Source organism: Pseudomonas sp. RSB 5.4, from assembly GCF_037126175.1.
GTDB lineage: Bacteria > Pseudomonadota > Gammaproteobacteria > Pseudomonadales > Pseudomonadaceae > Aquipseudomonas > Aquipseudomonas fluorescens_H.
Genome location: NZ_CP146986.1, coordinates 1,246,663 through 1,362,005, shown reverse-complemented (window position 1 = coordinate 1,362,005; position 115,343 = coordinate 1,246,663). Strand labels below are relative to the sequence as shown.

The 115,343-nt window shown below is 61.2% G+C and carries 90 protein-coding genes and 2 pseudogenes (2 of these 92 only partly in view); 57 read left to right on the top strand and 35 right to left on the bottom strand.

What is annotated here, in order from left to right:
• Positions 1 to 847, top strand: partial view of a D-glycerate dehydrogenase gene (locus V9L13_RS06010; RefSeq protein WP_338801848.1) — the 3' portion only. Its footprint begins 131 nt before the window's first position; only the last 847 of its 978 coding nucleotides appear in the window; its start codon lies off the left edge, out of view; the stop codon is at positions 845 to 847.
• A 143-nt stretch (positions 848 to 990) separates the two neighbouring features.
• On the opposite strand, the gene V9L13_RS06005 is transcribed toward V9L13_RS06010, so the two are convergent.
• From V9L13_RS06005 to V9L13_RS05990, 4 genes are all read right to left on the bottom strand, one after another.
• Complete coding sequence (locus tag V9L13_RS06005) at positions 991 to 2,178, bottom strand: aminotransferase class I/II-fold pyridoxal phosphate-dependent enzyme (protein WP_338801847.1); 1,188 nt, start codon at positions 2,176 to 2,178, stop codon at positions 991 to 993.
• Between the two features lie 41 nt (positions 2,179 to 2,219).
• Complete coding sequence (locus V9L13_RS06000; RefSeq protein ID WP_338801846.1) at positions 2,220 to 3,845, bottom strand: methyl-accepting chemotaxis protein; 1,626 nt, start codon at positions 3,843 to 3,845, stop codon at positions 2,220 to 2,222.
• Positions 3,846 to 4,140: 295 nt separating this feature from the next.
• Positions 4,141 to 5,280, bottom strand: coding sequence for a glycerate kinase (locus V9L13_RS05995; protein ID WP_338801845.1), 1,140 nt, complete (start codon positions 5,278 to 5,280; stop codon positions 4,141 to 4,143).
• Positions 5,281 to 5,436: 156 nt separating this feature from the next.
• Complete coding sequence (locus V9L13_RS05990; protein WP_338801844.1) at positions 5,437 to 6,618, bottom strand: sugar diacid recognition domain-containing protein; 1,182 nt, start codon at positions 6,616 to 6,618, stop codon at positions 5,437 to 5,439.
• 171 nt (positions 6,619 to 6,789) lie between these two features.
• On the opposite strand from V9L13_RS05990, the gene V9L13_RS05985 reads away from it, so the two are divergent.
• The 4 genes and pseudogenes from V9L13_RS05985 to V9L13_RS05970 all read left to right on the top strand — a co-directional run.
• Entirely contained in the window at positions 6,790 to 8,100 is a 1,311-nt protein-coding gene (locus tag V9L13_RS05985) for an MFS transporter (RefSeq protein WP_103483345.1), read from the top strand.
• A gap of 124 nt (positions 8,101 to 8,224) precedes the next feature.
• Positions 8,225 to 9,238: an aldo/keto reductase gene (locus V9L13_RS05980; protein WP_338801843.1), complete on the top strand. Its 1,014-nt coding sequence runs from the start codon at positions 8,225 to 8,227 to the stop codon at positions 9,236 to 9,238.
• A gap of 273 nt (positions 9,239 to 9,511) precedes the next feature.
• Positions 9,512 to 10,393: an EamA family transporter RarD gene (rarD, locus tag V9L13_RS05975; protein ID WP_262141355.1), complete on the top strand. Its 882-nt coding sequence runs from the start codon at positions 9,512 to 9,514 to the stop codon at positions 10,391 to 10,393.
• Between the two features lie 18 nt (positions 10,394 to 10,411).
• Positions 10,412 to 10,501: pseudogene (locus V9L13_RS05970) on the top strand (metal ABC transporter ATP-binding protein); the annotation flags it as partial.
• Between the two features lie 69 nt (positions 10,502 to 10,570).
• Here V9L13_RS05970 and hppD read toward each other — a convergent pair.
• Together hppD and V9L13_RS05960 are read right to left on the bottom strand one after the other, a co-directional pair.
• Complete coding sequence (hppD, locus tag V9L13_RS05965; RefSeq protein WP_003224634.1) at positions 10,571 to 11,647, bottom strand: 4-hydroxyphenylpyruvate dioxygenase; 1,077 nt, start codon at positions 11,645 to 11,647, stop codon at positions 10,571 to 10,573.
• A 245-nt stretch (positions 11,648 to 11,892) separates the two neighbouring features.
• Entirely contained in the window at positions 11,893 to 12,840 is a 948-nt protein-coding gene (locus V9L13_RS05960) for a DMT family transporter (RefSeq protein ID WP_338801842.1), read from the bottom strand.
• Between the two features lie 78 nt (positions 12,841 to 12,918).
• On the opposite strand from V9L13_RS05960, the gene V9L13_RS05955 reads away from it, so the two are divergent.
• From V9L13_RS05955 to V9L13_RS05945, 3 genes are all read left to right on the top strand, one after another.
• Positions 12,919 to 13,791: a LysR family transcriptional regulator gene (locus V9L13_RS05955; RefSeq protein ID WP_338801841.1), complete on the top strand. Its 873-nt coding sequence runs from the start codon at positions 12,919 to 12,921 to the stop codon at positions 13,789 to 13,791.
• Between the two features lie 115 nt (positions 13,792 to 13,906).
• Positions 13,907 to 15,442, top strand: a complete 1,536-nt coding sequence (locus V9L13_RS05950) for an EAL domain-containing protein (RefSeq protein ID WP_338801840.1) — start codon at positions 13,907 to 13,909, stop codon at positions 15,440 to 15,442.
• 234 nt (positions 15,443 to 15,676) lie between these two features.
• Entirely contained in the window at positions 15,677 to 16,042 is a 366-nt protein-coding gene (locus V9L13_RS05945) for a histone-like nucleoid-structuring protein, MvaT/MvaU family (RefSeq protein ID WP_003224630.1), read from the top strand.
• A 218-nt stretch (positions 16,043 to 16,260) separates the two neighbouring features.
• Here V9L13_RS05945 and V9L13_RS05940 read toward each other — a convergent pair whose 3' ends face one another.
• The gene (locus V9L13_RS05940; RefSeq protein ID WP_045122752.1) at positions 16,261 to 16,779 is read right to left on the bottom strand and encodes a DUF4946 domain-containing protein; all 519 of its coding nucleotides are present in this window, start codon (positions 16,777 to 16,779) and stop codon (positions 16,261 to 16,263) included.
• A gap of 139 nt (positions 16,780 to 16,918) precedes the next feature.
• On the opposite strand from V9L13_RS05940, the gene gloA reads away from it, so the two are divergent.
• Positions 16,919 to 17,440 (top strand): lactoylglutathione lyase, encoded by a 522-nt coding sequence (gene gloA / locus V9L13_RS05935; RefSeq protein WP_003224626.1) that lies wholly within the window; start codon positions 16,919 to 16,921, stop codon positions 17,438 to 17,440.
• 178 nt (positions 17,441 to 17,618) lie between these two features.
• On the opposite strand, the gene ahpF is transcribed toward gloA, so the two are convergent.
• The 3 genes from ahpF to V9L13_RS05920 all read right to left on the bottom strand — a co-directional run bounded on the left by ahpF (position 17,619) and on the right by V9L13_RS05920 (position 20,952).
• Entirely contained in the window at positions 17,619 to 19,181 is a 1,563-nt protein-coding gene (gene ahpF, locus V9L13_RS05930) for an alkyl hydroperoxide reductase subunit F (protein ID WP_003224623.1), read from the bottom strand.
• Between the two features lie 132 nt (positions 19,182 to 19,313).
• Positions 19,314 to 19,877 carry an alkyl hydroperoxide reductase subunit C gene (ahpC, locus tag V9L13_RS05925; protein ID WP_003224621.1) on the bottom strand — a complete coding sequence of 188 codons (564 nt, stop codon included), beginning with the start codon at positions 19,875 to 19,877 and terminating at the stop codon, positions 19,314 to 19,316.
• 136 nt (positions 19,878 to 20,013) lie between these two features.
• On the bottom strand, positions 20,014 to 20,952 hold the full coding sequence (locus V9L13_RS05920) for a site-specific integrase (RefSeq protein WP_262141360.1): 939 nt from the start codon (positions 20,950 to 20,952) through the stop codon (positions 20,014 to 20,016).
• Between the two features lie 177 nt (positions 20,953 to 21,129).
• On the opposite strand from V9L13_RS05920, the gene V9L13_RS05915 reads away from it, so the two are divergent.
• A complete protein-coding gene (locus V9L13_RS05915) occupies positions 21,130 to 22,146 on the top strand; it encodes a DNA-binding protein (protein ID WP_338801837.1) in 1,017 nt (338 codons plus the stop codon).
• Here V9L13_RS05915 and gorA read toward each other — a convergent pair.
• The gene (gene gorA, locus V9L13_RS05910) at positions 22,143 to 23,501 is read right to left on the bottom strand and encodes a glutathione-disulfide reductase (protein ID WP_338801836.1); all 1,359 of its coding nucleotides are present in this window, start codon (positions 23,499 to 23,501) and stop codon (positions 22,143 to 22,145) included. The two genes, V9L13_RS05915 and gorA, sit on opposite strands and share 4 nt — an antisense overlap.
• A gap of 231 nt (positions 23,502 to 23,732) precedes the next feature.
• Between gorA and V9L13_RS05905 the strand changes: the two genes are divergently transcribed.
• Positions 23,733 to 23,942 (top strand): hypothetical protein, encoded by a 210-nt coding sequence (locus tag V9L13_RS05905; protein ID WP_338801835.1) that lies wholly within the window; start codon positions 23,733 to 23,735, stop codon positions 23,940 to 23,942.
• Between the two features lie 83 nt (positions 23,943 to 24,025).
• On the opposite strand, the gene V9L13_RS05900 is transcribed toward V9L13_RS05905, so the two are convergent.
• The 4 genes from V9L13_RS05900 to V9L13_RS05885 form a co-directional block, all read right to left on the bottom strand.
• Positions 24,026 to 24,523: a GNAT family N-acetyltransferase gene (locus V9L13_RS05900; protein WP_338801834.1), complete on the bottom strand. Its 498-nt coding sequence runs from the start codon at positions 24,521 to 24,523 to the stop codon at positions 24,026 to 24,028.
• 174 nt (positions 24,524 to 24,697) lie between these two features.
• Positions 24,698 to 25,816 (bottom strand): cell division protein ZapE, encoded by a 1,119-nt coding sequence (zapE, locus tag V9L13_RS05895; protein ID WP_338801833.1) that lies wholly within the window; start codon positions 25,814 to 25,816, stop codon positions 24,698 to 24,700.
• Positions 25,817 to 26,139: 323 nt separating this feature from the next.
• A complete protein-coding gene (gene speB / locus V9L13_RS05890) occupies positions 26,140 to 27,099 on the bottom strand; it encodes an agmatinase (protein ID WP_338801832.1) in 960 nt (319 codons plus the stop codon).
• Positions 27,100 to 27,115: 16 nt separating this feature from the next.
• Entirely contained in the window at positions 27,116 to 28,207 is a 1,092-nt protein-coding gene (locus V9L13_RS05885; protein WP_262141365.1) for a polyamine ABC transporter substrate-binding protein, read from the bottom strand.
• A gap of 99 nt (positions 28,208 to 28,306) precedes the next feature.
• Between V9L13_RS05885 and V9L13_RS05880 the strand changes: the two genes are divergently transcribed.
• From V9L13_RS05880 to V9L13_RS05870, 3 genes are all read left to right on the top strand, one after another.
• A complete protein-coding gene (locus V9L13_RS05880; protein ID WP_338801831.1) occupies positions 28,307 to 29,200 on the top strand; it encodes a LysR family transcriptional regulator in 894 nt (297 codons plus the stop codon).
• A 264-nt stretch (positions 29,201 to 29,464) separates the two neighbouring features.
• Positions 29,465 to 30,931: a nucleobase:cation symporter-2 family protein gene (locus V9L13_RS05875; protein WP_226499423.1), complete on the top strand. Its 1,467-nt coding sequence runs from the start codon at positions 29,465 to 29,467 to the stop codon at positions 30,929 to 30,931.
• A 65-nt stretch (positions 30,932 to 30,996) separates the two neighbouring features.
• On the top strand, positions 30,997 to 31,470 hold the full coding sequence (locus V9L13_RS05870; protein WP_103483330.1) for an LEA type 2 family protein: 474 nt from the start codon (positions 30,997 to 30,999) through the stop codon (positions 31,468 to 31,470).
• Positions 31,471 to 31,602: 132 nt separating this feature from the next.
• On the opposite strand, the gene V9L13_RS05865 is transcribed toward V9L13_RS05870, so the two are convergent.
• The gene (locus V9L13_RS05865) at positions 31,603 to 32,526 is read right to left on the bottom strand and encodes a carbon-nitrogen hydrolase family protein (protein WP_338801830.1); all 924 of its coding nucleotides are present in this window, start codon (positions 32,524 to 32,526) and stop codon (positions 31,603 to 31,605) included.
• An 84-nt stretch (positions 32,527 to 32,610) separates the two neighbouring features.
• Between V9L13_RS05865 and V9L13_RS05860 the strand changes: the two genes are divergently transcribed.
• Positions 32,611 to 33,525: a LysR family transcriptional regulator gene (locus tag V9L13_RS05860; protein WP_338801829.1), complete on the top strand. Its 915-nt coding sequence runs from the start codon at positions 32,611 to 32,613 to the stop codon at positions 33,523 to 33,525.
• A 7-nt stretch (positions 33,526 to 33,532) separates the two neighbouring features.
• Here V9L13_RS05860 and V9L13_RS05855 read toward each other — a convergent pair whose 3' ends face one another.
• Positions 33,533 to 33,787 (bottom strand): hypothetical protein, encoded by a 255-nt coding sequence (locus V9L13_RS05855; protein WP_003224595.1) that lies wholly within the window; start codon positions 33,785 to 33,787, stop codon positions 33,533 to 33,535.
• Positions 33,788 to 33,940: 153 nt separating this feature from the next.
• Here V9L13_RS05855 and V9L13_RS05850 point away from each other — a divergent pair, with 153 nt between their 5' ends.
• Entirely contained in the window at positions 33,941 to 34,258 is a 318-nt protein-coding gene (locus V9L13_RS05850; RefSeq protein ID WP_007961870.1) for a DUF883 family protein, read from the top strand.
• A 166-nt stretch (positions 34,259 to 34,424) separates the two neighbouring features.
• Here V9L13_RS05850 and V9L13_RS05845 read toward each other — a convergent pair whose 3' ends face one another.
• Entirely contained in the window at positions 34,425 to 35,465 is a 1,041-nt protein-coding gene (locus V9L13_RS05845; protein ID WP_338801827.1) for an Ldh family oxidoreductase, read from the bottom strand.
• A 229-nt stretch (positions 35,466 to 35,694) separates the two neighbouring features.
• Here V9L13_RS05845 and V9L13_RS05840 point away from each other — a divergent pair, with 229 nt between their 5' ends.
• The gene (locus V9L13_RS05840; RefSeq protein WP_338801826.1) at positions 35,695 to 40,500 is read left to right on the top strand and encodes a DUF6543 domain-containing protein; all 4,806 of its coding nucleotides are present in this window, start codon (positions 35,695 to 35,697) and stop codon (positions 40,498 to 40,500) included.
• Between the two features lie 54 nt (positions 40,501 to 40,554).
• On the opposite strand, the gene V9L13_RS05835 is transcribed toward V9L13_RS05840, so the two are convergent.
• Positions 40,555 to 40,824 (bottom strand): PepSY domain-containing protein, encoded by a 270-nt coding sequence (locus V9L13_RS05835; RefSeq protein WP_103483325.1) that lies wholly within the window; start codon positions 40,822 to 40,824, stop codon positions 40,555 to 40,557.
• Positions 40,825 to 40,976: 152 nt separating this feature from the next.
• Here V9L13_RS05835 and V9L13_RS05830 point away from each other — a divergent pair, with 152 nt between their 5' ends.
• A complete protein-coding gene (locus V9L13_RS05830) occupies positions 40,977 to 41,978 on the top strand; it encodes a FecR family protein (protein ID WP_338801825.1) in 1,002 nt (333 codons plus the stop codon).
• An 80-nt stretch (positions 41,979 to 42,058) separates the two neighbouring features.
• Here the strand turns inward: V9L13_RS05830 and V9L13_RS05825 are convergent, their stop codons facing one another.
• Positions 42,059 to 44,404, bottom strand: a complete 2,346-nt coding sequence (locus V9L13_RS05825) for an acylase (RefSeq protein WP_338801824.1) — start codon at positions 44,402 to 44,404, stop codon at positions 42,059 to 42,061.
• Between the two features lie 287 nt (positions 44,405 to 44,691).
• Between V9L13_RS05825 and V9L13_RS05820 the strand changes: the two genes are divergently transcribed.
• Positions 44,692 to 45,069, top strand: coding sequence for a fe2+ zn2+ uptake regulation protein (locus V9L13_RS05820; protein ID WP_045122427.1), 378 nt, complete (start codon positions 44,692 to 44,694; stop codon positions 45,067 to 45,069).
• A gap of 18 nt (positions 45,070 to 45,087) precedes the next feature.
• Here V9L13_RS05820 and V9L13_RS05815 read toward each other — a convergent pair whose 3' ends face one another.
• The gene (locus tag V9L13_RS05815) at positions 45,088 to 45,276 is read right to left on the bottom strand and encodes a hypothetical protein (protein ID WP_003224577.1); all 189 of its coding nucleotides are present in this window, start codon (positions 45,274 to 45,276) and stop codon (positions 45,088 to 45,090) included.
• 555 nt (positions 45,277 to 45,831) lie between these two features.
• Here V9L13_RS05815 and V9L13_RS05810 point away from each other — a divergent pair.
• From V9L13_RS05810 to V9L13_RS05790, 5 genes and pseudogenes are all read left to right on the top strand, one after another.
• Positions 45,832 to 47,088, top strand: coding sequence for an MFS transporter (locus tag V9L13_RS05810; protein WP_338801823.1), 1,257 nt, complete (start codon positions 45,832 to 45,834; stop codon positions 47,086 to 47,088).
• 9 nt (positions 47,089 to 47,097) lie between these two features.
• Complete coding sequence (locus V9L13_RS05805) at positions 47,098 to 48,228, top strand: acyl-protein synthase (RefSeq protein ID WP_338801822.1); 1,131 nt, start codon at positions 47,098 to 47,100, stop codon at positions 48,226 to 48,228.
• A gap of 1 nt (position 48,229) precedes the next feature.
• Positions 48,230 to 50,632 (top strand): aldehyde dehydrogenase family protein, encoded by a 2,403-nt coding sequence (locus V9L13_RS05800; RefSeq protein WP_338801821.1) that lies wholly within the window; start codon positions 48,230 to 48,232, stop codon positions 50,630 to 50,632.
• 48 nt (positions 50,633 to 50,680) lie between these two features.
• A pseudogene (locus V9L13_RS05795) lies at positions 50,681 to 51,971 on the top strand (AMP-binding protein).
• Positions 51,971 to 52,894 carry a GNAT family N-acetyltransferase gene (locus tag V9L13_RS05790; RefSeq protein ID WP_338801820.1) on the top strand — a complete coding sequence of 308 codons (924 nt, stop codon included), beginning with the start codon at positions 51,971 to 51,973 and terminating at the stop codon, positions 52,892 to 52,894. The pseudogene V9L13_RS05795 and the gene V9L13_RS05790 overlap by 1 nt, the downstream one beginning before the upstream one ends.
• A 48-nt stretch (positions 52,895 to 52,942) precedes the next feature.
• On the opposite strand, the gene V9L13_RS05785 is transcribed toward V9L13_RS05790, so the two are convergent.
• Positions 52,943 to 53,470: a hypothetical protein gene (locus V9L13_RS05785; RefSeq protein ID WP_003224565.1), complete on the bottom strand. Its 528-nt coding sequence runs from the start codon at positions 53,468 to 53,470 to the stop codon at positions 52,943 to 52,945.
• Between the two features lie 380 nt (positions 53,471 to 53,850).
• On the opposite strand from V9L13_RS05785, the gene V9L13_RS05780 reads away from it, so the two are divergent.
• The 16 genes from V9L13_RS05780 (at position 53,851) to V9L13_RS05705 (ending at position 74,853) form a co-directional block, all read left to right on the top strand.
• Entirely contained in the window at positions 53,851 to 55,842 is a 1,992-nt protein-coding gene (locus V9L13_RS05780; RefSeq protein ID WP_338801819.1) for a methyl-accepting chemotaxis protein, read from the top strand.
• 453 nt (positions 55,843 to 56,295) lie between these two features.
• On the top strand, positions 56,296 to 56,742 hold the full coding sequence (locus V9L13_RS05775; protein ID WP_338801818.1) for a DUF411 domain-containing protein: 447 nt from the start codon (positions 56,296 to 56,298) through the stop codon (positions 56,740 to 56,742).
• Positions 56,742 to 57,176, top strand: a complete 435-nt coding sequence (locus tag V9L13_RS05770) for a YqaA family protein (protein ID WP_338801817.1) — start codon at positions 56,742 to 56,744, stop codon at positions 57,174 to 57,176. Before V9L13_RS05775 ends, V9L13_RS05770 begins: the two co-directional genes overlap by 1 nt.
• 86 nt (positions 57,177 to 57,262) lie before the next feature.
• Positions 57,263 to 58,312 carry an alpha/beta hydrolase gene (locus V9L13_RS05765; RefSeq protein ID WP_338801816.1) on the top strand — a complete coding sequence of 350 codons (1,050 nt, stop codon included), beginning with the start codon at positions 57,263 to 57,265 and terminating at the stop codon, positions 58,310 to 58,312.
• A 13-nt stretch (positions 58,313 to 58,325) separates the two neighbouring features.
• Entirely contained in the window at positions 58,326 to 59,279 is a 954-nt protein-coding gene (locus V9L13_RS05760; protein WP_338801815.1) for a D-2-hydroxyacid dehydrogenase family protein, read from the top strand.
• Positions 59,280 to 59,879: 600 nt separating this feature from the next.
• The gene (gene glgA, locus V9L13_RS05755; protein WP_338801814.1) at positions 59,880 to 61,466 is read left to right on the top strand and encodes a glycogen synthase GlgA; all 1,587 of its coding nucleotides are present in this window, start codon (positions 59,880 to 59,882) and stop codon (positions 61,464 to 61,466) included.
• Positions 61,467 to 61,484: 18 nt separating this feature from the next.
• Positions 61,485 to 63,287, top strand: coding sequence for a malto-oligosyltrehalose trehalohydrolase (gene treZ, locus V9L13_RS05750; RefSeq protein WP_338801813.1), 1,803 nt, complete (start codon positions 61,485 to 61,487; stop codon positions 63,285 to 63,287).
• Positions 63,284 to 65,362: a 4-alpha-glucanotransferase gene (malQ, locus tag V9L13_RS05745; RefSeq protein WP_338801812.1), complete on the top strand. Its 2,079-nt coding sequence runs from the start codon at positions 63,284 to 63,286 to the stop codon at positions 65,360 to 65,362. Before treZ ends, malQ begins: the two co-directional genes overlap by 4 nt.
• Positions 65,359 to 68,127 (top strand): malto-oligosyltrehalose synthase, encoded by a 2,769-nt coding sequence (locus V9L13_RS05740; RefSeq protein ID WP_338801811.1) that lies wholly within the window; start codon positions 65,359 to 65,361, stop codon positions 68,125 to 68,127. The genes malQ and V9L13_RS05740 overlap by 4 nt, the downstream gene beginning before the upstream one ends.
• A gap of 27 nt (positions 68,128 to 68,154) precedes the next feature.
• Positions 68,155 to 68,475 carry a DUF2934 domain-containing protein gene (locus V9L13_RS05735; RefSeq protein ID WP_338801810.1) on the top strand — a complete coding sequence of 107 codons (321 nt, stop codon included), beginning with the start codon at positions 68,155 to 68,157 and terminating at the stop codon, positions 68,473 to 68,475.
• 235 nt (positions 68,476 to 68,710) lie between these two features.
• Complete coding sequence (gene glgX / locus V9L13_RS05730; protein ID WP_338801809.1) at positions 68,711 to 70,888, top strand: glycogen debranching protein GlgX; 2,178 nt, start codon at positions 68,711 to 68,713, stop codon at positions 70,886 to 70,888.
• A 1-nt stretch (position 70,889) separates the two neighbouring features.
• Positions 70,890 to 71,888, top strand: a complete 999-nt coding sequence (locus tag V9L13_RS05725) for an acyl-CoA dehydrogenase family protein (RefSeq protein ID WP_338801808.1) — start codon at positions 70,890 to 70,892, stop codon at positions 71,886 to 71,888.
• Positions 71,885 to 72,658: a PIG-L family deacetylase gene (locus V9L13_RS05720; RefSeq protein WP_258674471.1), complete on the top strand. Its 774-nt coding sequence runs from the start codon at positions 71,885 to 71,887 to the stop codon at positions 72,656 to 72,658. Before V9L13_RS05725 ends, V9L13_RS05720 begins: the two co-directional genes overlap by 4 nt.
• On the top strand, positions 72,655 to 73,254 hold the full coding sequence (locus V9L13_RS05715; RefSeq protein ID WP_338801807.1) for an SAM-dependent methyltransferase: 600 nt from the start codon (positions 72,655 to 72,657) through the stop codon (positions 73,252 to 73,254). Before V9L13_RS05720 ends, V9L13_RS05715 begins: the two co-directional genes overlap by 4 nt.
• Positions 73,251 to 73,937, top strand: coding sequence for a glycosyltransferase (locus V9L13_RS05710; RefSeq protein ID WP_338801806.1), 687 nt, complete (start codon positions 73,251 to 73,253; stop codon positions 73,935 to 73,937). The genes V9L13_RS05715 and V9L13_RS05710 overlap by 4 nt, the downstream gene beginning before the upstream one ends.
• A gap of 157 nt (positions 73,938 to 74,094) precedes the next feature.
• On the top strand, positions 74,095 to 74,853 hold the full coding sequence (locus V9L13_RS05705) for a PIG-L family deacetylase (RefSeq protein ID WP_338801805.1): 759 nt from the start codon (positions 74,095 to 74,097) through the stop codon (positions 74,851 to 74,853).
• Positions 74,854 to 75,046: 193 nt separating this feature from the next.
• On the opposite strand, the gene V9L13_RS05700 is transcribed toward V9L13_RS05705, so the two are convergent.
• A complete protein-coding gene (locus tag V9L13_RS05700) occupies positions 75,047 to 75,406 on the bottom strand; it encodes a DUF6124 family protein (RefSeq protein WP_338801804.1) in 360 nt (119 codons plus the stop codon).
• Between the two features lie 141 nt (positions 75,407 to 75,547).
• The gene (locus V9L13_RS05695; RefSeq protein WP_338801803.1) at positions 75,548 to 75,919 is read right to left on the bottom strand and encodes a hypothetical protein; all 372 of its coding nucleotides are present in this window, start codon (positions 75,917 to 75,919) and stop codon (positions 75,548 to 75,550) included.
• Positions 75,920 to 76,467: 548 nt separating this feature from the next.
• On the opposite strand from V9L13_RS05695, the gene V9L13_RS05690 reads away from it, so the two are divergent.
• Positions 76,468 to 77,250, top strand: a complete 783-nt coding sequence (locus V9L13_RS05690; RefSeq protein ID WP_338801802.1) for an endonuclease/exonuclease/phosphatase family protein — start codon at positions 76,468 to 76,470, stop codon at positions 77,248 to 77,250.
• A gap of 147 nt (positions 77,251 to 77,397) precedes the next feature.
• Here V9L13_RS05690 and glgB read toward each other — a convergent pair whose 3' ends face one another.
• The 3 genes from glgB to V9L13_RS05675 form a co-directional block, all read right to left on the bottom strand.
• Positions 77,398 to 79,629 (bottom strand): 1,4-alpha-glucan branching protein GlgB, encoded by a 2,232-nt coding sequence (gene glgB, locus V9L13_RS05685; RefSeq protein ID WP_226501340.1) that lies wholly within the window; start codon positions 79,627 to 79,629, stop codon positions 77,398 to 77,400.
• A gap of 2 nt (positions 79,630 to 79,631) precedes the next feature.
• Positions 79,632 to 82,973, bottom strand: coding sequence for a maltose alpha-D-glucosyltransferase (gene treS, locus V9L13_RS05680; protein WP_338801801.1), 3,342 nt, complete (start codon positions 82,971 to 82,973; stop codon positions 79,632 to 79,634).
• A 156-nt stretch (positions 82,974 to 83,129) separates the two neighbouring features.
• Positions 83,130 to 85,127: an alpha-1,4-glucan--maltose-1-phosphate maltosyltransferase gene (locus V9L13_RS05675; RefSeq protein WP_338801800.1), complete on the bottom strand. Its 1,998-nt coding sequence runs from the start codon at positions 85,125 to 85,127 to the stop codon at positions 83,130 to 83,132.
• A gap of 217 nt (positions 85,128 to 85,344) precedes the next feature.
• Here V9L13_RS05675 and V9L13_RS05670 point away from each other — a divergent pair, with 217 nt between their 5' ends.
• Positions 85,345 to 85,503: a hypothetical protein gene (locus V9L13_RS05670; protein WP_003224520.1), complete on the top strand. Its 159-nt coding sequence runs from the start codon at positions 85,345 to 85,347 to the stop codon at positions 85,501 to 85,503.
• A 41-nt stretch (positions 85,504 to 85,544) separates the two neighbouring features.
• Here the strand turns inward: V9L13_RS05670 and V9L13_RS05665 are convergent, their stop codons facing one another.
• Complete coding sequence (locus V9L13_RS05665) at positions 85,545 to 86,057, bottom strand: MgtC/SapB family protein (protein WP_338801799.1); 513 nt, start codon at positions 86,055 to 86,057, stop codon at positions 85,545 to 85,547.
• A gap of 122 nt (positions 86,058 to 86,179) precedes the next feature.
• Here V9L13_RS05665 and V9L13_RS05660 point away from each other — a divergent pair, with 122 nt between their 5' ends.
• The 3 genes from V9L13_RS05660 to mapR all read left to right on the top strand — a co-directional run bounded on the left by V9L13_RS05660 (position 86,180) and on the right by mapR (position 89,633).
• A complete protein-coding gene (locus V9L13_RS05660; RefSeq protein ID WP_226501344.1) occupies positions 86,180 to 86,428 on the top strand; it encodes a DUF3203 family protein in 249 nt (82 codons plus the stop codon).
• Positions 86,429 to 86,623: 195 nt separating this feature from the next.
• Positions 86,624 to 88,054, top strand: a complete 1,431-nt coding sequence (gene ccoG, locus V9L13_RS05655) for a cytochrome c oxidase accessory protein CcoG (RefSeq protein WP_338801798.1) — start codon at positions 86,624 to 86,626, stop codon at positions 88,052 to 88,054.
• A 169-nt stretch (positions 88,055 to 88,223) separates the two neighbouring features.
• Complete coding sequence (gene mapR / locus V9L13_RS05650; protein ID WP_338801797.1) at positions 88,224 to 89,633, top strand: GntR family transcriptional regulator MpaR; 1,410 nt, start codon at positions 88,224 to 88,226, stop codon at positions 89,631 to 89,633.
• 125 nt (positions 89,634 to 89,758) lie between these two features.
• Here the strand turns inward: mapR and V9L13_RS05645 are convergent, their stop codons facing one another.
• The 7 genes from V9L13_RS05645 to tpx all read right to left on the bottom strand — a co-directional run bounded on the left by V9L13_RS05645 (position 89,759) and on the right by tpx (position 102,868).
• Positions 89,759 to 90,505, bottom strand: a complete 747-nt coding sequence (locus V9L13_RS05645; RefSeq protein WP_338801796.1) for an SDR family oxidoreductase — start codon at positions 90,503 to 90,505, stop codon at positions 89,759 to 89,761.
• 245 nt (positions 90,506 to 90,750) lie between these two features.
• A complete protein-coding gene (locus tag V9L13_RS05640; protein ID WP_338801795.1) occupies positions 90,751 to 92,832 on the bottom strand; it encodes an EAL domain-containing protein in 2,082 nt (693 codons plus the stop codon).
• A 252-nt stretch (positions 92,833 to 93,084) separates the two neighbouring features.
• Positions 93,085 to 94,545: an efflux transporter outer membrane subunit gene (locus V9L13_RS05635; protein WP_338801794.1), complete on the bottom strand. Its 1,461-nt coding sequence runs from the start codon at positions 94,543 to 94,545 to the stop codon at positions 93,085 to 93,087.
• Positions 94,542 to 97,649: an efflux RND transporter permease subunit gene (locus V9L13_RS05630; RefSeq protein WP_338801793.1), complete on the bottom strand. Its 3,108-nt coding sequence runs from the start codon at positions 97,647 to 97,649 to the stop codon at positions 94,542 to 94,544. The genes V9L13_RS05635 and V9L13_RS05630 overlap by 4 nt, the downstream gene beginning before the upstream one ends.
• Before the next feature lie 142 nt (positions 97,650 to 97,791).
• Positions 97,792 to 100,887 carry an MdtB/MuxB family multidrug efflux RND transporter permease subunit gene (locus tag V9L13_RS05625; RefSeq protein WP_338801792.1) on the bottom strand — a complete coding sequence of 1,032 codons (3,096 nt, stop codon included), beginning with the start codon at positions 100,885 to 100,887 and terminating at the stop codon, positions 97,792 to 97,794.
• Positions 100,884 to 102,191 (bottom strand): MdtA/MuxA family multidrug efflux RND transporter periplasmic adaptor subunit, encoded by a 1,308-nt coding sequence (locus V9L13_RS05620; protein ID WP_338801791.1) that lies wholly within the window; start codon positions 102,189 to 102,191, stop codon positions 100,884 to 100,886. The genes V9L13_RS05625 and V9L13_RS05620 overlap by 4 nt, the downstream gene beginning before the upstream one ends.
• Positions 102,192 to 102,367: 176 nt before the next feature.
• Positions 102,368 to 102,868 carry a thiol peroxidase gene (gene tpx, locus V9L13_RS05615; protein WP_007968505.1) on the bottom strand — a complete coding sequence of 167 codons (501 nt, stop codon included), beginning with the start codon at positions 102,866 to 102,868 and terminating at the stop codon, positions 102,368 to 102,370.
• 324 nt (positions 102,869 to 103,192) lie between these two features.
• On the opposite strand from tpx, the gene V9L13_RS05610 reads away from it, so the two are divergent.
• The 12 genes from V9L13_RS05610 to V9L13_RS05555 form a co-directional block, all read left to right on the top strand.
• Positions 103,193 to 103,618 (top strand): YciI family protein, encoded by a 426-nt coding sequence (locus V9L13_RS05610; protein ID WP_338801790.1) that lies wholly within the window; start codon positions 103,193 to 103,195, stop codon positions 103,616 to 103,618.
• Between the two features lie 338 nt (positions 103,619 to 103,956).
• Entirely contained in the window at positions 103,957 to 104,748 is a 792-nt protein-coding gene (locus V9L13_RS05605; RefSeq protein ID WP_338801789.1) for a hypothetical protein, read from the top strand.
• A gap of 10 nt (positions 104,749 to 104,758) precedes the next feature.
• On the top strand, positions 104,759 to 106,210 hold the full coding sequence (locus tag V9L13_RS05600) for a DUF1254 domain-containing protein (protein WP_338801788.1): 1,452 nt from the start codon (positions 104,759 to 104,761) through the stop codon (positions 106,208 to 106,210).
• Positions 106,211 to 106,223: 13 nt separating this feature from the next.
• Positions 106,224 to 107,627, top strand: coding sequence for a DUF1254 domain-containing protein (locus V9L13_RS05595; RefSeq protein ID WP_338801787.1), 1,404 nt, complete (start codon positions 106,224 to 106,226; stop codon positions 107,625 to 107,627).
• A 12-nt stretch (positions 107,628 to 107,639) separates the two neighbouring features.
• Positions 107,640 to 108,590, top strand: a complete 951-nt coding sequence (locus V9L13_RS05590) for a transporter (RefSeq protein WP_338801786.1) — start codon at positions 107,640 to 107,642, stop codon at positions 108,588 to 108,590.
• A 22-nt stretch (positions 108,591 to 108,612) separates the two neighbouring features.
• Complete coding sequence (locus V9L13_RS05585) at positions 108,613 to 109,593, top strand: MoxR family ATPase (RefSeq protein WP_338801785.1); 981 nt, start codon at positions 108,613 to 108,615, stop codon at positions 109,591 to 109,593.
• A complete protein-coding gene (locus V9L13_RS05580; protein WP_338801784.1) occupies positions 109,590 to 110,525 on the top strand; it encodes a DUF58 domain-containing protein in 936 nt (311 codons plus the stop codon). The genes V9L13_RS05585 and V9L13_RS05580 overlap by 4 nt, the downstream gene beginning before the upstream one ends.
• Positions 110,522 to 111,121 (top strand): DUF4381 domain-containing protein, encoded by a 600-nt coding sequence (locus V9L13_RS05575; RefSeq protein WP_338801783.1) that lies wholly within the window; start codon positions 110,522 to 110,524, stop codon positions 111,119 to 111,121. The genes V9L13_RS05580 and V9L13_RS05575 overlap by 4 nt, the downstream gene beginning before the upstream one ends.
• Positions 111,108 to 112,100 (top strand): VWA domain-containing protein, encoded by a 993-nt coding sequence (locus V9L13_RS05570; protein ID WP_338801782.1) that lies wholly within the window; start codon positions 111,108 to 111,110, stop codon positions 112,098 to 112,100. The genes V9L13_RS05575 and V9L13_RS05570 overlap by 14 nt, the downstream gene beginning before the upstream one ends.
• Position 112,101: 1 nt before the next feature.
• Positions 112,102 to 113,682, top strand: a complete 1,581-nt coding sequence (locus tag V9L13_RS05565; protein WP_338801781.1) for a VWA domain-containing protein — start codon at positions 112,102 to 112,104, stop codon at positions 113,680 to 113,682.
• Entirely contained in the window at positions 113,679 to 115,094 is a 1,416-nt protein-coding gene (locus tag V9L13_RS05560; RefSeq protein ID WP_338801780.1) for a hypothetical protein, read from the top strand. The genes V9L13_RS05565 and V9L13_RS05560 overlap by 4 nt, the downstream gene beginning before the upstream one ends.
• Positions 115,091 to 115,343: the 5' portion of an HAD family hydrolase gene (locus V9L13_RS05555; protein WP_338801779.1), read on the top strand. The gene runs 770 nt beyond the window's last position; the window shows 253 of its 1,023 coding nt (coding positions 1-253); it begins with the start codon at positions 115,091 to 115,093; its stop codon lies off the right edge, out of view. Before V9L13_RS05560 ends, V9L13_RS05555 begins: the two co-directional genes overlap by 4 nt.

Below are 115,343 nucleotides of genomic sequence, written 5' to 3'. Positions count from 1 at the left end.
CGGCGCCCACGGTTTGCTCGGCGCCAGCCTGAAACTCGACGCGGCGTTGCTCGACCTGGCGCCGCAACTGCAGGCGATTGCCAGCGTTTCGGTGGGCGTCGACAACTACGACATCGATTACCTGACCCGGCGCAAGATCCTCCTCAGCAACACCCCGGACGTGCTCACTGAAACCACCGCCGATACCGGTTTCGCGCTGATCCTCGCCACGGCCCGGCGCGTAGTCGAGCTGGCGAATATGGTGCGCAGCGGCCAGTGGCATCGCAACATCGGCCCGGCGCATTTCGGCACTGATGTGCACGGCAAGACCCTGGGCATCATCGGCATGGGGCGGATCGGTGAAGCGTTGGCGCAGCGCGGGCATTTCGGCTTCGGCATGCCGGTGCTCTATCACAGCCAGTCGCGTAAACCGGCGGTCGAAGCGCGTTTCGATGCGCAGTACCGCAGTCTTGAGGCGCTGCTGCAAGAGGCCGATTTCATCTGCCTGACCCTGCCGCTGACCGCGCAAACCGAAGGCCTGATCGGCGCCGAACAGTTTGCGCTGATGCGCCCGGAAAGCATCTTCATCAATATCTCTCGCGGCAAAGTGGTGGATGAGGCAGCGCTGATCGACGCGTTGCGCCATCAGCGGATTCGCGCGGCGGGGCTGGATGTGTTCGAGCGTGAACCGCTGAATCATGATTCGCCGTTGTTGCAGCTGAACAATGTGGTGGCGACGCCGCATATGGGTTCGGCGACGCATGAGACGCGGGAGGCGATGGCACGGTGCGCGGTGGACAATCTGCTTGCTGCTTTGGCTGGGGAGAAGCCGGCGAATCTGGTGAATCCGGCGGCTTGGCAGGGCTGAAAAATGTGCTGAATGGCAGATTGCATTCGCGAGCAAGCCCGCTCCCACAGGGTTCGGTGTGTACAGATAACATTATGTACACACCCATCCACTGTGGGAGCGGGCTTGCTCGCGAAGAGGCCAGTTCAGGCAACACAAGACTGTCAGGCACTACGCGCCTGCAACAGCTGCACCGCACACAACGCAATCCGCGCGCAGGCATCGGCCAGTTTCACCCGGTCCAGCACCAGGCCGATGCGAATATGCCCCGCCGCACTCGGCCCGAACGCTTCGCCGGCCAACACCGACACCCCGTACCCTTCCAGCAACCGCTCGGCAAATGCCTGCGCGCCATACCCGGTCTGGCGCACATCGACCATCACGAACATCCCACCATCCGGGCGGATCGGCTGCAGCCCCGGGCAACCACGCAAGCGTTCGCACACCAGATCGCGGCGCAATCGATACTCGTCGCGCATCCGCGTCACCTCCGGCAGATCGCTTGCCAACGCGACCTCCGCGGCTTTCTGCACAAAATCCGGCAGACCGAAGAGCATGCTCAACGACAGGTTCACCAGATGCTCGGCCAGCACCTTCGGGCCGATCGACCAGCCAATGCGCCAACCGGTCATGGCATGGGATTTCGACAGACTGTTGATGGTTGCGGTGCGCTCGGCCATGCCCGGCAGGCTCGCCGGGCTGATGTGCTCGCCTTCATACAGCAGATCGCTGTAGACCTCGTCGCTGATCAGCCACAGATCGTGACGCACGCACAGCGCCGCCAGCTCTTGCCAGATCAGCAAGGAAAGGCTTGCGCCGGAAGGATTGTTGGGGCTGTTGAGCAACAGGGCACGGGTTTTCGGCGTGATACGCGCAGCGACATCGGCGGGATCGACTCTAAAGCCGTTTTCCGGCCGTACAGGCACCGGCACCACCGTCGCACCGCAGGCGCCGAACACACCTTCATAAGTCACGTACATCGGCTCGGCGACGATCACCTCGTCCCCCGGGTCCAGCAGACACTGAGCCACCGAATACACCGCGCATTGCGCCCCGGGCAGCACGATCACGTGCTCGGCATCCACCACCTGACCGCTGCGCCGCTGGTGGCGCGCGGCAATCAGCTTGCGCAGCGCCAACCGGCCACGCACTTCGGAATAATGCGTATCGCCCGCCAGCAAGCTATCGATGGCGCCGTGGATGATCGGCAGCGGCGTGTCGAAATCCGGATCGCCCACGCTCAGCAGCAGGATATCGACGCCCTCGGCGCGCAACTCCAGCGCTCGGTCATGAATCTGCCAGGCCGCTGCTCCCTCCCCGGCGATTCGTTGGGTCAAGGCTGAATAGCGCATGCACGTCTCCTGATTGCGCGGTCTCCAGCCTTCACCCTATCTCAAATCACAAAACGCGCCACCATGGCATTCAAATCCACCGCCAGACGCGACAGTTCATGGGTGGCGGCGCTGGTCTGGTTGGCCCCGGCGGCCGATTGGGTGGCCAGATCACGGATGTTGACCAGGTTGCGGTCGACCTCACGCGAGACCTGCGCCTGTTCTTCAGAGGCACTGGCGATGACCAGGTTGCGTTCGTTGATCTGATGGATCGACTGGGTGATTTGCTCCAGCGCCACACCCGCAGCGCGGGCCATTTCCAGGGTGGTCTGGGTGCGCTGGTTGCTTTGCTGCATCGACGAAACCGCTTCACCAGTGCCGTTCTGGATGCCGGCGACCATTTTTTCGATTTCCTGGGTCGATTGCGCGGTGCGATGAGCCAAAGCGCGCACCTCGTCCGCCACCACGGCGAAACCGCGTCCGGCCTCACCGGCACGCGCCGCTTCGATCGCCGCGTTGAGGGCCAGCAGGTTGGTCTGTTCGGCAATGGCGCGGATCACGTCCAGCACTTTACCGATGTCGCGGCCCTGCGCGGCGAGGCCTTCGATCATTTGCGCGGTGCTCTGCACGTCATGGGTCATGGTCTGGATAGCGTCGACGGTTTTCACCACTTGGTCACGACCTTCGCGGGCGGCCTGAGTCGACTGGTTCGAGGCTTCGGACGTCGACACCGCGTTGCGTGCCACCTCTTCCACGGCGGCGGTCATTTCGTTGACGGCGGTGGCGGCCTGTTCGATTTCGTTGTTCTGCTGTTGCAGGCCACGGGAGGCTTCTTCGGTGACCGCGCTCAACTCTTCGGCCGCCGCGCCGAGTTGGGTGGCGGAACCGGCGATCTGTTCGATGGTTTTGCGCAGGTTGGTCTGCATCAGGGCCAGCGCTTCGAGCAGGCGGGCCGGTTCGTCCTTGCCATCGACTTCGATGGTTTTGCTCAGGTTGCCGCTGGCGATGGTTTGTGCGGCTGCCACTGCGCGATTGAGCGGTGTGACGATGCTGCGAGTCAACAGCAAGGCCAGCATTACCGTAGCGAGCGCAGCGACGACAGCAACGATAACGATGCCGGTAATGGCACTGTCGTAGTGCTCGCCGGCCTGACCGGAGGCGGTTTTCGCGTCAGCGGAGTTGATTGCGATCAGTTTGTTGAGCTGCTCGCCCATCTGATCGGTGCCGTCCTTGATGCGCGTGTTGATCAGAGTGCGCATCTCCTCGATCTTGTCCTGACGCGACAGCTCCATCATCTGGTTTTGCGCTTGCAGGTAGTTGTCCAGTGTCACGGCGAAGGCCTTGTACTGCGCCAGTTCTTCACCACCGGCAGGCAGTGCGGCGTAGCTGGCCTGGGCGCTGCGCACTTTGTCCACCAGCTCGTTGATACGGCCCTGAGCATCCTGCAACGCTGCCGGCTCACGATTGATCAGCACACGGAACGAGAGAATCCGCAGACGCAGAACGTTTTCAGTCACTTTGCCAAGGTAGGCAACGCTGGGCAGTTGATTGGTCTCCATGTCGATGGAAGCCTGGCGGATGGTCGACATGCGGTTGACGGCGAACACACCAAGGACAATCACCAGCAAGGCGATAAAGGCAAAACCGAGGAAGGCACGGGGCGCGATATTCAGGTTACGCAAGGACATGGTTGGACTCTCGGATAGAGGTAGCTGCGAGCGTCCTTGCCGTCATCACTGACCCCTGGGGCGGGTTCAGTCCGGCGTCACCATTCGAGGGAATCTGTGTGCGCCTGATCTCTGTATCGGCTGGGCTTTAGGAAGATTTCGTGTAAAGCGAAAATATTTTTCAAGGTGTTTCAACGCTGAAACACCTTGCGATCCCCCTGTAGGAGCTGCCGAAGGCTGCGATCTTTTGATCTTGTTTTTTTTTGAACATCAAAATCAAAAGATCGCAGCCTTCGGCAGCTCCTACAGGGTTTGCTCAGGATTTCGCTGCCAGTTGCCAAACGCGGGCAATGTCAGTCGCACGTTCACGCAACAAACGCGGAGCCTCGGCGCAGGCCTGTTCGAGGGTCATCGGGCCGTTGGTCACGGCGAATGCCGCATCGATACCGTGCTCGTAGAGTTCCTGATAACCCTCGCCCAGCGTGCCGGCGATGACGATTACCGGGACATTGTGTTGCTTGGCGATTCGCGCCACGCCGAACGGGGTCTTGCCGCGCAGGGTTTGCGCGTCGAACCGCCCTTCTCCGGTGATCACCAGATCGGCGCCGTTGACCGCTTCGGCCAGCCCCACCAACTCGGCCACCACTTCAACGCCGGCCTGAAACTGCGCTCCGAGAAACGCCTTCGCCGCAAAGCCCAATCCACCTGCCGCACCGCTGCCCGGTTCATCGCGAACGTCCTTGCCCAACGCTTGCGCGCAGAGCTCGGCGAAGTGTCCCAGCGCCTGATCCAGTTGTTGTACCTGTGCCGGTGACGCGCCCTTTTGCGGGCCGAAAATGGCCGAGGCGCCTTGCGGCCCGCACAGCGGATTGTTGACGTCGGCAGCGATGTCGAAGCGCACTCGGGCCAGACGCGGATCCAGCTCGCTCAGGTCCAGTCGCGCCAGTTGCGCCAATGCCAGACCGCCCGGCACCAGCGCTTGGCCTTGCGCATCGAGCAATTTCACCCCGAGCGCCTGCATGGCGCCGGCGCCGCCGTCGTTGGTGGCGCTGCCGCCGATCGCCAGAATTACCCGTTGCGCGCCGGCATCCAGCGCGGCGCGAATCAGTTCACCGGTGCCGAAGGTGCTGGTGATGCAGGCATCGCGCTGCCCCGTAGGCACCAGTTGCAAACCACTGGCCTCAGCCATTTCGATGATCGCAGTGTGGTTGTGTGGCAGCCAGCCCCATGCGGCGTCGACCGGCGTGCCCAGCGGCCCGCGCACCCGGGTGCGGCGCAGTTCACCTTCACACGCGGCAAGAATCGACTCCACTGTGCCCTCGCCACCGTCGGCCATCGGGCACTTGACCAATGTCGCCTGCGGCCAGACTTGCGCCAGCCCCAGCGCAATGGCTTCGGCAACGCCTTGGGCACTCAGGCTGTCCTTGAACGAATCGGGGGCGATGACGATTTTCATGCGAATTCTCCAGTTCCAATGCCCTTCATGCTGCCAGTCGGCATGCGCATTGACGCCTGTCCGCTGCACAAGCGGGGTTGGCGATTGTTGTTCATTTATACAAAAGCCTTGGGATTGATGCTGAATGTTCTGGCCCTATCGCGAGCAGGCTCACTCCTACAGGGGAACGCATTTCAAGTGTAGGAGTGAGCCTGCTCGCGATGGCGTCTCAGAAAACATCCGATCCGGATCAGTCTGCGGCAGCAATTGCACCCCGAGATACAACGCCAACATCCCGTCCAGCCGCAACGGGTCTACCCCGCTCAACTCGGCAATCCGCTCCATCCGGTAACGCAGGCTGTTGCGATGAATGCCCAGCGCATCGGCGCACGCCTGGCTCTGCCCATCATGCTCACACCAACTGCGCAGGGTCGCGAGCAACTGGCCGTTGCTGTCCTTGGCTATGACCTTGCGCAACGGTTTGAGCAATTCATCCAGCGCATCATCGTTGCGATGGCGCCAGAGCATCACCGGCAAGCGATAGCGGTTGAGGGTCAGCAAACGCGAGTGCGGCAACACATCCCGGCCATAGGCAAGCAGATCGCCGACCCGCCGATAACAGCGGCGCAGCCCGATCAAACCATCCGCCTGCCCGCCCACGGCGATGCGCAGAATGTTCCAGCCCAGGCCATCGAGCTTTTCCAGCAAACGATCATGCTCAACCGTCTGACCCGCCGGCCGACACCACAGCAGCGATGACTTGGCGGAACTCACGCACCAGCTGTCCGGGTAGCGCGAGGTCAGCCACGCGCTCAACGCCTCGACGGTCTGCCCCGGCCCGTGCTCCAGACCCAGTTCGAACAGATACGGCACCCGGGTCAGTTGCGGCTTGAGGCCCAGCTGCTGCGCCTCATCTACCAAGCGTGGCGAGTCCCCCGCTTCGCTCAACAGCAACGCCAGCAGGTCATCGCAACGTTGCCGCCGCCATTGCTGTTCGGCCTGCTGATTGCGCTGGCCGACCAGCATTTCCGCAGTCATGCGCACCAACTCGGCGTAGGTGCGCAGTTGCTCCGGTTCGCCGGTAATGCCAAGCACACCGATCAAGCGCTGATCGAGCAACAGCGGCAGGTTGATCCCCGGCTGCACACCTTTCAGATGCACGGCGGTTTGCGCGTCGATCTCCACCACCCGCCCGTTGGCCAGCACCAGTTGCGCACCTTCGTGACGGGTGTTGATGCGTTCCGGCTCACCACTGCCGAGGATCAGACCCTGGCTGTCCATGACGTTGACGTTGTACGGCAAAATGGCCATGGCCCGGTCAACGATATCCTGGGCAAGATCGTGATCGAGTTCGAACATAACGACTAGAATCCTTTAAAACAGGCGCGGACGGTTGTTCACCCGCACAGGGTCTGGCGGCAAACCCTGTGCTCAGGCACAAAGACAATCCGGCCACAGGTGGCCGAGACTCTCAGGGCGATCAACGTTAACCTGTGCATCGCAAAAAATCATAATAAAGAGAGAGCCGCCATGTCGCAGAGCGCCGCAGCTACCCAGACCATCGACGCCGGTAAAAACGCCGTCTACAAACGCATCACCCTGCGTTTGATCCCCTTCATCTTCATCTGCTACCTGTTCAACTACCTCGACCGGGTCAACGTTGGCTTCGCCAAACTGCAGATGCTCGACGCGCTGAAGTTCAGCGAAACCGTGTACGGCCTCGGCGCCGGGATCTTCTTCATCGGCTACGTGCTGTGCGGTGTACCGAGCAACCTGGCCCTGACCCGCTTCGGCCCGCGCCGCTGGATCGCGCTGATGATGATCACTTGGGGCACGCTGTCGACCTGCCTGCTGTTCGTCACCACCCCGACCCAGTTCTACACCCTGCGCCTGTTTACCGGTGCGGCCGAAGCCGGGTTCTTCCCGGGCGTGGTGCTCTACCTCTCGCAGTGGTTCCCGACGTTCCGCCGTGGGCGGATCATGGCGCTGTTCATGTCGGCGATCCCGGTTTCCGGCCTGCTCGGCAGTCCGTTTTCCGGCTGGATCCTCAACCACTTCGCCGCCGGGCAAGGTGGACTGGCGGGCTGGCAGTGGATGTTTCTGCTGCAAGGTATTCCGACGGTCATCCTCGGCGCCCTCGCCTATTTCCTGCTGAGCGACAGCTTTGCCAACGCCAAGTGGCTAAGCCCGCATGAACGCGCGGTGCTTGAGGCGGACCAGGCCGAAGACCTGGCGAACAAGCCGAAAACCACCTCTGACTCGCTGATCGCGGTGTTCAAGAACCCGGCGATCTGGGCCTTCGGCCTGATCTACTTCTGCATCCAGAGCGGCGTGTACGCAATCAACTTCTGGCTGCCGTCGATCATCAAGAACCTCGGTTTCAGCGACAACCTGGTGATCGGCTGGCTGAGCGCGATTCCGTATCTGCTGGCGGCGGTGTTCATGCTGCTGGTCGGGCGTTCGGCGGACTTGCGCAAAGAACGCCGCTGGCACCTTGTTGTGCCGATGCTGATGGGCGCCATCGGCCTGGTGATTGCGGTGAATTTCGCCGCCAACCCGGCCATCGCCATCCTCGGTCTGACCATTGCGACCATGGGCGCGCTGACCGGTCTGCCGATGTTCTGGCCGGTGCCGACCGCGATGTTGAGCGCGGGCGCGGCGGCCGGAGGTCTGGCATTGATCAACTCGATGGGGCAGATGGCCGGTTTCCTCAGCCCGTACCTGGTGGGTTGGGTCAAGGACAGCACCGGTTCGACCGATGCGGCGTTGTATCTGCTGGCGGGTGTGATCGTCGGCGGGAGCTTGCTGGCGCTGCGCATGACGCGCACGTTGCGGGCGTAAACACGCTGCGATCTTTTTTGCCCTTGTTTATTGCAGGCGGATTGCTCAGCCGATAATTCACTTTGCCCCGTGGGATGCTTCTGGTATTTGATTGGAGTTTTCCCACCGACAAAAGGATTTCGGCATGAGCTACCGCACACTGGGGCACTCGGGGTTGCAGGTGTCCACCCTCACCCTCGGCACGATGATGTTTGGCGAGCAGACCAGCGCAGAGGATTCGCTGCGCATCATCCACAAGGCCTGGGATCAGGGCATCAATTTCATCGACACCGCCGACGTCTACACCAACGGCCGTTCGGAGGAAATCGTCGGCGAGGCGATCGCCCGACACCGTCACGAATGGGTGCTGGCGACCAAGGTCGGATTCGGCCCGGCGGACGGCGTGCCGAACCGCAGCGGCTTGAGCCGCAAGCACATCTTCAATGGTCTGGAGGCCAGCCTGATGCGCCTCGGCACCGACTACCTCGACATCTATTACCTGCACCGCGAAGACCACAACACGCCGCTGGAAGTCACCGTGTCGGCGATTGGCGATCTGATTCGCCAGGGCAAGATTCGCTACTGGGGCCTGTCGAACTATCGCGGCTGGCGCATTGCCGAGGTGATTCGTATCGCTGACCAGTTGGGTGTCGATCGCCCGGTGATCAGCCAGCCGCTGTACAACATCGTCAACCGCCAGGCCGAGACCGAGCAGATCACCGCTGCGCAAACCTACGGTCTCGGTGTGGTGCCTTACAGCCCGCTGGCCCGTGGCGTGCTCAGCGGCAAATACGCACCCGACGTGACCCCGGACGCCAACAGCCGCGCCGGGCGCCAGGACAAACGCATTCTGGAAACCGAATGGCGGGTGGAATCGCTGCGCATTGCCCAGCAGATTCAGCAATATACCCAGGGCCGTGGGGTGGGTATCGTCGAGTTCGCGATTGCCTGGGTGCTGAACAACAGCGCCGTGACTTCGGCGATTGTCGGGCCGCGCACGGAACAACAGTGGGATGCGTACACCCAGGCGCAAACGGTGAAGATCACCACGGAAGATGAAGCGTTCATCGACTCGCTGGTGACACCGGGGCACGCGTCGACGCCGGGGTTCAACGATGTGAGCCATTTTGTGTCGGGCCGTAAACCGCATCAGGGCTAAACGCTTCGCGAGCAAGCCCGCTCCCACAAGGGATTGTCGCCGGATGCAAACCTGGTACTCGACACCCATTCACTGTGGGAGCGGGCTTGCTCGCGAAAGCGTTGGCCCCGTCACTAAAGATTTGGAGTCTGCCCCTTCTTCGCGAGCTGAGTCACACCCACAGGTTTTGTGCTTATCTTCAAGATGTGGGAAATATTGATCACTCGGCCAATATTCAGCACAAAAACCACGTATCCTGCGCGCCCTGTTTGATCACCCACCCGCGAGGACAGTTTGTCTAAAGGTATCGCTCTATCGGTTTCAGCCTCGGTGCTGTTTGCCGTCATGTATTACTACACCTCGCTGCTCACCCCGTTGAGCGGCGTAGAGATTTTCGGCTGGCGGATGCTGCTGACCGTGCCGTGCATGACCGTGTTCATGCTGGTGTCCGGTGAATGGCGGCGGGTACTGGAGCTGCTGCGGCGCGTTGCGGGCTATCCGAAGCTGATCGGCGGCCTGATTGTTTCGGCCGGTTTGCTCGGCGTGCAGTTGTGGCTGTTCATGTGGGCGCCGCTCAATGGCTACAGCCTCGACGTGTCGCTGGGTTATTTCCTGTTACCGCTGGCGATGGTGCTGACCGGGCGCATTGTGTACGGCGACAGCCTGTCGTACCTGCAGAAAATCGCGGTGTTCTTTGCCATTCTGGGCGTGGCGAACGAGTTGTATCAGGTCGGCGGATTTTCCTGGGCGACACTGGTAGTCGTGGTCGGGTATCCACTGTACTTCGTGCTGCGCAAACGCTTGAAGACTGACAACCTTGGCGGTCTATGGGTCGACATGACGCTCATGCTGCCGGTGGCGTACTGGTTTGTGCGCGGTGGCGAACAGGGCTTTGGCGTGTTCGATCAGTATCCTGGCTTGCTCTGGCTGATTCCCCTGCTCGGCCTCATCAGTGCTTCGGCGCTGGTGGTCTACATCATCGCCAGCCGCTTGTTGCCGTTCAGCCTGTTTGGTTTGCTCAGTTATGTGGAACCGGTGCTGCTACTCGGTGTGGCGCTGTTGCTCGGTGAAAGCATCAAGGCCGGCGAGTGGCTGACTTACATTCCGATCTGGCTGGCGGTGGTGGTATTGATCTTCGAAGGCTTCAAGCACTTGATGCGACAACGCCGCTCTTAAAAGCAATACAAGACTACTGTGGGAGCGGGCTTGCTCGCGAAAGCGTCAGGTCAGTCAACAAAGACCTTGAACGAAAGACCGAATTCGCGAGCAAGCTCACTCCCACAGTTTTGCTGACGCAAAAAAATCCCGGCTGTGCATGACTGCAAGCCGGGATTTTTTCATTCTAGTGGCGGATTACTCGGTGGTCAGCACACCACGACGCACCTGATCACGCTCGATCGATTCGAACAGGGCCTTGAAGTTGCCCTCGCCGAAACCATCATCGCCCTTGCGCTGGATGAATTCGAAGAACACCGGCCCCATCAGGGTTTCCGAGAAGATCTGCAGCAGCAGACGCTTGTCGTCCGGGTTCGACGAACCGTCGAGCAGGATGCCCCGCGATTGCAGCTGATCAACCGGCTCGCCGTGGTTCGGCAGGCGACCTTCGAGCATTTCGTAGTAGGTGTCCGGCGGCGCGGTCATGAAGCGCATGCCGATCTTCTTCAACTGATCCCAGGTCTTGACCAGATCGTCGGTGAGGAACGCCACGTGCTGGATGCCCTCGCCGTTGAACTGCATCAGGAACTCTTCGATCTGCCCGGCGCCCTTGGACGACTCTTCGTTCAGCGGGATGCGGATCATGCCGTCCGGTGCGGTCATCGCTTTCGAGGTCAGACCGGTGTATTCGCCCTTGATGTCGAAGTAGCGGATCTCGCGGAAGTTGAACAGCTTCTCGTAGAAGTTGGCCCAGTAAGCCATACGCCCGCGATACACGTTGTGGGTCAGGTGATCGATGATCTTCAGGCCGGCACCGACCGGGTTGCGATCAACGCCTTCGATGAACACGAAGTCGATGTCATAGATCGAGCTGCCTTCGCCGAAACGGTCAATCAGGTACAGCGGCGCACCGCCGATGCCTTTGATCGCTGGCAGGTTGAGTTCCATCGGGCCGGTTTCGATGTGGATCGGCTGGGCACCGAGTTCCAGCGCGCGGCTGTAGGCCTTTTGCGAGTCCTTGACGCGGAACGCCATGCCACACACCGACGGGCCGTGTTCGGCCGCGAAGTACGAAGCGACGCTATTGGGTTCGTTGTTGAGGATCAGATTGATCGCGCCCTGACGGTACAGGTGCACGTTCTTGGAGCGGTGAGTTGCGACCTTGGTGAAGCCCATGATCTCGAAGATCGGCTCCAGGGTGCCAGGAGTCGGCGATGCGAACTCGATGAACTCAAAGCCCATCAGGCCCATTGGGTTTTCGTATAAATCTGCCATGGTGACGCCTCATCATTCTTATCAATTAACCAGGGTTATTTGTCAGTAATGCTGAGATCGCTGGGTGGTGCGCAGGAGATGCCTCGCACACTGCGGGCGAGGAAGTCACCGTAGATCAGTTGAAACCCGAATATCTTCATTGTCGACCCAAGGCTCTTGCGGGCGAGGCTTCTGCTGCCAGAAGACGATTATTATTGTATGCGTAACCCGATTCTACACAGCGTAAATAGGGTTGTCTGCCCTCTCTATAAAATCCGCCTTTTTCGCATCGGTGCAAGGGGTTTGTTGCACAGGTAAATCCCCACCAGCACCAGGCCGCCTCCCAGATACAGGCTCAACGTCAGTTGTTCGCCGAGCAGCAGCGCGCCGAGAACCACGGCTGTCAGCGGATTCAGGGCGATGAACACGCCGGAACGGGTCGCGCCGATTTTGCGGATGCCGTCGTAGTAGCCGATGTAGGCCAGCGCCGAGCCAAGCACACCCAGGTAGATCAGGCTCAGCCACTGCGGCGTACCGAGGCTGATCAATGCGGCCCAGCTTACCTCGCCGCGCAGCGCCGCCAGCGTCCAGAGCATCACTGTGCCGATCAGCACGGAAAGCGTCACGGTCTGCACCGGGCCGAGTGACTGATTCAGCCCCCGTGAAAACAGCGAGTAAACGCCCCAACCCAACACACAACCAAGAATCAACAGATCGCCGATCCACGCGTCAGGCGTCGCGGCAAGCAATTGCGGATTACGGCTGACGATCACCAGGCCAGCGCCAGCGATACAGATCGCAATACCGGCGACTTTCATCCGCCCCATGCGCTCCTTGAACAACAACCACGAGGCCAGACCGATCACTGCCGGATTCAACGCAACAATCAACGAGGCCCGTGAAGCGTTGATGTATTGCAGGCCATAAAAGAAGCACAGGTTATAGAAGAAAATCCCGAAGAACCCCAGCAACAACAGTTGCAGCCATTGCCGGGACGTCGGTCGTGCCAGCGGGATGCGCGCCAGCCACAGGAACCCCAGCAACGCCGCACTGGCGAGCAGGAAGCGCAGGCTGGCGGCGAACAGCGGGCTGAGACTGCCCGCCAGAAAACGCCCGGCGACAAAGGTCCCGCCCCAAATCATGGTCACCGCTGCCAGAGTCAGATAAACCGGCCGCTCGGAGGTCGTTGCGTGGATTTGCTCGAGGTTGCGCATGATGCTCCAGGTAATGCAGCTGGAAAGATGGCGTATCATTCACCTCATTTAACGTCATCGTAAAATGAGCAAATACTCATGACCCTCACTCAACTGGAGATATTCTCGCTGGTCGCTGAACTGCGCGGTTTCACCCTCGCCGCCCATCGTTTGGGAATTTCGCAGTCAGCGGTGTCGCACGCGATGAAGTCGCTGGAGGAGGAATTGGGCGTCGAACTGCTACACCGCCATCAGTCGCAAGTCGAACTCACCGACATCGGCGAGCAATTGCTCCAGCGCGCACGGGCCATGCTTGGTCTGGCCAACACCCTGCGTCAGGAGGCGGCCGATGCGCGGGGCATGAAAAGCGGCACGTTGCGCATCGGTTCGTTCGGCCCGACGTCATCGATCAAGTTGCTGCCGACGATTTTGCAGCGCTATCGCCAGGCGCATCCGGGCATTGAAGTGCACATAGATGAGGGGCCGGACAGGCAGGTTATTCAGTGGTTGGAAGAGCGGCGGATCGACATCGGTTTTGTGGTGTTGCCTCAGGAGCGTTTCGACACTTTTGCCTTGGCAGAAGACCAGATGGTTGCCCTGCTGCCAGCCGATCATCCATTGGCAGGACGCACCGCGCTGAGCCTCAAGGATCTGTGTGCCGATCCGTTTGTGCTGACCGAAGCCGGTTCATCGGAGCTGGTTTCGCGCCTGTTCACTGCCGCGCGCCTGCAACCGAAGATCCGCTATCGCTGCTCGCAATTGCTCAGCACGCTGGACGTCGTGGGCCGGGGTGACGCAATTACCGTCGTGGCCGAAGGCTCATTACCCGATGATCCAACGCCGCGCTACGTAAAGAAGCCGCTGGCGCCCCCCGTGCAGCGCCAGATCGGCCTCGCTGTCCTCGATCAGCGCCAGGCTTCGCCCGCCACGCGAGCGTTTATCGATCTCGCCACGCAGATCAATCAGCCGTGAGCGGCACAAGCGCCAACGGCCATCTATCATCCCTTCTGACTTCGCTGTTACTCACAGGCGCGCCGTTGGCAGGCCTGCGTTCGAGAGTTCCACTCCATCGCAACAGGATGCGTCCATGCCCTTGACTGTCAAACCCCGCCGCAAACGTAGCGTGCGGATGATTGTGACCCTGCTTTGCGGCCTGTTGCCGGTACTTCTGGGCACAGGGATTCTGTATATGCAGGCCGAGCGCACCTTGCAGCAGAGCACGCAAAACACTGCCGATGAGGCGTTGCGCCAATTCGAACTGATGCTCGACAACACCGCCCAGGCCGCCAGCGAACTGCTGCCCCTGGCTGGCCAACCCTGCGACAGCGTCAAACTGGCGTTGCGTGAACAGGTGACCCGTCGGCCTTTCGTGCGCTCGACCAATCTGGTATGGGACAACAATCTCTATTGCAGCTCGCTGTTCGGTGAGTACAAGGAAGCCGTGAACCCGGGCGACTACACCCAAGGCAAACTGTGGTTGATGAACGGCAATCCCGTTACGCCCAACACCGCGCTGCTGGTATATCGGCTCAGCGAAGGTCGCGGCGGCGCGCTGACCACGCTCGATGGCTATCACCTGAGCAACGTCCTGCGCCTGATTGGCCGACAGACGCTGCTGTTGCTGCAGGTTGGCGACAACTGGCTGTCCGCCGATGGCAAGGTGCATCAAGGCAACCTGCCGCCGTTGCCGGTGGCACAAAGTATGTTGGTTTCTTCGCGCTATGCCTTCAGCGTCGCCGCAGGCTTCCCGCAGGGCGAAACCTGGCGTTATATGGCCGACGAATACCCGCCGCTGTTCAGCCTGCTGATTTTTTTCGGGATCATCTCCGGTGCTATCGGCCACGTCCTGCAGCGGCGCTCCACCTCACCCAGCCATGAAATGCTGCGCGCTCTGGAGGCAGGCGAGTTCATCCCTTATTTCCAGCCAGTGGTGCATGGCGACAGTAAAAAGTGGTCCGGCGCCGAAGTGCTGATGCGCTGGAAACATCCGAAAGAAGGTCTGGTGCGCCCGGACATGTTTATTCCGTTTGCCGAACATTCGGGCCTGATCGTGCCCATGACCCGCGCCCTGATGCAGCAGACTGCCGCCCTGCTCGGCCCGTTGTCTGCTGGTTTCAACAAACCGTTTCACATCGGTATCAACATCACCGCCAGTCACTGTCACGATCTGCAACTGGTGGAAGACTGTCGCGAGTTTCTCGCTGCGTTCGCACCCGGGAGCATCAGCCTGGTGCTGGAGTTGACCGAGCGTGAGCTGATCGAGCCGAACGACATCACGCACCAACTGTTCGAGCAGTTGCATACGCTGGGTGTGATGATCGCCATCGACGACTTTGGGACCGGGCATTCAAGCTTGGGTTACCTGCGCAAATTCAATGTGGACTTTCTCAAGATTGATCAAAGCTTCGTCGCGATGATCGGGATCGACGCATTATCGCGACATATTCTGGATACGATTATCGAGCTCTCGGCCAAGCTCGATCTGGGTATTGTTGCCGAAGGTGTAGAAACTCAGGCACAGGCTGACTATCTGACTGCACACCACGTCAACTTCCTGCAGGGCTATCTGTTCGGAAAACCCATGCCCGGCGCCGACTTCATCGATGCATTAAGTCACCATTAACTAAAAACAAATTAACCCCGGCACTGCGATCGGACGCACCAAATTGATACAAAACACCACTGTTGTTACATGACGACAAGATCAGGATTTACTCTTGGCGCATTAACTACTACAATTTTTTCAGCCTGTGCAAGATTGGCAGGTGAGCCATTATCACCGAGTCGCTTCAAGGCTCTTGGCTTATAGCTTTGTTTGCGGTTGGTATCAGCCAAACACACTATTGGAGTAAAGATATTGTCCAGACTCGCTGAATTTCGTGCAGCTGAAAAGGCCCTTCAGGAACAGCTCAAGCAGCTGGAATCGCTGAAGAACGATGCCGGGCTCAAGAAAGAAATCGAATTCGAAGAAAAGCTCCAGGGGCTGATGAAAACCTACGGCAAAGGCCTGAAAGACATCATCGCCATCCTCGATCCGAACCCGTCCAAGTCCGGCTTGCAAGTGTCCGCCGCACCAAAAACCCGCCGTGCTCGCGTGGTCAAGGTTTATCAAAACCCGCACACCGGTGAACTGATCGAAACCAAGGGCGGCAACCACCGTGGCCTGAAAGCCTGGAAGGAACAGTACGGTGCAGCTACCGTTGATTCCTGGTTGCGCGGCTAATCTTGCGTCAACAACCAAGCCCTGCTTTATGCGGGGCTTTTTTTTCGACAATATCTAACAAAAGCAACGATTTCCCCCGCGCTAGTTATCAATCCGCCTTAACACACACAAGCCGCAAGGCTAAACATTTTGCGCCGGGATGTTGCAATCGTAATCGCTGCTAAACTTTGTGCTTAATTCCTTCGGGTATCTAAACCGGTCGAGGTGCAAACAGACGCTTAAAGTTTCAAGCTGTTTCTCACTGCGACTATTTCCTCGGCGCTTGCCTTATAAACCTCGGCCTGCCCAGCGTAAGAAAGTACATAAGCCTTATCCGCTGCGGCCGCAGCAACCAAAGTTTGCGACAACACATGTCGACCGTTTTCAGTGATCGTGCAGGTGGTTTCCTGCGCGTCCAAAGAGCCGAGCTTCGCCGGGTGTACCTTGTTGCAAACACTCTGATAGCCGCCCTGGAAGAAGTCCTTCTGTATCGATTTGCGCATCTCCAGCAGAACGCCCGCCACATTGACCTGATGACCTGCTTCCACCTGAGTCATGGTCAACTCCATCACCATGACCTGATTGCCGTCGGTGTCGGTTTTCACCGCGCGCTGGCGCGAAACCTGAGGGGCTTGATCGGGCAGCGCCTCTACTTCCCAGCCAGCAGGCCAAGTGATACTCGGCTGGTCCGCCAGTGCAGGAGCGGCAAGCAAAGACGAGAAAAGGCAAACGAACAGCGCTTTGAACGGTCGGATCATTACCAGAGGCACTCGCAGATTGAGCTGCAAAGTCTGAGGCCCGGCCGCCCACAGAGCAAGCCGCGCATTCGGTTTGGCGATGCCGCCCCGCATGCGTATCATTGCGCCCATTCACTCGCCCCATTGTTACGGAGGGCCTATGAGCCTGCACGAACTGAACACTTTCCCCGGCGTCACCGCCACTCCAGACAGCGCAACCCGCAACTTCGTCTTCAACCACACCATGCTGCGCGTGAAGGACATCACCCAGTCGCTGGACTTCTACACCCGCGTACTGGGTTTCTCGCTGGTGGAAAAACGTGATTTCCCGGAAGCCGAGTTCAGCCTGTACTTCCTCGCACTGGTCGACAAGGCACAGATCCCGGCCGACGCCGCTGCCCGCACCGAGTGGATGAAGTCGATTCCCGGCATCCTCGAACTGACCCACAACCACGGCACTGAAAACGATGCCGACTTCGCCTATCACAACGGCAACACTGACCCGCGCGGTTTCGGCCACATTTGCATCTCGGTTCCGGACATCGTTGCGGCATGTGCACGTTTTGAAGAGCTGGGCTGTGATTTCCAGAAGCGTTTGACCGATGGCCGCATGAAAAGCCTGGCGTTCATCAAAGACCCGGATGGCTACTGGGTTGAAATCATCCAGCCTGCGCCGCTGTAACTGACTGCATAAAAAGCCTTTGTGGGAGCGGGCTTGCTCGCGAAAGCGGTGAGTCATGCAACGCAGGTGTTGGCTGGCGGACGCTTTCGCGAGCAAGCCCGCTCCCACATTTGGATTTGTGTCAGGCATAAAAAAACCCATGATCGCTCATGGGTTTTTTCGTTTCAGCGACTGACGTTTATGCCGGCGCCGACGTACGGATCAAGTGATCGAACGCGCTGAGGGAAGCCTTGGCGCCCTCGCCCACCGCAATCACGATCTGCTTGTACGGCACAGTGGTCACGTCGCCCGCCGCGAAGATCCCCGGGATCGACGTTTCGCCACGGTTGTCGACGATGATTTCACCACGCGGCGACAGCTCGATGGTGCCTTTGAGCCAGTCGGTGTTCGGCAGCAGACCGATCTGTACGAAGATCCCCTCCAGCTCGACGCTGCGCAGTTCGTCAGTCTTGCGATCCTTGTAGCGCAAGCCGTTGACCTTCTCGCCATTGCCGGTGACTTCTGTGGTTTGCGCACTGGTGATCACGGTGACGTTCGGCAGGCTGTGCAGCTTGCGTTGCAGTACCGCGTCGGCACGCAGTTGTACGTCGAACTCCAGCAGGGTCACGTGGGAGACGATACCCGCCAAGTCGATGGCCGCTTCCACGCCGGAGTTACCGCCGCCGATCACCGCCACACGCTTGCCTTTGAACAGCGGACCGTCGCAGTGCGGGCAGTACGCCACGCCTTTGTTGCGGTATTCCTGCTCGCCCGGCACGTTCATTTCACGCCAGCGTGCGCCGGTCGCCAGAATCACGCTTTTGGCTTTCAGGGTCGCGCCACTGGCGAAGTGGACTTCGTGCAGCTCGCCGTTCTTGCCCGGGATCAGCTTGTCTGCACGTTGCAGGTTCATGATGTCGACGTCGTACTGCTTGACGTGTTCTTCCAGCGCCGTGGCCAGTTTCGGGCCTTCGGTTTCCTGCACGGAAATGAAGTTCTCGATGGCCATGGTGTCCAGCACCTGACCGCCGAAGCGCTCGGCCGCGACACCGGTGCGGATGCCTTTACGGGCGGCATAGATAGCGGCCGAAGCACCGGCCGGGCCACCGCCGACCACCAGCACATCAAAGGCTTCTTTGGCGCTGATTTTCTCGGCCTGACGCTCAATGGCGCCGGTGTCGAGCTTGGCGAGGATTTCTTCCAGCCCCATGCGGCCCTGGCCAAAGTTCTCACCGTTGAGGTAGATGCTCGGCACAGCCATGATCTTGCGATCGTTGACTTCGTCCTGAAACAGCGCGCCGTCGATGGCGACGTGACGGATGTTCGGGTTCAGCACGGCCATCAGGTTCAGCGCCTGAACCACGTCCGGGCAGTTCTGGCACGACAGCGAGAAGTAGGTTTCGAAGCTGAACTCGCCCTTGAGCGAGCGGATCTGTTCGATCACTTCGGCGCTGGCTTTCGATGGGTGGCCGCCGACTTGCAGCAGGGCCAGCACCAACGATGTGAATTCGTGGCCCATCGGGATGCCGGCGAAACGCAGGCTGATATCGGCACCCGGACGATTGATCGAGAACGACGGCTTGCGGGCATCGGTGCCGCTGTCGATCAGGGTAATCTGGCTCGAAAGACTGGCAACGTCTTTCAGCAGGTCAAGCATTTCCCGGGATTTCGCACCGTCGTCGAGGGAAGCAACGATCTCGATCGGCTGGGTGACCCGTTCCAGGTACGATTTCAACTGGGCTTTAAGATTGGCGTCCAACATACGGGCGATCTCCTGTGTCTTTGTTCGAGGCGAAAAAAAGCCCGAGCGAATCTCGCCCGGGCTTTTTTAATGGGCGGTGCAGCTTACTGAAGTAGGTGCGGAGTCCCGCCCTGTGTTGCGTGCGTCACAGACTTAGATCTTGCCGACCAGGTCCAGGGACGGAGCCAGAGTGGCCTCGCCTTCTTTCCACTTGGCTGGGCAAACTTCGCCTGGGTGAGCAGCAACGTATTGAGCAGCCTTGATCTTGCGCAGCAGCTCGGAAGCGTCACGGCCAACGCCGCCATCGTTCAGTTCAACGATTTTGATCTGGCCTTCAGGGTTGATCACGAAGGTGCCACGGTCAGCCAGGCCAGCTTCTTCGATCAGCACGTCGAAGTTGCGGGAGATGACGTGGGTCGGGTCGCCGATCATGGTGTATTCGATTTTGCCGATCGCTGGCGAAGTGTTGTGCCAGGCAGCGTGAGCAAAGTGGGTGTCGGTCGAAACGCTGTAGATTTCCACGCCCAGTTTCTGGAACGCAGCGTAGTTGTCGGCCAGGTCTTCCAGCTCGGTTGGGCAAACGAAGGTGAAGTCGGCTGGGTAGAAGAACACTACGGACCATTTGCCTTTCAGGTCAGCGTCCGAGACTTGTACGAAGTCGCCGTTTTTGAACGCGGTAGCTTTGAACGGTTTTACTTGGCTGTTGATGATAGGCATTGATGACTCTCCGTCAGGGTTGTGAATTCGATGGGTGAATCCTACCCACTCACTCGACGGATGGCTCATTGGCAAACCTGATGCTGCTGATTTGTTTTCGCTATTAGCTGACTGTATTAATAGAAGAAAACGATATCTACGACGAAGCCGGCTTATCCGTAATCCGAGCCATCCCGTGAAAGGGGCTGGCTTCAACATAGCGCATGGCTGACTTCATATCCTTCCAGCCAACGTAACTCATCAACGATTTCAGATCCCAGCCGCTTTGATGCGCCCAGGTGGCGAAGCCGCGGCGCAGGGAATGGCTGGTGTAGCGCTCGGCCGGAATGCCGGCGCGTTCCAGCGCCTGACGCAGCAGTGGAATGATGCTGTTGGCGTGCAAGCCCTCATCGCTCAGATGGCCCCAGCGGTCGACACCGCGAAACACCGGACCGCGTACCAGCGCCGCCTCGGTGATCCAGTCGATATAAGCCTGCACCGGGCACAGCTTGAGCAGCGCCGGCGCCTGATACGTCTGCCCGAGGTTGTCGCGGTCGCCCTTGCTGCGCGGCAGATACAGAGTGATGCCGCTGCCCGCATGCGCCCGCACATGCTCGATCTGCAGACGACACAACTCATCGCTGCGAAAGCCACGCCAGAACCCCAACAGAATCAGTGCCCGATCACGATAGGCCTTGAGCAACTGCGGGCGATCCTGATTTTGTCTGGCATTGCTGGCCTCCTGCTCCAGCCAGTCGACCACCTGCTGCAGATCGTGCAGTTGCAGCGGTTCGGCCTGTTTTTCCTGCGCCGGATGCAGCGCCCGAATGCCTTTGAAGACCTTGCGCACCACCGGCGCCTTGGTCGGATCGGCAAAGCCCTGACTGTTGTGCCACTGCGCCAGCGCCGACAAGCGCAGCTTCAGCGTATTGATCGACAGCACGCCGGCATGCTCGACCAGATAACGCGCCACGCTGTCGGCCGTCGCCGGCAGGAACCCGCCCCACTTCACTTCGAAATGCTCGATCGCCGAACGATAGCTGCGGCGGGTGTTGTCACGGGTGGCGGCTTGCAGATAGCGATCGATCTCGCTCATGGGCAGTGTTCTCGCAGGCGTACTGATTTCGGGATGAAAAAACCAATTCAGGCATCTGACATTGGGTAATACCAGTATATCCCGTCTGTTATTAATCAAGCATTTAACTTTATTTTCAGCGTGGTACACTGCGTACTTTGGTGGCATGTACCACAGTACGAAACGGTAGGAGTTCACATGGCCCGTGGTGGCGTAAACAAAGCAGTGGTGCAGATCGCGCGTGCAGCGATTCTGGCCCGGGGCGAACACCCCAGCATCGATGCAGTACGCATCGAACTGGGCAACACCGGTTCGAAAACCACGATCCATCGCTATCTGAAAGAGCTGGATGACGGCAGCCAACCGGTCGAAGCGTCCGCAGAACCGATCAATGACGAGCTGACCGCACTGGTCTCGCGTCTCGCCCAGCGCCTGAAAGAACAGGCGCAAGAGCCGATCGAACAAGCGCGCGAGCAGTTCGAGGAACAGCGCGAAACCCTGGAAGCGGAACTCAAGCAGGTGCGCCAGGCACTCGAGCAACTGGAACAACAGCACGACATTCAAGGCGCTGCACTGGCACGGGAATCCGAGGCACTGAAAGAAACCCGTTCGATGTTGCAGACCGAACAAACCCGCAACGCCGGACTGAACCAGGCCTTGGCTGATTTTGAGTTGCGCCTGCAGGACAAGGACGAGCAGATCCGCTCGCTGGAAGAAAAACACCTGCACGCCCGCGATGCCCTTGAGCATTACCGCAACGCCAGCAAAGAGCAGCGCGAGCAGGAGCAGGCCCGACATGAAGGACAGCTGCAGCAATTGCAGATGGAATTGCGTCAGGCGCAACAAAGTGCGCTGGTGCGTCAGGACGAGATCACTCAGTTGCATCGCGACAACGAACGCCTGCTCACGGAAAACCGCGGCACTCAGCGCGAACTGAGCCTGATGCAGGATCAGCTCAAGCACAGCAACCAGCGCCAGGATCAGTTGCTGGAGCAAGCGACTCGCGTCGACAACGAACGTACCCTCCTCCAGGAACGTTTGCGCGTGGCCCTGCTGGAAAGTCAGACGCTGAAACAGGATGCCGACGAACAGCGGCAGCTCAATCAGTCATTGGAGAAGGAACTGACCAAGACTCAGACCAGCCTTGAGGATAGCTTGCGTCTGGCCGCTACCGTTGCGGCAGCGCCAGACACAGCCAAAGCGAAGGAAACTTAAGCGCCGACCGGCGTACGCATGGTGACGAACTCTTCGGCGGCCGTCGGGTGAACCCCGATCGTGTCGTCGAAGTCACGCTTGGTCGCGCCAGCCTTCAGCGCGATCGCCAGGCCTTGGACGATCTCACCCGCGTCGGGCCCGACCATGTGGCAGCCGAGAACTTTGTCGGTCTTGCCGTCGACCACCAGTTTCATCAGGGTTTTCTCCTGACATTCGGTCAGCGTCAGCTTCATCGGGCGGAAGCGACTCTCGAAAATCACCACCTCATGGCCCGCCTCGCGCGCCTCCTCTTCGGTCAGACCGACAGTGCCGATGTTCGGCAGACTGAACACGGCAGTCGGGATCATCTTGTAATCCACCGGACGGTACTGCTCAGGCTTGAACAAGCGCCGCGCCACCGCCATGCCTTCGGCCAGTGCCACTGGCGTCAGCTGCACGCGACCAATCACGTCACCCAGTGCCAGAATCGACGGTTCGCTGGTCTGGTACTGCTCGTCGACCTTGATGAAGCCCTTGTCGGTGAGCTGCACATCGGTGTTTTCCAGGCCCAGGTTGTCCAGCATCGGACGCCGCCCGGTGGCGTAGAACACGCAGTCGGCTTCCAGTACGCGACCATCCTTTAGAGTCGCCTTCAGGCTGCCGTCTGGCTGTTTGTCGATACGCGCGATGTCGGCGTTGAATTGCAGATCCATGCCGCGCTTGGTCAGTTCTTCCTGCAGATGCTTGCGCACCGAGCCATCGAAGCCACGCAGAAACAGATCACCGCGATACAGCAGTGTGGTGTTCGCCCCCAGACCGTGGAAAATCCCGGCGAACTCGACAGCGATGTAACCACCACCGACCACCAGCACCCGCTTCGGCAGCTCTCTAAGGAAAAACGCCTGATTAGAACTGATCGCGTGTTCGTGCCCCGGAATTTCCGGAATCTGCGGCCAGCCACCGGTAGCAATCAGAATGTTTTTCGCGGTGAAACGCTCACCATTGACCTCGACCTCGTGCGGGCCGACGATTTTCGCGTGGGCTTCGTGCAGGGTCACGCCACTGTTGACCAGCAGGTTGCGATAAATGCCGTTGAGGCGATTGATCTCGCGGTCTTTGTTGGCGATCAGGGTCGCCCAGTCGAAATTCGCTTCACCCAGACTCCAGCCGAAACCGGACGACTGCTCAAAGTCTTCGGCGAAATGCGCGCCGTACACCAGCAGTTTTTTCGGCACGCAGCCAACGTTGACGCAGGTGCCTCCCAGGTAACGGCTCTCGGCTACCGCCACTTTCGCGCCAAAACCGGCGGCAAACCGCGCAGCGCGTACACCGCCGGAACCGGCACCAATCACATAAAGGTCAAAATCGTAGGCCATTTCTATCTCCTCGGCAGGCCATCAGCATACCCGCCGCCGTTCATTGGGCAAACGTTGCGTGCAGCTTTTCACCGAGGTCGGTGCTATCGGGGAACATTTCCTGCGGTTGAATGCCCACGCCATCGGCGCGAAGAGCGTCGCTTAACCCCGAGTTAATTTCCACCCGGGACACTGTGCTTCGAGATCTGCTTCATGGACGAACGGCTCCCACGTTTTTCAGTAGGAGGCACCATGAAAACCACCACCGCTATTCTCGCCGGGCTACTCGCCCTCGGCTCCGCCAGCGCCTTTGCCGAAGGCGGCGCCGAACGCATGCGACATTACTACGACAACTTCCCGGTCCACCCCGCGCAAAACGAACAGCAGAGCGATAGCAAAGCTGCGGAACTGAAGGTTCCGAACGACCAGACCGCGCAAGTCACCGAGTCTTATCGCAACTGATTCATTGAGCAACCGATGGACCTCCGATGGCTCCGCTCTGGCCTCGGAGATGACAGTTGGGCGCCCTGACCGGGCGCCTTTTTTTATGTCGGCAGATTCTTGATCCAGAACAGCATGCGGCCATGATCCGGGTCGAACATCCCCGGGGCGAAACCGAACTTGCTGTAGGCATTCTGCGCCACCGCATTGCCTTCCAGCACCTCCAGCGTGATCTTGCAGCAGCCGCGCTGACGGGAAATTTCCTCGACCTTGCGCAGCATCTTCTGACTCAGCCCGAGGCCGCGAAATTTGTTCACCACTGCCACGTCGTGAACATTGACCAGCGGTTTGCAGGCGAACGTCGAGAATCCTTCAAAACAATTCACCAGCCCTGCCGGCTCACCGCCGACAAACGCCAGTACGCTGAACGCGTGCGGCCTGCGCGCCAACTCTTCAGGCAAGCGACGCAGCAGCTCGGGGGCAATCGAATGGCCGCCGCCCATGGGATCTTCTGCGTAAGAATTAAGCACGATGCCGATGGCTTCGGCGTGCACTGGATTGGTGTAGCTGGCCTGTAGCACAAGAATTTCTGCGGAATCCATTTCCATCCCCGGTCGTGGCCCCGGCGTGCAAGGTGCGCACCTGAAAGGCTGCTCGACCTTAACGCGAGCCTGTTGTGGGCGACAACCCGGGAAGAGCAAAAAGGGCATCACTGCTCGCATATCAGTGCCTTGGTTCGGCCTGGTCAAGCGAGGTCCTGAGCGCGCCCTCCTCACTCAGGCTTCGGCAAAACGCTGCAGTTGCATCTCCTGCAAACGGCTGAGGGTGCGCCGGAACGGGAATTCCAGGTAGCCCTCGGTGTACAGCGCTTCCATCGGCACCTGAGCCTCGATGTACAGCGGGACCTTACGGTCATAGCACTCGTCGACCAAGGCAATGAAGCGGCGTACACCGTCGTCGTGCACCGACAGCTGCGGCAGTTCGCGGTCACCGGCCACCACCTGCGCCGAGCCGTCTTCGGTACCACGGGCGATGCGCCCTTCGCGTTTTTGCGCGCTGAGGTTCGGCACGTCGCTCAACAGAATAGATCGATAGCTGTCGCACAGCGCGATGAAGTCCATCGCGGCAAACGGTTGCTCGCAGAGATCGGCATAGCGGCACCAGAGCACCGTCGCACTGGCCTGCACCACGTTCAGCACTCGATGGCCGACGGGCACCGGCTCGGCGCTGGCGGGCTGCCCGGTATTGAGTGACTGGAAGACCTGCTCCAGAGCACTGCCCTGTCCCGGCGCAGCGACAAAATAGCGCTGCTGACCCGCGCCCGGATGCAGGCGATGATCCTCGGCACCGTTCACCGCCACCACTTGCATATGCGCCTTGATCGCGGCGATCGCCGGGACAAAACGATCACGGTTGAAGCCATCGGCGTAGAGCTCGTCCGGTGGCAGGTTGGAGGTACAGACCACCACCACACCTTCGTCGAACATCACCTGAAACAGCCGCCCGAGAATGATCGCGTCGCCGATGTCATTGACGAACAGTTCGTCGAAACACAACACCCGTACTTCCGCCGCCAACTCTTTGGCCAACGCCCGCAGCGGATCGGCGATGCCAGTGAGCTGGAACGAGCGCTGATGCACCCAGCCCATGAAATGATGAAAGTGCTGACGTCGGGCCGGCACCCGCAGGCTCTGATAAAACTGATCCATCAACCACGTCTTGCCGCGCCCGACCGGGCCCCACAAGTACACGCCCGTGACCGAACGGGCGCCGGCGTGCAAGGCTTCATGGCATTTTTGCAGGGCCCAGACCGCGTGCTCCTGGGCTTCATCCTGGATGAAACCCTTGTGCTCGATCGCGTGTTGCCAGGCGCTTAAGGGAGAGTCGAAAGTCATGCGCGGCAGTATGCCACGATGTCCCTGAAAAACAGGTGCCCTTTTGTGGGAACGGGCTTGCTCGCGAAGGCGTCGGGGCAGCCAACATCATCGTTGAATGACACACCGCTTTCGTGAGCAAGCCCACTCCCACATGGGTTCTGTGGGGAGTCGAAGATCGACTGTATATCTCGCGGCCTCACAACAGCGTGCAGCAACTGCCTGGAATACAACCTCCTGTGGGAGCGGGCTTGCTCGCGAAGGCGTCGGGGCAGCCAACATCTTCGTTGAATGGCACACCGCTTTCGTGAGCAAGCCCACTCCCACATGGGTTTTGTGGGGTGTCAGCGGTCGACTTTGTGTCGGGCGGCGTAGAGGCAGAGCATTTCCATCGCCAGGGTTGCCGCTGCCAGCGACGTCACGTCCGCATGGTCATAGGCCGGCGCCACTTCCACCACGTCCATGCCGACCAGATTGATCCCGCGCAACCCGCCGAGGATTTCCAGCGCCTGCAGCGTGCTCAACCCGCCACACACCGGAGTGCCGGTGCCCGGTGCAAAGGCCGGGTCGAGGCAGTCGATATCAAACGTCAGGTACACCGGGTGGTCGCCGACACGCGCGCGAATCGCCTCGACAATCGCCTCGCAGCCACGTCGATGTACCTGGCGGGCATCAAGCACCGCAAACCCCTGGTGATCGTCATTGGTGGTGCGCAAACCGATCTGCACCGAGCGCGCCGGATCCACCAGCCCTTCCCTGGCCGCATGCCAGAACATGGTGCCGTGATCGACGCGCTTGCCGCCCTCGTCAGGCCAGGTGTCGCTGTGCGCATCGAAGTGGATCAGCGACAGCGTGCCGTGTTTGCGCGCATGGGCCTTGAGCAACGGATAGGTGATGAAGTGATCGCCGCCAAACGTCAGCATCGCACTGCCGGCATCAAGAATGCGCTCGGCGTGGGCCTCGATACTTTCCGGGATGGTATGCGGCGAGCCGTAATCGAAGTCGCAATCGCCGTAGTCGATCACCGCCAGATGATCGAACGGATCGAATGTCCACGGCCAATGCCGTTCCCAGGCAATCCCGGTGGACGCGGCGCGAATTCCCCGTGGCCCGAAGCGTGCACCCGGGCGGTTGCTGGTGGCCGTATCGAACGGCACGCCACTGACCGCCACATCGACGCCGCGCATATCACGGCTGTAGCGGCGACGCATGAAACTGGTGATCCCGGCGTAGGTGCTTTCGGCGGCAGTGCCGTACAGGCTGTCGCGGGTCAGGGCTTGGTCATTGAGCATCGGCACGTCCATCGGTGTGCTCCTTTTGTTATTGATGGCTACGGAAAGTGGTCCACAGACGCGTGCGCTGTCGCATGTCCTTGAGGCTCATGCTGCGGTCGGCGTACAGGCGTTCACGCATTTCGGCGGGCGGATAGATGTCCGGGTCATTGCGCACCGCCTCATCCACCAGCGGCGTCGCGGCCTGGTTGGCGGTGGCAAAAAACAGCGTATTGGTCAGCTCGGCCACCGACTCGGGGCGCAGCATGAATTCGATGAACGCCCGCGCCGCTTGCGGGTTCGGCGCGTCCTTGGGAATGGCCAAATTGTCCTGCCAGATCAACGTGCCTTCGCGTGGTATCCGGTAGGCGACTTCGTACGGTTTGTTGGCCTTGTGCGCCTGATCGGCAGCCATGCTCACGTCGCCGTTGTAGGTCAGCGCCAGACAGACACTGCCATTGGCCAGGTCGTTGATCTGCCGGCCGGTGGCGACATACAGCACCGAAGGCTGGAGTTTCTGCAACAAGGCTTCGGCGGCGGCCAGATCATTCTTGTCAGTGCTGTAGGGATCTTTACCCAAATAATGCAGCGCCAGACCAATGACTTCCTGCGGCGAATCGAGCACGGCAATCCCGCAGTCCTTGAGTTTGCTCGCGTACTCGGGCTTGAACAGCAGATCGAGGCTGTTCAGCGGCGCATCCGGCAGGCGCTTTTTCACCGCCTCGACGTTCAACCCCAGCCCGAGCGTGCCCCACGTGTAGGGCACAGCGTAGCGATTGCCGGGATCGACGGCAGCGAGTTTCTCCAGCAGATCGGGATCAAGGTTGGCGTATCCCTTGAGGCCTTCGTGGGGAATTTCCTTCAGTGCGCCCGCTGCCAAGCCACGGGCCAGAACGCTGGACGACGGCACTACCACGTCATAGCCGCTGCCGCCGGTCAGCAGCTTGGTTTCCAGCACTTCGGAAGTATCGAAGGTGTCGTAGCGCACATGAATGCCGGTTTCCTGCTCGAAACGTTGCAGGGTCTGCGCCGGCACGTAATCGGCCCAACTGTAGAGGTTGAGGGTTTTATCCTCGGCCTGTGCCTGGATGACCACGGACAACAACAGCGCGGGAAAACACAGTTTGAACACGGGAGCCATGACGCACACCTGACCGGAGGAAGTGGTGGCAGGATGCGCCGTCGGATACATTGCAGAAATATCAAGTTTGTTAACCTGACTTTATCTCGGAGTAATGTGATGCTCGGTCAGCTTCACGACGTCGATTTGCAGTTGCTGCGCCTGTTTGTGCGGGTCGTGGAATGTGGCGGCTTCAGTGCGGCGCAAGGTGAACTGGGCCTGAGTCAGTCGAGTATCAGCCAGCAAATGGCCAAACTCGAAACCCGCCTCGGCTATCGCCTGTGCAGTCGCGGCAAGGGCGGTTTCAGCGTGACGCCCAAGGGCGAACAGTTGCTGATCGCCATTCGCACGCTGTTCGAATCCATCGAAACCTTCCGTCATCAATCCAACGGCGTTGCCGGACGCTTGATCGGTGAGGTGCGGCTGGGCTTGTCCGAGGCGGTTGATCAGTCGGTGCTGCTGCGGGTGGCGGATGCGATCCGGCGCTTTCGCGAACGCGATGAGTCAGTGCGCATCGAGTTGATCAGCGCAATGCCCGGAGAGATGGAGCGTCTGCTGCTGCAACAGCGGCTGGACCTGGCCATCGGTTATTTCTCACAAGTGCAGAGCGCTTTCGATTACCGCGAACTGTTCAGGGAAACCCAACATTTGTATTGCGCGCAGGGGCATCCACTGTTCAGCGTGGATGAGCCGGATGACGCGGCGTTGCAGGCCTGCGACCGGGTGGATCATCCGTATCGGTTCATGCGCAGTGGCCAGCCGTTCCCGGACAAGCGCTTTTCGGCGCGCTCGGAACAGGTCGAAGGCACCCTGGCTTTCATTCTCTCTGGCAAGCACGTCGATTATCTGCCGGATCACTACGCGCGAGTCTGGGAGAACAAGGGCTTGCTGCGCGCGCTGCGGCCTGGGGAATTGAGTTTCGAAGTGGCGTTTCATCTGGCCCGGCATCGAGCGCAGGTGCCGGGGGATGCGCAGAAGGCGTTTGAGGAGGATTTACTCGCAGCCTTCACCTGAAAAATTTCTGCCAGCAAATAGCCCTGTAGTGAGGGGATTTATCCCCGATGGGCGCGAAGCGGCCCGGCTCTTTGGTATTCAGGAGCTGGGCCTGCTACGCAGTCCATCGGGGATAAATCCCCTCGCCACAGAAACAGCAACAAGTTCAAACCCTATGTTTCTTGACCTTTCAGGCAATTTTTGCTCGTTGCCCTCGCCGCCCTCTTCCGGCATCCTGCGCCTCCATTTTCTGACCCGGCCCCGCCTCACGGCGCGCAAATCACCATGACCGCCTCTGAAAAAGTCCCGCGCAACAACGATCTGATCTACGGCCTCAACGACCGTCCGCACCTCACCGCCACCGTGTTCGCCGCGCTGCAACACGTGCTGGCCAGCTTCGTCGGCATCATCACCCCGACCCTGATCATGGGCGGCGCCCTGGGGCTGCAGAGCGAAATTCCGTACCTGATCAGCATGGCACTGTTCGTCTCGGGCCTCGGCACGTTCGTTCAAGCTAAGCGTTTCGGCCCGGTCGGCTCCGGTCTGCTGTGCCTGCAAGGCACCAGTTTTTCCTTTATCAGCGTGATTCTCAGCGCCGGGTTCATGGTCAAGGCCCGGGGCGGCGGTACCGATGAAATTCTCTCGACGATATTCGGCGTGTGCTTTTTCGCAGCCTTCATCGAAGTGGTGCTGAGCCAGTTCATCGGCAAACTGCGGATGCTGATCACCCCGGTGGTCACGGGCACCATCATCACCCTGATGGGCCTGTCGCTGATCAAAGTGGCGATGACCGACATCGCTGGCGGCTTCGGTGCGGCGGATCTGGGCGCGGCCAGCCATGTGTTTCTGGCGGCGTTGGTGATCGGCACTATCGTTGTGCTGAACCGCGTCGACGTGCCGTTTCTGCGTCTGGGCGCGATCGTCATCGGCCTGACCCTCGGCTACGTGGTCGCGTGGCTGATGGGCACGGTGGATTTCGCCTCGATGCCCGAAGTGCCGCTAGTCAGCGTGCCGGTGCCGTTCAAGTACGGTTTCAATTTCGACTGGGTGGCATTTGTGCCGGTGGCGGTGATCTTCCTCGTTTCGCCGCTGGAAGCGGCCGGTGACCTGACCGCCAACTCGATGATTTCGCGGCAACCGGTCAAAGGCCCGCTGTACATCCGCCGGATCAAATCCGGGTTGCTCGCCGATGGCCTCAACTCGGCCATGGCGGCGGTGTTCAACAGCATGCCGATGGTGACGTTCGCGCAGAACAACGGCGTGATCCAGCTGACCGGCGTAGCCAGTCGCTACGTGGCCTTCTTCATCGCCGGCCTGCTGGTGTTGCTGGGGCTGTTCCCGATGATCGGCGCGGTGCTGCAACTGATGCCCAAACCGGTGCTCGGTGGCGCCGAACTGGTGATGTTCGGCACCGTGGCCGTGGCCGGGATCAAGATCCTCGCCGAGGCCGGCCTGCATCGGCGCAACATGTTGATCGTGGCGATCTCGGTCGGCATGGGCCTGGGCATCGCCGCCGTGCCGGAAGTGCTGCGAGAACTGCCGCAAGCGCTGCGCAACATCTTCGAATCACCGATCACCGTCGGTGCGTTGTGCGCTATCGTGCTGAATATCTTCCTGCCGGAAGAATTCATTGAGCTGGAAGAAGACGATTTCGATCCGGAAGCGTCGATTCTGCAGGTCATGGAAAACCCCGATATGCCGGCCAAAGCTGAACCTGCAACAGCTGCGGCGGTCGCACAGTTGAACCGCTGACGCTGCGCCATGAAAAAAGGGCTGAGCCGGCAACGGTTCAGCCCTTTTTTGTTGAGAGACTGTTTATGCGCCGCGTCCACGCCGTCATCCTGTCCCTGCTGCTGTTGTCCCTGAGCGCCTGCGCGCTGTTTCCCAACCGAGATCCGGTGAACATCAACGTGGTCGGCCTCGAGCCGTTGCCGAGTCAGGATCTGGAAGTGCGTTTCGCCCTCAAGTTGCGGGTGCAGAACCCCAACGAAACCGCGATCGACTACACCGGCATCGCCCTGGATCTGGAGGTCAATGGCCGTCCCTTGGCCTCGGGCGTGAGCGATCAGGTCGGCTCGATCCCGCGCTTCTCGGAAACCGTGGTCAGCGTACCGGTCAGTGTTTCCGCGTTCTCGGTATTGCGCCAGACCCTCGGCCTGAGCCAGACACAAACCCTCGACAACCTGCCCTACGTGCTGCGCGGCAAACTGGCGGGCGGGTTGTTCGGCACGATGCGGTTTGTCGACAGTGGCAAGCTGAGTTTGCCGAAAGCCACTGCTGCGACGTGGTAATCGACTGCACACACTTTCCCCTGTGGGAGCGAGCTTGCTCGCGAAAGCGGTGTGACATTCAACGATGATATTGGATGATCTGACGCTTTCGCGAGCAAGCTCGCTCCCACAGGGTATGTGTCAGTCCCGAAGTTATGCGGTGAAGCGTACGCCGGGTTTGGCCCGCTCATCGACACTCAGCTCAAACACATCCGGCCGCGCATAGTGGCCGACCACGTCATAGTCGTACCGCGCCCGCACCAGCTCATCAGTATCGATCTCAGCCGTCAGCAACCCCGCCTCGCCGCGCAATGGCCCGGCCAGCACATCGCCCATCGGCCCGACAATCACGCTGCCCCCGGCAATCAGCGGACGATCCGCCGGCCAGTTGGCAATCTCCACGCCAAGCTCGTTCGGCGAGGCCTGCACCTGACAGGCGCTGACCACAAAGCAGCGACCCTCGTGGGCAATGTGGCGCATGCTGACCTGCCACATCTCGCGCTCGTCCACGGTCGGCGCACACCAGACTTCAATGCCCTTGGCGTACATCGACGTGCGCAGCAGCGGCATCATGTTTTCCCAGCAGACCACGGCGCCAAGGCGTCCTACCTGAGTGTCGAGCACCGGCAGCGTCGAGCCATCGCCCTTGCCCCAGATCAGCCGTTCGGTGCCGGTCGGCATCAGTTTGCGATGCTTGGCCACCAGCCCCGCTTGCGGATCGAAATACAGCGCCGTGCAATACAACGTACTGCCGGCACGTTCGATCACACCAATCACCAGATTGGCCCCGGTGCGCGCCGCCAAACCGGACAGCGCCTCGGTTTCTGCCCCCGGCACGTCAATCGCGTTGGCGAAATAACGGGCGTAGGCCTCGCGCCCCTCGGGCAAGCGATAACCCAGTTGCGTGCCGAAGCCCTCGCCTTTCGGATAACCGCCAAGCAACGCCTCCGGCATGACCACCAGCGCCGCGCCGGATTCGATGATCGCGCTTTCCCAGCTGAGGATCTGTTCCAGGGTTTCACCCTTGCCACCGGGCAAGGCGCCGATCTGCAGGGCGGCGACGATTGATTTGGGCATTGCAGTCACTCCATCGGGTTCGTGTGTTGCCGATTCTGCGGCGGCGCGGGATCATGAATAAAGACCGATTCACTGCTGAATGATATGAGCCAAATGAATATCGCAACCGTCGACCTGAACCTGCTGAAAGTCTTTGAAGCCTTGCATGAAGAATCCAGCGCCAGCCGTGCGGCGCTGCGTCTGGGTGTGACGCAATCGGCGGTCAGCGCAGCGTTGCGCCGCTTGCGCGAGGTGTATGGCGATCAATTGTTCGTGCGCACCGGCCGGGGACTGGCGCCAACGCTCAAGGCCAATCAACTGAAACCGGTAGTCAGCGAGGCGCTGAACAAATGCCGGCAAAGCCTGGCGATGGTCGATCCGGCGGCTCATCACTACGACGGCCGGTCGGTCACCGTGGGCCTGTCGGATGATTTTGAAATTGCCTATGGTCGGTGCCTGATCGAAGCCATCGCTCGCAGCGCGCCCAAGCTGCGGCTGATCTTCCGCCAGACCCACAGCCAGATCGTCGCCCGCGCGCTGATGGAGCGCAGCATCGATCTGGCGATCACCGCCGGTGGGTTCGCCGAGCGCCTGCTCAGTCGTCAGGTATTGGCTGAAGGGGGTTATGCGTGCCTGGTCGATCCGGGCAGTCTGGCGCCCGGCCAACAGAGCATCGATTTGCCGGAGTTCGTTGCCCGCGAGCACATTCTGGTGTCTTCGGGCGGTTTTATCGGCATCACCGATGAAGGCCTGGCGGCGCTGGGCCTGAGTCGGCGGGTCTGCGCGTCGACCACGCACTTTGCCGCGTTGCCGCACCTGCTCAAGGGCAGCGGCGCGGTGGCAACCATCCCGAGCCACGCCGCCCAGGCCATTGCCGAGCTCAGCGGACTGGCGCTGCTGCCCTGCCCGCTGGCGTTGCCGCGCTACCCGATCGAGCTGGGCTGGCGCACCAGCACGCAGATTGATCCGGTGGTGATCAAGGTGCGTGAGGCGATTGTCGGGTGTTTCGACAGCGACTGAGGCGCTGTTACTTGTTGGCCGCCATCAGTCGATTGACCTCACTGCGCACCATGTTGGCGAATTCCGGCGGGGACATGCCATCAAGCTCGGCGCGTACCCACTCGGCCCATTTGCCCTTGCGCTTGGAGCGTTCGCCAAACAACCGCGCGGCTTCGCCTTTGGCTTTGCCCAGATTGTTCTGCCAGAGTTCGAACAGACGGGATTTCTCGTCTTCCAGCGCAGCGCGCTCGGCGAGGGATTTGTCGGCCAGATTGAAACTCATGGGGAAATACCTGCTGCGTAAAATGGCGACATCTTACACGCTCGACGGAAATCTCCGGCGCAGGTTTTTCTTTCGCACCTAAAATCAGTGCAACTTTTCAGTCAGCGCCACACTCCATTGATCACTGTTCATCCATCTGCAAGGAGTCACCCAATGGCCCGCAAATCCCGCGTGCAAGCCGTCGAAGACCAAATCAAGGATCAAGCCTTCAGCGAACTTCAGGCTTTGATCGAAGAGTCCGACAAACTGCTCAAAAGCAGCGCCTCCCTGGTCGGCGAGGAAGCCGAAACCCTGCGCGGCCAAATCGCCCTGAAGCTGCAACAGGCACTGGATTCCGTGTCGAGCGTGCGTGAGCGCACCAAACCGGCGGTCGAAGCCACTGAAAGCTACATTGGCGGCCATCCATGGCAGACCGTGGCGATTTCCGCCGGTTTTGGCTTGGTCGTAGGCTTGTTGCTCGGTCGTCGTTAAGTGACATTTGCCTGATCCCATTCTGTGGGATCAGGCAGTAAACCTGTGGCAAGGGAGCTTGCTCCCGCTGGACTGCGCAGCAGTCCCCCTATTTTCAAGTAGACAAAGGGGGCCGCTCAGCAATCCGGCGGGAGCAAGCTCCCTCGCCACATTGGTTATCTGACAATCATTCCCCGGCCAACTCCTGCAACTGCCCCAGCGTCTGCTCATCCAGCACAATCCCTTCCGCCAGCGACCGTGCGCGCTGCAAATGCCGACGATCACCCGGCAAGCGCTTCAACCCCACCCCATGCATCTGCCGCACCAGCTCCTGACTGCGCTCGGCAAAACTCTGCCCGGCAGCCTTGCTCGGGTCGATGACGATCAGCAGTTGCCCGGTCCACGGGGTCTTGGCGCCGGGATGGTTCGACCAGTCGAACTCGAAGGAAAAATTACCGCCCGTCAATGCAGCCGCCAGCAACTCGACCATCATCGACAGCGCCGAACCTTTGTGGCCGCCAAACGGCAATAGTGCGCCCCCCTCAAGAATCGCTTTCGGATCCTGGGTCGCCTGACCGAGGCTGTCCACGCCCATCCCGGCAGGCAAACGTTCACCCTTGCGCGCCGCAATCTGTACGTCGCCATGAGCGATAGCGCTGGTCGCCAGGTCGAAAACAATCGGCGCGCCAGCGGCCCGGGGCGCAGCGAAGGCAATCGGATTGGTGCCGAACAGCGGCCGGTCGGCGCCATGCGGCACCACACAGGTCATGCTGTTGACCACGCTGAGCGCCACCAGCCCCTCATCCGCGAAAGGCTCGACATCCGGCCACAGCGCCGCAAAGTGGTGGGAATTACGAATCGCCAACACCGCGATCCCGGCATTGCGCGCCTTTTCCACCAGCAGCGGCCGAGCGGCGGCCAGCGCTGGCTGAGCGAAACCGTTACCGGCATCGACTCGCACGAAACCCGAGGCTACGTCCTCGACTTGCGGCACAGCCTGTCCATTGACCCAACCGCTATTGAGTGTCGAGACATAACCGGGGATACGGAACACGCCATGACTGTGCGCACCGTCGCGTTCGGCATTGGCGCAGTTGGCAGCCAGGGTGCGGGCGACGGGCGCCGACGTTCCATGGCGCAGAAAAATCTTTTCAAGCAGCTGCGTCAGCGCTTCGAGCGAGAGTGTGGACGCAACGGGGGAAGACACGGATTCGTGTGGCGCAGACATCTGAAGCTCCAGACTAATTATTGGAGGGAACAACAGCGTACGAACAGCTTGCTCACCGATTAACCACGTCCGGTACGGGTGCTGTCAACCATTGCGGTGCAGCGCGACGCAGCCAGCACATTTGCATGTCGCCTGTGCGGTAACTATGTACCACCTTAGTCACCCGTTCGGCTTTTAGGCTGGCGTCTCAATTCACCGGTGCCCCCAAGGGTGCCCTGATCGAGACGCGATGATGCCCGTACCTGCTCCCCCGCTGCTGTTCTGCTCTTTTTTGGATTCACCTGGACTGTGGCCTGCGCTGGGCACTGCCCATGGGCTGTCGTCGCAGGATTTCCGGTGGCTGACGCACGCGCAACTCTCGACCCATCTGTTACGCAACCAGCAAACCCCGCCGATGCTGGCTCACCGCATCCTGCTCGACAGCGAAGACCCGCCCAGCGTAACCCTGGCCGGCAGTTTCATTCTCAGCCCCACGCCGGAGGATCGCGGCTTCATGTTGTACACGCCGTTCGACGGCCTGAAGAAATTCGACACCTTCCGCGCCGTGACCGAACACCTCGAACAGCGAGTCAATCAGGCCGACGAAGCGGATCGATTGCTGGCATTTCTGGCCGTGTCACAGCGCAAGCGCCTTCTGGAGAAAGGCCGTATCAGCGTGAATTACCAGCTCATCGAGGGCGACATATTCGACGAGCAACGGAGCGCCATCGAGCACTGTCAGCAGCTCAACGCCCAGTCCTTGCTCCATGAACTGCTGAATCTGCCTGGCTTGGGAACCTTGCTTGAAACGCTTCTCGACCAGCAACTGAGCCCCCGGATGCCCGGCGCGGATCAAGCACAAACGCAGGTCAGCTTCTACGCCGGCGCCGCTCCCGGTGATCAGGGACACCGGCTCGACACCTTGTCACTGGCCAACGCGGTGCTCCGGCACTATCGTCACCCCGGCTGGGCGCAGGGCCAGACGCACAGGTTTTCCAACCCGCGCCGACCTGCGCTGGCCAGCGATCAGGCGCATTGGGAACAGGCGGTCAAAACCGTCTCCGGCAAACTGCTGGTGCTGCTCTATCAACACCTTGAGCAATACTGGAATGACGCTTGCGCAGACGGCATGCCGCGCCGCCGCCTGTTCAGTCAAACGATCCGGCAACAGGCCCTGGCCGACATTCTGCTCAAACGCGAAGCCGGGATCATCGAGGCCGAAAAATTCGACAGTTTGCTGACCTGGATCGAGGCCAACGAGCACCCCGGGCGGCGTGCCACCCTGGAAACGGTGCGTCTGTGGGAATACCAGGCCAACTTCGTCGAACTGGCCGGCTCGCTGATGATCAGCCACACCGATGCCTGCCTTTACACCCCTTCCCATGGCTTGCAGATCCTCAAGGACTACGGCGATCTCAAGGACACCTTGCTCGCCAAATTCGCCAGTACCGGGCACGAAGACGAGCTCTATGGCTTGCTGAACCTGGAGGAGCGCCAGCGTTTTCTCGGCTTCGACAAGCCCCATGTGTCCGGCGAAATGATCGCCGGCGACATCTTCAGCGTGCTGTTCGAAGCGATCATCACCAAGCAGCGACAGAACATCGAATATGCCTTGCAGGTGTTCCGCCACAGCGACGACGCGGTGAACATTCCCGCGCTGTTCGACAAGGCGCTGGACATCCGCTCGATGATCCATGATCGCTTGCTGGCCCTCGATACCCGTGGGCGCTGGAGCACCCGACCAGTGCTCGGCGGCAGCCAGTTACCGTCAATGCTGCTGGCCGACGCTGCTGCAGCCGAAGTCAGGAAATTCGCCAGTATCCTGCCGTCAATCAGCAGCAGTTTCGCCGCGCAGCCAATTGGCTCGCAAGTCCTGCAACGCCGCTATCTGCAACAGCTCATGCAGCAGTTTGCGCACACGCTGTTCGTCGGTGTTTGTGGTGAGGCACGCTTGCGCGTACTCGATGGCAGCCTGAGTCGCCAGGTCCAGGCCATCGTCGACACCGTATTCGACCCCGCTCAGGCGGATCGCGCCCAACGCCGAGGACTCAATGGTTTCCGCCCCGATGCCTGGTCGCTGACTTTGTTCGGCAGTGGCCAGACAGAGGCGCTGCCATTGGCCAGCTGCGTTCTGCTGACGGAACGCGGCGGCCTCGATGAGCAACACTCGGGAATTGCGGTGCTGTGGACGCCGGCGATGGGCCTGGAGGCCTTCAGCTCCGTCGACAGTGCCCGCAAGGCCCTGGACCGGCGCTTGCGCAATCCGGAAAAACGTCAGGTACTGCTGGAAAACCTCTCGCCGCTGCATGAGGGTTTGCATCAGGACTATCGCCTCGGCCCTTTGCACCTGATTACCGGCAATGTCCTGCAGGATCGCGTGCAAACGGCGATCAAGCAGTTTCTCGAGCGCTGTGATCGGCTCCGTCAACTGAAGTTGTCCGCGCTCAAGCAGGAGCAGGCGCTGAAATCCCTGGCCGAGATCCCGATCAACACCAATCTGGAGCGGGCCAGTGCGTTGGCCCGGGCGCTCGGCGAGCGGCACTCCCTGCCCGGCTGGCTGGGCATGGCCTCACTTGAGGAGCAGCAGTTGCACCTGGAGCTGCTGGAGCAATGGCGCGCCAGCGTCAGCGATGACAAGGATTACCTGCATGCCTTGCCGACCGTGCGCGGGCACATTCAGCAGACCCTCACCACCCTGCTGGGCGCCCGGTTCCAGGCGCACAACCTCGATCCCGAGCAAGTGCGGATCATCCCGGCCCTGACCCTGGCCGGCCCAAACATGAGCCTCACCGATTTCGCCTTGAACTACAGCCACATCGCCCAGCACATCGCGTTTACCGTGGCGTCGAACACCACCGCTGTGCTGCCGACTGGCCTCGACCGTCAGGCAGTCAGGAGCCTATTGCTGTCCCTGGACATTCCCACGACATTCGCCAGCAAGATCACGACCGCCCTGTCCACCACCGACACCGAGGCCGAACAGCGCCAACAGCGTTTTCTGCGCCAACTACCGTGGCAACTGCTGCAACATGCCCATCAGTTGAAACTGCAGCAGCGTCTGTCTGCTGCCGCCTACGGGCTGATCGCCCAAGTGCTCGACATGCCGGACGCCATCGCCCGCGCCACGGTGCAAGGTGCCCATGCGCTGATCCGCCCGCTGGAGCTGATCAAAACCGGCGGCGCGGCGGCGGTCAAAGCCCTGGGCATGTACCTGATCGGCCCGGGCGCCGGCCATGTCGGACCGTTGGTGCTCTATGCGCCGTATCACGGTGAACAGGCCTTCAGCGAGTTCGAGAACGAAGCCGCGCTGATCGCCGCACTGAACATTCCGGGCGCCCTGCAAGACCTGTTGTTACGGCGTTTGCCGCAGGCTCAGCAGTCGATCTTCAAGGCGTTATTCAGCAGCAGTGTCGGCCAGACCAGTGAAATGACCCTGGCGTCGAATCCGATTCAGGGCAACCTGCTGCGGCAGCTGTTCAGCGACAATCTCGCGTTGCTGCCCAAATTGCTCGCCAGCCACGCCCAGCCCTCGGCGCAGGAGGACTGGGAGTCGGCGAAAAACCTGTTCAGCCAGGGGATCAAACTGATCTGGGGCCTGCTCCCGGGCAAACTGGCCTATGTGCAGTTTCTCTGGCAAAGCTTCAAGGACTTCATGACCTCGGCCGAGGCGTTGCAGGATCACCACTGGAAGCTTGCACTCGAAGCGTTCATCGCTGGCACAGTGCAGATGGTTTCCCTCGGACGCCTGTCACTGGAGTCGACCCTCGAGGCCCGGGCGCTGACGCCGTCGGCTCCAAAGCCCAGCGTGCTCGGTGCGCCGGATCTGCAACTCATCCACACCACTGAGCCGCTACGCACTTCGCTGCAACCCTTCGAGGCAACGGACGTTGCGCTCAAAGACCTGACGCCGGTGGCGGCGAACGGCACCTATACCGATCTTGCGACGCGGCAGACCTATGCGCCTGTGGCCGGCAAGGTCTATCCCGTGGAGAAGCCGGGCGCGGTCTGGCAGATCAAGGGCGCGGAACAGCCAGGCCCGGTGCTGCAACACACCACGTCAGGCAAACTGGTGCTGGACCCGGATCGACATACGGTGCATCTGGGCAAGGCCATGTCGAAAATGTACAACCGCTACGCCAACGATCGCGAACGCCGGATCTGGCTGAACATCGAGGCTCAGGGCATGGAACAGATCCGCGCCCGCCACCCGGACAAGGCACGCATGCTCACCGAGGCCGTGGATCTGGCACGGTTCTACGCGTTCAACTGCCTGCACAATCTGGCGCAGCAAAGGCACCAGGGCAGCGGCACTCGCCTGGATACGTTCCTCAAGTCGTTCTTCGATGCGCAACAGATCGATACCGCCATTCTCGACAAGCTCAAACAGGCCATCGTGCCGGTCTGCAAGGCGTTGGTGGACCCTACCGAGGATCTGCTGGACGGTGATCGTTTTGTCGTCGGCTCAAACCGCTATCGCAATACCGGCCTGATTGCTTTTGTGCTGGATGACGACTCGCGCAAGCAAGTGCATTTCACCGAGAAGTTTTTCCATCAGGATCTGGACTGGTACAAGGTCGGCCTGACTGAGCCGTTCAATGTCGAAGGGCATGCACGGGCTTCGACGTTGATCCATGAACTGGCCCATCAGGCCAACAAGGCCGTGGACATCGCCAGCCTCGAGGCCCGGCGCCCGTTCGTTGACCTGATTTCCACGGTGACCGGCTACGGCGCGGCCATGAAGCACAACCAGACCCGATTCCAGCGCGAGGCCTTGTCACTGGGCACGCCGCGCGAAGAGCTGTTCTCGCGCTGGAGTGACGAATTTCAGGAGTGGCTCAGCCTGGATGAAATCCCGGGCCTTGCGCATGTCGGCAAGGAAATACTCAAGGTCACGCGCAGCCCCACCATAGAGGAGGCACGAACGGCATTCCTCGACCCGGCGAACCCGCATCCGCGCATCGACACGATCTTGCGCAACGCCGATTCGATCGCCTTTCTGATTTGCGAGATAGGACGGCAACTCGACCCGGTCGCCAACCCCGGCAGCGTGCCCTGAAAATGAAAATGCGCAGGCCTGTGCAGCCTGCGCATGGTTTATTGACCGTGGAAATCAGTCTTTCTGATCGCGCAGTACGTTGCCCGACGCGCCATCGATACGGAATTCATAAACAGAGCCATCCGCCTTGCGGCCCTCACCTTTCCAGTAGCCATCGTTGTCTGCTTCGATCTCATAGACTTCGACGTAACCGGCCTTGGTCTTCACGATCTCGATCGCCTTTTCGATGGTGACCCAGCCCGCACCGGGACGATCGGCCATCGCGGCACCGGCACTGAACAAGGCAGCAGTGGCAACAACAGCGGCAAAGGTTTTTTTGATCATTTTTTCACTCCATTTGTGGATGATGTTCGTCGGATGTCCTGTTTTTGGGCGTCTGACGGAAAAATAAGTTCCACTTTGATGGGCAATTGCCATGATGGATGTTCTCGGCGCGTTGCCCGCAAGGTTAGAATGCAGCAAATCAGGACGAGTCAATGACCCAAGAATCCCTCTCGGAAGCCGAATACGATGCGATCACCGATGCCGCCGCGCACTGGTGCATGCGTCTGCACGCTGCCGACTGCTCCGCCGAGGAGCGTCTGGCTTTCGAGCAATGGCGCGATGCTCATCCGCTGCATGCGTTCGAATATGAAGCCATGCTGGAAATCTGGGACGTTGCCGAACACTTGCCGCGTCCGCAGCCGCCCCCGAGTGTGCCGCTGAACAAACCGGTCCCGGCCTGGCGTCGCTATGCCATCGCCGCCAGCGTCTGCGCCTTCGCATTACCGCTGGCCGCCTACAGCGGCTGGAACCTCGGCTGGCTGCCCAACAGCTATCAGCACTTCGAAGCCAGCGACAATGTTCGTCAGGTCACCTTGAAGGACGGCAGTCAGGTCGAGCTCAACCTCAACACCGAACTGACCTTCAGCAACTACAAGGATGAGCGCCGGGTCACGCTGAAAAAGGGCGAAGCGTTTTTCGAAGTCAGCCACGACCTCAGCCACCCGTTCGTGGTCCGAGCCGCCGAAGGCAAGATCCGCGTGACCGGTACCCGCTTCAATGTCTGGCTCTATGAAGATCAGGTGCGGGTCAACCTGATCGAAGGCTCGGTGCTGGTCACCAGTAACACGGCATTGCCCGGCGACGGCCTGCGCCTCGGCCCGTCGATGCAGGCGCAGTACCGGCATGGCGACTACACGCCACAGATCAGCCAGACCTACGACAATGACAGTTCACTGGCCTGGCGCAGCGGCAAACTGGTGCTCGACAACCTGGCACTGAACGACGCCTTGCCGCTGATCAATCGCTACCTGAACAAACCGCTGAAACTGGCTGACGCCAACACCGGCGCGATCCGCGTCGGCGGCGTCTACAACATCAAAGAACTGAGCGGCCTCGTCAACACCCTGCCCAAAGTGCTGCCGGTGTACCTGACGCGCAACACCGAGGGTGATCCGGTGATCAACTCGATGCCACGAAACCCGCCGAAAACCTGAAGCTTGGGATCACGCGTTTCGGGCAATAAAAAAGCCACTGTCCCTGTTCAAGGAGCAGCGGCTTTTTCGTTCAGGATGACTTACTGCGCAACCACCTCGGCACTCTTGCCGGCAGCATCACGCACGGTCTGCACCTGATATTGCGGATCAGCCGTGATCTGCTGCTCGGTAAACGGCAGCACGCTCCACTGTTTCTTCGAGAAGGCCTCGGTCTGGTCCCGGGAGTATTTTGACTCTGGATCGCTGGACAGCGAGAACGCCAGCAGCCCCTGAGCGTGCGGGCCTTTGTCGTCGAAGGTCACCACTTGCAGGTAGCTGGTGCCGCTGACCACTTCGAGTTTGCCGTCTTCACGCGGCACACTCTGAATCGCGTTGTAGATCCCCAGCGTTCCAGGTCCGCCGTGAATCGCGGTTTGCTGACCGCCGCTGCTCACCACCTGAATGTCGCCCCAGCGGGTGTCCGCTTTCAGGCCCATTTTCGTGGTGGTTTGCAGCGACGTCAGCATTGCCTCACGCAGAGCCTTGCTCACCGCCGGTTGCTCGATCGCCAACCCGCGCGGGGTGTGTTGCGGGTCTTTCGGATCGAACGCCACGCGCCAGACATCCGGCGACTTTTGCAGGGTTTGCATGATGTTCTGGAAATGGACCAGGCCGATACCCGAATCCAGATTCGCCCGGCCATCCCAGCCTTTGAGGCTGACGCAAACCGGCTTCAGCGAAGCCGCGTCAGCACCCAGATCCGTAGCGCAGAATTTCAGCAAATCGGGCAGCACCTGGGTCGTCAGATAGACGTTGTCATCCATCACCATCTGTTGCAAATCCTTGACCGCCAGCGGGCCCTTTTTGCCCAAAGTGCTCAGACGCTCCAGCGCAAACCGCGATCGCAGGCCCAGCGGTTGACCGTCCTGACTGATCAGCGGCGAGAACCCGGTCAGCGGTTGTGCCGGGTTCGCCAGCCACGCGGAATCGTTTGAGTGCTGGACAAAGTCCTTGCGCAGCAGTTGCGGCAACTGGCTGGCAGCATAGATGCCCTTCTGCGCCGCTTGCGGATCAATGTCCCAGGCGCAAGCGCTGTTGGAACCGTCGAGCACGATCATCTGCACGCCGATGCGCGGGTCGCTGCACTTGGCCAATTTGTCGGCGCTGACGTTCGGCACCACCGACAGGTTCATGTACAGCGTCTGCCCCTTGTCATCCACGGCCAAGGTGTTGACCCACGGGATGCCCTGGATCTTGTGCACCGAATCCTGCAGATCCTTGAGGCTCGACGCCTGATTCATCGCGTACCACTGCGTCAGCACGCGATCATTTTCCAGGTTGGCGTCGCGCAGGCTGTAAGCGTACTGATGGTCCCAGTCGAGCTTGCCCGGCCATTGCACGATCGGGCCGAACTGCGAGCTGTAGACATCGCGCGAAACCGGCACCACCTGCCCGTCCGCCTGTTTGATCTGCACGGTCACCGTCTGCTTGCTCAGCGGCAGCGATTTGCCATCGAGCAGGTAGCGCGTCGGATCTTTGGGATCGAGTTGCAGGCGATACAGGGTGAAGTGCTTCGACGAATCCACCGTGTGGGTCCAGGCCAGATGCTGGTTGAAACCGATGTTGATCACCGGCAGCCCCGGCAAGGCGGCGCCCATCACGTCGAGTTTGCCGGGGATGGTCAGGTGCATCTGATAAAAGCGCATGCCGCCGACCCACGGAAAATGCGGGTTGGCCAGGAGCATGCCACGCCCGTTGAACGAACGCTCGCTGCCGACCGCCACGGCGTTGCTGCCGCGATCCAGGGCGAAGCGCTGCATGCGCGCGTCCGCCAACTGATAAGCCTGCGCATGGCTACCGACCTGTGCCGTGGCTTGCGGCGGCGTCGCACCGGCCAGTGCTTCGGCGAACTGCCCGACCCCGCCTTCAACCAGCAAGCGGCGGGTGAGCTTCACCAGATCCTCGGCAGCGATATCACGCACCCACTCCCCCTGGCACTGCTGCGGCAGGCCTTGCTGGCGGCGCTCGGCCAGATAGCGGTTGTAGCCTGCTGCATAACCTTCCACCAGATCGCGCACCTGAGCAGGCTGCGCGTCCCAGAAGGCCTTCACCGCTGCGGGGGTGTTGAGCCAGGTGAAGAACAGGTCGCTGACGCGATTTTCGCGTTGTTCGACGGTGAACTGATCCGGCCCGAAATAGCGCGAGCGCTGGCCATTGACCGTGACAATCTCGTTGGCCAGCAGGCACAGGTTGTCCTGCGCATAGGCGTAACCGATGCCGAACCCGAGTCCGCGCTCGTTTTCCGCGCGAATGTGCGGCACGCCAAATGAGGTGCGGCGAATATCAGCATGGGTTTGTGTGGCGGGACTTAACGCATGGGCCGACAGACTGAGTCCGAGAAACGCGCCGGCGAGGGCCAGCCCGGTTAACTGCCTGGAAATAATCACACTCGCTCCTGATCGATGGGACACGAATCGACGCCTGCGTTGCGCGAGCGTCAGACCCGGTCTGAAGTTGATTCCTGCGCCCGGGCGCAAGATGGCTGTTCAGGAAACGAATACGGTAAAAAAATATTTAGCTGTTTGCCCAAGCGACCGGCCGGCGATGACGGGAAAACAACGAATAAGCGACAAAATTTCTACATATTTTCTTTCATGATTTGTCGTGCTGAAACGTCTTGTTTACTGAGAGCAGCCAAAACGTTTCCTGACCAGGCTCTGAAAGGAGTAATCCCATGTACAACTCGCAACTACCAACGGACGGTAGCCAGGCGTCACAAGGAGCTTCCATGAGTCCCCGCGCGAGCAGTTTCGCACCCAGCCCCGAGCGACAAGGCAATGAGCGCATTCGCCTGCTGCTCAAAAGCTTCGGTCTGCGCACCAGCCTGATTCGCCTGAAAGTCATCGACGCCTTGCTGGTCGCCGCGCAAAGCGAACGGCGCCTTGGTGTGCGCGGCGTGCACAGCCAGTTGCTGGACCTGGATATTCCGTTGTCCTTCCTCAGCGTGCGCGAAGTGTTGAAGCGTCTGTGTGCCGAAGGCGTGGTCACCTTCAACCCGGACAAGAGTTACAGCCTGCATCCACAGGCTGCTGCCGTGCTCAATCACGATTGAAGCGTCCCGCGATCGCCGTCAGGGTTTGACCTTGCGGCGCATCACCGCGTTGATCACCACCACGACCACCGCCACACCGATGGCGATGTACTGGAACATCTTCTGACTGATCATCCCGGCGTTCTGTAGCCAGGACAGGCCGAGCATGATCGCCAGCACCGACAGGGCGATCAGGATCGAGTATTTCAAACGTTGCTTCTGAGTCATTGCGGGTTCCTGAAACTTTCAAATGTATCCGGTTTGTATCCGGTTGCATGCCATGCACATACCGTGTTGCGGGGATGGGCCAGGGCGAACGCGGTCACATGTTACAGCCGATGAAGAGTTTTGGCTTCATGACGGCGTAACCATGAGGATTTTGAAATGTTCCGTCGAATCACCTGGCTGATTCCCCTCCTTGCCATCCTGACCTTGAGTGGCTGCTTCTTCTTCCCTCACGGAGGCTGGCATGACGACCACCATCGCTACCAGGAAGGTCCCGGTTATTACCATCGATAGAACAGGATTGTTCGCATCTCGGTGTGTCTGAAAGCACCGGAAGGAAAGCGATAAAAGTCTTTTCAGAGCAAACCATGCCCGCCCGCCAGCGGGCATTTTTATTGGCACGCCGACCGGCCAGTCACGGCTGTTCAACACGCGTATTGACTCACTTAAATACGCTGTAAGTATTTGAAATTTCATGTCGCAGCAAAGCATTGGATGCTGCGACGACTCTGCCTCTAGTCTCTGCAAACTTTCTCGCTCACTGAAACAGGGATGTTTATGCAGAGAACCTTGATCGTAATGGCGCCCGTGCAGACAGTTGGATTCTGCCTGGCCATTACCGCTTTTGAACTGCTCACCTACATGGCCAGCGACATGATCATGCCGGCCATGTTGACGGTCACTGAGGAGTTCAACGCCGATGCCCGTCACGTACCCAATGCGTTCAATCTGTATCTGATCGGCGGCGTGTGCCTGCAATGGCTGATCGGCCCGCTCTCTGATCGTTACGGCAGACGTCGCTCGCTGTTGCTCGGCTGTGCGCTGTTTGGTCTGGCGTGCAGCGCCGCGGTCATGACGCAGCGCATTGAAGCGTTCAATGTGCTGCGTCTGATACAAGGCATGGGCCTGGGATTCGTCGTCGCCGTCAGCTACCCGGCGCTGCAGGAAGTATTCTGCGAAGCCGATGCGGTGCGGCTCATGGCACTGCTGGGCAATGTGGCGCTGCTGTCGCCGCTGCTTGGTCCGTTGCTCGGCAGCCTGCTGCTGGAATGGCTGAGCTGGCGGCAGATGTTTCTCGGTCTGGGAGCGGCCAGTGCCGTTGTCTGGCTCGGTCTCTTGGCCTGGATGCCGGAAACGATCGGCGTCACGCGCCGCGACGGCCAACAACAGGCCCCTGCGCCGTTCTCGCTCAGGCAAATCCGCCGGGGTTACTTCGCGCTGCTGCGCAATCGACGATTCGTCGGCAGCAGTCTGGCGTTGGGCCTGATGAGCCTGCCATTGATAGCCTGGATCGGTCTGGCGCCGGTGTTGCTCATGCAGCGGCTGGAGCTGTCGGCGCTGGAATACGGCGTGTGGCAGATCCCGGTGTTCTCGGCGGTGATCGTCGGCAATCTGCTGCTGGATCGATTGCTCGCCGGGCACACACTGGTTCGGGTGATTGGTCTGGCATTGTGGCCATTCTGTCTCGGACTGCTGACGCTGATCGGCGCGGCCCTGAGTACGACTTCCCTGGCACTGACCGTCGCCGGTCTGGCCATGTATGCGCTGGGGCTGGGCATGAGTAACGCCGCACTGTACCGGCTGGCGCTGTTCTCCAGCCCCGATGGCAAAGGTCTGGTCTCGGCCATGATCGGCATGCTGTCGATTGCCGTGATGGGCATCGGCGGTTCGCTCATTGCCATCGTTGGCGGCGGCGACAACCTGCAATCCTTCTGCCTGTGGGCAGCCCTCGGCGGCCTGCTGTGCCTGCCCCTGCTCTACCGTCTTCTTCGCCACAACCCTGCGACACCCGCGGCGCCCAACGCACATCAATAAGGATATTCGATGACTCGATTCCCCCATGGCGACGCGCTCTGCGCATTGCCGAAGCCCTATTGCCCGGACTCCGTACCCACGGGCCTGTTCAATCAGGCCATGAGCGAAATCACCCGGTTCCACGCTCGCCATACGCCTGGCTACAGCCATTGGCTGAGCGCCCACTCAATCGATGTCGATGATCTCGACACGCTGGACGACTGGTCGCAACTGCCACCGATTTTCGCCAATTTCTTCAAGCAACACAGGCTGCTCAGCCCGACTGGCGCGGACGCTCTGGAACTGACCTCTTCCGGCACCAGCGGGCAGAAAAGTCGCATGCGCTACGACGCCCGCAGCCTCGGCGCAGCGCAGTTCATGGTCGAGCGGATATTCGCGCAGTACGGCTGGATAACACCGCACGCACCGTGCAACTACTTGCTGCTGAGCTACGAGCCAGAACAGACCAACACCCTGGGCACGTCCTTTACCGATCAGTTCCTGTGCGGTTTTGCTCCCGCCAATCGGGTGGTTTACGCCTTGCGTCGTAACGGCGACGGTCACCAGTTCGATCTGTTCGGTGTGATCGCGGCCCTGCAGGCATTTGCCGAAGAAGGCCTGCCGGTGCGTATTTTCGGCTTCCCGGCTTTTCTCTGGGAGACCCTGCAACGCATGCGCGCCACGGATGTGGCGGATGTGCAGTTGCCGGCAGGTTCCCTGGCATTTTTCGGCGGTGGCTGGAAAACCCGTGCCGCCGAAGAAGTCCCCAAGCAAGCGTTGTACGCGCGCATCCAGCAACAGCTGGGCATCAATACCCGGGACTGTCGCGACGGCTATGGTGCCGTCGAACACGCGGTGCCTTACATCGAATGTGCCCATCATCGCTTTCACGTCCCGGTCTACGCGAAAGTTTACGTGCGCAACCCCGTGGACTTTTCAGTTCTGCCCTATGGGCAATCCGGCCTGTTGAATCTGGTCTCACCCTACATTTCCTCAAGCCCGGCCCACGCGGTGGTCATGAGCGACCTGGCGACGCTGCATCCTGGAACAAGCTGCGGTTGCGGTCTGGCGAGCGACTGGTTCCACCTGCATGGCCGCGCCGGCACCGCAGCCGCCAGAAGCTGCGCCATGGCCGCTTCCGAACTGCTGGGGAGGCACTGACATGTACTTGATCAACGGAAAGCTGCACACCGACTGCAACCTCGAAAGCGCCTTGCAGCAACTTCACCTGGAGCTGCCCGATCGGCTGCAGACACCCCTTGAAATCAGCACGCTGTTCGCAACTGCCGAGGCATTCGCCAAACGCCTGCAACGTGAAGAACCGGAACCGCCGCTTGATGCCGGACAACGCCAGGCCCTGATCGATTTCTGCCAGCCCGCCACGCTGCAAACCAAACTTGATCGCGAGCTCGGCCTGCAACCCGACTCTCTGCGCCGTATCGACTATCGCCAGTCGCGCTTCGAACGCTGGAGCCCATTGGGCCTGGTGGTGCACATCACGCCCGCCAATGCGCCGCTGCTGGCGTTTTGTGCGGTGATCGAGAGTCTGCTGAGCGGTAACGTCAACTGGCTGCGCCCCAGCAGCAGCGACGGCGGCTTTACCGCACGCTTGCTCCAGGCGTTTCTCGACTGCGACCCGAACGGGCAACTCAACGGTCACGTGGCAGTCCTGCCGACGAGTACCGGACAAATCGGCCAACTGTGCAAGCACGCCAACGGCGTCGCGGCCTGGGGAGGCGAAACCGCGCTGCAAGCCATTCGCCAACAGGTGCCGCCAGGTTGTCGCTGGATCGACTGGGGGCACCGCATCAGCTTCGCCTATCTGACCCCGGACGCAGTCTCGCCCGCCGTACTCGATGCCATCGTCGATGAGATCTGCCGCCTCGATCAGCAAGCCTGCTCCAGCCCGCAATGGTTGCTGGTGGACAGTGACGATGCAGCGGTGTTGAGCGACATCGGTGCACAACTGGCCGTCGCGTTCGAGCGTCGCGCCGGGCAGTGGCCGGCCCTCACACCGACGCTTGAAGAGGCGTCGCAAATCACTACCTGTACGGCAATGGCGCGGCTGGCCCAGAGTTTTGCCGGGCACACCGGCCGGGTCTGGAGCACGCCGGGGTGGCGCGTGATCTGGAGCCATGACCGCCAGCTCGAACCGTCGGCGCTGTTTCGCAGCCTGTTGCTCAAGCCCCTGCCCCGCGAGCTGCTGACCGCGACGTTGCTGCCGTGGCGCAACGTGCTGCAAAGCTGTGCCCTGCTGTGCCCGGAGACGCAGATCGCCGAGCTTTCGCAGACACTGATCGCCGCCGGTGTTACCCGCATCGTGCCGATCGCCGCCATCCACGATGGCTACGACGGCGAACCCCATGACGGCGTCTACGCCTTGCAGCGTCTGAGCCGCCGAGTGTCGGTCAGCCTGACGCCGAATTCACTGGCGCACCACGCCACGCTGGATCGCCAGCCATCGCCGCCGCCCTTGGCCGGCGTGCCGATCATGAACAAGGACACGTTCATCGATCGACCGCCGCACCCGCAGGCGCAGCTGTATTTTCGCTCCGGGGGCAGCAGTGGCACCCCCGTGCTTTCGGGTTTCAGTTACGACGATTTCCAGCGTCAGATGCGTGCCGCCGCCGATGGTTTGCTGGCAGCCGGCCTGGCCCCGACGCGGGACCGCGTGATGAACCTGTTCTTCAGCGGCGGGCTGTACGGCGGCTTCTCCAGTTTTGCCAAGGTGCTGGAGCAACTGCAAGCCCGGCACTGGCCAATGAGCGCGCCAGCGGATGACGATTACCGGGAGATCGCGCAGATGATCGAGCAACAGCAGATCACCGTGCTCATCGGCATGCCCGCCACCCTGCACCGGCTGTTCCTCAACGAACAGCAAACACTTCGGCGCTATGGCGGCATCGAAAAAGTCTTTCTCGGCGGCGAACACCTCAGTGAGCCAACCCGCGAATTGCTGCAGAGCTGCGGTGTGAGCCTGATCCGCTCGGCGATTTACGGCAGCGTCGATGCCGGCCCCATCGGCCATGCCTGCCAAGCCACGACAGATGGCGCGTTTCACCTGATGAGCGAGATCCAGCATCTGGAAATCGTCGATTTCGATCAAGACACGCCGGTCAGTGACGGCGAACCCGGGCGTTTGCTGGTGACCACTCGGGCACGTCAGGGCCAGTCCGTGCAGCGTTATGACATCGGTGACAGCGGGCGCTGGCTCCCCGGCCCGTGCGCTTGCGGCCTGACTTCGCCGCGCTTCGAACTGCTGCAACGCCACGGCAAGCTGCTGCGCATCGGCACCGACTTCATTTCGCTGGCGACGCTGGCGCAGCACCTGCAGGCGCCGTTTCAACTGGTCCTCGATCACGGCCCGGACGGCCTGGAACGCATGCGCCTGCGCTGCCCGCTGGCACCGGAACAGGCGCGGCAACAACTGCAGAATTACCTGACGCTGACCACGCTGATGCAAAGCGGATTGCTGACGGTCGACATCGAGCAATGTGCAATTGAGCAATTCGCCCGAAACAGGCACAGCGGCAAAACGCCGACAGTGATTGATACGCGCCGCTGACAGCAGATGCCTGCACGCGGCCACCCGCCACTTTTATAAGAAAAAACCATGAACACGACCGTTGAATTGAACGACTTGCTCGGCTACGTCCGCCGACATTCCGCGTATTACCGCGAACACCTCAAGGCAGTCGCAATGCCCATCAGCGCCTTGAGCGAACTGCCCGAGATTGACCCTGAGCAATACTGGCTAGGTAGCCAGAATCCGCAGCAATGGCCGGTGCTGACAGGCCCGCAGAACGATGCGCTGATCTTCAAGACCGGAGGCACCACTGGCGCGGGCAAACTGTCGCTATTTACCCGCGCAGAATGGCAAACCCTGGTACACGATTTCGGCAGCCACCTCACGGCGCAACTGAACCCCGGGGACCGGGTTGCCAACCTGTTTTTCGTCGGTGATCTGTATGCCAGTTTCATATTCGTCCACGACGCCCTGGCCCATGTCGAGACAGCCGTCAGCGAGTTTCCCTTCACCGGAGCCGTCGACAGCGCGGTACTGGTCGACTCGATCGTTGCCTACCAGATCAATGTGCTGGCTGGCATACCGGCACAACTGTTGAAACTGGCCGCTTGGCTTGAGCGTCAGTCATTCGTGCTGGAGGGTGTCGAAACCCTGCTCTACGGTGGAGAAAGCCTGTTCGCCGCGCAACTGCAATTGCTCCATCGGGTGTTCCCGAACGCGCGTATCGCCTCCATCGGCTACGCCAGCGTCGATGCCGGGCTGATCGGCATCAGTGCCCGCGATTGCGCCTTGGGCGAACACCGGATGCTGGAGCGGCACAATCTGCTGGAGATCATCGACGAGGTGAGCGGTGAGGTCATCGAAGAATGCAACCGCAACGGCAGGCTGGTGGTGACCAACCTCACCCGTCGCCTGATGCCGGTGATCCGCTACCCCGTCGGCGACCTGGCGTGCTGGCGCGAACCGAGCGGAACCCCGATGCGCAAATTCGCCCTGATGGGGCGCGGCATGAGCAGCCAGCGTGTTCGAGTAGGTGTACTGAGCCTGGACACGGGTGATATTGGCGATCTGGTGCAAAGGGTCGGCACCAGCGACAACTGGCAACTGGTCATCGAACAGCAGGGGAAAAAAAGACCTGCTGAGCCTGCGCTGGGTGCCGGGTACGCTGACGCCTGACATTTCCCTGACAACCTCAAGACTGCGCCGCGCGCTGATCGACCAATACCCGCTGATCGGGACTCTGCACAACGATCAGTTGCTCGATCTGCACGTCATCGCTTGTGCAGGCGATGAACTGACTTGTCATCCACGTTCCGGCAAGCGTCAGCGGGTCGTCGACCGGCGCGATTATGAAAACCCGCGCCCGAGGCGAGAATGATGGACACGGTAACCCTGCGACGCTACCGCATCGCTGACGCACCGGCCGTCAGTCGCCTGTTCGAGGAAGTCTACGGCGATCATTACCCTCAACCGCACGTGTACCTGCCCTGCATGATCAGTCAGAACCACAACGACGGCCGCTGGCACTCGCTGGTAGCGGTGGTGAACGAGAAAATCTGCGGGCACGCCACGTTGTTTCGCCAGTCTGGCAGAAGCTTTCTTGCGGAACTGGCACTGACGGTGGTGCACCCGGACACTCGCGGGCAAAACATCGCCACACAGTTGGGCCAGCAGTTATTGATTCATGCACAGGCGCTTGATTGCCAGGGCGTGACGATCAAACAGGTCACGCACCATCCCTACACACAGCGCATGGCCGCCGGTCTCGGGTTCCACAGCATTGGACTGTTGCCGGACTACGCACCCTCTCCGTTCGGCGGGCCGGGGCGTGAGACGATCGTTGTCGGCCACCGCACCATAGACGGCTATCGTCGCCCGCTGCCGGCATTGGCCTGGCCACAGGATTGCCGGGATTTGATGTCGCATCTGGAATCAGCTTTCGGGACCAGCGATAAAGCCGCGCCGTGGAAAGGTCCGAGGGTGCATTTCGAACGTGCATTGGGGCGCTATGACATGGTGCTCAAAGAGCTCGATGACAGCTTGCTCAAGCAAGTGGTGCAACTGCCGGCGCACTGGCTGATTTCGATCCGGCTCAGACTCGCCCAAGGGTTTTCCAGCTCACTGCAAAAACTCGCGGCTGCAGGTTTCGCCTTCAGCGGGATTGTCCCCGATGAACGCAGCGAAGGCTGGCTGGCGCTGTTTCATCGCGGCTGTCAGCCGTCCACGCTGACGTTGCACTGCCCGCACATGCAGCGCTTGCAGGATCATATTCGGCAGGCCGGCGAAGGGTTTCAGGGCTAGAAACGAAAACGGCCCACCCAGCGTATGGGTGGGCCGTTTTTGATCGGCTTATGCCTTGGCTTTGACGCCTTGGTCCACAGGCTTCGGCGCGTTGCCTTCACCGTAGGTTTTCAGGTTCTGCAGCACGTAGATCGCCTTTTTGTATTCGGGGATCAGGTTCTTGCCGTACGCATTGCCATTGAGGCCATTGGTCTGGATCGCGTCGAGCTGGGTGGCGAAATACTCCAGCGCATTGAACTTGGCATCGACGTCTTTGGTCACGCCGAACCGGTCGAACTTGTCGCCGGCGTTCATCAACGTAAAGGACGTGATCTCCGAAATCAGCCCGCGGCCACGCAGGAATGCACTCAGATTGCCCAGTTGCTTGACCGAAGTGTTCGCCGGATCAAAGCCCTTGATGTTCTTGCGCAGGCCCTGCTTGTCCATTTCAGCGGTGTTCAGCGCGTTCGGATCGTTGCCGACCATGGTCAGCATCTGTTGCACCTTGACGCTCTGCGCCACCTGCTTTTTCGCGCCTGTATTGCGAACCAGCACCCCTGCCTTGCTCTCCCAGCCGCCGACAATGCCGATCGTCATGAGAAGACTCCCTGTGAAATAACCATGAAATGTCCTTGCTGGACCACTCGAATGCCGGGAAGTATCTACCGGCCCAGTGATGGCACCAACCCTTTTAGTGCGGTCGCTTACAATTTCTGTACATTCTCGATACAAATCGCCAGAGGTTCACCGTGGCGCGGCTTCATGGCAGTTTGACGATACCTGCCGATTCCCTTTTCACGCCGATTGACGTGCCGGTGAATTCATTTGTATCGAGCTCGATACGCCCTTCTGTCAGCCCATCGCTTTCTTGCACGAAAGTACCTAAAGCTTCGCCGTTCGCCGACGATACGCTGGTGTAATCCCGCCGTTTTTCCCTCGACCCACAATAAAAAATCGCAGCTCAAGGACCGGTATCCATGCCCGCATTCCGCACCATTCAGGCTCGCTACACGTTGTTTCTGGTTCTGTTCATCCTGCTGCTGTCGGTGCTGACCGTGGTCGGTATCAGCCAACTGGTCGCGCCCAAGCTGCGCCAGACTGAAGAACAGGTAGTGCTCAACCGCATCGCCGAAGTCGCCGAACAGATTCAGGGCGAGTTGAACAAAGTGCAGTCACAGCAGCGCAGCATTACCCAGACCATTCCGCTGCTCGACAGCGCGGCCATCGATACGGTGCTGCCGGGGCTGGTGGATCAATACGGCGAGCAGAAAGTTTTCGGTGGCGGGATCTGGCCATTGCCGGGCCAGCGCGAGGCCGGGCGCAACAAATTCAGCACCTTCTGGCACCGCGACGCCTCGGGCAAATTGGCGGTCAACACGTTCTGGAACAGCGACGCCGCCCCCAACTACTACGACCAGAGCTGGTACAAGGGCGGTATGCAGACCCCGCGCGGCCAGTGCGCCTGGGCTGCGGCCTATAAGGATGATGCGAGCGCCGAACCGCGCACCAACTGCGCCATGGCGATCCAGAAAAACGGCGCGGCATGGGGTGTGTCGACCATCGACGTGACGCTGGGTTTCTTCAACGATCTGGTGGCGCGCAAGGAAAAAGACCTGAACGCCGAAATGCTGATCGTCGAGGCCGACGGCAAGATCATCAGCAACAGCTCGCGCATCAGCGGCCCGATCGTGCTGAAGAACATCAGTGAACTCGCCGCCGGCTCGACCTTCGCCAGTCAGGTCAAGGCCGGCCTGCAGAACCGTGAGCAGGCGCAACGCGTCGAGTTTGACAACAACGGTGAAGCCAGCACCTTCTTCATGCGCCCGATCGAAGGCACGCCGTGGTTCCTCGCCACCGCCCTGCCGACCAAGATGCTTACCGCCCAGCGCGACGACGTGCTCAGCAGCCTGAGCCTGTTGCAGATTCCGCTGGTGATCCTGCTGGTGCTGTTGCAGGTCTACGCGATTCGCCAACTGGTTTCGAGGATGAAAGCCCTGAAGGCCAACATCGACTCGCTGTCCAGCGGCGATGCCGACCTGACCCGCCGCATCACCATCCGCGCCGAAGACGAACTGGGCGCCATCGGCCACTCGGTCAACACCTTCATTGCCTACCTGCAGAACATGATCGGTGAAGTGACGCAGGCCACCGGCGCCATGGCCTCGAGCCTCGATGACCTGCAGCGTACGTCGGCCAACACCAGCCAGATCCTGCTGCGCCACGCTTCGGAAACCGATCAGACCGTCACCGCCATCACCGAGATGAGCTCGACCGCCGAAAGCGTTGCGCAGAACGCCGCTGAAACCGCAGCGTTCACCCAGCGCGCCAACGAAAACGCCGACCGTTCGCGGGTCGTGGTCGGGGAAGCGACCAACAGCGTGGTGGCCTTGATCGACGAAGTGGCCAGTGCCACCCAGAAAGTCGAAAACATGCAGCAGGACGCGCAGCGCATCACCGAAATTCTCGGGGTGATCGGCGCGATTGCCGGGCAGACCAACCTGCTGGCACTCAACGCTGCTATTGAAGCCGCGCGCGCCGGTGAACAGGGCCGCGGCTTTGCCGTGGTCGCCGATGAAGTCCGCGCCCTCGCCGCCCGCACCCAGGCCAGCACCTCGGAAATCAACGAGATGTTGACCCGCCTGACACAGGGCGTGAGTTCGTCGGTCGCCGCCATGGAAAACACGCAGGCCAGTTGCCAATCCGCCGCTGACGCCACTGCCCGGGTCAACTCGGGCCTCGATGAAATGGCCGGTTCGGTCAGCCACATCAACAGCCTCAGCACCCAGATCGCCACCGCTGCCGAACAGCAAAGCGCGGTGACCGAAGAGATCAACCGCAGCATGGTGCAGATCCGCCACATGGTTGAAGAACTGGTGCACAGCGGTCAGGCCAGCGAACGCAATACCCGTCAGTTGCTCGAAGCCAACAACCGGGTGAGCGCGATCATGGGGCGGTTCAAGGTTCGTTGATTCCCCTACCAGTCTATTGTGGCGAGGGAGCTTGCTCCCGCTGGGTCGCGAAGCGGCCCCAACTCTGACACCGCGATAGACAGGAAGCCGAAATTGACCAATTGACGACTGCTACGCAGCCGAGCGGGAGCAAGCTCCCTCGCCACAGAGCGCGTCTCCATTCCGCCTGACAGATTTGTAATCTCCCGCTCAGCAGGCTGTCAGGCTTGATCCATGATCATCCTGCCAGCCTGCCTTGTATCAACTTGAAACACTCCGTTGATGCCCGGCAGGATAATCCGGTCAAAATGGCCGTTTGAAAAATGACCTGTAGTGAGGGGATTTATCCCCGACAGGCGCGAAGCGCCTCTCCTTTCAGGCCCGCTGCGCAGGCCATCGGGGCGGTGCGACGTTTCGCTGAATCCCCTCACTACAACTGCTCATCACTGGATTGTCTGCGAGTCGAGAACCCTCATGCGAAACCCTTTGCGAATCGCCGCCCTCAGCGCCCTGCTCCTGTCCTCCCTGGCCCAGGCCGCCGAGCTGATCCCGATCGAAGTGCATCGCGACGCCAATTGCGGCTGCTGCAAGAAATGGATCAGCCATCTCGAAGCCAACGGCTTCAAAGTCGAAGATCACGTCGAAAGCGACATGAGCAGCTTCAAGCAGCAACACGGCGTGCCACCGCGCCTCGGCTCTTGCCATACCGCGCTGATCAACGGCAAGTTCGTCGAAGGCCATGTGCCGGCTGAACAAGTGCTGGCCCTGAGCAAGCGCGACGATCTGCTGGGTATCGCCGCTCCGGGTATGCCCATGGGTTCGCCGGGCATGGAAATGGACGGTATGAGCGATGCCTATCAAGTGATCGGCCTGAAAAAGGACGGCACGGATGTGGTGGTGGCGGACTACCCGGGCCACTGATGGCTGCCGGTTACGTCGGGCTGTTCGCGGCGGCGTTCGGCGCTGCGACGCTGTTGCCGCTGCAATCCGAAGCGCTGCTGGTCGGTCTGATCGTCAGTGACCGTTACTGGCTCTGGGGCCTGCTGGGCGTGGCGACACTGGGCAATGTCCTCGGTTCGCTGGTCAACTGGTGGCTGGGACGCGGCCTCGAACGCTTTCAGGATCGGCGCTGGTTTCCCGTCAACGCCAGACACATGGCCACCGCGCGCAAACATTATGAGCGCTACGGACATTGGTCGCTGCTGCTGAGTTGGCTGCCGGTGATCGGCGATCCGTTGACCCTGATCGCCGGCGTCATGCGCGAACCGCTGGGGCGCTTTCTGCTGATCGTCACGCTGGCCAAAGCTGCGCGCTACGCCGTGGTGGCGATGCTGACCCTGGGCTGGCTCGGTTGAACATTCACGCCACGGCGTTGCCTGTGGTTAACGTCGCCCTAATCCGGGCGTTCCAGCATCGGTCGATTTCCATGGAGTTTGCCCTTATGTCCGTCACGCTCACACGCTGGCTGCCCGGCCTGTTCCTCAGCACAGCGCTGCCGCTATTGGCCCAGGCGGCCGTGCCCGACAACGCCCCGAACGACGCCCCGACCTATGGTCCGGAGCTGCAAGGGTTCCAATACCCCTACACACTCAAGCACTTTGCCTTTGAGTCACAGGGGAAATCCCTGCAGATGGGCTACATGGATGTTGCCGCCCAAGGCAAGGCCAACGGTCGCACCGTGGTGCTGATGCACGGCAAGAACTTTTGCGCCGCCACCTGGGACAGTTCGATCAAGGCCTTGAGCGAGGCCGGTTACCGGGTCGTCGCGCCGGATCAGATCGGCTTCTGCACCTCCAGCAAACCTGACAACTATCAATACAGTTTCCAGCAGTTGGCAACCAACACTCATCGCCTGCTCAAGACGCTCGGCATCCAGAAAGCCTCGCTGCTTGGCCACTCCACCGGCGGCATGCTCGCCACGCGCTATGCGCTGCTGTTCCCGGATCAGGTCGAACAACTGGCGCTGGTCAATCCGATCGGTCTGGAAGACTGGAAAGCCCTTGGCGTGCCCTATCGCACCGTTGATCAGTGGTATCAGCGCGAACTGAAAGTCACCGCCCAAGGCATTCGTGACTATGAGCGCACCACCTATTACGACGGCCGCTGGAAACCCGAATTCGACCGTTGGGTCGACATGCTCGCCGGCCTGAGCAACGGCCCGGGGAAAACCCGGGTGGCGTGGAACTCGGCGCTGATCTACGACATGATTTTCACCCAGCCGGTGTACTACGAGTTCAAGGACCTGAAGATGCCGACCCTGTTGCTGATCGGCACCTCTGATACCACGGCCATTGGCAAGGATCTCGCTTCCCCCGAGGTCAAGGCGAAAATCGGTCACTATGACGTGCTCGGCAAGCAGGTCGCCAAGCTGATCCCACAGTCGACGCTAGTGGAATTCCCCGGCCTGGGCCACGCGCCGCAGATGGAAGAACCGGCAAAATTTCATCAGGCCTTGCTCGGCTGGCTGAACAATTCCAATCCCGTTCGTTGATGAGGTAAGGCTGATGGCGGTGCAGATTGCAGTGATTGATGACTGGCAGGACGTGGCACGGGGTGTGGTCGACTGGTCGGTGCTCGACAGCATCGGCGAAGTCAGCTTCGTGCATGACTACCCGGCTGACAACGCCGTGCTGGCCGAACGACTGGGCAAGTACCAGGTGATCTGCGTGATGCGCGAGCGCACGCGTTTCGACCAGGATCTGCTGCAGCGCCTGCCCAACCTCAAGCTACTGGTCACCGGCGGCATGCGCAACGCGGCGCTGGATATGCAGGCGGCCGCCGGCCTCGGCATCAAGGTCTGCGGTACCGACAGCTACAAGCATGCGGCACCGGAACTGACCTGGGCACTGATCATGGCCGCCACGCGCAACCTGGTGAATGAAGCCAACTCCCTGCGCGCCGGTGGCTGGCAGCAAGGGCTGGGCGGCGACTTGCATGGCAAGACCTTGGGCATCCTCGGTCTTGGCAGCATTGGCCAGAAGGTCGCGCAATTCGGTCAGGTGTTCGGCATGCGCGTGATTGCCTGGAGCGAAAACCTCACCGCCGAGCGCGCGCAGCAGGCCGGCGTGACCTACGTCAGCAAGCAGGAATTGTTCGAGCAGGCCGACGTGCTCTCGGTGCACCTGGTACTCAGCGAGCGCAGCCGCGGGTTGGTCGATGCGCAGGCGCTGGACTGGATGAAAAACACCGCGCTGCTGATCAACACCGCGCGCGGGCCGATCGTCGATGAAGCGGCGCTGATCAAGGCATTGCAGAAACACAAGATCGCCGGGGCGGCGCTGGATGTGTTCGATCAGGAGCCGCTGCCTGAACTGCACCCGTTTCGCACACTGGAGAATGTATTGGCCACGCCGCATGTGGGGTATGTGAGTCGGCAGAACTATGAACAGTTCTTTGCGCAGATGATCGAGGATATTCAGGCTTGGGCGGCGGGGAGCCCGCTGCGCCTGTTGAATTGATCGTCAGTGCTGGATGGCGGTGACCCGACTGACGCCTTCGCGAGCAAGCCCGCTCCCACATTGGAAATGTGTCGTACACAAATCAACTGTGGGAGCGGGCTTGCTCGCGAAGGGGCCTTAATAGACAACACATCAACAAACTGCCCGCACCACAACAGTGCAGCCTCCATCCCCGCTAGCACAGAAACGTGACCGACCAGTCACCGTTTTAGCCCTTCCAAAGGAAAAAACCTGCACTTCGTCGGTGCGTTCAGCCCTGCACACCACGTCTTTCACCGCCTGCAAACCGATTGTCGAACAATTTACCATTTGCTCTCGCCCGCTCTAGGATCTGGCCTAGACTGATTTTCGCGGGGTTAGACCAGTCGGTCACTGCACGTAAAAAAAGTCGAAACTTTTGCGTGAAGCGGCGGGTCATCTGCAACACAGGGGCAACGTGACTGGTGCAATCCTTGCAACGCCCCCTTCATCCATTCTGCTTGCGCGTGTTGGGTAGCGTTTGCTCACCGATGCGTGGCGCGTTTGCGCCCGGCCACAGGATTTGGCCATGGATATGGCTTGTTCCAGACAAGAATCAGATCAACGACACGGGAGATTCATATGATCAGTGCGGCATTGGATATTCAGGGAGAGCGTGCTCAGCAGGCGGTTGGTGAATCGAGCACGGTGAGTCTTCCCGGCAGCCGGTCGATCAACGTCCCGGGCACCAAAACGCTGACGCCGGTCGCCAGCCAGAATCCCAACAAGAAGAAAGTGTTGTTCGTGACCTCGGAAATCGCCGATCTGGTGAAGACAGGCGGTCTGGGTGACGTCTCCGCCGCCCTGCCCCGCGCCATGGCGCACCTGCACGATGTGCGCGTGTTGATCCCCGGTTATCCGCAGGTGATGCACAGCGAGAACCCGATCCACATCATCGGCGAACTCGGCGGCCATGCCGCGTTGCCCCCGTGCAAGATCGGCCGCATGGACATGCCGGACGGGCTGGTGATCTATGTGCTGATCTGCCCTGAACTCTATGAACGTGAAGGTTCGCCGTACGGTGCCAATAACGGTCGCGACTGGCCTGACAACCATATTCGTTTCGCCCGCCTGGGCCTGGCCGCTGCCGACATCGCCGCCAACCTCGCACAAATTCACTGGTGCCCGGATCTGGTGCACGCCCACGACTGGCCGGCCGGCCTGGCCCCTGCTTATATGCACTGGCGCGGGCAGCGCACGCCGACCCTGTTCACCATTCACAACCTGGCTTATCAAGGCGTGACCAGCCTCGGCTCGTGCCCGGAGCTCGGCATCCCGAACCATGCCCTGCAACAGGAAGGCATGGAGTTCTACGGCAAAATGTCGTTCCTCAAGGCCGGCATGGCCTATTCGAGCCACATCACCACGGTCAGCGCCACCTACGCCCAGGAAATCACCACCCCGGATTTCGGCTGCGGTCTCGACGGCTTTCTCGCCGCCAAGACCCAGCAAGGCTTGCTCAGCGGCATTCCCAACGGCATCGACGAGAGTTGGGACGCGGCCACTGATCCGCACCTGTTTGCGCCGTTCGCCATCGGCGACTGGGAAGGCAAAGCCGTCAACGCCGCCCATGTGCGTGAACTGTTTGGCTTGAAAGATTCCAGCGGCCCGCTGTTTGCCGTGGTCTCGCGTCTGGTTTATCAGAAAGGCCTGGACCTGACCCAGGCAGTCTCCGAGTACATCGTGCAGAACGGCGGCCAGATCGCGATCATCGGCCGTGGCGAGCCGGAAGAAGAACAGGCCATGCGCGAGCTGGCGCTGCGCTTTCCCGGGCAGATCGGCGTGCGCATCGGCTTCAATGAGACCGATGCCCGGCGCATGTTCGCCGGCAGTGATTTCCTGCTGATGCCGTCGCGTTATGAGCCCTGCGGCCTGAGCCAGATGTACGCCCAGCGTTTCGGCTCGCTGCCGGTGGCGCGCAACACTGGCGGCCTGGCCGACACCATCGAGAATGGCGTCACCGGTTTCCTCTTCGACGAATCCACGGCCGACAGCTACCGCGAAGCCCTGAGCCGCGCGTTCAAGGTATTCGCCTTCCCCGACTTGCTCAACGCCATGCGCTGCCGGGCGATGGCTGCGCCGTTCAACTGGTGCAAAGCGGTCGAACCCTATGCCGAGCTCTACGAACAACTGGTCGCCAAGGCGCTGGGTAAAGCCGGCCACAAATAACTCACGGAGCTTTTCACGATGCCGTTACGGACCCAAGAAAACTGGCCCCACGGCGCGATCATGCAGGACGCCGAACACACTCAGTTTGCGCTGTGGGCACCGGATGCGTTTTACGTCAGTGTCGAACTTGAAAATGGCCAGTCGCTGCCGATGTTGCCGCAGACCGATGGCTGGTTCGTGATCAAGACCCGGTGCCCGGCGGGCACCCGTTACCGCTTCAACATCGATGGCGAACTGGAGGTGCCCGACCCGGCCTCCCGTGCTCAGGACGGCGACATTGACCGCTACAGCGTGGTGGTCGATCCGCTGGCCTATCAATGGCGCCACACCACCTGGAATGGTCGGCCGTGGAGCGAAGCGGTGATTTACGAGTTGCACGTCGGCGCACTCGGCGGCTTTGCCGAAGTCGAACAGCATCTGGCGCGCCTCGCCGAACTGGGCATCACCGCTATCGAATTGATGCCGCTGGCGCAATTCCCCGGCACCCGCAACTGGGGCTACGACGGCGTGTTGCCCTTCGCTCCGCAAGCCTCCTATGGCACCCCGGAACAGCTCAAGCACCTGATCGACAGCGCCCACGGCCATGGTCTGGCAGTGATTCTCGACGTGGTCTACAACCACTTCGGCCCCGACGGCAATTTCCTTGGCCGCTACGCCAAGGGCTTTTTCCGCGAAGACAAACAGACCCCATGGGGCGCGGCAATCGATTTTCGCCGCGATGAAGTTCGCGAGTTCTTCATCGAAAACGCGCTGATGTGGCTGTTTGAATATCGCTTCGATGGCCTGCGTCTGGACGCGGTGCATGCGATAGAAAGTCCGGACTTCCTACCCGAACTCGCCCAGCGTATTCGTCAGCAGACTGATCCGGCTCGCCACGTCTGGCTGACCGTGGAGAACGAGCTCAACCAGTCGAGCCTGCTCGAATACGACTACGACGCGCAATGGAACGATGACGGCCACAATGCCTTGCATGTGCTGCTGACCGGCGAAACCGACGCCTATTACGCCGACTACGCGCTGCAACCTACGGAACAACTGACGCGCTGTCTGAGCCAGGGTTTCGTGTTCCAGGGCCATATCACCCGCCACGGCGAACCCCGGGGCGAACCGAGCGAACACCTGCCCTCCACCGCTTTCGTGCTGTTCCTGCAGAATCACGACCAGATTGGCAACCGTGCCTTCGGTGAGCGCCTGCATCACCTCGCCGATCCACGGGCACTGCGGGCTGCCACGGTGCTGTTGCTGCTATCGCCGATGATCCCGCTGATGTTCATGGGCGATGAATACGCCGCCGAGCAACCGTTCCTGTTCTTCACCAGCCACCACGGCGAACTCGCCGAATTGGTGCGCGAAGGACGTCGCAACGAGTTTTCCGGGTTCGCCGCGTTTACCGATCCGCATAAACGCGAGCAGATCCCCGACCCGAATGCCGAGGAGACCTTCCACGCCTCGCAGCCCCGACTGATTGGCAGCGGCACCGCAAAACAGCAGGAAACCCTCGCGTTGTACCGGCAACTGCTGCAATTGCGCCACCGCTACATCATTCCCAATCTGTCCGGCACCCAGGCGCTGGGCGCGCACATGCTCGGCTTCGGCGCGGTCACTGCGCGCTGGCGCCTGGGCGATGGCAGTCAGCTGCGAATTGACCTGAACCTCAGCGATACGCCAGTGGTCAACCCTGCACAGACCGACGCCGTGTGGTTGTTTCAGCAGCCGCCTGCAGACGATCTGTCGGAACCGGGCATCCTCGCCCCGTATTGCGCAATTGTCAGCCTCACGGCCGCAACCCCCTTGCAACCTCTGGATGGAGAGCGCCTATGAGCGATGCGCAACTGGAAATACTCGCAAGCCGCGCCGGCCTTGCCGTCGACTGGATCGACGCCAACGGCCGTCCGCAGAAAGTCGCCCCGGCGGTACTGCGCAATGTCCTCACCGGCCTGGGCCATCCGGCCAATACCGCCCAGGAAATCGACGCCAGCCTGCTGCAGCTGCAACAGGTGCAGCAGGATCGCCACCTGCCACCCCTGCTGACCGCAGACGTCGGCGTCCGCGTTGATCTGGCCCGCTACTTCGAACCTGAAACCCCGTGCGAAATCCATCTGGAAGACGGTTCGCGGCTGAACCTCAAACTCGACGCCGAAGCCAAATTGCCGGGGTTGATCCCGGTCGGCTATCAGCAGGTGCACATCGCCGATCAGTATTTCACCCTCGCCGTAGCGCCGGAGCGTTGCTTCAGCGTTGGCGATGCGGTGGACAACCCGATCCCCCGTGTGTGGGGCCTGAGCGCGCAACTGTACGGTCTGCGCCGCCCCGGCGACGGCGGTTTCGGCGACACTCAGGCGCTGGAAGAGCTGGCCCGGGTGGCCGGCGAGCGCGGTGCCGAGGCACTGGCGATCAGTCCGCTGCATGCGATGTTCAGCGCCGATACCGGGCGCTACAGCCCTTATTCGCCGTCCAGCCGGCTGTTCCTCAATTCCCTGTATGCCGCACCGGGCGCGATCCTTGGCGAACGGGCGTTGCGCGATGCGATCGACGCCAGCGGTCTGGCCGAGCAATTCAAGCAACTGGAAGACCTCAAACTGATCGATTGGCCGGCCGCCGCCGATGCCAAGTACAAATTGCTGCAAGCCTTGTACGACGGCTTCGTCGCGGGCGAGCATCCGTTGCATGCCGACTTCGCCAGTTTCCGCCATGCCGGTGGTGAAGCGCTGGAAAATCACTGCCGCTTCGAAGCCATTCAGGAAATGCGTGCCGACCGTGGCGAAAGCCTCGACTGGCGGCAGTGGCCGGAGCACTGGCACGAACCGCGTGGCGCCGCCCTCGAAGCGTTTGCCGAAGAATACGCCGAGCGCATCGGCTACTTCGCCTTTTGCCAATGGCTGATCCATCGTTGCCTGGAGCGTGCGCAAACCGCTGCGCGCAGCGCCGGCATGCGCATCGGCCTGATCGCTGATCTGGCAGTCGGTGCCGACGGCGCTGGCAGCCAGGCGTGGAGCTTTCAGGACGAACTGCTTGCCTCGCTCACCGTCGGTGCACCGCCGGATATTCTCAACCGCTCCGGTCAGGGTTGGGGGATTTCCGCGTTCTCCCCCGAAGGCCTGATCCGCAACGGCTTTCGCGCTTTCATCGACATGTTGCGCGCCAACTTCGCCCATGCCGGCGGGCTACGCATCGACCATGTGATGGGCCTGCAACGCCTGTGGGTGATCCCCAACGGCGCCGCACCGGCCGATGGCGCTTATCTGTATTACCCGTTTGACGATCTGTTGCGGCTGTTGACCCTCGAATCCCATCGGCACCAGGCCATTGTCCTCGGTGAAGACCTCGGCACCGTGCCCGACGGCCTGCGGGAAAAACTCAGTGCGCGGGCGATCCTCGGCATGCGTGTGCTGCTGTTCGAACAGGACAACACCCGTTTCAAACCGATTCTCGACTGGCCGGATAACGCCCTGGCGACCACCACGACCCACGACCTGCCGACGCTCAACGGCTGGTGGCATGGACGCGACATCGACTGGAACTCGCGTTTGGGCTTCGTCGATGCCAACGGTGAAATCGAATGGCGCCGTCATCGTCAGCGTGAACGCGAAGGCCTGCGCGGTGCGCTGAGTCAGGACCCGCAGAACTTTCGCGAAGAGTCCCACGAAGCCGATCAAGTGGTGGATGCCAGCGTGCGCTTCCTCGGTCATACCCGCGCGCCGCTGGTGCTGCTGCCACTGGAGGACGCGCTGGGCATCGACGAACAGGCCAACCTGCCCGGCACCATCGACAGCCACCCGAACTGGTCGCGGCGTTTGCCCGGCAACAGCGAAGCGTTGCTCGATGGCGTCGATGCTGCGCGGCGTCTGGAACTGCTGGCGTGCGCCCGCCTGCAAGCTGCCGAGCGTGACCAATGAACCAGACGCTCATCCAGCCACTGCGCGCGACCCTGCGCCTGCAATTTCACAAGGGCTTCACCCTGGAACAGGCAGTGCCGCTGGTGCCGTACTTTGCCCGCCTCGGCATCAGCCACATTTATGCCTCGCCGCTGCTCGCGGCCCGCGCCGGTTCGATGCACGGCTACGACGTGGTCGACCCGACGCAAGTCAACCCGGAGCTCGGCGGCGAGCCGGCGCTGCGGCGTCTGGTCAGCACCCTGCGCGAACACAACATGGGGCTGATCCTCGACATCGTCTCTAACCACATGGCCGTCGGCGGCAGCGATAACCCCTGGTGGCTCGATCTGCTGGAATGGGGCCGACTCAGTCCTTACGGCGAGTTCTTCGACATCCAGTGGCACTCGCCGGACCCGTTGATGGAAGGCCAGTTGCTGCTGCCGTTTCTTGGCAGCGATTACGGCATCGCCCTGCAGGAAGGCACGCTGAAATTGCGCTTCGATGCGCAGCAAGGACGCTTCCACGTCGAGCATTACGACCACCACTTCCCGATCTGCCCGAATGACTACGGCGAGCTGTTAAAACCAGTCGAGGCGCTGAAATCCCTGGCCGATCGTTTCAGTACCCTCAGCTACCAGACCGACGCCCATGCGTTGGCGATGCCGCTCAAGGAAGAACTGAAAGAGCTGGCGAGCGATCCGCAGGTCCTCGCCGCGATCACGGAAAGTCTCGCGCATTACGACTCCACCACCGCAGAAGGCTTCGACAAGCTGCACCAGTTGCTCGAGCGCCAAAGCTACCGTCTCGCCAGTTGGCGCACCGCAGCGGATGACATCAACTGGCGGCGCTTTTTCGACATCAACGAACTCGGCGGCTTGCGCGTCGAACGTCCGGCCGTGTTCGAAGCGACCCACGGCAAGATCTTCCAGCTGATTAGCGAGGGGCTGGTCGACGGTTTGCGCATCGACCACATCGACGGCCTCGCCGATCCGCGTGGCTACTGCCGAAAACTGCGGCGGCGCCTCGACTTTCTTGCGCCGGGCCGGCACTTGCCGATCTACGTCGAGAAGATTCTCGGCGCCGGCGAAACCCTGCGCACCGACTGGGCGGTGGATGGCAGCACCGGTTACGAGTTCATGAATCAACTGTCGTTGCTGCAACATGATCCCGATGGTGAATACGTGCTCGGCGATCTATGGCAACGGCGCACCGAGCGCCCGGCGGCATTTATCGAAGAAGCGCAACTGGCACGCCAGCAGATCCTCAACGGCTCGCTGGCCAGCGACTGCGAAAGCGTTGCCCAGGCGCTGCTGCAAGTGGCGCGCGACGATTTGATGACCCGTGACCTGACCCTCGGCGCGATCCGTCGGGTGTTGCAGGCGCTGATCGTGCATTTCCCGGTGTATCGCACTTACATCAGCGCGCTCGGTCGCTCGGCGCAGGATGAACAGTTCTTCCAGCAAGCCATGGACGGCGCGCGGCAGACGCTGGGCGAAGGCGACTGGCCGGTGCTCGACTGCGTGGCGGCCTGGCTCGGTGGCACGCCCTGGCGGCACAAGCCGCGCGGGCGCTCGCGCAAGATCCTCAAGCACGCCTGCGTACGTTTCCAGCAACTGACGTCGCCGGCAGCGGCCAAAGCCGTGGAAGACACCGCGCTGTATCGCTCGGCGGTGCTGCTGTCGCGCAATGACGTCGGCTACAACACTGAGCAGTTCAGCGCGCCGGTCAGCGACTTCCATGCGGTCAATCAGCAACGGCTGGCGGCGTTCCCCGACAACCTGCTGGCCACTGCGACCCACGATCACAAACGCGGCGAGGACACTCGCGCCCGCCTGGCGATTCTCAGCGAACGCAGCCACTGGTACGCCGAGCAGGTCGAGTTGTGGCGCGCCCTCGCCCGGCCGTTGCGCGACGATGATCAAGTGCCGTCGTCCGGCGATGAATTGATCCTTTATCAGGCGCTGCTGGGCAGTTGGCCGCTGCAATTGCGTGATGACGATCAGTCAGGTTTCAGCGAGTACGCCGAGCGCATCTGGCAGTGGCAACAGAAAGCCCTGCGCGAAGCCAAGCTGCAAAGCAGCTGGAGTGCGCCCAACGAGGCCTACGAAAACGCAGCGCAGACGTTCACCCAACGACTGCTCACCGGTGCAGAAGGCGAGCTGCTGCGCGCCGCGCTGAGCAAGACGGTCAACAGCATCGCTGCGGCCGGCGCCCTCAACAGTCTGGCGCAAACCTTGCTGCGCATGACCGTGCCGGGGGTGCCGGATCTGTATCAGGGCAACGAGTTCTGGGACTTCAGCCTGGTCGATCCGGACAACCGCCGGCCGGTGGATTACGCCGCGCGCGCGCAAGCTCTGGACGGACACGCGCCGCTCCCGGAGCTGCTGGCGAACTGGCGTGACGGGCGCATCAAGCAAGCGTTGATCGCCGAGGTGTTGAACCTGCGCGCCGAACACGCCGAGCTGTTTCGCCGGGGCACGTATCAGGCCTTGGAGGTGCTGGGCGAGCAGGCGCACAACGTGCTCGCATTCGCCCGTGAGCACGAGGGCGACTACGCCATCGTGATCGTGCCGATCCGCTGCGCGACGTTGCTGGAAAACAGTGCCGTGCCGCAGGTGGATGCGCTGCGCTGGGGCGATACGCGAGTGGTTTTACCGTTCGCCGCCTCTGACACAAACCTGAAGGGACTTTTTCACAGCCGCGCAGTCACAAAAAACAGGGAGCTGAACGTCAGCGCCGCGCTGGGGGATTTCCCGGTCAATCTGTTTATCCAACTCTTTACGTAACGACGAGTTCAGTTCAGGAGCATTGCGATGAGTACCGACGATAAACGCATCCGCGAGTTTGCCTATCAGATCTGGGAATCCGAGGGCAAACCTGAAGGTCATGAAGCGCGTCATTGGGAAATGGCGCGCAAACTGGCCGAAGCCGAGGCTCTGGCGCCGAAGAAGTCGCCCAAAGCCGCTGGCAGCAAAGCCGCCGGCAAAGGCCCCGACAGCAAGGCCCCGGCGGCCAAGCCGAAGCCTCCGGCGGCGGCCAAAGCCAAACCGGCGAGCGCCGCCAAAGTCGTACCGCCGGGTGAAACGCCCGCCGAGAAAAAGCCGCGCGCCCCACGCAAGCCCCCGGCCAACTGACCCACCCGGAATATTGAACTGAATCACCGTGTGGCGAGTTCGCTCGCCACCGAGGGCCAACTCGTCCTCAAGAAACCCCAAACAACCCCTGTCAGGGAGAGATGTCTGTGGTGAGGGGATTCATCCCCGATCGGCTGCGAAGCAGTCGCAGGGCCGCTGCGCGACCCATCGGGGATAAATCCCCTCACCACAGATTCTGTGCCCACAGTTGATCCGTTATCCGAACCAACCCGTTTTGCAGGAGCAATCATGTCCAGTCCAAAAAAAAAAGGCCGAGCCCGCAGCGCACGCTGAGCCATCGAGAATCCGTGAAGGCCTGCCCTTCCCGCTCGGCGCAACCTGGGATGGTCTGGGGGTGAACTTTGCGCTGTTTTCCGCCAACGCCACCAAGGTCGAACTGTGCATCTTCGACGATGCCGGTGAAGTCGAACTCGAACGTATCGAACTGCCGGAATACACCGACGAGATTTTCCACGGCTATCTGCCCGACGCCCATCCGGGGCTGATCTACGGCTACCGCGTCTATGGCCCGTATGACCCGGCCAATGGTCATCGCTTCAACCACAACAAACTGCTGATCGACCCTTACGCCAAACAATTGGTCGGCCAGTTGAAATGGTCCGAGGCGTTGTTCGGTTACACCATCGGCCACCCCGACGCCGACCTCAGCTTCGATGAACGTGACAGCGCGCCGTTCGTGCCCAAGTGCAAGGTCATCGACCCGGCGCACACCTGGGGCAACGACCATCGGGTCAGCGTGCCGTGGGACAAGACGATCATTTACGAAACCCACGTCCGCGGCATCAGCATGCGTCACCCCTCGGTGCCAGAGAACGTGCGCGGTACATTTGCCGGTCTGATGGTCGATGACGTGCTTGAGCACATCCGCAAACTCGGCGTATCGAGTGTGGAACTGCTGCCGATCCATGCCTTCGTCAATGACCAGCACCTGCTGCACAAGGGCATGACCAACTACTGGGGCTACAACAGCATCGCCTTCTTCGCCCCGGATCCGCGTTACCTGGCCAGCGGCAAGATCGCCGAATTCAAGGAGATGGTCGCGCACCTGCACGAGGCCAATCTGGAAGTGATCCTCGACGTGGTCTACAACCACACCGCCGAGGGCAACGAGCAAGGCCCGACCCTGTCGATGCGCGGCATCGACAACGCCTCTTACTACCGCCTGATGCCGGACGACAAGCGCTTCTACATCAACGATTCCGGCACCGGCAACACCCTCGACCTCAGTCACCCGTGTGTGCTGCAGATGGTCACCGACTCGCTGCGCTACTGGGCCAGCGAGATGCACGTCGACGGTTTCCGCTTCGATCTGGCGACCATTCTCGGGCGCTATCACGACGGTTTCGACGAGCGTCACAGCTTCCTCGTCGCCTGCCGGCAGGACCCGGTGCTGCGTCAGGTGAAAATGATCGCCGAACCTTGGGATTGCGGCCCCGGTGGCTATCAGGTCGGCAATTTCCCGCCGGGCTGGGTCGAATGGAACGACAAATTCCGCGACACCGTGCGCGCGTTCTGGAAAGGCGACGACGGCCAGGTTGCCGACTTCGCCAGCCGCATGACCGCGTCCGGCGAGATGTTCAATCAGCGTGGACGGCGGCCGTACTCGTCGGTGAATTTCATCACCGCCCATGACGGTTTCACCCTCAACGATCTGGTGTCGTACAACGACAAGCACAACGAGGCCAACGACGAAAACAACCAGGACGGCAGCAACAACAACCTGTCGTGGAACCACGGCGTCGAAGGCCCGACCGACGATCCGGAGATCAACGCACTGCGCCACCGGCAGATGCGCAACTTCTTCGCCACGCTGCTGCTGTCGCAGGGCACGCCGATGATCGTTGCCGGCGACGAATTCGCCCGCACGCAGGACGGCAACAACAACGCCTATTGCCAGGACAGCGAGATCGGCTGGGTCAACTGGGATCTCAGCGAGGACGGCAAGGCGCTGCTCAAATTCGTCAAACGTCTGATCAAGCTGCGTATGGCCTATCCGATCCTGCGCCGTGGGCGTTTCCTGGTCGGCGAGTACAACGAGGACATCGGCGTCAAGGACGTCACCTGGCTGGCGCCGGACGGCACCGAGATGACCACCGAACACTGGCACGACGCGCACAACCGCTGCCTCGGCATGCTCCTCGACGGTCGCGCACAGGAAACCGGGATTCGCCGCAAAGGTGCCGACGCAACGTTGCTGCTGGTGGTCAACGCCCATCACGACATCGTCAATTTCAGTCTGCCGGAAGTGCCGGAAGGCAGTTTCTGGACCTGCATGGTCGACACCAATCAACCGGCGGTTCGCGGTCAGGAACGCTTCGAGTTCGGCCATGAATATTCGGTCACCGGCCGCTCTTTGCTGCTGTTCGAATTGCAACGCGAAGAAGAAGACTGATATGGACCTGCAACATTATCTGGCGCGCCGCCCGCCTGATTATCCCGACACCGCCGCCCTCGGCCACTGCCTGCGGGCATTGGTCGAGGCCGGTCTGGATCGGTTGCCGTTACCGGGCAGCGGTCGCACGCTGGAGCGCTTTCAGCATTTGGCCGAAGTCGGTGGGCACGATCTGGGCTTGTGCAAACTCTACGAAGGCCACACCGACGCACTGGCGATCATCGAACAACTCGGTGGTTCGCCCACACCGGGCAGCACCTGGGGAATGTGGGCTGCCGAGCCGCCACAGGCTCGGGTGCAAGTGCGACCGGCCGGGCACATGGTGCGCCTCGACGGGCGCAAGGCCTGGTGCTCGGGGGCGGCGGTGCTCAGCCATGCGCTGCTCACCGCGTGGGACGCCGAGGATCGTCAGCAACTGGTCGCGGTGGCGCTGGATCAACCGGGCGTGACCATCACCGATCAGGGCTGGCAAGCGGTCGGCATGGGCGCCACCGGCAGCGTCGAAGTGTTGTTCGACGCGGCCGAAGCCCAAGCCATCGGTAACCCCGGCGACTACCTGAATCGTCCGGGCTTCTGGCAAGGCGGGATCGGTATTGCCGCGTGCTGGTACGGCGCGGCGCGGCAGATCGCTGAAGCACTGCGGCAACACTGCGCGCAACGCCAGGAGCCGCACGCCCTCGCCCATCTCGGGGCGGTCGATGCGGCGCTGTACGCGGCGGCGAATGTACTGCGTTTCAGTGCCCTGCACATTGATGCGCATCCCGAGGCCGATGCCGAACTGTTGGCGCGGCGTGCCCGCGCAGTGGTCGAACAATCGGCTGAGCAAGCGATGCGCGACGTCGGGCGTGCGCTGGGTGCCGGGCCGTTCTGCAGGGATCGGCACTTCGCCCGGCTGATCGCTGATCTGCCGGTGTTCCTGCGCCAGAGCCATGCCGAGCGTGATCTCGCCGCGCTAGGCCAATCGCTCGCCGAACACCCCGAGGAGGCCTGGACGCTATGAATGCCGCCAACAAACCCGATCCGATCATCGGCCACCAGGGTACTTCCCTGCTGCAATGGCAACACTCCCGGCACCTGGCGGCGCTGGACAGCGTCGATGTCCTCAGTCTGGTGCCACCGGGCGCGCGGGCGGTGGTCGTCGCCCCGCACCCGGACGACGAAGTGCTCGGCTGCGGCGGGATGCTGCAGTTGCTGGCCGCCGCCGGGCGTCAGTTGCAACTGATCTCGGTCACCGATGGCAGTGCCAGTCATCCCGGTTCCGAGCGCTGGCCGGTGGAACGCCTGAGCGTGGTGCGGCCGCAGGAATCGGCCGAAGCCCTGCGCCGCCTCGGCGTACCGCTGCACCGGATGAAATGGCTGCGCGGTGGTTTCAGCGATAGCCAGGTCGCCGCGGATGAGCCGTCGCTGGTCGCGTTCATCGAACGCCACCTGCGCCCCGGCGACGTGGTGTTCAGCACGTGGTGCGAGGACGGCCATTGCGATCACGAAGCCGCCGGCCGCGCCAGTATCGAAGCTGCGCGGCGGGTCGGCGCCACTTGCCACGAATTGCCGGTATGGACCTGGCACTGGGCCTCCCCCGAAGACGCCTCGGTGCCGTGGCAGCGCGCGCGCAAGATTCTGCTGTCACCCGAGCAAGTGGCGCGCAAACGCCACGCGGTGCATGCGTTTGCCAGCCAGCTGGAAGGCGACCCGCAAGCCGGGCTGCAACCGGTATTGGCGCCGTACGTGCTGGATCGTCTGCTGCAACCGTTTGAAGTGGTGTTCCTATGAGCGTCGATGATCGTTACTTCGAAGGTCTGTTCAGCGCCAACGATGATCCCTGGGCGTTCCGCGAGCGCTGGTACGAACAGCGCAAACGCGCGATCACCCTCGCGGCCCTGCCCCGCGCACATTATCGGGCGATCTTCGAACCCGGTTGTGCCAATGGCGAACTCAGCGCCGAACTCGCTGGCCGCTGTGACCATCTGCTGTGTTGCGACACCGCCAGTGCGGCGGTGAATCTGGCGCGTACCCGGTTGAGCCTTTTTGACCACGCCGAGGTGCGCCAAAGTCGCCTGCCCGGCGACTGGCCGGAAGAAAAATTCGACCTGATTGTATTTAGCGAAATCGGCTACTACCTCGATGCCCAGGATCTGACAGAAGTGATCCGGCGCATTAGTGAATCCCTGACGGCTGACGGGCAATTGCTGGCCTGCCACTGGCGCCCGCCCATCGACGGCTGCCCGCTCAATGCCCGTCAGGTACATGACCTGATTCACGAGCAACTGCCGCTGCCGCGTCTGGCACTGCATCAGGAAGCTGACTTCATTCTTGAAGTCTGGAGCCGCGAGCCGCGCTCGGTGGCCGCATTGGAGGGCCTGCGATGATCGGTATTCTGATTCCGGCGCATAACGAGGAAGACCTGCTCGAGCAATGCCTGAGCGCAGCACTGCGCGCCAGTAAACACAGGCTGTTGGCCGGCGAACCGGTCGAAGTGCTGGTGGTGCTCGACAGCTGCACGGATCGCTCGGCACAGATCGTCAGCGGTTTTCCGGTACTGAGCCTGCACATCGACGCCCGCAACGTCGGCCAGGCCCGTGCCGCCGGCGCGCAGGTGTTGCTGGAGCGTGGCGCGCGCTGGATCTCCTGCACTGACGCCGACAGCCGGGTGGCGGATGACTGGCTGGTGGCGCAGTTGGGGCTGGGCGCCGACGCGGTATGCGGCACGGTGACCGTCGAACATTGGGATCCGTCATTCGACGAAAGCGCGCAAATCCGCTATCACAGTCACTATCAGGCGCGGGACGGGCATCGCCATATCCACGGCGCCAATCTCGGGGTCAGTGCCGATGCCTATCGCTGGGCCGGGGGATTCGCCCCCTTGACCTGCGATGAGGACGTGCAACTGGTGCGGCAACTGGAATTGCTCGGTGCCGACATCGCCTGGAGCCATCGCCCGCAAGTGCATACCAGCGCCCGTCTGGACAGCCGTGCCCGGGGCGGATTCGGGGACTACCTGCGAAAATTGGTACAGTTAGACATAAAAAAAGCGGATCAGATTGATCTGTGACGCGACGAATCAACTTTCATGAGCAATACTCTGCTGCGCGGCAATCCAGGGTTCGGAGCGTCGCACGGCCATTCATCCGCCTTCACGGGTCGCGCGCACCTGATTTTCCACGGTGTCTGCACGACTGAGGGCCAGAGACAACAAGGACGTAATACCCATGAAACCGTTATCCCTCAGCGAAAATCCGCTGCCGGCGCAAATATGGAACAGCGCCCGGCAACTGGACAACATCCCCGTCATCAATACCCACAGTCTGGTGCCACCCGGTGCCCGAGCCGTTGTTGTCGCCCCGCATCCGGGCGATGAGGTGGTGACCTGTGGCGGGCTCCTGCAATTGCTCTCCAGCCTCGGCCATCCACTGCAACTGCTGTCGATCACTGACGGCAGCGCCAGCCATCCCGGTTCACGGCAGTGGTCGGAAAAACGCCTGAGCGTGTTCCGGCCTCAAGAAAGCGTCGAAGCCCTGCGCCGTCTCGGCCTGCCGATGCACAGCCTGAAATGGGTGCGTGGCGGGTTCACCGACAACGCGCTGCTCGACCGCGTGGCCGACCTCACCGACTTCATTGCCCGCTACCTGCGTCCCGGCGACGTGGTGTTCAGCACCTGGCGCGACGATCGCACTGACGACCACGAAGCGGTTGGCCGCGCCAGTGCCAAAGCGGCAGCGCAAGTCGGCGCGACCTTCCATGACGTGCCAGTCTGGGCCTGGCACTGGCCGGAACGCGATCAGCACCTGATCCCCTGGGAACGCGCTCGCAAACTGCGCCTCGACACCTGGACCGTGGCGCGCAAAAGCCACGCCACCCACGCCTACGCCAGCCAGCTCAAGGGCGAACCGGCGATCGGCATCGCGCCGCTGCTGCCGCCGGTGATCCTGGAGCGGATGCGCCTGCCCTACGAAATCGTCTTCATCTGATACACCCACCCCCTGTAGGAGCGGGCTTGCTCGCGAAGAGGCCGTGTCAGGCACTTAAGGTGTTGGCTGGCACACCGCATTCGCGAGCAAGCCCGCTCCCACGGGGGATTTTTGTCAGGGCACATAACCCATGACCAACGCAGAGCCAATGTGGGAGCGGGCTTGCTCGCGAAGAGGCCATAACTGTAAGCGCCTATTCCTTGGGCATCACGTTATCCAGCGCCTGATTCACCGCCAACTCCCCCAGCATTATCACTTGAGCAATGCCCAGCGCCGTATTACGACTCGGCCCCTCCAGCGTGCCGGCGAAATCGCCGAGCATCACCGTGGCCGAGGCCAGGGATTCGCAGGCGTTGGCCAGTAGCGATTCAGTGTCGGTTTGCGGGTTGACCAGGAACATGCTGCTGGGGGTGTACGGTGTTGCCATGATGTTTGCGGGCGCGAGGTAGTGGTCGAGGGCGCGTTCGGCGGCTTCGTGGAGTTTTCTCGAGTTGAGGGACTCGTAGGGTGATACCGGGTCTGTGGCCGGCGGATTGGGTGGGGTTTCGGGCATCAGCTGGAACTCCGATCGAGACACTTTGAAAGGATTACTCACTGTAAGAGCTGCCGCAGGCTGCGATCTTTTGATCTTGATCTTGAAAAACAAAATCAAAAGATCGCAGCCTTCGGCAGCTCCTACAGGTGCGCCGGGTGATTAGTTCGGCACGCGGCGACCGTCCAGCACTCGGTTGACCATCAGTTCACTGAGCATGATCACCTGATGCAGCATCAGCATGGCCCGGCGCTGTGAGTGGTCGACGGTGTCGCCGATATCGCGGGCCATGTCACTGGCGGCGGCTAATGACTCGCAGGCTTCGACGAGCAAGGTTTCTTCGTCCACGGTGGGGTCGATGAGGAAGATTCTGTTCGACTTGCATGACGAGGCTGTAGGGATCGAGATCTTCAGGGCGCCGGGGTTGAGGTAGAAGTTGATGGCGCGGTCGGTTGCCGCTTTTATCTTCTGCGGGTCGAGGGCTGGGTCGTACGGGATTGAGGTGTCCGGGGGGTTGGGTGTGGCTTTGAACATGGATGAAACTCCGTATCGAGAAATAGGAGCCATCACCCTCGCTACCAAACGATGGGTGGCGGCCATGCGCGGGTTGGTAGACCGGTCGATACGGAACCCGGCGCTCACGAATGAGCCCCACGCATGTCCACCATATAAAGCTGAGCCGCAAAAAAGAGGCTGCATAAGGTGACGCCATACGACCGTACCGAAATGGGCTACCAAACCCGATCACTGTTTTCCAGTGACAGGGAAACGATAAGCCCAACGCATAGCCGTGTAAGCCGGCGGATTCTGGCGTACGCGTAGGTAACGGCGCAAGGCGTTGTAGCCGTTATGGCGTAACGGTTCGTGTACTTTAAACGTGGTTGCGGGGTTATGTTTATTTGCGGGGTTTGCTCTGTTGTTTTGATTTTGTCTGATAGGCCGCTTTCGCGAGCAGGCTCGCTCACACAGGTTTCCTGGCGGCTCTGGTGATTTGCATGACGACCTGAGGAGGTATCCGGAAGGAACTGCCCGCTCACAGACCAGTCGCATGAACAGGAAGCCGTTTTTTCAGAGGAGTGAACGTGTCCAGCGATCCCAAGCGTCACGCCGTCGACGCACCCGTCATCCATCGCCTGCGCGTGCTGACGGTCAACACTCACAAGGGTTTTACCGCCCTCAACCGGCGCTTCATCCTGCCGGAACTGCGCGAAGCGGTGCGCAGCACCTCGGCTGATCTGGTGTTTCTGCAGGAGGTGGTGGGTGAACACGAGCGACATTCCAATCGCTACCAGGAATGGCCGCAAACCTCGCAATACGAATTTCTCGCCGACAGCATGTGGAGCGACTTTGCCTACGGGCGCAACGCGGTGTACCCCGACGGCCACCACGGCAATGCGCTGCTGTCGAAGTACCCGATCCGCGAATACCGCAACCTCGACGTGTCGATCACCGGCCCCGAGCGCCGCGGCCTGCTGCACTGTGTGCTGGACGTACCGGGCCACTCCGAAGTCCACGCGATCTGCGTGCACCTGAGTCTGCTGGAAAGCCACCGCCAACTGCAGTTGCAACTACTTTGCCAGTTGCTCGAATCATTGCCCGACGATGCACCGGTCATCATTGCCGGCGACTTCAATGACTGGCAGCTGCAGGGCAATGCCGCCCTCGCCCGCCGCGATTACCTGCACGAAGCCTTCGAACGCCACCACGGCCGCCCGGCCAAGACCTACCCCGCGCGTTTTCCGTTACTGCGCCTGGACCGTATCTACCTGCGCAATGCCAGCAGCCATGACCCGCAGATCCTTGGCAACAAACCGTGGACGCACCTGTCGGATCATTTGCCGCTGGCGGTGGAAGTGCACCTGTAATCCTGCTGCGGCAGCGATCCCCGGATCAGCGAAAACGCCTGTGGGAGCAGGCTTGCCCGCGATGACGGCGGATCAGGCAACAGAGATGTTGAATGTTCCGACCTCTTCGCGGGCAAGCGCGCTCTCACAGGGTTAGCGGTGGCTGGACTAGCCCTCCGGCTTCAGAATCAACACCGCCAGCGGCGGCAGATTCAGCTCCAGCGACAGCGACTGGCCATGGCTCGCCACCTCTTCGGTAAACGCCCCGCCACCATTGCCATAGTTGGACCCGGCATAGGTGTCAGCATCGCTGTTCAGCAGTTCGTTCCAGCGCCCGGCGAACGGCACGCCGACCCGGTACGACTGACGCGGCACCGGGGTGAAGTTGGCGACCACCAGCACCGGTTTGCCGTCCTTGCTCCAGCGCAGCCACGCGTACACGCTGTTGATCGCATCATCGCCGATCAGCCACTGGAAACCCTGCGGCGCATCGTCCTGATCGTGCAGCGCCGGTTCCTCGCGGTACAGGCGATTGAGGTCGCCGACCAGTTTCTGCACGCCTTTGTGTTCCGAGTATTGCAGCAGGTACCAGTCCAGTTGCTGATCGTGATTCCACTCGCGCCACTGGCCGAATTCGCAGCCCATGAACAACAGTTTCTTGCCCGGATGGGTCCACATGAAGCTCAGGTAGGCGCGCAGGTTGGCAAATTTCTGCCAACGGTCGCCGGGCATCTTGTCGATCAGCGAATGCTTGCCGTGCACCACTTCGTCGTGGGAAATCGGCAGGATGAAACGCTCGGACCAGGCGTAAACCAGGCCGAAACTCAATTCGTTGTGATGGTGCGCGCGGTACACCGGGTCCTGCTGGATGTAGTGCAGCGAGTCGTGCATCCAGCCCATGTTCCATTTATAGGCGAAACCGAGGCCGCCCTGCTGCGTGCTCTGACTGACGCCCGGCCATGCGGTGGACTCCTCGGCGATCACCAGCGCCCCCGGGGCTTCCAGCTCGACCACGTCATTCAAGTGGCGGAGGAAATCGATGGCTTCCAGATTCTCGCGCCCGCCGTGGCGGTTCGGCACCCATTCGCCGGCCTTGCGCGAATAGTCGCGATAGAGCATCGAGGCCACCGCATCGACGCGCAGGCCATCGATGTGGAAATGCTTCAACCAGTGCAGCGCCGACGCCAGCATGTAGCCGTGCACTTCGGTGCGCCCCAGGTTGTAGATCAGCGTGTCCCAGTCCTGATGGAAGCCCTCCAGCGGGTTGCCGTATTCATACAACGCCGTGCCGTCGAACTGCGCCAGGCCATGGGTATCGGTAGGAAAATGCGCCGGCACCCAGTCAAGAATCACGCCGATATCGGCGCGGTGACAGGCGTCGACGAACTCACCGAATTGCTCCGGCGTGCCGTATCGGGCACTCGGGGCGAATTGCGAGAGCAACTGATAACCCCATGAGCCGCCAAACGGGTGCTCCATGATCGGCATCAGTTCGATGTGGGTGAAGCCCAGTTCCTTGACGTAAGGAATCAGCCGTTCAGCCAGTTCCGGCCAGGTGTACTGGCGGGCGACTTCGCCCAGATCGTCCAGCTCGCATTGCCACGATCCGGCATGCAATTCGTAGATCGACAGCGGTGCCGAATGCTTCTGCCGCTCGCGGCGGCCGTTCATCCAGTCCTGATCCTGCCAGTTGATCTGCAGCGGCGCGGCGACTTTCGACGCGGTGTCCGGCGGCAGACTGGTGGCCAGGGCCATCGGGTCGGCCTTCAACGGCAGGATGCCGTGGGCGCCAAGGATTTCGTACTTGTACAACTCCCCTGCTTGCAGGCGCGGAATGAACAACTCCCAGACCCCGGACGGATGGCGCAGGCGCATCGGATGGCGGCGACCGTCCCACACGTTGAAATCGCCGACCACCGACACTCGGCGAGCATTCGGCGCCCACACGGCAAAGCGCACACCGTCGACGCCATCGACGGTTGTCAGTTGCGCGCCGAGGCAACTGCTGAGGTCGCGGTGATTGCCTTCAGCGAACAGATACAAATCCATTTCGCCGAGCAACTGGCCAAAGCTGTAGGGGTCTTCCGCCACCTGTTCGCCGCCGGCCCAACGCGTGCGCAGCAGATACGGCCGCGCCTGCGCGAAGTGCCCGACAAACAGCCCCGGGGTTTCGGTGGCGGTCAGTTCACCGCGCTCTTCGCCGCTGTCCTTGTCCAGCACTTCGACTTTCAACGCACCCGGCAGATAGGCGCGGATGAATTGTCCGCCGGCTCCATCGCCGTGCGGACCGAGAATGGAAAACGGGTCGTGATGTTCGGCGCGCACCAGCGCGTCGATGTCCTGCGCCGCCGGCAGTAACGCTTCTTTAGCGTGACCCTGTTCCTTGTTCGAGAAACTCATGACTACTCTCCACCAAGATCGGAAAAGGGTTTAAGCCCTGTCAATAACCCATACAAACCGTGCAACGGCACGGGCAGCCACGTGGGGCGATTTTCGGCTTCATAGGCCACTTCATAGGCCGCCTTCTCCAGGCCGAACAGCGCAAGCGCAGCGTCGGCACCTGCAGGATCCTGCCAGGCATGATCAAGACTAGCTGCCGCTTGGCGATATGCCTGAACAAATGCCTCGCGCGCCTCACGCAGATAGCGCTCGGCAACCCGATGGCGGGCGGCTTCGGACTCTGGACTGTGATCGACGTTGTGTACGTTGATGGTCATCGCCGCCGCGTAATCGAAGGAACGCAGCACGCCGCTGACGTCTTTGTACGGACTGTGTTTGCCGCGCCGTTCGTGCAGCGGCCGCGCCGGTTCACCCTCGAAGTCGATCAGGTAGGCATCGCCCTTGATTACCAGCACCTGACCCAGGTGCAAGTCGCCGTGGACACGGATACGCAAGCCGCCCACGGCTTTTTGCGCGAGCTCCTGCACATGGCCGAGGATGACCTTCTTGTTGTCCAGCAGCCGCGCGACCATTTTCTGATCCGCCGCACTCAGATGACTCTGGTGCTGTTTGAGCAGCTTCAAGGCATGTTCGACCTGCGCCGCAACGTCCTTGCCGGTGGCTTGGGCGTCCTTGGCACTGGTGGTTTGCGGGGCGAAGTCGGGGTTGTCGGTTGGCGCCGCCAGCACCTGGTGCATTTCCCCCAGACGCTGGCCGAGCATGCCGGCAAAGTCCTTCAGTTCGCCGAGGGCGTTGTAGTGCTGCTCCTGCTCGGACATCGAGTCGGCCAGCTCATCACGCAGCGCCCGTTCGAGGTTATTCTGCGTCCATTCCCAGGCATCGCCCTGATTGCTCAGATAGCCTTGGGCGATCATCAGCAGATTGTCTTCGCCAGCGCCATCGCGACGGATCACCGAGCCGAGCAGCGGCGAGATGTTCTCGAAGCCGGCCTCGGTCAGGTACGCACTCATTTCCAGTTCCGGGTGCACACCGGAGGCGACCTTGCGGATCAGCTTCAGCACCAGACTGTTGCCGATCACCACCGAACTGTTCGACTGCTCGGCCGACAGATAGCGCACTTCCGACTCGGCACCGAGGCCGAGTTTTTCCAGCTTCGCAGTCGGCGCAAAACGAATCTCGCCCTGTTCGGAGTGGAGCACGGTGGCGCTCTGCATGCCTTGCAACACCGCGTGCACAAACGTTTCGAGGCTGAAGGCATCGGTAATCAGACCGACCTGTCGCCCGCGACGAACCCGCGACAATGCGAGTTGTTGCGGCAACGCCGGGCCGACCTGATCTTCGGCGATGAAGCCGAACGGCAGTTGATAGCGGCTGGTCTGCCCGGCGCTGGTGACTTCTATTTCGCTGAGCAACACCGGATGTTGCGCATCGCCGAAGCGCACGCCGTAGGCCAGATTGACCTGCTCGATGGCTGCGTCCTTGCCGGCGAACCAGCGGCGATTCTGCAGCCAGCTCGGCAGGATGCTCTGCTCCAGGGTGTTGCGGGTCGGCGCTTCGAGCAGCTCTTCCATGCGCTTTTTCAGCACCAGCGTGGTGAAGTCCGGCAGGCTCTGCGCCGGTTCCACGTGCCAGCTCGGCATCTGGTTTTCCGTGGCCAGGGCGAACCAGTAGAAACCGTACGGCGCCAGGGTCAGGAGGAAATTCAACTGGCCGATCGGCGGGAACGCGTTACCGCCGAGCATCTCCACCGGGACCATGCCGACGTAGGCCGACAGATCGAGTTCCGCCGCCTGCGCGCTGCGCGAGACGTTGGCCACGCAGAGGATGATTTCGTGCTTGCCGTCGGCGTCGGTGAATTCCCGGGTGTAGGCCAGAATCCGTCGGTTGCTCGGCGAAAGCATTTTCAGTGTGCCGCGACCGAAGGCCTTGGACTGCTTGCGCACGGCGAGCATGCGCCGGGTCCAGTTGAGCAGCGAATGCGGGTCGCCGGCCTGGGTTTCGACGTTGACCGACAGATAACCGTATTGCGGGTCCATGATCGGCGGCAACACCAGACTGGCCGGATCGGCGCGGGAGAAACCGCCGTTGCGGTCGATCGACCATTGCATCGGCGTACGCACGCCGTCGCGGTCGCCGAGGTAGATGTTGTCGCCCATGCCGATTTCATCGCCGTAATACAGGGTCGGCGTGCCCGGCATCGACAACAGCAGGCTATTGAGCAATTCCACGCGGCGGCGGTCACGCTCCATCAACGGCGCCAGACGCCGGCGAATACCGAGGTTGATCCGCGCGCGACGGTCAGCGGCGTAGTAATTCCACAGGTAGTCGCGCTCCTTGTCGGTAACCATCTCCAGCGTCAGCTCATCGTGGTTACGCAGGAAGATCGCCCACTGACAGTTGGCCGGAATCTCGGGGGTTTGCCGCAGAATGTCGGTGATCGGGAAGCGATCTTCCTGGGCCAGCGCCATGTACATGCGCGGCATCAGCGGGAAGTGAAACGCCATGTGGCATTCGTCGCCGTTGACGCCCTCGGCATCGGTGTCACCGAAGTACAGTTGGGTGTCTTCCGGCCATTGGTTGGCCTCGGCCAGCAGCATGCGGTCGGGGTAATTCGCATCGATCTCGGCACGGATCTGCTTGAGGACGTCGTGGGTCTCCGGCAGGTTCTCGTTGTTGGTGCCGTCGCGTTCGATCAGGTACGGAATCGCGTCAAGACGCAGGCCGTCGATGCCCATGTCCAACCAGTAGCGCATCACCGACAGCACGGCTTTCATCACTTGCGGGTTGTCGAAATTCAGGTCGGGCTGGTGCGAATAGAAACGGTGCCAGAAGTACTGACCGGCGACCGGATCCCAGGTCCAGTTGGACTTCTCGGTGTCGAGGAAGATGATCCGCGTGCCATCGTATTTCTGGTCGTCATCCGACCACACATAGAAATCTCGCGCCGCCGAGCCAGGCTTGGCCTTGCGCGCCCGCTGGAACCACGGGTGCTGATCCGAGGTGTGGTTGATGACCAGCTCGGTGATCACCCGCAACCCCCGCTTGTGCGCCTCGGCGATGAAGCGCTTGGCGTCGGCCATGGTTCCGTAGTCGCTGTGCACGCCGCGGTATTCGGCAATGTCGTAACCGTCGTCGCGACGGGGCGAGGGATAGAACGGCAAGAGCCAGATAGTGTTGACGCCGAGATCGGCGATGTAATCGAGTTTGGCGATCAGGCCGGGAAAGTCGCCGATCCCGTCATTGTTGGAGTCGAAAAACGATTTGACGTGAACCTGATAAATCACCGCATCCTTGTACCAGAGCGGGTCTTTGATAAAGGTGGCTGCCTTGGGTTTCTTCGCCATGTGAAACTCCTGAAAAATTCGTCTCTGCACATAATGTGATCGTGCTGATACTTCTGTAGGAGCTGCCGAAGGCTGCGATCTTTTGATCTTGCTTCTAAAAAATCAAAGGCAAAAGATCGCAGCCTTCGGCAGCTCCTACAGGGGTCGGTGTGTGTCTTACGCGGCAGTAATCCGCCAAATCCCGAACGGCTGATACGCCGGGTCTATCCGCATGAACTGGTACTTGCCATGCCAGTCCCAGCGATGCCCGTTCATCAAGTCCTCACCGTGAGTCGTCGCGTCGTCCGGCAGGCCCATCTCCCACAGCGGCAGTTCGAAACTGGCTTCCTGCACGTTGTGCGGATCGAGGCTCACCGCCACCAGAATGAAGTTGCTGCCGTCGAAGCTGCGCTTGCCGAAGTACAGAATGTTGTCGTTCCACGCGTTGTAGACCTTCAGCCCCAGGTGCGTGTGCAGCGCCGGGTTCTGCCGGCGGATGCGGTTGAGCTGGGCAATTTCGGCAATGATGTTGCCCGGTGCATTGAAGTCGCGGACGCGGATCTCGTACTTCTCCGAATCGAGGTATTCCTCTTTGCCCGGTACCGGCGCTGCTTCGCACAGCTCATAACCGGAATACATGCCCCACAGGCCCGAGCCCATGGTCGCCAGCGCCGCGCGGATGAGAAACCCCGGTCGCCCCGACTCATGCAGGAACGCCGGGTTGATGTCCGGCGTATTGACGAAGAAGTTCGGCCGGTAGCATTCGCGCCACGGCGACGCGTTGAGTTCGGTGAAGTAGGCCGCCAGCTCGGACTTGGTGTTGCGCCAGGTGAAATAGGTGTAGCTCTGGCTGTAACCGACCTTGCCCAGGCGCGCCATCATCGCTGGTGTGGTAAATGCCTCTGCGAGGAAGATCACCTCCGGGTGCAGTGCCCGCACATCGGCGATCAGCCATTGCCAGAACGGCAGCGGCTTGGTGTGCGGATTGTCGACGCGGAAGATCTTCACGCCTTCGTTGACCCAGCCGACCACAATATCGCGCAGCTCCACCCACAGGCTGGGGATGGCGTCGGGCGCATAGAAGTCGACGTTGACGATGTCCTGGTATTTCTTCGGCGGGTTTTCCGCATATTTGATCGTGCCGTCCGGGCGCCAGTTGAACCAGCCCGGATGCTGTTTTAGCCACGGGTGATCCTGTGAACACTGGATGGCGAAATCGAGGGCGATTTCCAGACCATGTTCGGCGGCAGCGGCGACCAACCGGCGGAAGTCTTCGCGGGTACCGAGCTGCGAGTGAATCGCCTCGTGACCACCCTCCTCGCTGCCGATCGCGTACGGGCTACCCGGATCATCCGGGCCGGCCGTCAGGGAATTGTTGCGCCCCTTGCGATGGGCACGGCCGATCGGGTGGATCGGCGTGAAGTACAGCACATCAAAGCCCATGTCCTGAATCATCGGCAAACGCGCGTGCACGTCGTTGAAGGTGCCGTGACGGGTGGGATCGTCGGTGATCGAGCGCGGAAACAGCTCGTACCAACTGGCAAACTCGGCCAGTTCACGTTCGACGTCCATCGGGAATTCAGCGCTCAGGCTCAGATAGGCGCGGTGATCGGCCTGGGCCATCAATTGCGCACTGCGCGAGTGCAGAAACAGCGCCACCTGCTCGGTTTCGAGCAGGCCGGACAATTCATGATGCAACGCTGCGAGTTGTTCGCTGAGCTGACCTTCGCTGCGCTCGGCGGCCTGCTGGACCATGCTGCGACCTTCCTGCAGTTCCAGTGAAACCGGGACGGCGGCGTTGTGCTTTTTCTCCAGTTCATACTGGAAACTGGCGAAGTGATCGATCCAGGCCTCGACGCAAAACACAAAGCGGCCTTGATGCTCGGGGCGAAAGCGCCCTTCCCAACTGTTGTTGCCGAGGTCGTTCATGACCTCGCTCTGCCATGCCTCTGCGCCCTCCTCGTGCCAGCGGATGCGTACCGCGAGCTTGTCGTGGCCGTCGGCAAACACTTTGCTGGTGACGACGACGTCGCGACCGGCAATCGACTTGACCGCAAACTGACCGCCATCAAGAGTCGGCATGGTGTTTTCGATCACGATGCGCGGCAGCAGCAACGCCTGCGACAGCGGCATGTGCGGGTTGTAGCTCTGCTCTGAAGGTTTTTCAGCAGACATCGAGCATCTCTCCTTAACGCCCCAAGGACGCTCTTGTGCCGGATCGGTGGTCACAACGAGGCACCGGCCCCGACTTGAACTGACTTAGGTTCCGAGCGACCGGCGCGGGGAAAAGTTCACAGGGATTTGCCTGGACAAAAAAGCGGATCGAATTCATCACACGGTGGTCAATCCACTTAAGCACTTCTCACGCCATGTGCCACACGGAGGTCTACAGATGAACATCCCGATCCCGGCCGAAACGCCTGATCCGAACATCGATAAACCCACGCTGCCCGAGACCGAGCCGCAGCCGATCCCCGAACAGGAACCACCGGGCACCACGCCACCGCCGAAGGAAGAGCCGCCGACGACGATGCCGCCGGTGATCGTCTAAGGACCCGATCGATCGTTCCCATCCATCATGGGAACGATCGGTTACAGGTGTTGGTTCTTCTCGCCGTCCTTCTCGAACAACCTGACCACTCGTGGCATCACGCTGAAAACCCCCAACGCCAACAACGTGCTGAGCAACGCCGTCGCCTCCCTGCCCAGGCCGGCCGCCACCCCGATTGCCGCTGTCATCCACAACCCGGCCGCCGTGGTCAGCCCTCTGACATGGCCTTCATCGCCTTCCTGATTTTTCAGAATCGTCCCGGCACCCAAGAAGCCGATCCCGGCGATAACGCCCTGCAACACCCGACTCATCGCATCGGATTCAGCCCCTGAGGTCTGCGGCACCAGCACAAACAACGCCGCGCCAAGCGCCACCAGCATGTGCGTGCGCACTCCGGCGGCCTTGCCCTTGTGCTCACGTTCAAAACCGAGAATCCCGCCCAGCACCGCTGCCATCAACAGGCGCACGGTGATGCGTGTCAGTTGCGAGGCATCGCCGACGTCAGCGAATTCTGCTTGCAGCGTTTCCCACACTTCATCCCACCAAGCGTTCATCGCTCCGTCCTTTTTATATGTCGTCAGTGGATGGACAGCAGCGACCATTAATCAGTTGCGCAGAACGATCGGCAAAGCGCGCGCCCTAACCTCTCAGACACCCGAGAAAAAAGGACAGCCCCATGCCCGTTCGAATCGATGAATCCAATCCCGAAGCAAAAGTGTGTTTTTTCACCATCGAAAATGGCGAGGAAATTCGCATTTGCGACACGCTGGAAGTCAAAACAGATAGTGAAAAGGCCATGTCGTTTGTGGAAATTGAAAGTCGGCGCGTTTACATCACCGAAGCGGAAGCTGATGCCTTGACCGTCGCCGGCGCAAAGGATGGTCGCAAGCATCTGAAGGCCGACGAGAGTGATTCGGTGATTTGACTGACCCTGATCAACACCCGGCGCAGACGCCTGCGATAGGCGTTTGCGCCTGCGTCTGCGGGCTGCTTCAAGTTGTCGCAGGGCGCGGGTCAGAAGCCATCTGATACGCTTTTTATTCAAATAGCTGAGCCTGTTATGCAAACAGTTCGGCGCTCATAGTTCATCCGCCTGATGGAGGCTGATGAGCGAACGACCATGAGCGAACAAATCCCCGTCCGAACCGTAGAAGCAAGCCCCACCATAAAAAATGTGCCTGGTCGCCCGATGAAGGCGAAGGCCGGCTCCACCGACAATCACATTCACACCCGCAGTTTCACCGGCCTGTTCCGCACCTTGCGCATGAGCGGCGCGGGATTTCTGTTTCTGCTGTTCTTCGGCACCGTGTGGCTGAATTGGGGCGGTCGTCAGGCCGTGCTGTGGGACTTGGCCGAAAGCAAATTTCACATCTTCGGCGCGACCTTCTGGCCGCAGGATTTCATCCTGCTCTCGGCGCTGCTGATCATTGCCGCGTTCGGCCTGTTCGCCATCACCGTGTTCGCCGGCCGGGTCTGGTGCGGCTACACCTGCCCACAGAGCTCGTGGACATGGATTTTCATGTGGTGCGAGAAAGTCACTGAAGGCGAGCGCAACCAACGGATCAAACTGCAAGCGGCGCCCTGGAGCCTGAACAAACTGGCGCGGCGCGCGGCCAAGCACACCCTGTGGCTGGCGATCAGCGTGCTGACCGGGCTGACCTTCGTCGGCTACTTCACGCCGATTCGTCCGCTGGCTGAAGAGCTGCTCACCCTGCAAATCGGCGGGGTCAGCCTGTTCTGGGTGCTGTTCTTCACCGCCGCCACTTACATCAATGCCGGCTGGCTGCGCGAAGCGGTGTGCATGCACATGTGCCCGTATGCGCGGTTCCAGAGCGTGATGTTCGACAAAGACACGTTGGCGATTTCCTACGACGTCGCCCGTGGCGAAAACCGTGGCCCGCGCAAGCGCGACGTGAAGCCCGCCGAAGCCGGCCTCGGTGATTGCATCGATTGCCAATTGTGCGTGCAGGTCTGCCCGACCGGCATCGACATCCGCGATGGCCTGCAGATGGAATGCATCGGCTGCGCGGCGTGCATCGACGCCTGCGATTCGATCATGGACAAAATGAACTACCCGCGCGGTTTGATCCGCTACAGTTCCGAGCGCGAATTGCAGGGCGGCAAGACCCATCTGCTGCGGCCACGGCTGATCGGCTACGTCGCGGTGCTGCTGGTGATGATCGGCGCCCTGGCGCTGGCCTTGGTCGAACGGCCGATGGTCTCGCTGGACGTGACCAAGGATCGCGGGCTGTTCCGCGAGAACGGTCAAGGCCAGATCGAGAACATCTACACCCTTAAAGTCATCAACAAAACCCAACAGCGCCAGGACTACACCCTGAGCCTGGTGGAGGGCGATGGCTTCCAGTTGCAGGGCAAGACCGAACTGAGCCTGGCGCCGGGAGAGATTGTCGATGTGCCGGTTTCGGTGGCGATGACCACCGAGCGCCCGGCCAGCAGCTCGCAGACCTTGAGTTTCAAGATCGCCGACAGCGACGAGCCAGAGATTTATAGCGTGGCGAAAAGCAGGTTTGTGGCGCCGATGAATCGCTGAGCCATTAAGATGCTGTCCTCTTTTTCACAATGCGATAACTGTGGTGAGGGAGCTTGCTCCCGCTTGAGTGCATAGCACTCACAAGCTTTTGGGGCCGCTACGCAGCCCAGCGGGAGCAAGCTCCCTCGCCACAAAAAGCAATCCGAATTCAGTCCATCGCGGGATACCGATGAAACGCTACGAAAAATTCGCCGACGACATCGCTGAACTGATCCGCTCCGGCGTGCTCGGCCCCGGGCAACGGGTGCCATCGGTGCGCTACGCCAGCCAGACTTACGGGGTCAGCCCGTCCACGGTGTTCCAGGCCTATTACCTGCTGGAACGTCGCGGTCTGATCCGCGCGCGGCCACGCTCCGGCTACTTCGTCAACACCCACGCACCGAGCCCGTTTTCCGAACCGGTGATCAGCAGCCACGTCAACGACTCCACCGAAGTCGACGTCAGCGAACTGGTGTTCTCGGTCCTCGAATCGATCAAAGATCCGAGCACCGTGCCCTTCGGCTCGGCGTTCCCCAGCCCCACCCTGTTCCCGTTGCAGCGCCTGTCGCGCTCGCTGGCCAGTGCCGCGCGCGAGATGGACCCGCGCATGGTGGTCACCGACATGTCGCCGGGCAACCCGCAACTGCGTCGGCAGATTGCCCTGCGCTACATGGTCGGCGGGCTGATGCTGCCCATGGAAGAACTGCTGATCACCAACGGCGCCCTCGAAGCGCTGAACCTGTGCCTGCAAGCCGTGACCGAACCGGGCGATCTGGTGGCCATCGAAGCCCCGGCGTTCTATGCCAGCCTGCAAGTACTGGAGCGCTTGAAACTCAAAGCCGTGGAAATCCCCGTGCACCCGCGCGACGGCATTGACCTCGGCGTGCTCGCGCAGACTCTCGAACGGCATCCGATCAAGGCCTGCTGGTGCATGACCAGTTTCCAAAACCCGATGGGCGCGACCATGCCTGAGGCAAAGAAACAGGAATTGGTGGCGTTGTTGCGCCAGCATCAGGTGCCGCTGATCGAGGACGATGTCTACGCCGAGCTCTATTACGGCCAGCAAGCACCAAAACCGGCCAAGGCGTTCGACACCGAAGGGCTGGTGATGCACTGCGGTTCATTCGCCAAGAGCCTAGCCCCCGGCTACCGCATCGGCTGGGTCGCCGCCGGGCGCTACGCACAGAAAATCGAACGGCTGAAACTGATGACCTCGCTCTGTGCCTCGATGCCGGCGCAGGCGGCCATCGCCGACTACCTGCAACACGGCGGCTACGACCGCCACCTACGCAAACTGCGCTACGCCCTGGAAGAACAGCAAAGCGCGATGCTCGCGGCGATTGCCCGCTACTTCCCGGCGCAGACCCGCGTCAGCCAACCGGCCGGCGGCTATTTCCTGTGGCTGGAACTGCCACCGCAGATGGACTCATTGAAGTTGTTTCAGATGGCGTTGGCGCAAGGCATCAGCATCGCGCCGGGGCCGATCTTCTCGCCGACCCAGCGTTTTCGGAACTGTATCCGGTTGAATTACGGCAGCCCGTGGACCGAGGACTCGGAGAAAGCGATGGAGACGTTGGGGCGGATTGTGCGGTCGTTCTGACAGATTGATGTTGCTGCTAATGACGCCTTCGCGAGCAAGCCCGCTCCCACCATTGGAATGCGTTTACCCTGTGGGAGCGGGCTTGCTCGCGAAGAGGCCGGATCAGCCAATACAAATCTCAAAGATCAACGCCCACCACCCAGATCAACAAACGTCCCGGTCGCATAAGAAGCCTTGTCCGAAAGCAACCAGACTATCGCCTCCGCCACTTCATCCGGCCGCCCGCCCCGGGCCATCGGGATCGCCGACTCAAGCTTGCTGACCCGGTCCGGATCACCGCTCAACGCGTGGAAATCGGTATAGATATAACCCGGACGCACCGCGTTGACGCGAATCCCCTCGCCCGCCACTTCCTTGGACAGGCCGATGGTGAAGGTGTCGAGCGCACCTTTGGACGCGGCGTAGTCGACGTACTCGTTGGGCGAACCCAGGCGTGCCGCGACCGAGGAGACGTTGACGATGCTGCCGCCCTGCCCGCCGTGTTTGGGCGACATGCGCAGGATCGCGTGTTTGGCGCAGAGGATCGGTGCCAGCACATTCGTTTTCATGATTTTGAGGATGCGGAACTCGGACATTTCATCGACCCGCGATTTGTGCCCGACGGTGCCGGCGTTGTTCACCAGCGCGGTGACCCGACCCAGCTCGGTGTCGACCCGCTGAAACAGCGCCATCACTTCGTCTTCGATACTGACATCGGCGCGCACCGCAATGGCTTGGGCCCCCAGCGCCCGCACTTGCTCCAGCACGCTTTGCGCGGCCTGCTCATCCGACTGATAGTTGATGCAGATCCGATAGCCCTGCTCGGCAGCCAACAACGCCGTAGCGGCACCAATTCCGCGCCCGCCACCGGTGATCACAATGACTTTATCCATGCTGGCCCTTCCCCCCCAATGCACACGTAACAGTCGGGTGGAAGAATAACCGCCATTGGGCGTTTTTGCATGGGCTCTGTCAAAGACAAAACCATGTATGAGACTGAGATGTTTTTTGTGGCGAGGGAGCTTGCTCCCGCTCGGCTGCGAAGCAGACGCGAATCCGGCCAACACGGTACAACCGAGTAAAGGCGGGGGCCGCTTCGCGCCCCAGCGGGAGCAAGCTCCCTCGCCACAGACTGCAGTCAGACAGCCGCCACAGCCTCTCCACGGGCAATGTTCTGCAGGAACACATCCGCCGGCATCGGATGCCCCAACAGATAGCCCTGCAACGAATCACACCCCAACTGCGTGAGGAAGTCCTGCTGCATTCCGGTCTCCACCCCCTCGGCGACGATCCGCAGACCCAATGCCTGCCCCAACGCCACGATGGCCGAGACGATGGCCGCGTCGTCGCTGTCGTGTTCCAGATCACGGACAAATCCGCGGTCGATCTTCAGCTCATTGGCCGGCAAACGCTTGAGGTACATCAGGCTCGAGTAGCCGGTGCCGAAATCGTCGATCGACAAGTCGACGCCCATGTCCGACAACTCCTGCAACACGGTCATGCTCGCGTCCGCGTCGCTCATGGCTGTGGTTTCGGTGATTTCCAGGGTCAGGCTGTTGGCCGGCAGACGGTGCGTCGCCAGCGCCTTGGCCACGCTCTGCACCAGCCCCGCGTGGCAGAACTGCAACGCCGAGAGGTTCACCGCGATTCGCCAGTCGGTGTAACCGAGCACGTACCATTCGCGCATCTGCCGGCAAGCTTCGTTGAGCACCCATTCTCCAATGGCGATGATCAGACCGGTTTTCTCCGCCAGATCGATGAACTTGTCCGGCAGCAACATGCCCTGGGTCGGATGTTGCCAGCGCAGCAGCGCTTCGGCGCCGACCGGACGACCGCTGGCGGCGTCGAATTTGGGTTGGAAATACAGGCTGAACTGACCGTGCTCCAGCGCTGCACGCAGATCCTGCAACAGTTGCAGTTGCTTGCGCGCGTTGTTATTCATCGAGGCATCAAAGAAGCTGTAGCCGTTTTTGCCGCCGCCCTTGGCGTGATACATCGCCGCGTCGGCGTTCATCAACAGTTCCTGAGCGCTCTGGCCATTGCCCGGGTACAAGGCGATGCCGACGCTGGCGGATATCTGCAAGTCGTGCTCGGCCACGCGGAAGGCCTGGGCGATCAACCCGACCTGGCGCGCGGCAAGGCCTAAGGCATCGTCGGGTTCACTCAGGCGCACCAGCAGCACGAATTCGTCGCCGCCGATCCGCGCCAGCGTGTCCTGGCTGCGCAAGTCTTCACGCAGGCGCACCCCGACTTCGCGCAGCAACTGGTCACCCATGTGGTGGCCAAAGGCATCGTTGACCGGTTTGAAACCGTCCAGATCGATGAACATCAGCGCAAAACAGCCGCCCTGTTCCTCAACCTTTTTCATCGCCTGATTGATCCGGTCGTCCAGCAACATGCGGTTCGGCAGGCCGGTCAGGGTGTCATGCAACGCCAGTTGCGTCAGTTCACGGTTGGCCAGGGTCAGCGAATGCGCCAGATCGGCGGTGCGCGCTTCGAGGCGAGCATCGAGAATCGAAGTGAGCAAGGCGATCGACAGCACCGCCAGGGTGGTGATCAGCACCAGATTGTCGAGGCCATTGCCCTTGAGTCCGTCAAGCGTCGCACCGCAGAAACTGCCAGCGGGAAACTGCGCGGCGGCCATCCCGGTGTAGTGCATGCCGACAATGGCAATGCCCATGATCACCGCCGCGCCGCCGCGGATCAGGCGCACATACGGCGATTGCTGGCGCAAGCGGAAGGCGATCCACAACGCCGCTGCCGAAGCACCCACCGCGATCAGCAATGACGCGCCGAACAGCGTCGGGTCGTAATCGATTCCTGGGGTCATGCGCAGCGCGGCCATGCCGGTGTAATGCATCGCACTGATGCCGGCGCCCATGACCAAGGCGCCAAAGGCCAGTTGCAACACAGGCAGTTTCGGCTGACTGACCAGCCACAGGGCAAACCCGCAGGACAGTACCGCGATCAATAGCGATAGCGCGGTAATCGCCATGTCGTAGCCCAGATCGATCGGCAGCTTGAAAGCCAGCATGCCGATGAAATGCATCGACCACACGCCAACCCCCATCGCCAGTGCACCGCCCGCCGTCCAGAGATGCACTGCGCGCCCACGGGCGTTGGCGATGCGCCCGGTCAGGTCGAGCGCGGTGTAGGACGCGAGAATCGCCACACACAACGAAATGAAAACCAGAGTGAAGGAATAATTACCGATGAGCATGGGGATTCTCGCAACCACCCGCGCCGTACTGCATCCATTCTCGGCCGGGCAAATGCGGCGATTGTACTGATTGCGCAGAAGAACGCACTGACAAAGTAATCATTTTGCCATCAACCCGATGAAACGCTTGTTTGATGGTTCTACAAGGCTCTGGAACAACGATCACAACCTGTAGGAGCTGCGGCACGCTGCGATCTTTTGACTTTGTTTTAAAGATCAAAAGATCGCAGCGTGCCGCAGCTCCTACACGATTTATTCGCTGGCCAGTTGTCCGTCCCAACCACCGCCCAGCGCCGCAATCAATTGCACGCTGGCGATCAAGCGGCTCTGCAGAATGTTCAGCACCGTGCGCTCGTTACTCAACGCCGTGGCCTGCACCACAACCACATCGATGTAGGCAATCAAACCGGCCTTGTACTGATTCTGGGTCAGGCGCAGCGAGTCACGCGCCGCCTCCAGTGCTTCCTGACGCACAGCGGCTTCGTCTTCATACACCTTCAGTTGCACCAGATAGTTTTCCACTTCACGGAAACCATCGAGCACAGTCTGGCGGTACTTGGCGACGGTCTGGTCATAGACCGCCTCGGTACGGTCAACCTCGGCCGAACGGATGCCGCCGTCGAAGATCGGCAAGTCCAGTTTCGGGCCGACCGACCAGAAACGGTTGGGCAGGCTGAACAAGTCTTTGGAGGTACTGCTGCTGTAACCGCCACTCATGCTCAAGGTCAGATCCGGGTAATACGCCGCTTTCGCCACGCCAATGTTGGCGTTCGCGGCAATCACCGAGCGCTCCGCAGAGGCGATGTCCGGGCGGCGCTCCAGCAACTGCGACGGCAGACTCAGCGGAATCTGCGGCAGGTTCGGAATGCTCTGGGTTTCGGCAATGCTGAACTCGGCCGGCGCCTGCCCGGTGAGGACGGCGATAGCATTCTCAAACTGCGCCCGTTGCCAGATCAGGTCCACCAGATCGGCCTGCGTGCTTTTCAGCTGAGTCTGTGCCTGCGCCACCGCATCGCGCCCGGAAATACCCGCGCGGTACTGGTTCTGGGTCATTTGCAGCGATTTCTCGTAAGCCGTGACGGTGGCTTCGAGCAGGCGCTTCTGCTGATCGATCACCCGCAGTTGCAGGTAATTCTGCACCAGCTCCGATTGCTGGCTCAGGCGCATCGCCGCCAGATCGGCGAAGCTGGCCTGGGCGCTGGCTTCATTGGCTTCCAGGCCACGGCGCAACTTGCCCCAGATATCCGCTTCCCAACTCACGCCCAACTGCGCGTTGTAGGTGTCGCGAATGCCGCTGGCGGAACTGCTCAGGCTCGAACTGCTGCTGCCGGTGCCCTGGCTGGAGCGGGTCTTGCCCAGGCTCAGGTCGACGTTCGGGTAAAACGCCCCCCGGGCACTGCGCACCAAAGCCTGGGCTTGACGGTACTGGGCTTCGGACTGCGCAACGGTCTGGTTGGAGCTGTTGAGTTTCTCGATCAGGCCATTGAGCTGCTGATCGCCATACAACTCCCACCAGGCGCCACGGGCCAGCGAGTCGCTCGGATTGGCCTGGCGCCAGCCTTCGGCCTCTTTGTATTGCGCGACCTCGGCGGTCTGCGGGCGCTGATAGTCCGGGCCGACGGCGCAGGCACTGAGCATCGCCACGCACAGCGACAGACTCAACAGGCGCGAGCCGCGCGCAGTGGCCAGATTGAGAAGCGAACGGTCAGTCATAGCGGAGTTTCCAGAGCGGCGTCAGTACGCACGCCACGCCACTTGTTGAAGCGGTGGCGCAGCTTGTCGAGATAGAGGTAAACCACAGGCGTGGTGTAAAGAGTCAGCACCTGACTGAAGATCAGGCCGCCGATAATGGTCAGGCCCAATGGCTGGCGCATTTCCGCACCTTCCGCACGGCTGAGCAGCAACGGCAAGGCGCCGAGGATCGCCGCCAGGGTGGTCATCAGAATCGGCCGCAGCCGTTGCAGGCAGGCGCTGCGGATCGACTCCAGCGGCGACAGGCCCTGATGGCGCTCCAGTTGCAGCGCCAGGTCGATCATCAGAATCGCGTTTTTCTTCACCACCCCGATCAACAGGAACAACCCGAGCAGCGAGATCAGGCTGAACTCGCCGCCCAGCGCATAGATCGACAGCAACGCGCCGACGCCAGCCGAGGGCAAGGTCGAGAGAATCGTCAGCGGATGAATGTAACTTTCATACAACACGCCGAGTACCAGATACACCGCCAGCAGCGCACCGAGGATCATGAACGGCTGGCTCTTCTGCGTCGCGGCAAAGGCGTCAGCGGTGCCGGCCATTTTCGCGATAACGTCTTCCGGCAGACCAAGCTTGGCAATCGCCCGTTCGATCGCGGCACTGCCCTGCTCCACCGTCACGCCTTCGGCCATATCGAAGGAAATGTCTTCAGAGGCGAACTGGCCTTCGTGGCTGACGCGGTCGTCTTCCAGACTGTTTTCGTAGTGGGCAATCGTCGACAACGGAATCCGCGCGCCGTCAGCGGTAATCACGTGCACCTGATTGAGCGTTACCGGGTCCTGCGCATACTTCGGATTGACCTCCATCACCACCTGATACTGGTTGAGGCTGTCGTAGATCGTGGAGATCTGCCGCTGGCTGTAGGCGTTGTTCAACACCGCCGTGACCATGTTCATGTCGACGCCGAGGCGCTTGGCCTGATCGCGGTCGACAATCAGCGTGACCTGCTGCGCGCCGCGCCCCTCGCGGGCGTCGATGGCCGTGAGCTCGGGCAGCGCCCGTAACGCGGCGACGACTTTCGGATACCACTCGCGCAACGAACCCAGATCGCCGCTTTGCAGGATGTAGCTGTATTGCGACGTGGTCTGCTCGCGGCCACCGCCGAACTGCAGGTCCTGATCCGCCATCAGCATCAACTGGGCGCCGGGAACCTTGGGCATTTCCTTGCGCAGACGTTCGATGACTTTCTGCGCCGAGAGCTGACGCTCCTTGATCGGTTTCAACCGCACCAGCATAAAGGCGTTGTTGGTGCCGTTGGTGCCGCCGATGAACCCGGCGACGCTTTCCACCGCGTCATCCTTGAGCACGGCGCGGCGGAAGGTTTCCATTTTCGGCTGCATGACACTGAACGAGAGGCCGTCATCACCGCGCACGAAACCGATCAACTGACCGGTGTCCTGTTGCGGCATGAAGGTTTTCGGCACCACGACATACAGCGCGACGTTCACCCCGACCGTGATCAACAGACTGAGCAATGTCAGACGACGATGACGCAACACCCAGTCGAGGCTGGTGGCGTATTTGCCGACCATCCAGTCGTTGGTCCGTCGGCTCCAGCGTTGCAAACGGTTTTCTTCACCCGGGGTATGCGGTTTGAGCCAGCGCGCGCAGAGCATCGGCGTAAGCGTCAGGGACACCACCAGCGACACCACGATCGCCGCCGCCAGTGTGATCGAGAACTCGCGGAACAGGCTCTCGATAATCCCGCCCATGAACAGGATCGACAGAAATACCGCCACCAGCGAGACGTTCATCGACAGCAAGGTGAACCCGACTTCCTTGGCCCCGAGGTACGCGGCTTTCATCGGTTTGACGCCTTCGTCGATGTGCCGGGAGATGTTTTCCAGCACCACGATGGCATCGTCCACCACCAGCCCGGTCGCCAGAATCAACGCCATCAGCGACAGGTTGTTCAGCGAAAAACCATACAGGTACATCACCGCGAAGGTGCCGACCAGCGACACCGGCACCGCCAATGTAGGAATCAGCGAGGCGCGGAAGTTACCGAGGAACAGGAACACCACCAGAATCACCAGTGCCACGGCGATCAACAGAGTCATTTCCGCTTCGTGCAACGTGGCCTTGATCACTGGTGAGCGATCCATTGCCAGGTTCAGCTTGACGCTGGCCGGCAGTACCGCTTGCAGAGCCGGCAACTGCGCCTTGATCTCGTTGACCGTCTCGATGATGTTGGCGCCGGCCTGACGGTTGATCACCAATAGCACCGCCGCGTCATCGTTGAAGAAACCGCTGTTGTAACGGTCTTCGACGCCGTCGCTGACCTTGGCCACGTCCTTCAGACGCAGGGCTGCACCGTTGTTGTAGTGGATGATCAGTGATTCGTAATCCTTGGCTTTCTCCAACTGGTCGTTGGCCTGGATCTGCCACAGGCGCTCGCTGTCTTCCACCGAGCCCTTGGGCCGGCGCACGTTGGCCCCGGCGATGGTCTTGCGCACATCGTCGAGCGCCACGCCGTACTGGTTCAGCGCCTGCGGTTCGAGTTCGATGCGCACCGCCGGCAGCGAACTGCCGCCGATCTGCACTTCACCCACGCCCTGCACCTGGGACAGGCTCTGCGAGAGGATGGTCGAGGCCAGGTCATAGAGCTGGCCTTTTTCCAGCACATCCGAAGTCAGCGACAGCACCATGATCGGCGCCTGCGACGGGTTGACCTTCTTGTAGGTCGGCATGCTGCGCATCCCGCTCGGCAACAGGTTGCGCGAAGCGTTGATCGCCGCCTGCACTTCCCGCGCCGCGCCGTTGATATCACGATCGAGGTCAAATTGTAGAATGACCCGGGTCGAACCCTGGCTGGAGCGGCTGCTCATGGTGTTGACGCCGGCAATCGCCCCGAACGAGCGCTCCAGCGGCGTCGCCACCGTGGACGCCATCACCTCGGGACTGGCGCCGGGCAGACTGGCCTGGACCACGATCACCGGGAAATCCATTTGCGGCAGCGGCGACACCGGCAACAGGCCGAAGCTGACCCCGCCCAGCAGCATGATCGCCAGACTCAGGAGCATGGTCGCGACCGGGCGCTTGATGAAAGGACCGGAGAGGTTCATTGACCGCAATCCCCAACATCACACCACTCCCTTGTGGGAGCGGGCTTGCTCGCGAATACGGTCTGACATTCAACATTCATGTCGCCTGATACAGCGCTTTCGCGAGCAAGCCCGCTCCCACAGGGGGAATGTGTCCAGACAGTCATACCGGTACCTCTTCGGCATTGGTTTTGCCAAAGCGCCGACCGAGACGGTCGAAGTACAGATAGATCACCGGCGTGGTGAACAGGGTCAGCACCTGGCTCACCAGCAAACCTCCGACCATTACCAGACCCAGTGGCTGACGCAGTTCCGCCCCGGAACCGGTGGCGAGCATCAGTGGCACCGCGCCGAACAGTGCGGCCAGGGTGGTCATCAGAATCGGCCGAAAACGCAGCAGCGCCGCCTGATAGATCGCCTGCTCCGGTGCCATGCCCTGCGTGCGTTCGGCGTCGAGGGCGAAGTCGATCATCATGATCGCGTTCTTCTTGACGATACCGATCAGCAGGATGATGCCGATGATCGCGATCATGCCCAGGTCATTGCCGCTGAGCAGCAACGCCAGCAACGCGCCGACCGCCGCCGACGGCAGGGTCGAGAGAATGGTGATCGGGTGGATGTAACTTTCGTAAAGCACGCCGAGCACGATGTACATGGTCACCACCGCCGCGAGAATCAGCAGCAAGGTGCTCGACAGCGAGGCCTGAAACGCTTCGGCCGCGCCCTGAAACTGGGTCTGCACACCAATCGGCATGCCGATGTCCTTCTGCACTTGATCAATGATGTCCACCGCATGCCCCAGCGCCACGCCGGGCGCCAGGTTGAACGACATCATCACCGCCGGGAACTGACCGATGTGGGTAATCGCCAGTTGCGCCTGGCGCTCCTCGACATGGGCCAGGCTCGACAGGCGCACCTGCGCACCGTCAGTGGTCTTGACGTGAATCTGATCCAGCGCCGCCGGCCCGATCTTCTCCCCGGCCTGCGCCTGCAGCACCACGCGGTACTGGCTAGCCTGCGTATAAATGGTGGAGATTTGCCGCTGACCGAAGGCGTCATACAGCGCATCGGTGATGTTCTGCACCGAGACACCGAGACGCGAAGCCGCGTCGCGGTCGATCACCAGATAGACCTGCAGGCCTTTATCCTGCAAGTCGCTGGCAACGTCGGTCAGTTCCGGACGCTGGGCCAGGGCCTCGACCAGACGCCCGCTCCACTGGCTGAGCAGTTCGGCATCCGGTGAGGACATGCTGAACTGGTACTGGGTCCGGCTGACCCGATCCTCGATGGTCAGATCCTGCACCGGCTGCATGAACAGGCGGATGCCGACCAGTTTGTCCAGTTGCGGTTGCAGGCGCGCGATCACCTCGGTGGCGCTCAGGTCACGCTGGCCGTGGGGCTTGAGGTTGATCAACAGACGACCGCTGTTGAGCGTCGCGTTGTCGCCGTCGACACCGATGTAGGACGACAGGCTTTCAACCGCCGGATCTTCGAGAATCACCTTGGCCAGCGCCTGCTGACGCTCGCCCATGGCCGCGAAGGAAATCGACTGCGGCGCCTCGGAAATGCCCTGGATCACCCCGGTGTCCTGCACCGGGAAGAAGCCCTTGGGTACAACCATATAAAGGAACACGGTCAGCGCCAGAGTACCGATGGCCACCATCAGGGTCAGCGGCTGGTGCTTGAGCACCCACTGCAACTTGCGCCCGTAAGCAGCGATCATCCAGTCGATGAATGCGCCACTGGCCCGGTAGAAACGGCCCTGCTCGTGTTCTTGCGGTTCACGCTTGAGCAGTCGCGCGCACATCATCGGCGTCAGGGTCAGCGAAACCACCAGGGAAATCAGGATCGCCACCGCCAGAGTGATGGCGAACTCGCGAAACAGCCGCCCGACCACGTCGGCCATGAACAGCAGCGGAATCAGTACCGCAATCAGCGACAGCGTCAGGGAGATCAGGGTAAAGCCAATCTGCTTCGCGCCCTTGAGCGCGGCCTGCATCGGGCTGTCCCCTTCTTCGATGAAGCGCGCGATGTTTTCCAACATCACAATCGCATCGTCGACCACAAAACCGGTGGCGATGGTCAGCGCCATCAAGGTCAGGTTGTTGACCGAGAACCCGGCGAGATACATCACGCCAAACGTACCGATCAGCGACAGCGGCACCGCTACCGACGGAATGATCGTCGCGCTGGCACGCCGTAGAAAGAGGAAGGTCACCATCACCACCAACGCAATGGCGATCAGCAGTTCGTGCTGCACGTCAGTAACCGAGGCGCGGATGGTCTGAGTGCGGTCGGTGAGCACGGTGACGTCGAGGCCGGCCGGCAGGTTATCGGTGATGCTCGGCAGCAACGCTTTGATCCGGTCGACCACCTCGATCACGTTGGCGCCCGGCTGACGCTGGATGTTCAGCAGCACAGCCTGATTCTGGTTGGCCCACGCGGCGAGACGTTCGTTCTCCGCACCGTCGACGATTTCCGCCACATCCTTCAGACGCAGCGGCGCGCCGTTCTTGTAGGCGAGGATCAGGTTGGCGTAGTCCTTGGGCGACGTCAGCTGGTCGTTGGCATCGAGCATCGAGACCCGGGTCGGGCCGTCGAAGTTACCTTTCGGCTGGTTGACATTGGACGCGCCGATCAGGGTGCGCACGTCTTCCAGGTTCAGGCTGTTCGCCGCGAGGGCTTCCGGGTTGACCTTGATCCGCACCGCCTGCCGCTGACCGCCGGCAATGCTGACCATGCCGACGCCGCTGATCTGGGCGATCTTCTGCGCCATGCGCGTATCGACCAGATCATTAAGCTTGGGCAGAAGCATGGTTTTCGAGGTGATCGCCAGGGTCAGCACCGGGGTATCCGCCGGGTTGACCTTGTTGTACACCGGCGGCGCCGGCAGGTCGCTCGGCAGCAGGTTGGTCGCGGCGTTGATCGCGGCTTGCACCTGCTGTTCGGCGACGTCCATGTTGATGTCGAGGCTGAAACGCAGGGTCAGCACTGAAGCGCCGCCGGAACTGGTCGAGGCCATTTGCGTAAGGCCCGGCATCTGCCCGAACTGGCGTTCGAGCGGCGCGGTGACGGCACTGGTCATCACGTCCGGACTGGCGCCGGGGTACAGGGTCATGACGCGAATGGTCGGGTAATCGACCTGCGGCAATGCCGAGACCGGCAGCAGGCGATAGGCAATCAGGCCGGCCAGAACAATGGCCAGCATGCTCAGGGTGGTCGCTACCGGACGGAGGATGAACAGCCGCGAAATGTTCATGCGCCCTTCTTGGCCTTGTCTGTCGAGGCGGTGTCATGCGCGCTGGCAGCGGGCTTGCCTTGCAGGTGTTCGGTCGGCGTTGTCGGCACGTCATTGCTGTCGTTGACCACTTCGACTTCACTGCCCTCCTTCAAGCGGTCGGTGCCTTCGAGCACCACGCGGTCGCCCGCGGCGAGACCTTCGGTGATCACCGTGTTGTTGCCATCGCTCGCGCCGATCTTCAGTTGGCGGATGGTGACTTTTTTGTCGCCGTCCATTGCATAGACGAAGGTGCCATTGGTGCCGAACTGGATGGCTGCGGACGGTGCCAGCACTACACCCTTGAGGGTGTCGGCCAACAGGTGCACGTTGACGAACTGATTGGGGAACAGCGACTGGTCGCGGTTATCGTAACGGGCCTTGAACTTCAGGGTACCGGTGGTGACGTCGATCTGGTTGTCGAGACTTTGCAGGACGCCGGTGGCCTGAATTTTGGTGTCGCCACGATCCCATGCCTCAGCGGGCAGTTTGGCGCCGCTGTGGTAACGCGCCAGCACGGTTTCCAGATTGTTTTCCGGCAGGGTGAACACCACGCTGATTGGCTGAGTCTGGGTAATGACGGCGAGGAACGTGGTGTCGTTCGCCGCCACCAGGTTGCCGACGTCGAGCTGACGCAGGCCGACACGACCGGCAATCGGTGCGCGGATCTTGGTGAATTCGAGATTGAGCTTGGCGTCGTTGACCGCCGCCTGATTGGTCTTGACCGTGCCCAGATACTGGCCGACCAGCGCTTCGGCGGTGTCCAGAGTCTGTTTGGCGATACTGTCTTCCTTATACAGGCCACGATAACGCTCGACGTCGACCTGTGCGTTTTTCAACTGCGCCTGATTCTGCAGCAAGGTGCCTTCAGCCTGGAGCAAGGCATTCTGATAAGGACGCGGATCGATCTCTGCCAGCAGGTCGCCGGCCTTGACCATCTGCCCTTCCTCGAAATTGATCTTCACCAGTTCGCCGCCCACCCGGCTGCGCACATTGATGGTATTGAGCGCAGTGACCGTGCCCAGCGCCTTGTAATACAGCGGGAAGTCACCCGTGACCGCCGGCGCCACACGCACCGGAATCGGCCCGGCCGCGCCGCCGAAGCCCGGCCGCATCATCCCCGAACGCCCGGTGTGGCCGGCAGCAGCTTTCTGCGCGCCCTCCTTGTGGGCTGAACCGGCGGGCCAGAATTTCCAGCACAAAGCGGCGATGATCAGCAGCACAAGCAGGCTCAACAGCCAGCGACGAGAGTTACGGGAGGACGATTGCATGGAGTGATTTACCATTGGGCGCGTGGGCTTCTTTTTACGGGAGGCTGAACGATAAGCACTGACGGGACTTAAGCAAAGCAGCTTTACCGGCTATTTACTTTCAACTTACGTTACAAGGTGTGAGCCAAGACACTGATACACAAATGAAAACGGCCTGGACAGGGCCAGGCCGTTAACAATTGTAAAAGCGCTTATTTCAGTACGGCGAGTGCTGCGTCGTAGTTCGGCTCTTCAGCGATTTCCTTGACCAGCTCGCTGTGCAGCACGTTGTCGTTCTCGTCCAGCACCACCACGGCGCGGGCGGTCAGGCCTTTGAGCGGGCCATCAGCGATGGCTACACCGTAGTTCTCGATGAACTCGGCGCCGCGCAGGGTCGACAGGTTCTGCACGTTTTCCAGGCCTTCGGCGCCGCAGAAGCGGGCTTGGGCGAATGGCAGGTCAGCCGAGATGCACAGCACCACGGTGTTGGCCAGTTCGTTGGCCTGAGCGTTGAACTTGCGTACCGAAGTCGCGCAGGTCGGAGTGTCGACGCTTGGGAAGATGTTCAGCACTTTGCGCTTGCCGGCAAAGTCTTTCAGGGTGACGTCGGACAGATTGCCGGCAACCAGAGAAAAGGCTGGCGCCTTGGAACCGGCTTGTGGCAACTGGCCGTTGACTTGAACCGGGTTGCCTTTGAGGGTGACTTGAGCCATGACTTTAGTCCTTCTTAACGTGGTTATTGAGCATGCAAGAGGCCGAAGTTAACCACGAAATTGTCCGACGACCTATGCCCTGAATGAAAATTGTCAGGGGGCTACGCAAAAAACTGTATACAACCGCAAATCCTGTGGGAGCGAGCTTGCTCGCGAAAGCAATCTGCCAGGCAACGCTATGCTGAATGTGCCGCCGTCTTCGCGAGCAAGCTCGCTCCCACACTGATCTTCGCGGATCTGCATCATTTATTTAGAAGGTCTGTCGATTCGTGAGGTGACCGTTCGACTACGTAGTGAATCCCCCCATTCCCTGGAGAAACCACCATGCGATTCATGATCCTTGTCAAAGCCAGCGCCGACTCCGAAGCCGGCATCATGCCCAGTGAAGAGCTGATCACCGCCATGGGCAACTTCAACGAAGAACTGGTCAAGGCCGGCATCCTCATCGACGCCGATGGCCTGCACCCGAGCAGCAAAGGCGCGCGCGTGCATTTCTCCGGCGACAAGCGCACGGTCATCGACGGCCCGTTCATCCAAACCAAGGAGCTGGTAGCCGGGTACTGGATCTGGGAAGTGAAGTCGAAAGAAGAAGCCATCGAATGGGTCAAGCGCTGCCCGAATCCGATGCCGGGAGATTCTGATATCGAGATCCGCCAGATTTTCTCCGCCGAGGACTTCGGCGCCGAGTTCACTCCTGAGGCGCGGGCGCAGGAAGAGCGTGTTCGCGAGCAAGCGAAGAAAAATGCCTGATCCAACGCCACGTTGAATTTGAAATTGCCATCGCGGGCAAGCCACGCTCCCACAGGTATTGAAGCGTTCACAAATCCTATGACCGACTCGATACCTGTGGGAGCGTGGCTTGCCCGCGAAAGCGTCATCACTGACAACACTCATTTAATTGATCAGTTCACCATTCGACTGCGAAGCCGTACACAAAACCAAAGAATTAATCCCTTCGACTGGCTAACTCCCCATTAGCTGCTAGCGTCAATCAGACGTGTCCTACAGGCTTGATAAAAAAGGAAATACGCCCAACGGCCGAAAAGTGCCGGGTCGTCCATGCAGTAGCCACCAGGGAAACGGGGATCATGTCGAAAAAATTGGGGATTCGCGCCTTGCTGCTGGCGGGTTCGCTGGCGCCTGTATTTTGTGCCCTAGCGAATAACGCCGAAGAGGCCAACAAAAGCAACAACCCGCTGAACCTGGCGCCCGGCGCCAACCTGCAGGATTACTACACGCCGAAGCTGTTCGACAGCAACCTGCACACCAATGATGCCTTGCTGCGCGGTACTTTGCCGATTGCGCCCAATGATTTCATCGGCGTACCGCAATTGCTGCGCGCAACGATGCCGATCAGCACCCGCCCCGATCCGCACGGCGGCTACAGCACGGGGATTGGCGACCTCAACCTGTTCGACATCTTCCTGCTCAAGACCGAAGGCGTGCAGTTGGGCATCGGCCCGCAGATCACCGCGCCGACCGCCGCCGAGGATGAACTGGGCACCGGCAAGTGGCAGGCCGGCCTCGCCGCCGTGGCGATTGATTCGTCACCGCGTGGCCTGCTCGGCGCGCTGGTGCAGTACCAGAGTTCGTTTGCCGGTGACCACGACCGCGCGCATGTCGAAACCGCAACCCTGCAGCCCTTCATCATCCATAACCTCGACAAGGGCTGGTACCTGCGCTCCACCGGCACCTGGACTTTCGACCTGAAGAACAACACTCACTACATCCCGATCGGCCTGGGTGCGGGCAAGGTCTGGAAGTCCGGCAGCAATATTCTCAACGCCTTCCTCGAACCGCAGTGGACCGTCGAACGCAAAGGCGATGGTGTGCCGCAGTTCACCCTGTTCGCAGGGATCAACGTGACATTCGGAAAATAAGGACATCGCCATGCACATCGCTTTACGCGCCGCCGGTTTCAGCCTGATGACCCTGTTCGCCAGCTGCGGCGTCGGTGCTCAGGAGCTCGACACCCGTATCGGCAAGATCGCCATGGAAGGCGAGCTGCCGGCGCATGAGTCGATTGCCAAACTCTACGCCGAGCTGGATTTCCAGCAGGCGACCCAGAGTTACCTGTGGGCCTTGCCGCTGGTGTCCTACGCGCAATGGCAGGGAGAGTTTCGCGACAAGCTCGGCGCGCGCAGCGGCGATCTGCTGGTGCTCGACAGCTACGAAGACAAGCTCGGCGTGATCACCGCCAATGCCACCACGCCGTACATTCTCGGTTTCGTCGACCTCAGCGAAACCGGGCCGCTGGTGATTGAACTGCCACCGGGACCGACCGCCGGCGGCATTGGCGATTTCTGGCAGCGGGCGATCATCGACATGGGCCAGACCGGCCCGGACAAAGGCCAGGGCGGCAAATACCTGGTGCTGCCACCGGGCGCGGAACCACCAGACGATGCCGACAAGTATTACCTGGCCAAATCGGAAACCATGAACGTGCTGGTGGGCTTCCGGGTGCTGGATCCGGATCCGGCCAAAGGCAAGGCGCTGGTCGAGCAATTCAAGATGTACCCGTACGCCAAACGTGCCGAGCCGAGCAAAACCCGCCTGCTGTCGCCTGACGGTAAAAAGTGGTCAGGTACCCAGCCGCGCGGCATCGCTTACTGGCAGCGGCTGCACCAGATCATCCAGAAAGAACCGGTCAATGAACGTGACCGCTTCTACATGGCGATGCTCGCCAGTCTCGGCATCGAGAAGGACAAACCGTTCAACCCCAACACCCAGCAGCGTCAGGCCCTGGAGTCCGGCGCGCAGGTCGGTGAACTGATCGCCAAGGCCAACACCTTTGCCAAGCGTTTTCCTGACGCGCAGTACTGGCCCGACCGGCATTGGGACACGGTGCTGAACATCGCCGAACCGTCGCAACGCGTGGCCTATTACGACCAGTTGTGGGAACGCAGCGCCTGGTTCTACGAAGCGGTGACCAACACCAAAGGCATGGTCTCCAAGACCCCGGGCCTCGGCCAGACCTACCTCGGCGCCTACACCGACGCCAAGGGTGACTGGCTCGACGGCGGCAAGACGTATCGCCTGCACGTCGACGCCAACCCGCCGGCCAAGCAGTTCTGGTCGATGACCGTGTACGACATCGACAGCCGTTGCCTGATCGACAACCCGCAGCGCAAGGCCGACCTGTCCTCGCGTCAGGACTTGAAAAAGAATGCCGACGGCTCGGTGGACCTGTACTTCGGCCCGACCGCACCCAAAGGCTTCGAGAGCAACTGGGTGCAAACGCTACCCGGCAAGCACTGGTTCAGCTATTTCCGCCTGTACGCGCCGACCGAAGCCTATTTCGACAAGAGCTGGAAACTCGATGACATCACTGTCGTGCAATGAATAAGGACGCCGTATGAACGCACGCAATCTATTGCTGACTGGCCTGACCCTCGCCCTGAGCAGCAGCGCCTGGGCCGATTTCAGCGCCAGCCCCGAAGAAGCCCGCGGCATCGCCAAGGACGCCTATCTTTATGGCTTCCCGGTCGTGGAGATGTACAAGACCCTGTACACCCAGGCCGTGGACAGCAAGAGCCCGAACTTCAAGGCACCGTTCAACCAGATCGGCAACACTGCCAAGGCTTTCACTGCCAAAGACACCGCGTTCGTCACGCCGAACGCCGACACGCCCTACTCGTTCGTCTGGATGGACCTGCGCAGCGAACCGCTGATCCTGACCTTGCCGCCGATCGAAGAGCACCGTTATTACTCAGTGCAACTGATCGATGCCTACACGCAGAACTTCGCTTACCTGGGCACCCGCAGTACCGGTAATAACGGTGGCCACTTCATGATCGCCGGGCCTGACTGGCAGGGTCAGCAACCGATCAACATCGACCGGCTGGTGCGCAGTGAAAGCAACATCGCCTACGCGCTGTATCGCACGCAGCTGTTCGACGAAAAAGATCTGGGCAAGGTCAAGCAGATCCAGAAAGGCTACAAGGTCGAACCCCTGAGCCACTATGTGAAACAGAAAGCCCCGGCGCCGGCACCGAAAGTCAGTTGGCCGAAACCGACGCCGACCATGAGCGAAACCCCGGAGCTGTTCCGCTACCTGAACTTCATGCTCGCTTTCACCCCGCCGCAGGATGTCGAAAAAGACCTGCTCGCACGCTTCGCCAGAATCGGCATCGGTGCCGGTCAGCCGTTCGACCTGAAACAGCTCAGCGCCGAGCAACGCAAGGCCCTCGAAGACGGCATCAGTGACGCCAAGGTCGAATTCGCCGCGTTCAAGAAAGACAAGGTCGACACGCACCAAATCAGCAGCGGCGATCTGTTCGGCACCCGTGATCACCTCAAGGGCAATTATCTGTATCGCTACGCCGGCGCCAACATGGGCATCTTCGGCAACTCCGCTGAAGAAGCGAACTACATCGGCTATTTCGTCGACAAGGACGGCCAGCCGGCCGACGCAGCGAAACACGACTACACCCTGCATTTCGACAAGGGCGCCCTGCCGCCGGCCGACGCCTTCTGGTCGCTGACCATGTACGACGGCAAGAGCAAATTACTGGTGGCCAACCCGCTCAATCGCTACCTGATCAACTCGCGAATGCTGCCGGATCTCAAGCTCGATGCCGACGGCGGACTGACCCTCTACGTGCAGCACAACAATCCCGGCAAGGACAAGCAAGCCAACTGGCTGCCGGCACCGAACGGGCCGTTCTACGGCGTGTTGCGCCTGTACCTGCCGAAACCGGAAGTGGCCAGCGGCGAGTGGAAAATGCCGTTGCTCACCCCGGTCAACTCAAAACAATAAACGGAGCCAGTGATGGTCAAGCCTAACGTTGTGCGTCCGCTGCTGGCGCTGTGCATGATCGGCAGTACTCAACTCTATGCAGCCGAGGGTGGCGTGGGCCGGCCGATTACCGGGCAACAGGTGTATTCCAACGCCGGGATCATCCCGCCGGAACCGGGCTGGGTCGTCTCGGTGACCAGCATCTGGTACGACGGATCGCTCAAGGGCAGTCGCGGCGCGCCGATTTCCGGTGAAGTCAGTGCCGGGATCGACATGAAAGTCTCCTACACCATGACCAACCTGACGCACATCTGGGACACCGGCAAAGGCCCATGGAACTTCGCCTCGGCAATCGGTGTTCCGCTGCAGTACACCGACATCGACGCGGCCATCACCGGCCCGCGCGGACGCACCCTCGGGACCAGCGATTCCGGCACCCAGTTCGCTGACGCGCTGGTCACCCCGATTGCCGCCGGCTACCACTTCGACGAGTTGAACCACATCGCGTTCTCCCTGCCGATCTACGTGCCGACCGGCGCCTACAACGACAATCGCCTGGCCAACCCGGGGCAGAACAATTACACGTTCATGCCCACCGTGGCCTTCACCCATCTGGACGGCAAGGGTGGCGAGTTCACCCTGTCCAGTGGCCTGGAGTTCTACACCCAGAACACTGCCACCGATTATCGCAACGGCAACATCTTCACCCTCGATGCCTTGTGGACTCACGGCTTCGGCAGTGGCTGGAGCGCCGGCCTGGCGGCCGGCTATATCCAGCAGGTCACCGACGACAAGGGCCAGACCGCCGACAGCCTGAATGGCTTCCGTGGCCGCTCCGTCGGCGCCGGTCCGGTGGTGGCATGGGCCGGTAAATTCGCCGACGCCCAGGCGAGCTTCAGTGCGCGCTGGGTGCCGGAGTTCGACACCAAGAACCGCCCTGAAGGCAACGGCATTGCCGTCAACATGACCCTGGCGTTTTTCTAGACCGGCCACAAAGGACTGTCCCATGACCGCACTCACCGACCTCAACGCCCTGCAAGCGAGCATCGCCGAAGCCGTACTCGGCCAGGATCAGGTCATTCGGCAGATCCTCCTCGGCCTGCTGGCCAACGGGCACTTGCTGCTGGAAAGCCTGCCGGGGCTGGCCAAGACGCGCACGGTCAAGGCGCTGGCCACACACCTGGACGCGAAGATGAGTCGCATCCAGTTCACCCCGGACTTGTTGCCCTCGGACATCACCGGCGCGGAAGTGCTGCATCAGGTCGCCGGACAAAACGAGATCCGCTTCCAGCAAGGGCCGCTGTTCGGCAATCTGATCCTTGCCGACGAGATCAACCGCGCTCCGGCCAAAGTGCAGGCCGCGCTGCTCGAAGCCATGGAAGAGCGGCAGATTACCGTGGCTGGCACAAGTCACCTGCTGCCGGAGCTGTTCATTGTAGTGGCGACACAAAACCCGATCGAACAGGAAGGCACCTATCCGCTGCCGGAAGCGCAGATGGACCGGTTCCTGATGAAGGTGCTGCTGGATTACCCCAGCGCCGACAACGAAAGCCAGGTGTTGCGCCTGTTGCGCGCCGAAGAGTTTGCTCAGGGCGCGAACACCTCGCCGGGCAAGGGCTTCAGTCTTTCGCAGGCAGTGATCTTCGCCGCGCGCAAGGAAGTCAGCGCGGTGCATGTCTCACCCGCCATCGACCGCTACCTGATTGACCTGATCAACGCCACTCGCCACCCGGCCGATTACGACGCAGACCTCGGACGCTGGATCAGCATTGGCGCCAGCCCCCGGGGCGGCATCGGCCTGGACCGTTGCGCCCGGGCCGATGCGTGGTTGCAGGGCCAGGATTTCGTCTCGCCGGACAACGTGCGCGCCGTGGTGCATCCGGTGTTGCGCCATCGCCTGCAATTGAGCTACGACGCGGTCGCGGATGGCGTGACTGCCGATCAGGTGCTCGACCGTTTGCTGGATAAAGTGGCGATTCCGGCATGAACACGGATGGCCTGGTCTACGTGTCTCTGGCGCAATTGATGGCGCTGGAATTCAAGGCCCGTGACCTGAGCTTTCTGGCGCGCCAGCCCCAGGGCAGCATCCTCGCCGGCAACCATGCCTCGCGCCTGCGTGGCCGTGGTCTGAACTTCGATGAGCTGCGCCGCTACCAGCCGGGTGATGATTTACGCCACCTCGACTGGCGCGCCTCGCTGCGCACCGGCAAACCGGTGGTACGCACCTTCACCGAAGAACGCGATCGCCCGGCGTTGATCGTGGTCGATCAGCGCATGTCGATGTTCTTCGGCTCGCAACGCAGCTTCAAATCCGCCCTCGCCGCCGAACTCGCGGCGCTGGCGGCGTGGATGGTGTTCAACGCCGGTGACCGGGTCGGCGGTCTGGTGTTCAACGATCAACGCATCGACAGCATCGCGCCGTTACGCAGCCGCAAACGGGTCGAAGCCTTGCTCAGCCGCGTGGCAGAACAGAATCAGGCGCTGAACGCGGCCAACCCCGACGCCGAAGACGAGGATCAACTGGACAAGGCCTTGCAGCGCTGCCTCGCACTGGCCGGGCATGACCATTTGATCTGCATCGCCAGCGACTTTGCAGGCGCCGGTGAGCGCACCTTGCAATTGATGCGGCAACTGCGCGCGCACAACGACGTGATCGCCCTGCAAGTCTACGACCCACTGGCCTTGAAACTGCCGAGCAACGGACGACTGCTGATCACCCAGGGCCAATTGCAGGTGGAACTGGCCGTCGACAAACGCAGCGTGCATCAGCCATTGGGCGATTACCTCGGTGGCCGGCTCAAGGATGTCGCCACCCTGCTGCGCCGCAGTCAGGTGCCGCTGATGATGTTCAGCACCGCCGAAGAGGCCCACGCGCAATTGCGTGCCGAGCTTGGCAAGTCTGCCGGCCCGCGGCGATGAACCCGAATATCCCCGACATTAGCCAGCTCAAGGAGCTGAGCCTGCCGGCGCCGGTCAGTTATGCGCCGCAGACCTGGGGTTGGTGGGTGTTGTTCGCGCTGTTGGTTGTGCTGGCGCTGATTGTTGGTGTGCGACGTTATGGGCAATGGCGACGGAATCAGTATCGGCGCGAGGCGCTGGTGCGATTGGCGCAGTTGCGTGGGCGCAGTGATGACTTGAACGCTCTGCGCGAGTTGCCCGAACTGCTCAAACGCGTGGCGCTTTCGATGCCGACCCAAGCCCGGAATTGGAACACAACCACTGTGGGAGCGGGCTTGCTCGCGAAGGCGTCGGCACATCCAACATTGATGGCGCCTGACACAGCGCTTTCGCGAGCAAGCCCGCTCCCACAGGGGCCGGCGGCGCTGGGGAGAGATGAGTGGCAAGCCTTTCTGCAGCAGCACTGCAAAACCAAGCTGCCCGATGACTTCAGCGATCAACTCGCCCAACTCGCCTACGCCCCCGACGCCACCCTGCGCGCCCTTCCCGCCGAACAGCGTCAGGCGCTTTTCGACACCTGCCAACACTGGGTGGAGCAGCACCATGTGGCAGCTTGATTACCCGTGGCTGTTGCTCCTGCTGCCGCTGCCGTGGCTGACCTATCGTTACCTGCCGGCGTATCAGGAAGCGCGCAGCGCCGTGCGTGTGCCGTTTTTCGGGGCCATGAGCCGTGCGGTCGGTGAGACGCCGAGCCGGGTCGGTAATCGCCACAACCGTTGGCAACTGCTGCTGAACCTGCTGGTCTGGACGCTGATCCTGCTCGCCGCCGCCCGACCGGTATTTGTCGAAAAACCCATTGAGCGCCAGCAACCGGTACGCGACCTGATGCTCGCCATCGACATCTCGCAGTCGATGGAAACCGAAGATTTCACTAATGCCGACGGCCAGAAAATCAATCGCCTGGCTGCCGTCAAACAGGTGGTGCAAGGCTTTATCGACAAGCGCAAGGACGACCGCATCGGTCTGATCGTGTTCGGCAGCGGCGCCTATCCGCAGGCGCCGCTGACCCTCGATCACGCCAGCCTTTCGCTGTTGCTGGCTGACACGGGCATCGGCATGGCCGGGCCCAATACCGCCATCGGTGATGCTATCGGCTTGAGCCTGAAGTTGCTGGACAAGGCGCACGAACAGCAAAAGGTGCTGATCCTGCTCACCGACGGCAATGACACCAGCAGCGCGATCACCCCCGATCATGCTGCCGAGATGGCCGCCAACAAGGGCGTGGTGATCCACACCATCGGCATCGGCGATCCGACGGCCTCCGGCGAGGCGCAGGTCAATCTGCACGGGCTGCAACAAATCGCCCAGACTACCGGCGGGCAGTTTTTCCGCGCCGAAGACCGCACCGCGCTGGACCAGGTCTACAGCACCCTCGATCGCCTCACCCCGCATCAGGTGAAAACTCTCAGCCATCAGCCGCAACGCGAGTTGTTCCATTGGCCGCTGGGCGCGGCGCTGGCCCTGTTAGCGCTGTATCACCTCGGCGCCCTGCTGCGCCCGCGACTGGCGCTTGCCCGCCAGCGGCAGGAGGCCTGAGATGGACATCAATCTCGGTGACTTGCACTTCCTGCGCCCACTGTGGCTGCTGCTCGCGCTGTGCGCTGCGCTGCTGCCGCCGATCTGGCGGCGTGGCCGCGACCTGCAGCGACGGCTGCGCGGCAATATCGCCGAACACCTGCTGCCACATCTGCTGGTCACTCCGCAGGACCGGCAGCGCCTGCGCCCGGTGCACTGGCTGTGCGCGATGTTGGTACTCGGCGCCATCGCTGCCGCCGGCCCCACCTGGGAGCAGGATCGCCCGGACTTTCTGGAAAACCGCGCCCCCCTGATCGTCGCCGTGGACCTGTCGCCATCGATGGATGCCCGTGACGTACCACCGACGCGCCTGGAAGCGGCCAAACACAAACTGCACGACCTGATCCAGCGTCGCGCCGGCGCTCGCACGGCGCTGATTGCCTATGCCGGCAGCGCACACCTGGTGTTGCCGCCGACCGACGATCCGGCGCTGCTCGACACCTTCATTCAAGCGCTGGGCACCGGGTTGATCGACAAACCCGGCAAGGACGTCGGCGCCGTCATCGAGCAGGCCCGGCGCCTGCTCAGCGCCGAGCAAACCCCGGGCAGCCTGCTGCTGATCACCGACGGTGCCGACACTGCGCAACTCGATGGCCTCGACAAGCTATTGAAAGGCAGCCAATTGCAGGTGTTGGTATTGGCGGTCGGCAACGAGGATGGCGGCATCATTCAGGGCGCCAACGGCCAGCCGGCAGTCGACAGCAACGGGCGTCCGCTGCTCGGCCATTTCGATCCGGCGGCACTCAAGCAATTGGCCGCCGCTGTCGACGCGCCGCTGGGCAGTCTCACCCTCGACGACGATGATCTTGACTGGATCGAATTGCACGCCCAGCAACACTTCCAGACTGCCAGCGCCGAACAGCAGCAATTGCACTGGAAGGACGCCGGTTACTGGCTGTGCTGGCCGCTTCTCTTGTTGGCGCTGGTGGGTCTGCGCAAGGGCTGGAGCGTCAACTGGGTGCCGGCGCTGGTGCTGGCCGCGGGCCTTGGCTGGCCGGCCGCACCGGTACAGGCCAGTGCACTGACCGATGCGTTTTTCACCCGCGATCAACAAGGGCGCTGGGCCGTCGAGCATGAGCATTGGCCGCAGGCGGCGGCGCTGTTTGTCGATCCGTACTGGAAAGGCGTGGCGGCCTATCACGCGGCGGACTATGACCTTGCACTGGCGACGTTCGCTCGACTGGACACGCCGCAAGCGTGGTTCTACCAGGGCAACATTTACGTGCGGCGCTTCAAGTTCGATCAGGCGATTGCCGCTTACACCCAGGCCTTGCAGCGGCAACCGCAGTTCCCCGAAGCCACGGCCAATCTGGCGCTGGCTCAGGCCTTGCTCAAGGACACCGACAGCGCCGAAAAGAACGCCCCCGAGACCAAACCGAACGAGGTGAAATTCGACAAGGCACCGGGCAAGGGCCAGAGCAAAAAGGTCGAGACCGAGCAGGCGACCTCCGATGCATTGTGGTTGCAGAACCTGACAACTTCGCCGGCGAAATTTCTCAAGCAGAAGTTCAGTTTGCAGGATCAATCGGGGGCCAAACCATGAACCGGGTTGCGGCCATCGCGAGCAGGCTCACTCCTACACGGGATTTGTTTGCGCCGAAAATCTTCTGTAGGAGTGAGCCTGCTCGCGATGGCGCCCGCCTGATCACCGCAACCCTGCTGACCCTGCTCACCAGTTGCCTTTTCACAATCCACGCCTCTGCCGCCGAACCCCAACTGAAAATCCAGGCCCACCTGCAACCCGCCGAAGGCGCCATGGTCGGCGGTCTGGTCGAGCTGCAAGTCGACGTGCTCACCGACACCTGGTTCACCCGCGCCGCCACCCTGCCCGAGCTGAAACTCGACGGTGCTCTGGTAACGCCGCCCGACGGTCAGGCCCAACACCTGAATCAGACCATCGACGGGCAATCCTTCAGCGGCTTGCGCTACAGCTATCTGATCACCCCGAATGTCGCACGCAGCTTCGACATTCCGGCGTTGACGGTCAGCGCGACACCGGGTCAGGCCACTACAGCACTCAGCGCACAAAGTCAGCCTCTGCACTTCAGCGCCGTCCAGCCACCCGGTTTCGAACCCGGAGAAACGCCGCTGGTGGCCAGCGGGCTGCGCTTCAGCCAAACCGTAAGCAACTCGGCAACGCCCTTGAAAATCGGCGACAGCATCACCCGCCAATTGATCCTGCAGGCCGATGGCGCACTGGCGATGGCTCTGCCGGTTCCGCCATTGAGCGACGTTGCCGGTCTGAGTCGTTATCTGAAGACACCACAAGTCATGCGCCTGGATGACGGTCGCGGCAACGTTCTCGGTGGTCAGCGGATCGACGCCGCCACCTACCGCATCGACAAGCCTGGCGCTTACGCCCTGCCCGCCATCGAGGTGAAATGGTGGGATGTCAAAGCGCAGCAAATTCGCACCACGCAGGTGCCGGTCGTAACGTTCGAGGCCGTTGCCGGCAGCGCCCCCAAACCGGTGTTTTCAGTGACCGAAGATCTCAAGCAACTCAACCACAACAACCTGCATTTTTCCACGCGCTGGCTGCTGTGGCTGGCACTGCTCGCGGTCTGTATTGGCACGGGTTATTGGCTGCGTCCGGCGCTGATGCGCGCCCGGCGCCAATGGCAGGCGCGCAAGCAGGCGCGGCGACTGGCCTGGGAGCAATCGCCCGACTTCGCCTGGCAACAGATCAACCCGCAACTGCAAGCTCATCCGACGCAGTTGAGCGCGCTGTACCTGTGGCTGCGCCGCAGTCGGCTGGGGCTGCAACTGGTGAGTGCCGGGCCGCGCCTGCAAGGCCTGTTGCGCGGACTTTACGGACGTGATCCGCAGACTGCACAAACACTTGATCAACTGCGTGAATCGTTGACTACGCTTCACAGTCAGGCCGAACAAAAGGCGCACAAACCGGCGTCGGCCCTGCGCCCGCTCAACCCCGTTCATGAAAGGGATTTCCCATGACCAACCCGCCGCCGCAGCGTCAACGTTTCAGCCTTGCGCTGTTGTTTGCGCTGGCATTGCCACTGCTGGCCCAGGCCAGCGAGCCACTGCCGTCATGGAATGACGGCCCGGCGAAGCAAAACATCATCGCGTTCGTGCAAGCGGTGACCGATCAGCACAGCAAGGACTTCGTCAAACCCGCCGAGCGTATCGCGGTGTTCGACAACGACGGCACCCTGTGGAGCGAGCAGCCGATGTATTTCGAGTTGC

Bases quoted from the DNA above. Each gene is read 5' to 3' on its own strand.
- V9L13_RS06005 (WP_338801847.1), bottom strand. From the start codon at position 2,178: ATGCGCTATTCAGCCTTGACCCAACGAATCGCCGGGGAGGGAGCAGCG.
- V9L13_RS06000 (WP_338801846.1), bottom strand. From the start codon at position 3,845: ATGTCCTTGCGTAACCTGAATATCGCGCCCCGTGCCTTCCTCGGTTTT.
- V9L13_RS05995 (WP_338801845.1), bottom strand. From the start codon at position 5,280: ATGAAAATCGTCATCGCCCCCGATTCGTTCAAGGACAGCCTGAGTGCC.
- V9L13_RS05990 (WP_338801844.1), bottom strand. From the start codon at position 6,618: ATGTTCGAACTCGATCACGATCTTGCCCAGGATATCGTTGACCGGGCC.
- V9L13_RS05985 (WP_103483345.1), top strand. From the start codon at position 6,790: ATGTCGCAGAGCGCCGCAGCTACCCAGACCATCGACGCCGGTAAAAAC.
- V9L13_RS05980 (WP_338801843.1), top strand. From the start codon at position 8,225: ATGAGCTACCGCACACTGGGGCACTCGGGGTTGCAGGTGTCCACCCTC.
- hppD (WP_003224634.1), bottom strand. From the start codon at position 11,647: ATGGCAGATTTATACGAAAACCCAATGGGCCTGATGGGCTTTGAGTTC.
- V9L13_RS05960 (WP_338801842.1), bottom strand. From the start codon at position 12,840: ATGCGCAACCTCGAGCAAATCCACGCAACGACCTCCGAGCGGCCGGTT.
- V9L13_RS05955 (WP_338801841.1), top strand. From the start codon at position 12,919: ATGACCCTCACTCAACTGGAGATATTCTCGCTGGTCGCTGAACTGCGC.
- V9L13_RS05950 (WP_338801840.1), top strand. From the start codon at position 13,907: ATGCCCTTGACTGTCAAACCCCGCCGCAAACGTAGCGTGCGGATGATT.
- V9L13_RS05940 (WP_045122752.1), bottom strand. From the start codon at position 16,779: ATGATCCGACCGTTCAAAGCGCTGTTCGTTTGCCTTTTCTCGTCTTTG.
- gloA (WP_003224626.1), top strand. From the start codon at position 16,919: ATGAGCCTGCACGAACTGAACACTTTCCCCGGCGTCACCGCCACTCCA.
- ahpF (WP_003224623.1), bottom strand. From the start codon at position 19,181: ATGTTGGACGCCAATCTTAAAGCCCAGTTGAAATCGTACCTGGAACGG.
- ahpC (WP_003224621.1), bottom strand. From the start codon at position 19,877: ATGCCTATCATCAACAGCCAAGTAAAACCGTTCAAAGCTACCGCGTTC.
- V9L13_RS05920 (WP_262141360.1), bottom strand. From the start codon at position 20,952: ATGAGCGAGATCGATCGCTATCTGCAAGCCGCCACCCGTGACAACACC.
- V9L13_RS05915 (WP_338801837.1), top strand. From the start codon at position 21,130: ATGGCCCGTGGTGGCGTAAACAAAGCAGTGGTGCAGATCGCGCGTGCA.
- gorA (WP_338801836.1), bottom strand. From the start codon at position 23,501: ATGGCCTACGATTTTGACCTTTATGTGATTGGTGCCGGTTCCGGCGGT.
- V9L13_RS05905 (WP_338801835.1), top strand. From the start codon at position 23,733: ATGAAAACCACCACCGCTATTCTCGCCGGGCTACTCGCCCTCGGCTCC.
- V9L13_RS05900 (WP_338801834.1), bottom strand. From the start codon at position 24,523: ATGGATTCCGCAGAAATTCTTGTGCTACAGGCCAGCTACACCAATCCA.
- zapE (WP_338801833.1), bottom strand. From the start codon at position 25,816: ATGACTTTCGACTCTCCCTTAAGCGCCTGGCAACACGCGATCGAGCAC.
- speB (WP_338801832.1), bottom strand. From the start codon at position 27,099: ATGGACGTGCCGATGCTCAATGACCAAGCCCTGACCCGCGACAGCCTG.
- V9L13_RS05885 (WP_262141365.1), bottom strand. From the start codon at position 28,207: ATGGCTCCCGTGTTCAAACTGTGTTTTCCCGCGCTGTTGTTGTCCGTG.
- V9L13_RS05880 (WP_338801831.1), top strand. From the start codon at position 28,307: ATGCTCGGTCAGCTTCACGACGTCGATTTGCAGTTGCTGCGCCTGTTT.
- V9L13_RS05875 (WP_226499423.1), top strand. From the start codon at position 29,465: ATGACCGCCTCTGAAAAAGTCCCGCGCAACAACGATCTGATCTACGGC.
- V9L13_RS05870 (WP_103483330.1), top strand. From the start codon at position 30,997: ATGCGCCGCGTCCACGCCGTCATCCTGTCCCTGCTGCTGTTGTCCCTG.
- V9L13_RS05865 (WP_338801830.1), bottom strand. From the start codon at position 32,526: ATGCCCAAATCAATCGTCGCCGCCCTGCAGATCGGCGCCTTGCCCGGT.
- V9L13_RS05860 (WP_338801829.1), top strand. From the start codon at position 32,611: ATGAGCCAAATGAATATCGCAACCGTCGACCTGAACCTGCTGAAAGTC.
- V9L13_RS05855 (WP_003224595.1), bottom strand. From the start codon at position 33,787: ATGAGTTTCAATCTGGCCGACAAATCCCTCGCCGAGCGCGCTGCGCTG.
- V9L13_RS05850 (WP_007961870.1), top strand. From the start codon at position 33,941: ATGGCCCGCAAATCCCGCGTGCAAGCCGTCGAAGACCAAATCAAGGAT.
- V9L13_RS05845 (WP_338801827.1), bottom strand. From the start codon at position 35,465: ATGTCTGCGCCACACGAATCCGTGTCTTCCCCCGTTGCGTCCACACTC.
- V9L13_RS05840 (WP_338801826.1), top strand. From the start codon at position 35,695: ATGATGCCCGTACCTGCTCCCCCGCTGCTGTTCTGCTCTTTTTTGGAT.
- V9L13_RS05835 (WP_103483325.1), bottom strand. From the start codon at position 40,824: ATGATCAAAAAAACCTTTGCCGCTGTTGTTGCCACTGCTGCCTTGTTC.
- V9L13_RS05830 (WP_338801825.1), top strand. From the start codon at position 40,977: ATGACCCAAGAATCCCTCTCGGAAGCCGAATACGATGCGATCACCGAT.
- V9L13_RS05820 (WP_045122427.1), top strand. From the start codon at position 44,692: ATGTACAACTCGCAACTACCAACGGACGGTAGCCAGGCGTCACAAGGA.
- V9L13_RS05815 (WP_003224577.1), bottom strand. From the start codon at position 45,276: ATGACTCAGAAGCAACGTTTGAAATACTCGATCCTGATCGCCCTGTCG.
- V9L13_RS05810 (WP_338801823.1), top strand. From the start codon at position 45,832: ATGCAGAGAACCTTGATCGTAATGGCGCCCGTGCAGACAGTTGGATTC.
- V9L13_RS05805 (WP_338801822.1), top strand. From the start codon at position 47,098: ATGACTCGATTCCCCCATGGCGACGCGCTCTGCGCATTGCCGAAGCCC.
- V9L13_RS05800 (WP_338801821.1), top strand. From the start codon at position 48,230: ATGTACTTGATCAACGGAAAGCTGCACACCGACTGCAACCTCGAAAGC.
- V9L13_RS05790 (WP_338801820.1), top strand. From the start codon at position 51,971: ATGGACACGGTAACCCTGCGACGCTACCGCATCGCTGACGCACCGGCC.
- V9L13_RS05785 (WP_003224565.1), bottom strand. From the start codon at position 53,470: ATGACGATCGGCATTGTCGGCGGCTGGGAGAGCAAGGCAGGGGTGCTG.
- V9L13_RS05780 (WP_338801819.1), top strand. From the start codon at position 53,851: ATGCCCGCATTCCGCACCATTCAGGCTCGCTACACGTTGTTTCTGGTT.
- V9L13_RS05775 (WP_338801818.1), top strand. From the start codon at position 56,296: ATGCGAAACCCTTTGCGAATCGCCGCCCTCAGCGCCCTGCTCCTGTCC.
- V9L13_RS05770 (WP_338801817.1), top strand. From the start codon at position 56,742: ATGGCTGCCGGTTACGTCGGGCTGTTCGCGGCGGCGTTCGGCGCTGCG.
- V9L13_RS05765 (WP_338801816.1), top strand. From the start codon at position 57,263: ATGTCCGTCACGCTCACACGCTGGCTGCCCGGCCTGTTCCTCAGCACA.
- V9L13_RS05760 (WP_338801815.1), top strand. From the start codon at position 58,326: ATGGCGGTGCAGATTGCAGTGATTGATGACTGGCAGGACGTGGCACGG.
- glgA (WP_338801814.1), top strand. From the start codon at position 59,880: ATGATCAGTGCGGCATTGGATATTCAGGGAGAGCGTGCTCAGCAGGCG.
- treZ (WP_338801813.1), top strand. From the start codon at position 61,485: ATGCCGTTACGGACCCAAGAAAACTGGCCCCACGGCGCGATCATGCAG.
- malQ (WP_338801812.1), top strand. From the start codon at position 63,284: ATGAGCGATGCGCAACTGGAAATACTCGCAAGCCGCGCCGGCCTTGCC.
- V9L13_RS05740 (WP_338801811.1), top strand. From the start codon at position 65,359: ATGAACCAGACGCTCATCCAGCCACTGCGCGCGACCCTGCGCCTGCAA.
- V9L13_RS05735 (WP_338801810.1), top strand. From the start codon at position 68,155: ATGAGTACCGACGATAAACGCATCCGCGAGTTTGCCTATCAGATCTGG.
- V9L13_RS05725 (WP_338801808.1), top strand. From the start codon at position 70,890: ATGGACCTGCAACATTATCTGGCGCGCCGCCCGCCTGATTATCCCGAC.
- V9L13_RS05720 (WP_258674471.1), top strand. From the start codon at position 71,885: ATGAATGCCGCCAACAAACCCGATCCGATCATCGGCCACCAGGGTACT.
- V9L13_RS05715 (WP_338801807.1), top strand. From the start codon at position 72,655: ATGAGCGTCGATGATCGTTACTTCGAAGGTCTGTTCAGCGCCAACGAT.
- V9L13_RS05710 (WP_338801806.1), top strand. From the start codon at position 73,251: ATGATCGGTATTCTGATTCCGGCGCATAACGAGGAAGACCTGCTCGAG.
- V9L13_RS05705 (WP_338801805.1), top strand. From the start codon at position 74,095: ATGAAACCGTTATCCCTCAGCGAAAATCCGCTGCCGGCGCAAATATGG.
- V9L13_RS05700 (WP_338801804.1), bottom strand. From the start codon at position 75,406: ATGCCCGAAACCCCACCCAATCCGCCGGCCACAGACCCGGTATCACCC.
- V9L13_RS05695 (WP_338801803.1), bottom strand. From the start codon at position 75,919: ATGTTCAAAGCCACACCCAACCCCCCGGACACCTCAATCCCGTACGAC.
- glgB (WP_226501340.1), bottom strand. From the start codon at position 79,629: ATGAGTTTCTCGAACAAGGAACAGGGTCACGCTAAAGAAGCGTTACTG.
- treS (WP_338801801.1), bottom strand. From the start codon at position 82,973: ATGGCGAAGAAACCCAAGGCAGCCACCTTTATCAAAGACCCGCTCTGG.
- V9L13_RS05675 (WP_338801800.1), bottom strand. From the start codon at position 85,127: ATGTCTGCTGAAAAACCTTCAGAGCAGAGCTACAACCCGCACATGCCG.
- V9L13_RS05670 (WP_003224520.1), top strand. From the start codon at position 85,345: ATGAACATCCCGATCCCGGCCGAAACGCCTGATCCGAACATCGATAAA.
- V9L13_RS05665 (WP_338801799.1), bottom strand. From the start codon at position 86,057: ATGAACGCTTGGTGGGATGAAGTGTGGGAAACGCTGCAAGCAGAATTC.
- V9L13_RS05660 (WP_226501344.1), top strand. From the start codon at position 86,180: ATGCCCGTTCGAATCGATGAATCCAATCCCGAAGCAAAAGTGTGTTTT.
- ccoG (WP_338801798.1), top strand. From the start codon at position 86,624: ATGAGCGAACAAATCCCCGTCCGAACCGTAGAAGCAAGCCCCACCATA.
- mapR (WP_338801797.1), top strand. From the start codon at position 88,224: ATGAAACGCTACGAAAAATTCGCCGACGACATCGCTGAACTGATCCGC.
- V9L13_RS05645 (WP_338801796.1), bottom strand. From the start codon at position 90,505: ATGGATAAAGTCATTGTGATCACCGGTGGCGGGCGCGGAATTGGTGCC.
- V9L13_RS05640 (WP_338801795.1), bottom strand. From the start codon at position 92,832: ATGCTCATCGGTAATTATTCCTTCACTCTGGTTTTCATTTCGTTGTGT.
- V9L13_RS05635 (WP_338801794.1), bottom strand. From the start codon at position 94,545: ATGACTGACCGTTCGCTTCTCAATCTGGCCACTGCGCGCGGCTCGCGC.
- V9L13_RS05630 (WP_338801793.1), bottom strand. From the start codon at position 97,649: ATGAACCTCTCCGGTCCTTTCATCAAGCGCCCGGTCGCGACCATGCTC.
- V9L13_RS05625 (WP_338801792.1), bottom strand. From the start codon at position 100,887: ATGAACATTTCGCGGCTGTTCATCCTCCGTCCGGTAGCGACCACCCTG.
- V9L13_RS05620 (WP_338801791.1), bottom strand. From the start codon at position 102,191: ATGGTAAATCACTCCATGCAATCGTCCTCCCGTAACTCTCGTCGCTGG.
- tpx (WP_007968505.1), bottom strand. From the start codon at position 102,868: ATGGCTCAAGTCACCCTCAAAGGCAACCCGGTTCAAGTCAACGGCCAG.
- V9L13_RS05610 (WP_338801790.1), top strand. From the start codon at position 103,193: ATGCGATTCATGATCCTTGTCAAAGCCAGCGCCGACTCCGAAGCCGGC.
- V9L13_RS05605 (WP_338801789.1), top strand. From the start codon at position 103,957: ATGTCGAAAAAATTGGGGATTCGCGCCTTGCTGCTGGCGGGTTCGCTG.
- V9L13_RS05600 (WP_338801788.1), top strand. From the start codon at position 104,759: ATGCACATCGCTTTACGCGCCGCCGGTTTCAGCCTGATGACCCTGTTC.
- V9L13_RS05595 (WP_338801787.1), top strand. From the start codon at position 106,224: ATGAACGCACGCAATCTATTGCTGACTGGCCTGACCCTCGCCCTGAGC.
- V9L13_RS05590 (WP_338801786.1), top strand. From the start codon at position 107,640: ATGGTCAAGCCTAACGTTGTGCGTCCGCTGCTGGCGCTGTGCATGATC.
- V9L13_RS05585 (WP_338801785.1), top strand. From the start codon at position 108,613: ATGACCGCACTCACCGACCTCAACGCCCTGCAAGCGAGCATCGCCGAA.
- V9L13_RS05580 (WP_338801784.1), top strand. From the start codon at position 109,590: ATGAACACGGATGGCCTGGTCTACGTGTCTCTGGCGCAATTGATGGCG.
- V9L13_RS05575 (WP_338801783.1), top strand. From the start codon at position 110,522: ATGAACCCGAATATCCCCGACATTAGCCAGCTCAAGGAGCTGAGCCTG.
- V9L13_RS05570 (WP_338801782.1), top strand. From the start codon at position 111,108: ATGTGGCAGCTTGATTACCCGTGGCTGTTGCTCCTGCTGCCGCTGCCG.
- V9L13_RS05565 (WP_338801781.1), top strand. From the start codon at position 112,102: ATGGACATCAATCTCGGTGACTTGCACTTCCTGCGCCCACTGTGGCTG.
- V9L13_RS05560 (WP_338801780.1), top strand. From the start codon at position 113,679: ATGAACCGGGTTGCGGCCATCGCGAGCAGGCTCACTCCTACACGGGAT.